At 64.7% G+C, this 111,919-nt stretch carries 110 protein-coding genes (2 of these 110 cut by a window edge); 67 read left to right on the top strand and 43 right to left on the bottom strand.

What is annotated here, in order from left to right:
* Positions 1–388, bottom strand: the 5' end (the start) of a protein-coding gene (gene ruvB / locus LDB26_RS17435) for a Holliday junction branch migration DNA helicase RuvB (protein ID WP_062062156.1). 635 nt of this gene lie to the left of the window's left edge; only the first 388 of its 1,023 coding nucleotides appear in the window; its start codon is at positions 386–388; its stop codon lies beyond the left edge, outside the window.
* Entirely contained in the window at positions 385–993 is a 609-nt protein-coding gene (gene ruvA / locus LDB26_RS17430) for a Holliday junction branch migration protein RuvA (RefSeq protein ID WP_257539376.1), read from the bottom strand. The genes ruvB and ruvA overlap by 4 nt, the downstream gene beginning before the upstream one ends.
* A 112-nt stretch (positions 994–1,105) precedes the next feature.
* Between ruvA and LDB26_RS17425 the strand changes: the two genes are divergently transcribed.
* Positions 1,106–1,729: a DUF1345 domain-containing protein gene (locus tag LDB26_RS17425; protein ID WP_257539375.1), complete on the top strand. Its 624-nt coding sequence runs from the start codon at positions 1,106–1,108 to the stop codon at positions 1,727–1,729.
* Positions 1,730–1,778: 49 nt separating this feature from the next.
* Complete coding sequence (locus LDB26_RS17420; protein ID WP_257539374.1) at positions 1,779–3,080, top strand: isoprenylcysteine carboxylmethyltransferase family protein; 1,302 nt, start codon at positions 1,779–1,781, stop codon at positions 3,078–3,080.
* A 3-nt stretch (positions 3,081–3,083) separates the two neighbouring features.
* On the opposite strand, the gene LDB26_RS17415 is transcribed toward LDB26_RS17420, so the two are convergent.
* The gene (locus tag LDB26_RS17415; RefSeq protein ID WP_062062148.1) at positions 3,084–4,457 is read right to left on the bottom strand and encodes a glutamate--cysteine ligase; all 1,374 of its coding nucleotides are present in this window, start codon (positions 4,455–4,457) and stop codon (positions 3,084–3,086) included.
* 100 nt (positions 4,458–4,557) lie between these two features.
* Entirely contained in the window at positions 4,558–5,304 is a 747-nt protein-coding gene (locus LDB26_RS17410) for a 16S rRNA (uracil(1498)-N(3))-methyltransferase (protein WP_257539373.1), read from the bottom strand.
* A gap of 87 nt (positions 5,305–5,391) precedes the next feature.
* Between LDB26_RS17410 and ubiA the strand changes: the two genes are divergently transcribed.
* Positions 5,392–6,288, top strand: coding sequence for a 4-hydroxybenzoate octaprenyltransferase (gene ubiA / locus LDB26_RS17405; protein WP_257539372.1), 897 nt, complete (start codon positions 5,392–5,394; stop codon positions 6,286–6,288).
* Entirely contained in the window at positions 6,285–7,742 is a 1,458-nt protein-coding gene (locus tag LDB26_RS17400) for a phospholipase D-like domain-containing protein (protein WP_257539370.1), read from the top strand. Before ubiA ends, LDB26_RS17400 begins: the two co-directional genes overlap by 4 nt.
* A gap of 9 nt (positions 7,743–7,751) precedes the next feature.
* Here the strand turns inward: LDB26_RS17400 and LDB26_RS17395 are convergent, their stop codons facing one another.
* From LDB26_RS17395 to LDB26_RS17380, 4 genes are all read right to left on the bottom strand, one after another.
* Positions 7,752–11,195: a chromosome segregation SMC family protein gene (locus LDB26_RS17395; protein ID WP_257539368.1), complete on the bottom strand. Its 3,444-nt coding sequence runs from the start codon at positions 11,193–11,195 to the stop codon at positions 7,752–7,754.
* Positions 11,196–11,260: 65 nt separating this feature from the next.
* Positions 11,261–11,998 carry a thioredoxin domain-containing protein gene (locus LDB26_RS17390; RefSeq protein ID WP_062062134.1) on the bottom strand — a complete coding sequence of 246 codons (738 nt, stop codon included), beginning with the start codon at positions 11,996–11,998 and terminating at the stop codon, positions 11,261–11,263.
* A 51-nt stretch (positions 11,999–12,049) separates the two neighbouring features.
* Positions 12,050–12,718, bottom strand: coding sequence for a DsbA family protein (locus tag LDB26_RS17385; protein WP_257539366.1), 669 nt, complete (start codon positions 12,716–12,718; stop codon positions 12,050–12,052).
* Between the two features lie 188 nt (positions 12,719–12,906).
* Positions 12,907–13,449 carry a DUF721 domain-containing protein gene (locus LDB26_RS17380; RefSeq protein ID WP_257539365.1) on the bottom strand — a complete coding sequence of 181 codons (543 nt, stop codon included), beginning with the start codon at positions 13,447–13,449 and terminating at the stop codon, positions 12,907–12,909.
* A 26-nt stretch (positions 13,450–13,475) separates the two neighbouring features.
* Between LDB26_RS17380 and mutY the strand changes: the two genes are divergently transcribed.
* From mutY to LDB26_RS17360, 4 genes are read left to right on the top strand one after another with little or no spacing between them, the layout of a single operon-like run.
* A complete protein-coding gene (gene mutY, locus LDB26_RS17375) occupies positions 13,476–14,552 on the top strand; it encodes an A/G-specific adenine glycosylase (protein WP_257539364.1) in 1,077 nt (358 codons plus the stop codon).
* Positions 14,539–15,456 carry an NAD(+) diphosphatase gene (gene nudC / locus LDB26_RS17370; protein WP_257539363.1) on the top strand — a complete coding sequence of 306 codons (918 nt, stop codon included), beginning with the start codon at positions 14,539–14,541 and terminating at the stop codon, positions 15,454–15,456. Before mutY ends, nudC begins: the two co-directional genes overlap by 14 nt.
* Before the next feature lie 44 nt (positions 15,457–15,500).
* Positions 15,501–16,847, top strand: a complete 1,347-nt coding sequence (locus tag LDB26_RS17365; protein WP_257539362.1) for a TldD/PmbA family protein — start codon at positions 15,501–15,503, stop codon at positions 16,845–16,847.
* Complete coding sequence (locus tag LDB26_RS17360; RefSeq protein ID WP_257539361.1) at positions 16,834–17,640, top strand: 3'(2'),5'-bisphosphate nucleotidase CysQ; 807 nt, start codon at positions 16,834–16,836, stop codon at positions 17,638–17,640. Before LDB26_RS17365 ends, LDB26_RS17360 begins: the two co-directional genes overlap by 14 nt.
* Positions 17,641–17,644: 4 nt before the next feature.
* Here the strand turns inward: LDB26_RS17360 and LDB26_RS17355 are convergent, their stop codons facing one another.
* Together LDB26_RS17355 and purD are read right to left on the bottom strand one after the other, a co-directional pair.
* Complete coding sequence (locus LDB26_RS17355) at positions 17,645–18,208, bottom strand: hypothetical protein (protein WP_257539360.1); 564 nt, start codon at positions 18,206–18,208, stop codon at positions 17,645–17,647.
* 67 nt (positions 18,209–18,275) lie between these two features.
* Entirely contained in the window at positions 18,276–19,559 is a 1,284-nt protein-coding gene (gene purD / locus LDB26_RS17350; RefSeq protein ID WP_257539358.1) for a phosphoribosylamine--glycine ligase, read from the bottom strand.
* Positions 19,560–19,566: 7 nt separating this feature from the next.
* On the opposite strand from purD, the gene xseA reads away from it, so the two are divergent.
* The 3 genes from xseA to LDB26_RS17335 are packed head-to-tail and all read left to right on the top strand — an operon-like array spanning position 19,567 to position 22,152.
* On the top strand, positions 19,567–21,060 hold the full coding sequence (gene xseA / locus LDB26_RS17345) for an exodeoxyribonuclease VII large subunit (protein ID WP_257542180.1): 1,494 nt from the start codon (positions 19,567–19,569) through the stop codon (positions 21,058–21,060).
* Positions 21,061–21,091: 31 nt separating this feature from the next.
* Positions 21,092–21,304: a DUF2093 domain-containing protein gene (locus LDB26_RS17340; protein WP_062062114.1), complete on the top strand. Its 213-nt coding sequence runs from the start codon at positions 21,092–21,094 to the stop codon at positions 21,302–21,304.
* Positions 21,301–22,152 carry a M23 family metallopeptidase gene (locus tag LDB26_RS17335; RefSeq protein ID WP_257539356.1) on the top strand — a complete coding sequence of 284 codons (852 nt, stop codon included), beginning with the start codon at positions 21,301–21,303 and terminating at the stop codon, positions 22,150–22,152. Before LDB26_RS17340 ends, LDB26_RS17335 begins: the two co-directional genes overlap by 4 nt.
* A 6-nt stretch (positions 22,153–22,158) precedes the next feature.
* Here LDB26_RS17335 and LDB26_RS17330 read toward each other — a convergent pair whose 3' ends face one another.
* Positions 22,159–22,803 (bottom strand): hypothetical protein, encoded by a 645-nt coding sequence (locus LDB26_RS17330; RefSeq protein WP_257539354.1) that lies wholly within the window; start codon positions 22,801–22,803, stop codon positions 22,159–22,161.
* A gap of 282 nt (positions 22,804–23,085) precedes the next feature.
* On the opposite strand from LDB26_RS17330, the gene LDB26_RS17325 reads away from it, so the two are divergent.
* Positions 23,086–26,025: a TonB-dependent receptor domain-containing protein gene (locus LDB26_RS17325; RefSeq protein WP_257539352.1), complete on the top strand. Its 2,940-nt coding sequence runs from the start codon at positions 23,086–23,088 to the stop codon at positions 26,023–26,025.
* A gap of 55 nt (positions 26,026–26,080) precedes the next feature.
* Here LDB26_RS17325 and LDB26_RS17320 read toward each other — a convergent pair whose 3' ends face one another.
* The gene (locus LDB26_RS17320; protein WP_257539351.1) at positions 26,081–26,800 is read right to left on the bottom strand and encodes a 2OG-Fe(II) oxygenase family protein; all 720 of its coding nucleotides are present in this window, start codon (positions 26,798–26,800) and stop codon (positions 26,081–26,083) included.
* A gap of 443 nt (positions 26,801–27,243) precedes the next feature.
* On the opposite strand from LDB26_RS17320, the gene LDB26_RS17315 reads away from it, so the two are divergent.
* A complete protein-coding gene (locus tag LDB26_RS17315; protein WP_257539350.1) occupies positions 27,244–30,168 on the top strand; it encodes a TonB-dependent siderophore receptor in 2,925 nt (974 codons plus the stop codon).
* Between the two features lie 65 nt (positions 30,169–30,233).
* On the opposite strand, the gene clpB is transcribed toward LDB26_RS17315, so the two are convergent.
* Complete coding sequence (gene clpB / locus LDB26_RS17310; protein WP_257539349.1) at positions 30,234–32,813, bottom strand: ATP-dependent chaperone ClpB; 2,580 nt, start codon at positions 32,811–32,813, stop codon at positions 30,234–30,236.
* Positions 32,814–32,928: 115 nt separating this feature from the next.
* Positions 32,929–34,557, bottom strand: coding sequence for a M28 family metallopeptidase (locus LDB26_RS17305; RefSeq protein WP_257539348.1), 1,629 nt, complete (start codon positions 34,555–34,557; stop codon positions 32,929–32,931).
* A gap of 154 nt (positions 34,558–34,711) precedes the next feature.
* Here LDB26_RS17305 and LDB26_RS17300 point away from each other — a divergent pair, with 154 nt between their 5' ends.
* From LDB26_RS17300 to LDB26_RS17270, 7 genes are all read left to right on the top strand, one after another.
* Positions 34,712–37,579 (top strand): pitrilysin family protein, encoded by a 2,868-nt coding sequence (locus LDB26_RS17300; RefSeq protein WP_257539347.1) that lies wholly within the window; start codon positions 34,712–34,714, stop codon positions 37,577–37,579.
* Positions 37,580–37,603: 24 nt separating this feature from the next.
* Positions 37,604–37,906, top strand: a complete 303-nt coding sequence (locus LDB26_RS17295) for a hypothetical protein (RefSeq protein ID WP_062068343.1) — start codon at positions 37,604–37,606, stop codon at positions 37,904–37,906.
* A 112-nt stretch (positions 37,907–38,018) separates the two neighbouring features.
* The gene (locus LDB26_RS17290; protein WP_062062075.1) at positions 38,019–38,468 is read left to right on the top strand and encodes a MarR family winged helix-turn-helix transcriptional regulator; all 450 of its coding nucleotides are present in this window, start codon (positions 38,019–38,021) and stop codon (positions 38,466–38,468) included.
* Complete coding sequence (locus tag LDB26_RS17285) at positions 38,465–40,516, top strand: FUSC family protein (protein WP_257539346.1); 2,052 nt, start codon at positions 38,465–38,467, stop codon at positions 40,514–40,516. The genes LDB26_RS17290 and LDB26_RS17285 overlap by 4 nt, the downstream gene beginning before the upstream one ends.
* Positions 40,513–40,728, top strand: a complete 216-nt coding sequence (locus tag LDB26_RS17280) for a DUF1656 domain-containing protein (protein WP_062062070.1) — start codon at positions 40,513–40,515, stop codon at positions 40,726–40,728. The genes LDB26_RS17285 and LDB26_RS17280 overlap by 4 nt, the downstream gene beginning before the upstream one ends.
* The gene (locus LDB26_RS17275) at positions 40,725–41,627 is read left to right on the top strand and encodes an efflux RND transporter periplasmic adaptor subunit (RefSeq protein ID WP_257539343.1); all 903 of its coding nucleotides are present in this window, start codon (positions 40,725–40,727) and stop codon (positions 41,625–41,627) included. Before LDB26_RS17280 ends, LDB26_RS17275 begins: the two co-directional genes overlap by 4 nt.
* Positions 41,620–43,017: an efflux transporter outer membrane subunit gene (locus LDB26_RS17270; protein ID WP_257539341.1), complete on the top strand. Its 1,398-nt coding sequence runs from the start codon at positions 41,620–41,622 to the stop codon at positions 43,015–43,017. Before LDB26_RS17275 ends, LDB26_RS17270 begins: the two co-directional genes overlap by 8 nt.
* A gap of 21 nt (positions 43,018–43,038) precedes the next feature.
* Here the strand turns inward: LDB26_RS17270 and LDB26_RS17265 are convergent, their stop codons facing one another.
* Positions 43,039–44,010, bottom strand: coding sequence for an NAD(P)-dependent oxidoreductase (locus LDB26_RS17265; RefSeq protein WP_257539339.1), 972 nt, complete (start codon positions 44,008–44,010; stop codon positions 43,039–43,041).
* A gap of 268 nt (positions 44,011–44,278) precedes the next feature.
* On the opposite strand from LDB26_RS17265, the gene LDB26_RS17260 reads away from it, so the two are divergent.
* Both LDB26_RS17260 and LDB26_RS17255 read left to right on the top strand, forming a co-directional pair.
* Positions 44,279–45,484 carry an acetyl-CoA C-acetyltransferase gene (locus LDB26_RS17260; protein WP_257539337.1) on the top strand — a complete coding sequence of 402 codons (1,206 nt, stop codon included), beginning with the start codon at positions 44,279–44,281 and terminating at the stop codon, positions 45,482–45,484.
* Positions 45,485–45,497: 13 nt separating this feature from the next.
* Positions 45,498–46,427 carry an enoyl-CoA hydratase-related protein gene (locus LDB26_RS17255; protein WP_257539335.1) on the top strand — a complete coding sequence of 310 codons (930 nt, stop codon included), beginning with the start codon at positions 45,498–45,500 and terminating at the stop codon, positions 46,425–46,427.
* A 13-nt stretch (positions 46,428–46,440) separates the two neighbouring features.
* Here LDB26_RS17255 and LDB26_RS17250 read toward each other — a convergent pair whose 3' ends face one another.
* Complete coding sequence (locus LDB26_RS17250; RefSeq protein ID WP_257539332.1) at positions 46,441–46,686, bottom strand: multidrug efflux SMR transporter; 246 nt, start codon at positions 46,684–46,686, stop codon at positions 46,441–46,443.
* Between the two features lie 68 nt (positions 46,687–46,754).
* Here LDB26_RS17250 and LDB26_RS17245 point away from each other — a divergent pair, with 68 nt between their 5' ends.
* The 6 genes from LDB26_RS17245 to LDB26_RS17220 all read left to right on the top strand — a co-directional run bounded on the left by LDB26_RS17245 (position 46,755) and on the right by LDB26_RS17220 (position 50,128).
* The gene (locus tag LDB26_RS17245) at positions 46,755–46,973 is read left to right on the top strand and encodes a TonB-dependent receptor (protein WP_257539330.1); all 219 of its coding nucleotides are present in this window, start codon (positions 46,755–46,757) and stop codon (positions 46,971–46,973) included.
* Positions 46,964–47,356, top strand: a complete 393-nt coding sequence (locus tag LDB26_RS17240) for a hypothetical protein (protein WP_257539328.1) — start codon at positions 46,964–46,966, stop codon at positions 47,354–47,356. The genes LDB26_RS17245 and LDB26_RS17240 overlap by 10 nt, the downstream gene beginning before the upstream one ends.
* Positions 47,357–47,360: 4 nt before the next feature.
* Positions 47,361–48,386: an AraC family transcriptional regulator gene (locus tag LDB26_RS17235; RefSeq protein WP_062062050.1), complete on the top strand. Its 1,026-nt coding sequence runs from the start codon at positions 47,361–47,363 to the stop codon at positions 48,384–48,386.
* 125 nt (positions 48,387–48,511) lie between these two features.
* Positions 48,512–49,312 carry a hypothetical protein gene (locus tag LDB26_RS17230; RefSeq protein WP_156415208.1) on the top strand — a complete coding sequence of 267 codons (801 nt, stop codon included), beginning with the start codon at positions 48,512–48,514 and terminating at the stop codon, positions 49,310–49,312.
* Positions 49,305–49,874, top strand: a complete 570-nt coding sequence (locus LDB26_RS17225; RefSeq protein WP_257539327.1) for a cytochrome c oxidase subunit 3 — start codon at positions 49,305–49,307, stop codon at positions 49,872–49,874. The genes LDB26_RS17230 and LDB26_RS17225 overlap by 8 nt, the downstream gene beginning before the upstream one ends.
* Complete coding sequence (locus LDB26_RS17220) at positions 49,871–50,128, top strand: cytochrome C oxidase subunit IV family protein (protein WP_062062044.1); 258 nt, start codon at positions 49,871–49,873, stop codon at positions 50,126–50,128. Before LDB26_RS17225 ends, LDB26_RS17220 begins: the two co-directional genes overlap by 4 nt.
* 27 nt (positions 50,129–50,155) lie before the next feature.
* On the opposite strand, the gene LDB26_RS17215 is transcribed toward LDB26_RS17220, so the two are convergent.
* The 3 genes from LDB26_RS17215 to LDB26_RS17205 form a co-directional block, all read right to left on the bottom strand.
* Entirely contained in the window at positions 50,156–50,923 is a 768-nt protein-coding gene (locus tag LDB26_RS17215) for an SDR family NAD(P)-dependent oxidoreductase (protein ID WP_062062040.1), read from the bottom strand.
* A complete protein-coding gene (locus tag LDB26_RS17210) occupies positions 50,923–51,354 on the bottom strand; it encodes an ester cyclase (protein ID WP_257539326.1) in 432 nt (143 codons plus the stop codon). The genes LDB26_RS17215 and LDB26_RS17210 overlap by 1 nt, the downstream gene beginning before the upstream one ends.
* Positions 51,355–51,416: 62 nt before the next feature.
* Positions 51,417–53,681: a TonB-dependent receptor gene (locus tag LDB26_RS17205; RefSeq protein WP_062062034.1), complete on the bottom strand. Its 2,265-nt coding sequence runs from the start codon at positions 53,679–53,681 to the stop codon at positions 51,417–51,419.
* A gap of 356 nt (positions 53,682–54,037) precedes the next feature.
* On the opposite strand from LDB26_RS17205, the gene LDB26_RS17200 reads away from it, so the two are divergent.
* The 13 genes from LDB26_RS17200 to LDB26_RS17140 all read left to right on the top strand — a co-directional run bounded on the left by LDB26_RS17200 (position 54,038) and on the right by LDB26_RS17140 (position 68,132).
* Positions 54,038–54,472 (top strand): ester cyclase, encoded by a 435-nt coding sequence (locus LDB26_RS17200; protein WP_062062031.1) that lies wholly within the window; start codon positions 54,038–54,040, stop codon positions 54,470–54,472.
* 6 nt (positions 54,473–54,478) lie between these two features.
* Entirely contained in the window at positions 54,479–55,675 is a 1,197-nt protein-coding gene (locus LDB26_RS17195; protein ID WP_062062028.1) for a cytochrome P450, read from the top strand.
* Positions 55,672–57,087, top strand: a complete 1,416-nt coding sequence (locus LDB26_RS17190; protein ID WP_257539325.1) for an FAD-binding oxidoreductase — start codon at positions 55,672–55,674, stop codon at positions 57,085–57,087. Before LDB26_RS17195 ends, LDB26_RS17190 begins: the two co-directional genes overlap by 4 nt.
* Positions 57,088–57,238: 151 nt before the next feature.
* The gene (locus tag LDB26_RS17185) at positions 57,239–57,544 is read left to right on the top strand and encodes a Rieske (2Fe-2S) protein (protein ID WP_062062022.1); all 306 of its coding nucleotides are present in this window, start codon (positions 57,239–57,241) and stop codon (positions 57,542–57,544) included.
* Position 57,545: 1 nt separating this feature from the next.
* Positions 57,546–58,271 carry a glutathione S-transferase family protein gene (locus LDB26_RS17180; RefSeq protein WP_062062019.1) on the top strand — a complete coding sequence of 242 codons (726 nt, stop codon included), beginning with the start codon at positions 57,546–57,548 and terminating at the stop codon, positions 58,269–58,271.
* Complete coding sequence (locus LDB26_RS17175; protein ID WP_257539324.1) at positions 58,264–61,749, top strand: indolepyruvate ferredoxin oxidoreductase family protein; 3,486 nt, start codon at positions 58,264–58,266, stop codon at positions 61,747–61,749. Before LDB26_RS17180 ends, LDB26_RS17175 begins: the two co-directional genes overlap by 8 nt.
* Positions 61,750–61,783: 34 nt before the next feature.
* Complete coding sequence (locus LDB26_RS17170; protein ID WP_062062014.1) at positions 61,784–63,196, top strand: aldehyde dehydrogenase family protein; 1,413 nt, start codon at positions 61,784–61,786, stop codon at positions 63,194–63,196.
* Positions 63,193–63,981 carry an SDR family oxidoreductase gene (locus LDB26_RS17165; RefSeq protein ID WP_062062012.1) on the top strand — a complete coding sequence of 263 codons (789 nt, stop codon included), beginning with the start codon at positions 63,193–63,195 and terminating at the stop codon, positions 63,979–63,981. Before LDB26_RS17170 ends, LDB26_RS17165 begins: the two co-directional genes overlap by 4 nt.
* Positions 63,969–64,511: a nuclear transport factor 2 family protein gene (locus LDB26_RS17160; RefSeq protein ID WP_257539323.1), complete on the top strand. Its 543-nt coding sequence runs from the start codon at positions 63,969–63,971 to the stop codon at positions 64,509–64,511. Before LDB26_RS17165 ends, LDB26_RS17160 begins: the two co-directional genes overlap by 13 nt.
* Positions 64,511–65,284, top strand: a complete 774-nt coding sequence (locus LDB26_RS17155; protein ID WP_257539322.1) for an EthD domain-containing protein — start codon at positions 64,511–64,513, stop codon at positions 65,282–65,284. Before LDB26_RS17160 ends, LDB26_RS17155 begins: the two co-directional genes overlap by 1 nt.
* Before the next feature lie 99 nt (positions 65,285–65,383).
* Positions 65,384–66,196, top strand: coding sequence for an SDR family NAD(P)-dependent oxidoreductase (locus tag LDB26_RS17150; protein WP_062062005.1), 813 nt, complete (start codon positions 65,384–65,386; stop codon positions 66,194–66,196).
* A gap of 248 nt (positions 66,197–66,444) precedes the next feature.
* Entirely contained in the window at positions 66,445–66,645 is a 201-nt protein-coding gene (locus LDB26_RS17145) for a hypothetical protein (RefSeq protein ID WP_257539320.1), read from the top strand.
* The gene (locus LDB26_RS17140; protein ID WP_257539318.1) at positions 66,642–68,132 is read left to right on the top strand and encodes a cation acetate symporter; all 1,491 of its coding nucleotides are present in this window, start codon (positions 66,642–66,644) and stop codon (positions 68,130–68,132) included. Before LDB26_RS17145 ends, LDB26_RS17140 begins: the two co-directional genes overlap by 4 nt.
* Before the next feature lie 28 nt (positions 68,133–68,160).
* Here the strand turns inward: LDB26_RS17140 and LDB26_RS17135 are convergent, their stop codons facing one another.
* On the bottom strand, positions 68,161–68,940 hold the full coding sequence (locus LDB26_RS17135; RefSeq protein ID WP_062061996.1) for an SDR family NAD(P)-dependent oxidoreductase: 780 nt from the start codon (positions 68,938–68,940) through the stop codon (positions 68,161–68,163).
* A gap of 121 nt (positions 68,941–69,061) precedes the next feature.
* Here LDB26_RS17135 and LDB26_RS17130 point away from each other — a divergent pair, with 121 nt between their 5' ends.
* Together LDB26_RS17130 and LDB26_RS17125 are read left to right on the top strand one after the other, a co-directional pair.
* On the top strand, positions 69,062–70,216 hold the full coding sequence (locus LDB26_RS17130) for a sulfotransferase (RefSeq protein WP_062061993.1): 1,155 nt from the start codon (positions 69,062–69,064) through the stop codon (positions 70,214–70,216).
* A complete protein-coding gene (locus tag LDB26_RS17125; protein ID WP_257539315.1) occupies positions 70,216–71,397 on the top strand; it encodes a hypothetical protein in 1,182 nt (393 codons plus the stop codon). The genes LDB26_RS17130 and LDB26_RS17125 overlap by 1 nt, the downstream gene beginning before the upstream one ends.
* An 89-nt stretch (positions 71,398–71,486) precedes the next feature.
* On the opposite strand, the gene LDB26_RS17120 is transcribed toward LDB26_RS17125, so the two are convergent.
* On the bottom strand, positions 71,487–72,389 hold the full coding sequence (locus LDB26_RS17120) for a pirin family protein (protein WP_257539313.1): 903 nt from the start codon (positions 72,387–72,389) through the stop codon (positions 71,487–71,489).
* A 25-nt stretch (positions 72,390–72,414) separates the two neighbouring features.
* The gene (locus LDB26_RS17115) at positions 72,415–72,699 is read right to left on the bottom strand and encodes a BolA family transcriptional regulator (RefSeq protein WP_257539310.1); all 285 of its coding nucleotides are present in this window, start codon (positions 72,697–72,699) and stop codon (positions 72,415–72,417) included.
* A gap of 44 nt (positions 72,700–72,743) precedes the next feature.
* On the opposite strand from LDB26_RS17115, the gene LDB26_RS17110 reads away from it, so the two are divergent.
* The 5 genes from LDB26_RS17110 (at position 72,744) to LDB26_RS17090 (ending at position 77,355) form a co-directional block, all read left to right on the top strand.
* Positions 72,744–73,361 (top strand): J domain-containing protein, encoded by a 618-nt coding sequence (locus LDB26_RS17110; RefSeq protein WP_257539308.1) that lies wholly within the window; start codon positions 72,744–72,746, stop codon positions 73,359–73,361.
* Positions 73,362–73,517: 156 nt separating this feature from the next.
* Positions 73,518–74,525 (top strand): cobaltochelatase subunit CobS, encoded by a 1,008-nt coding sequence (cobS, locus tag LDB26_RS17105; protein WP_062068335.1) that lies wholly within the window; start codon positions 73,518–73,520, stop codon positions 74,523–74,525.
* Positions 74,526–74,551: 26 nt separating this feature from the next.
* Positions 74,552–74,971, top strand: coding sequence for an OsmC family protein (locus LDB26_RS17100; RefSeq protein WP_062061983.1), 420 nt, complete (start codon positions 74,552–74,554; stop codon positions 74,969–74,971).
* Complete coding sequence (gene cobT, locus LDB26_RS17095) at positions 74,968–76,791, top strand: cobaltochelatase subunit CobT (RefSeq protein ID WP_257539307.1); 1,824 nt, start codon at positions 74,968–74,970, stop codon at positions 76,789–76,791. Before LDB26_RS17100 ends, cobT begins: the two co-directional genes overlap by 4 nt.
* Before the next feature lie 93 nt (positions 76,792–76,884).
* Positions 76,885–77,355, top strand: a complete 471-nt coding sequence (locus LDB26_RS17090; RefSeq protein ID WP_062061976.1) for a GreA/GreB family elongation factor — start codon at positions 76,885–76,887, stop codon at positions 77,353–77,355.
* Positions 77,356–77,532: 177 nt separating this feature from the next.
* Here LDB26_RS17090 and LDB26_RS17085 read toward each other — a convergent pair whose 3' ends face one another.
* The 3 genes from LDB26_RS17085 to LDB26_RS17075 form a co-directional block, all read right to left on the bottom strand.
* Positions 77,533–78,024: a Dps family protein gene (locus LDB26_RS17085; protein WP_062061973.1), complete on the bottom strand. Its 492-nt coding sequence runs from the start codon at positions 78,022–78,024 to the stop codon at positions 77,533–77,535.
* Positions 78,025–78,143: 119 nt separating this feature from the next.
* Positions 78,144–78,710 (bottom strand): TMEM165/GDT1 family protein, encoded by a 567-nt coding sequence (locus LDB26_RS17080; RefSeq protein ID WP_257539306.1) that lies wholly within the window; start codon positions 78,708–78,710, stop codon positions 78,144–78,146.
* Positions 78,711–78,732: 22 nt separating this feature from the next.
* Complete coding sequence (locus tag LDB26_RS17075) at positions 78,733–79,050, bottom strand: hypothetical protein (protein ID WP_062061967.1); 318 nt, start codon at positions 79,048–79,050, stop codon at positions 78,733–78,735.
* A 290-nt stretch (positions 79,051–79,340) separates the two neighbouring features.
* Here LDB26_RS17075 and rpmG point away from each other — a divergent pair, with 290 nt between their 5' ends.
* Positions 79,341–79,508, top strand: a complete 168-nt coding sequence (gene rpmG, locus LDB26_RS17070; RefSeq protein ID WP_062061963.1) for a 50S ribosomal protein L33 — start codon at positions 79,341–79,343, stop codon at positions 79,506–79,508.
* A gap of 155 nt (positions 79,509–79,663) precedes the next feature.
* Here rpmG and LDB26_RS17065 read toward each other — a convergent pair whose 3' ends face one another.
* On the bottom strand, positions 79,664–81,532 hold the full coding sequence (locus LDB26_RS17065) for a PhoX family phosphatase (RefSeq protein WP_257539305.1): 1,869 nt from the start codon (positions 81,530–81,532) through the stop codon (positions 79,664–79,666).
* 150 nt (positions 81,533–81,682) lie between these two features.
* Entirely contained in the window at positions 81,683–82,045 is a 363-nt protein-coding gene (locus LDB26_RS17060; RefSeq protein WP_197413658.1) for a response regulator, read from the bottom strand.
* Positions 82,046–82,117: 72 nt separating this feature from the next.
* Between LDB26_RS17060 and LDB26_RS17055 the strand changes: the two genes are divergently transcribed.
* The 5 genes from LDB26_RS17055 to LDB26_RS17035 all read left to right on the top strand — a co-directional run bounded on the left by LDB26_RS17055 (position 82,118) and on the right by LDB26_RS17035 (position 85,357).
* Positions 82,118–82,402, top strand: a complete 285-nt coding sequence (locus LDB26_RS17055) for a DUF3572 domain-containing protein (protein WP_062061958.1) — start codon at positions 82,118–82,120, stop codon at positions 82,400–82,402.
* On the top strand, positions 82,399–83,052 hold the full coding sequence (locus LDB26_RS17050; protein WP_257539304.1) for an HAD family hydrolase: 654 nt from the start codon (positions 82,399–82,401) through the stop codon (positions 83,050–83,052). Before LDB26_RS17055 ends, LDB26_RS17050 begins: the two co-directional genes overlap by 4 nt.
* Positions 83,052–83,516 (top strand): RidA family protein, encoded by a 465-nt coding sequence (locus tag LDB26_RS17045; RefSeq protein WP_062061952.1) that lies wholly within the window; start codon positions 83,052–83,054, stop codon positions 83,514–83,516. Before LDB26_RS17050 ends, LDB26_RS17045 begins: the two co-directional genes overlap by 1 nt.
* Before the next feature lie 73 nt (positions 83,517–83,589).
* Complete coding sequence (locus tag LDB26_RS17040) at positions 83,590–84,228, top strand: glycerophosphodiester phosphodiesterase family protein (RefSeq protein WP_373886213.1); 639 nt, start codon at positions 83,590–83,592, stop codon at positions 84,226–84,228.
* Complete coding sequence (locus tag LDB26_RS17035) at positions 84,221–85,357, top strand: GNAT family N-acetyltransferase (protein WP_257539302.1); 1,137 nt, start codon at positions 84,221–84,223, stop codon at positions 85,355–85,357. Before LDB26_RS17040 ends, LDB26_RS17035 begins: the two co-directional genes overlap by 8 nt.
* 6 nt (positions 85,358–85,363) lie before the next feature.
* Here the strand turns inward: LDB26_RS17035 and LDB26_RS17030 are convergent, their stop codons facing one another.
* Entirely contained in the window at positions 85,364–85,660 is a 297-nt protein-coding gene (locus tag LDB26_RS17030; protein WP_062061943.1) for a sel1 repeat family protein, read from the bottom strand.
* 203 nt (positions 85,661–85,863) lie between these two features.
* Here LDB26_RS17030 and LDB26_RS17025 point away from each other — a divergent pair, with 203 nt between their 5' ends.
* On the top strand, positions 85,864–87,126 hold the full coding sequence (locus LDB26_RS17025; RefSeq protein WP_062068331.1) for a multidrug effflux MFS transporter: 1,263 nt from the start codon (positions 85,864–85,866) through the stop codon (positions 87,124–87,126).
* A 25-nt stretch (positions 87,127–87,151) separates the two neighbouring features.
* Here the strand turns inward: LDB26_RS17025 and LDB26_RS17020 are convergent, their stop codons facing one another.
* On the bottom strand, positions 87,152–88,024 hold the full coding sequence (locus LDB26_RS17020) for an MJ0042-type zinc finger domain-containing protein (protein WP_257539301.1): 873 nt from the start codon (positions 88,022–88,024) through the stop codon (positions 87,152–87,154).
* Between the two features lie 169 nt (positions 88,025–88,193).
* Here LDB26_RS17020 and ftsE point away from each other — a divergent pair, with 169 nt between their 5' ends.
* From ftsE to LDB26_RS17000, 4 genes are read left to right on the top strand one after another with little or no spacing between them, the layout of a single operon-like run.
* Positions 88,194–88,907 carry a cell division ATP-binding protein FtsE gene (ftsE, locus tag LDB26_RS17015; RefSeq protein WP_062061939.1) on the top strand — a complete coding sequence of 238 codons (714 nt, stop codon included), beginning with the start codon at positions 88,194–88,196 and terminating at the stop codon, positions 88,905–88,907.
* Positions 88,904–89,809 (top strand): ABC transporter permease, encoded by a 906-nt coding sequence (locus tag LDB26_RS17010; RefSeq protein WP_257539300.1) that lies wholly within the window; start codon positions 88,904–88,906, stop codon positions 89,807–89,809. Before ftsE ends, LDB26_RS17010 begins: the two co-directional genes overlap by 4 nt.
* Entirely contained in the window at positions 89,806–90,336 is a 531-nt protein-coding gene (locus LDB26_RS17005) for a YdcF family protein (protein ID WP_062061933.1), read from the top strand. The genes LDB26_RS17010 and LDB26_RS17005 overlap by 4 nt, the downstream gene beginning before the upstream one ends.
* A gap of 10 nt (positions 90,337–90,346) precedes the next feature.
* On the top strand, positions 90,347–91,051 hold the full coding sequence (locus LDB26_RS17000; protein WP_257539299.1) for a 1-acyl-sn-glycerol-3-phosphate acyltransferase: 705 nt from the start codon (positions 90,347–90,349) through the stop codon (positions 91,049–91,051).
* On the opposite strand, the gene LDB26_RS16995 is transcribed toward LDB26_RS17000, so the two are convergent.
* The 3 genes from LDB26_RS16995 to LDB26_RS16985 form a co-directional block, all read right to left on the bottom strand.
* Positions 91,048–91,953, bottom strand: a complete 906-nt coding sequence (locus tag LDB26_RS16995) for a prephenate/arogenate dehydrogenase family protein (RefSeq protein ID WP_257539298.1) — start codon at positions 91,951–91,953, stop codon at positions 91,048–91,050. The genes LDB26_RS17000 and LDB26_RS16995 overlap by 4 nt on opposite strands.
* A gap of 1 nt (position 91,954) precedes the next feature.
* Positions 91,955–93,052: a histidinol-phosphate transaminase gene (locus LDB26_RS16990; RefSeq protein ID WP_062061925.1), complete on the bottom strand. Its 1,098-nt coding sequence runs from the start codon at positions 93,050–93,052 to the stop codon at positions 91,955–91,957.
* A gap of 130 nt (positions 93,053–93,182) precedes the next feature.
* A complete protein-coding gene (locus LDB26_RS16985) occupies positions 93,183–94,133 on the bottom strand; it encodes a 2-hydroxyacid dehydrogenase (RefSeq protein ID WP_257539297.1) in 951 nt (316 codons plus the stop codon).
* 88 nt (positions 94,134–94,221) lie between these two features.
* Between LDB26_RS16985 and LDB26_RS16980 the strand changes: the two genes are divergently transcribed.
* Together LDB26_RS16980 and metW are read left to right on the top strand one after the other, a co-directional pair.
* Complete coding sequence (locus tag LDB26_RS16980) at positions 94,222–95,358, top strand: homoserine O-acetyltransferase (RefSeq protein ID WP_257539296.1); 1,137 nt, start codon at positions 94,222–94,224, stop codon at positions 95,356–95,358.
* Entirely contained in the window at positions 95,355–95,948 is a 594-nt protein-coding gene (gene metW, locus LDB26_RS16975) for a methionine biosynthesis protein MetW (protein ID WP_257539295.1), read from the top strand. Before LDB26_RS16980 ends, metW begins: the two co-directional genes overlap by 4 nt.
* A gap of 12 nt (positions 95,949–95,960) precedes the next feature.
* Here the strand turns inward: metW and LDB26_RS16970 are convergent, their stop codons facing one another.
* Together LDB26_RS16970 and LDB26_RS16965 are read right to left on the bottom strand one after the other, a co-directional pair.
* Positions 95,961–97,541, bottom strand: a complete 1,581-nt coding sequence (locus LDB26_RS16970) for a peptide chain release factor 3 (protein ID WP_257539294.1) — start codon at positions 97,539–97,541, stop codon at positions 95,961–95,963.
* A 45-nt stretch (positions 97,542–97,586) separates the two neighbouring features.
* Positions 97,587–98,468, bottom strand: a complete 882-nt coding sequence (locus tag LDB26_RS16965; RefSeq protein WP_257539293.1) for an aldose 1-epimerase family protein — start codon at positions 98,466–98,468, stop codon at positions 97,587–97,589.
* A gap of 126 nt (positions 98,469–98,594) precedes the next feature.
* On the opposite strand from LDB26_RS16965, the gene LDB26_RS16960 reads away from it, so the two are divergent.
* Entirely contained in the window at positions 98,595–99,125 is a 531-nt protein-coding gene (locus LDB26_RS16960) for a hypothetical protein (protein ID WP_082635286.1), read from the top strand.
* A gap of 403 nt (positions 99,126–99,528) precedes the next feature.
* On the opposite strand, the gene pheT is transcribed toward LDB26_RS16960, so the two are convergent.
* The 5 genes from pheT to rpmI form a co-directional block, all read right to left on the bottom strand.
* Positions 99,529–101,919, bottom strand: coding sequence for a phenylalanine--tRNA ligase subunit beta (gene pheT / locus LDB26_RS16955; RefSeq protein ID WP_257539292.1), 2,391 nt, complete (start codon positions 101,917–101,919; stop codon positions 99,529–99,531).
* Positions 101,916–103,007, bottom strand: a complete 1,092-nt coding sequence (gene pheS / locus LDB26_RS16950; RefSeq protein ID WP_062068322.1) for a phenylalanine--tRNA ligase subunit alpha — start codon at positions 103,005–103,007, stop codon at positions 101,916–101,918. Before pheS ends, pheT begins: the two co-directional genes overlap by 4 nt.
* A 68-nt stretch (positions 103,008–103,075) precedes the next feature.
* Positions 103,076–103,696 carry a LysE family translocator gene (locus LDB26_RS16945; protein WP_062061901.1) on the bottom strand — a complete coding sequence of 207 codons (621 nt, stop codon included), beginning with the start codon at positions 103,694–103,696 and terminating at the stop codon, positions 103,076–103,078.
* Positions 103,697–103,916: 220 nt separating this feature from the next.
* On the bottom strand, positions 103,917–104,279 hold the full coding sequence (gene rplT / locus LDB26_RS16940) for a 50S ribosomal protein L20 (RefSeq protein ID WP_062061898.1): 363 nt from the start codon (positions 104,277–104,279) through the stop codon (positions 103,917–103,919).
* 13 nt (positions 104,280–104,292) lie between these two features.
* Positions 104,293–104,496, bottom strand: a complete 204-nt coding sequence (gene rpmI / locus LDB26_RS16935) for a 50S ribosomal protein L35 (RefSeq protein WP_004208916.1) — start codon at positions 104,494–104,496, stop codon at positions 104,293–104,295.
* A gap of 177 nt (positions 104,497–104,673) precedes the next feature.
* On the opposite strand from rpmI, the gene LDB26_RS16930 reads away from it, so the two are divergent.
* Positions 104,674–105,279: an O-acetyl-ADP-ribose deacetylase gene (locus LDB26_RS16930; RefSeq protein WP_257539291.1), complete on the top strand. Its 606-nt coding sequence runs from the start codon at positions 104,674–104,676 to the stop codon at positions 105,277–105,279.
* Here LDB26_RS16930 and hisN read toward each other — a convergent pair.
* Positions 105,242–106,027 carry a histidinol-phosphatase gene (hisN, locus tag LDB26_RS16925; RefSeq protein WP_062061892.1) on the bottom strand — a complete coding sequence of 262 codons (786 nt, stop codon included), beginning with the start codon at positions 106,025–106,027 and terminating at the stop codon, positions 105,242–105,244. The genes LDB26_RS16930 and hisN overlap by 38 nt on opposite strands.
* A 74-nt stretch (positions 106,028–106,101) precedes the next feature.
* Here hisN and LDB26_RS16920 point away from each other — a divergent pair, with 74 nt between their 5' ends.
* Both LDB26_RS16920 and LDB26_RS16915 read left to right on the top strand, forming a co-directional pair.
* Positions 106,102–106,527: a VOC family protein gene (locus LDB26_RS16920; RefSeq protein WP_062061889.1), complete on the top strand. Its 426-nt coding sequence runs from the start codon at positions 106,102–106,104 to the stop codon at positions 106,525–106,527.
* A gap of 58 nt (positions 106,528–106,585) precedes the next feature.
* The gene (locus tag LDB26_RS16915) at positions 106,586–106,822 is read left to right on the top strand and encodes a hypothetical protein (protein WP_062061886.1); all 237 of its coding nucleotides are present in this window, start codon (positions 106,586–106,588) and stop codon (positions 106,820–106,822) included.
* 36 nt (positions 106,823–106,858) lie between these two features.
* Here LDB26_RS16915 and LDB26_RS16910 read toward each other — a convergent pair whose 3' ends face one another.
* Positions 106,859–107,794, bottom strand: coding sequence for a ribose-phosphate pyrophosphokinase (locus tag LDB26_RS16910; protein WP_257539290.1), 936 nt, complete (start codon positions 107,792–107,794; stop codon positions 106,859–106,861).
* 119 nt (positions 107,795–107,913) lie between these two features.
* Between LDB26_RS16910 and LDB26_RS16905 the strand changes: the two genes are divergently transcribed.
* Positions 107,914–109,569 (top strand): NAD+ synthase, encoded by a 1,656-nt coding sequence (locus LDB26_RS16905; RefSeq protein ID WP_257539289.1) that lies wholly within the window; start codon positions 107,914–107,916, stop codon positions 109,567–109,569.
* A 124-nt stretch (positions 109,570–109,693) separates the two neighbouring features.
* Complete coding sequence (gene gltX, locus LDB26_RS16900; RefSeq protein WP_257539288.1) at positions 109,694–111,028, top strand: glutamate--tRNA ligase; 1,335 nt, start codon at positions 109,694–109,696, stop codon at positions 111,026–111,028.
* Here the strand turns inward: gltX and LDB26_RS16895 are convergent.
* Entirely contained in the window at positions 111,012–111,764 is a 753-nt protein-coding gene (locus LDB26_RS16895) for a triacylglycerol lipase (protein WP_257539287.1), read from the bottom strand. The genes gltX and LDB26_RS16895 overlap by 17 nt on opposite strands.
* A 111-nt stretch (positions 111,765–111,875) precedes the next feature.
* On the bottom strand, positions 111,876–111,919 hold the 3' portion of the coding sequence (locus LDB26_RS16890) for a hypothetical protein (protein WP_062068320.1). Its footprint extends 838 nt past the window's final position; only the last 44 of its 882 coding nucleotides appear in the window; its start codon lies beyond the right edge, outside the window; its stop codon occupies positions 111,876–111,878.

The following is a 111,919-nucleotide window of genomic DNA, read 5'->3' as shown; positions in this document are numbered from 1 at the left end:
CCTCCATCGCGGGATAGAGCACTTCCTCGACCGCGGGATTGAGCCGGTGGATCTCATCCACGAACAGCACGTCGCCTTCATCCAGATTGGTGAGCAGCGCGGCAAGATCGCCCGACTTGGCGATCACCGGGCCGGACGTGGCGCGGAAGCCCACGCCCATTTCCTTCGCGACGATCTGCGCCAGCGTCGTCTTGCCAAGGCCGGGCGGACCGAAGAACAGCACATGGTCCAGCGCCTCGCCGCGCCCCTTCGCCGCCTCGATGAAGATACGCAGATTCTCCCGCGCCGCTTTCTGCCCGATAAATTCGTCGAGCGTCCTGGGACGTAGCGCCGCGTCCACATCCTCAGCGCGGCGGGTGGAGGCGATCAGGCGGTCCTCGTCGCTCATTTCGCCGCCTTCCGCAGGGCGAGGCGGACGAGGGCGTCAAGGGTTGCCTCCTCGCCCAGCTCCTCTTCCGCCGCAGCCACTGCCGCGCTGGCTTCGGCGGGGCGGAAGCCCAGATTCTGGAGCGCGGACAAGGCATCGGCACCATATCCGCCTGCCGAAATCGAAACGCCGCCCGACCCCAGAGGCCCGGCGGCCGTGGGCGCCACGCCGATCTTGTCTTTCAGTTCATTGACGATCCGCAGCGCCAGCTTGGGGCCGACGCCATTGGCCCGCGCGACCATCGCCTTGTCGCCCGCCGCGACCGCGCGGTGCAGTTCCAGCGGTTCCAGCGCCGACAGGATGGCCAGCGCCACCCGCGATCCCACGCCCTGCACGCCGATCAGCAGGCGGAACCAGTCGCGCTCCTCCCCCCGCGCAAAGCCGACGAGGCGGATCGAATCCTCCGACACCAGCATTTCGGTGTGCACGGTCACGGCTTCGCCCACCGGCCCCAGCGCGGCCAATGTGCGCGACGATGCACCGACCAGATAGCCCACGCCGCCCACGTCGATGATGGCGTGGTCGATGCCGGTGCTGTCCAGCCGCCCTTTCAGTTTCGCGATCATGCCCCGCGCCTTTTGGTCATGATCTGTTCCTTACAGCCAAATGCGCGCCGCGCCACCCCTCAATATCTTCCCCCTCTTGCATCGCGCGCGCTTTGCGCCTTCCATGCGTGGCATGAAAACATCCCCTGTCTTTCCGTGGCGCTATGTCATGTTCCTGGCCTTGCTGGTCACGATCGCGCCGTTCGCGCTGGTGTTGCCCTGGCATGAAGCGGCGATGGCGGGGTTCGATGTGGCGGCGCTGGCCTTCCTGCTCTCCACCATAGCGCTGCTGAAGGCCGATCCGCAGACGATGCGCCGCAACGCGGCGGCCAATGACGCCAATCGCGAACTGATGCTGATCCTGACCGGCATCGTTTCGCTGGTCATACTGGTCGCAGTCGGCGTGGCGGTCATGCAGCATGGCGGGCCGGATCGGGCCGTCATCGCGCTAGTGCTGGCGACGCTGGCGCTGGCGTGGCTCTTTTCCAACCATATCTATGCCTTGCATTATGCCCATATCTTCTATGTCGCCGATGAAAAGGGGAAGGACAAAGGCGGCATGGATTTCCCTGCCACCCAAGAGCCGCGCTATTGGGATTTCATCTATTTTTCCTACACGCTGGGCATGACCTTCCAGACGTCGGACGTGTCGATCAACGTCATGGAGGTCCGCCGCGTGGTCATCTTCCACTGCATCGCGGCCTTCGTCTTCAACCTTGGCATATTGGCCTTCACGATCAACGTGCTGGGCGGATAGGGGCAGCGCCTTCACGGCTTGATTACCATTTCGCCCTAAAGTCGGGACCATGACGAATCCCGCTGCAGTCCGCCCCAAATCCGCCGTCAGCCATGGAGTCGGCCTTGCTGGCCTCGCCGGGCTTGGCCTGTGGACGCTGATTGCGCGGCATTATGGCATGGATGGTCCCAATGCGGGCCTTGCCGCCGTGGCCGCCTGCGGGGTGCCGATGGTGCTGTGGTCGCTGATCGTGGACAAGGTGCACCGCAATGCCTCCACCGGCATCGACTGGAAGGGCGCGGCGCGGCCGTGGAGCGAGGTGCGCGACATCAGCCTCGTCAAGATCGCCGGCCTGTGGGCGACATGGCTCGCCCTCGCCATCTTCTACTGCGTCGCGCGCTGGTATTGGGACGGCAATTACCGTTTTTCGATGGATCTGTTCATGGTCGCCGCGCCATGGCTGTTGGTGCTGTCCGTTCCCTATGTCATCTGGCTCGACCGGCGTTTGATCGATCCGCGCGACGCCAGCTACGCCTTTGGCCAATGGGTGATCGGCGGATCTGCGGGCGCGCCCGACATGCGCGAAGTGGCCAATCATGCGCGGGCATGGGCCGTGAAGGGCTTCTTCCTCGCCTTCATGGTCTCCATCGTGCCGGGCAATTTCGCCAGCGTCGTCCAGTGGCGGATCGACGAAGCCTTTTCCCATCCTGTAGCCTTGGCGGCGTTCCTGATCGCGGTCATGTTCATGATCGACGTGTGCATGGCGACGGTCGGCTACATGCTGACGATGAAGCCGCTGGATTCCCACATCCGCACGGCCAATCCCTATCTGGCCGGATGGGTCGCGGCGCTGATCTGCTATCCGCCCTTCGTGCTGATGGGGAATGGCGGCCCGCTCGATTATCATGCGGGCGGCGCGGAATGGGATATGTGGACGGAAGGGCACACGGCGCTGCAATGGTTGCTGGGCGGCTGGCTGGTGCTGCTGACCGGCATCTATGCCTGGGCGACAGTCGTGTTCGGCATCCGCTTTTCCAACCTCACCCATCGCGGCATCTTGACGCATGGCCCCTATCGCTGGACGCGCCATCCGGCTTACCTCTCGAAGAATCTGTTCTGGTGGTTCTCCTCGCTGCCCTTCCTCACGGTTTCAGGCAGCCTGACCGATCTGGTCCGCAACTGCGCGCTGCTGGCAGCCACCAATGCCGTCTATTTCTGGCGCGCCAGGACGGAGGAAAAGCATCTGTCCGCCGACCCCGATTATCGCGCCTATAGCGAATGGATGGAACGCAACGCGCCCATCCCCCGCTTCTTTGCATGGATCGCGGGACGGAAAAGGCCGGTCGAAGGCGATCTTCAACCGGCGGAATGATCGTCAGAAGCTTTCTTCGGCATAGATGCGGCTGATGTCGCCGCCCCACTCGCCATGATAGCGTTCCAGCAGCCGTTCGGCATGGGTGCGGCCTGAAGCCACGATCTCGTCCAGCGCGGACAGATAGCCTGTTTCATTGTCGCCCGCCGCGTTGAGCCGCCCGCGCGCCGCCAGCCCGCTCCGCGCAATGTCCAGCACCTGCCCCGCAATGTCGCGCAGCTTGCGCCCGCCTGCGATCGGCGCGTCGAGGCCCAGCTTGGGCACGGAATCGCGCAGCACCTGCCGCTCCTCCATGGTCCAGTCCTTGACCAGATCCCATGCCGCATCGAGCGCCCCTTGATCGTAGAGCAGCCCGACCCACAGAGCAGGCAGCGCGCAAATACGATTCCACGGCCCGCCATCCGCGCCGCGCATCTCCAGAAAGCTTTTCATCCGCACTTCGGGGAAGGCGGTGGATAGGTGATCCTCCCAATCCTTCTCGGTCGGCTTTTCGCCGGGCAGGGCAGGGAGCTTGCCCGCAAGGAAATCGCGGAAACTTTGCCCCGCCGCGTCGATATACCGGCCGTCGCGGTAAACGAAATACATCGGCACATCGAGCGCATAGTCCGCATAACGCTCATAGCCGAAGCCGTCCTCGAACACGAAGGGCAACATGCCCGTGCGGCCGGGGTCGGTGTCCGACCAGATATGGCTGCGATAGGAAAGATATCCGTTGGGTTTCCCTTCGGTGAAGGGCGAATTGGCGAACAGCGCCGTCGCCAGCGGTTGCAGCGCCAGCGACACGCGGAATTTCTGCGCCATGTCCGCTTCGCTGCCATAGTCGAGGTTGGTCTGGATCGTGCAGGTCCGCAGCATCATGTCGAGGCCCATCGACCCCACGCGCGGCATGTGGCGCAGCATGATGCCATAGCGCCCCTTGGGCATGATCGGCAGCGCGTCGCGCGTCTTGTCCGGCCACATGCCAAGGCCCAGGAAGCCCAGGCCCAGCATGTCGCCCACATATTTGACCTGTTCCAGATGGCGGCCCGTTTCGGCGCAGGTCTGGTGCAGATTTTCGAGCGGCGCGCCGGAAAGCTCCAACTGTCCCGCCGGTTCCAGGCTGATCGTGCCGTCGGGGCCGGACAGGGCGATGATATTCTCACCCTCGAACACCGGCTGCCAGTCATAGCGGGTAAGGCCGATCAGCAGCGTGTGGATGCCGCCTTTTTCTTCGTAGGATGGGGCATGATGATCCTTCGCCGAATAGACGAATTTCTCATGTTCGGTGCCGATCCGCCAGCGATCCTTGGGCTTTTCGCCCTTGGCAAAGGCCGCGATCAGCTGATCGCGGCTTTCGATGACGGGATCATTTCCCCCTGAGTCGGTTCTGGTGCTCATCCCCCGCCCTTAATGCTTCCCCCACGCGCGTCAAACAGCGAGCGCGAGCGCGACAGATAGGGCGCGCGCGCAAGGGCTTCAATCCCATTGCGGAATGAAACTATTGCCAATCCCCATTCAGCGCCATCCACGCCGATGTCGCGGCGATGGCGGCCGTCTCCGCGCGCAGGATGCGCGGGCCAAGCGAGACGGCGATGGACCGGGGCGCGGCCCGGATGGCGTCCCGCTCCGAAGGATCGAATCCGCCCTCCGGCCCGATCAGGAAAGCGGCCGGCCCGGGATGCGCCCGCAAAGCCTGCTCCAAAGGCGCGCCGCCCGTCTCGTCCGCGAAGAACAGCCAGCGATCATCCGGCCAGTCGCGCAGCAGCGCGTCCAGCTTCACCATCTCCCCAAGCTCCGGTAGCGCCGTCCGCCCGCATTGCTCCGCCGCCTCCACCAGATGCGCGCGCAGCCGGTCGAGGTTCAGCCTGTCCACCACCGCCCGCCGCGTCAGCACCGGTTGCAGCTTCGCCGCGCCCAGCTCGCACGCTTTTTCGGCGATCAGGTCGATGCGTCCCTTCTTGATCGGCGCGCAGCACAGCCAGAAATCGGGCACCTGCTCCAGCGGCCTGGTCCGCGTCTCGCAGACCAGCACCAGATCGCGCTTGCGAATGTCGCGCGCCCGCGCCGCCCATTCACCCGATCGCCCGTCGAACAGCAGCACCACATCGTCCGGTTTCACCCGCATCACGCCGATCAGATAATGGGCCGCATTGCCCTCCACCGGCACGGCGACCCCTTCGCCCAGCGGCGTTTCGACATAGAGGCGCGGCGCGCTTTGCGGCGGCCATGCGGGGGTTGCGGTCATTTGCGTCTTTCCGTTTCGCGGGCATCGCCCTAATGCCGCTCATGTCGAGCGAAGTCGAGACGCGCCGCGCAAACGGAGAAACGGCAAGTGGAACAGATCGTCCCCGACAGCGAAGCCCGCGGCCTCGTCGCGCGCCTGCCCGCCCTGCCGCGCGCGCTGGCGCTGCTGGCGCGGCTGGACCGGCCGATCGGCTGGTGGCTGCTGTTCTGGCCGGGCGCGTGGAGCGTGGCTCTGGCCGGCGGCGCGCGGCAATGGCCGCTGATCCTCTGGCTGCTGATCGGCAGCATCGCCATGCGCGGTGCGGGCTGCGTCTTCAACGACATTGTCGACCGCGATCTCGACCGGAAGGTCGCCCGCACCGCCGCGCGTCCGTTGGCGAGCGGCGCGGTGTCGCTGAAAGCCGCATGGGTCTGGCTCCTCGCGCTTTGCCTCATCGGCCTCGCCGTCCTGCTGCAACTGCGCCTTTACGCGCAGGTCGTGGCGCTGGCCTCGCTCGCCCTCGTCGCGGCCTATCCCTTCATGAAGCGGATCACCGGATGGCCGCAGCTATGGCTCGGCCTCGTCTTTTCCTGGGCCGCGCTCGTCGGCTGGAGCGAGGTGGCGGGATCGCTCACCCTGCCGGGCCTTCTGCTCTATGCCGGAACCATTTTCTGGGTCGTGGGCTATGACACCATCTATGCGCTGCAGGACCGGGAGGATGACGCGTTGATCGGCATAGGCTCCAGCGCGCTATCCATGGGCCGCCATGTGCGGGGCGGGGTGATGCTCTGCTATCTTCTCGCGCTCGCATTGTGGAGCGCCGCCATCTGGCAGGTCCGGCCGCAATTACTGGCGCTCATCGCGCTCCTCCCCATGGCCGCGCATCTGCTCTGGCAGGTCGGCACCTTGAGGGAGGATGGCGCGGACCCGCTCGTCAAATTCCGTTCCAACCGTTTCGCCGGACTGCTCATGTTCCTGGCCTGCCTCGTGGTCGGCAACGCATGAGCGCCCCGACCCAGGGCCAGGATTGCTGGCGCATCGCCCCAGCCACCCAGGCCAGCGTCATCATCGACGCAGACGCCTATTTCCGCCACGCCCGCGCCGCGATGCTGAAAGCGACGAAGCGGATCATGCTGATCGGCTGGGATTTCGACGCCCGCATCAGCCTCATCCGCGAGGAGGATGCGAAGGACGGCGCGCCTGTCATCATCGGCGATTTCATCCGCTGGCTGGTGGAGCGCACGCCGGACCTCGAAATCTACCTGCTCCGCTGGGACACCGGCGCGTTCAAGTCGATGCTGCGCCCGTCCAACCTGCTGACGACGCTGCGCTGGATGGCGCATCCCCGCATCACCGTGAAGCTGGACAGCCATCATCCGGTCGGCGCGTCCCATCATCAGAAGATCGTGGTGATCGACGATTGCTTCGCTTTCTGCGGCGGCATCGACATGACCGCCGACCGCTGGGACACGCGCCACCATCGCGACGACGATCCGGGCCGCAGGCATCCCGACGGCACGTCCTATGGCCCGTGGCACGATGCGACGACCGCGCTCAAGGGGCCGGTGGCGGCCGCGCTGGGCGATCACAGCCGCGCCCGCTGGAAAGGGGCGGGGGGCGACGACCTGCCGCCGGTCGAGGGCGTGGACGATTGCTGGCCTGACGCGCTTCCCGTCCAGTTCCGTGACGTGGATGTCGCCATCGCCCGCACTGCGCCGGAAATGGACGACCAGCCGCCGGTGAAGGAGATCGAACGGCTCTACGTCAACCAGATCGCGGCCGCCAGACGTTGCATCTACGCCGAAAGCCAGTATTTCGCTTCCCGCCGCATCGCCGAAGCCCTTGCGGCGCGGCTGGGCGATCCGGATGGCCCGGAAATCGTCATCGTCAACCCGCAGCAGGCTGACGGCTGGCTGGAACAACAGGCGATGGACACTGCCCGCGCCCGCCTGTTCGAGGCTTTGAAGGCGCGCGATACCTACAATCGCCTGCGCCTCTATCATCCCTTCACCGCGCGTGGCGAGCCGATCTATGTCCATGCCAAGATTCTGATCGCCGACGACCGCCTGATCCGCGTCGGCTCCTCCAACATGAACAATCGTTCGCTTGGCCTCGACACCGAATGCGACATGTCAATCGACACGGCGCTTCCCGCCAATGACGGTCAGCAGGCGACGATCGCCGCCATCCGCGACGACCTTATCGCGGAGCATCTCGACCTGCCGAAAGAGCGCGTCTCCGTCCTCATTGCCGAGCGCGGCCTGATCGCGGCGATAGAGGAATTGCGGACCAAGGCGGGCCGCACCCTGCGTCCCTATGAAACGCCCAATCTCAACGACGTGCAGCAATGGCTGGCCGACAATGAAGTGCTGGACCCGGAAAATCCCGACGAGATGTTCGAGCCGGTCACGCAGCGCGGCCTGTTCCGCCGCATCGAACATTGGGTGCGCCGCGATTGAGGCGGGCCTCTACTCCGCCGCCAGCAAAGCCTCCGCGCCGCCCAGGCTGACCGACACCAGGCGGCTGACGCCGCGCTCCACCATGGTCACGCCGAACAGCCGGTGCATCCGCGCCATGGTGACGGCATTATGGGTGACGATCAGATAGCGTGTCCGCGTCTGCCGCACCATCGCGTCCAGCATGTCGCAGAAACGCTCCACATTGGCGTCGTCGAGCGGCGCGTCCACCTCGTCCAGCACGCAGATCGGCGCGGGATTGGTGAGGAACAGCCCGAAGATCAGCGCCACGGCGGTGAGCGCCTGCTCGCCGCCCGACAGCAGCGTCAGCGCGGACAGCCTCTTGCCCGGCGGCTGCGCCATGATTTCCAGCCCCGCCTCCAGCGGATCGTCGCTGTCGATCAGTTCCAGATGCGCCTGCCCGCCGTTGAACAGCGTCGTGAAAAGCTGCCGGAAATGCCCGTCCACCGCCTCGAACGCGGCCAGCAGCCTTTGCCGCCCCTCGCGATTGAGGCTGCCGATGGAGCCGCGCAGGCGATGGATCGCCTGGGCCAGTTCCTCGCTCTCGGCCCGGCTCTTCGCCTGCGTGGCGTCCAGCTCTTCCAGTTCCTGCGCCGCGACCAGATTGACCGGCCCGATCCGCTCGCGCTCGGCGGACAGGCGATCATGCTCGGCCTGTTCGGTCTGGGCGATGCGAATGTCGGCGCTGGCAAAGCCCAGCCGCTCGGGCAGCACCGGCGGTGGACATTCGAACCGCTCGCCCGACAGGCGGTTGGTCTCGATGCGCCGCTCGTCCGCCGCCTCGGCCCGCGCCACTGCCGTGGCCCGCGCTTCCCGCGCCGCCGCCAGCGCTTCCCCGGCCTCGCTCGCCCGCCGTTCGGCGGTCCGCAGCGTCGCCTCGGCCTCGGCCTCGGCCTTGCGCGCGGCGTCGGACGCCTCCGTCAGCGCCGCGCCTTGCTCCGTCAATGCGGCAATCGCGTCTGCCAGCCGCTCCGGCTCCTGCGCCATCCGCGCCTGCTCGGCGGCCACATCCTCGCCGCGTTTCGTCATCGCCGCGATGCGCTTCCCGGCCTCGCCCGCACGGGATTGCCAGCTTTTCGCATCGGCCTCCGCCGCCGCCATGCGTTCGCGGTCGCCGCTCAGCGCCCTGTCGGCCAACGCCCGGTCGGCCTGCAACTGGCTGACCGCGGCCCGCGCCTTTTCGCTCGCCTGCGACAGGCTGGCGACCAGAGCGTGGGTTTCCCCGCCATCGGGCATGGCGGCCCGCGCCGCCTGCGCCGTTTGCCGTTCCTGCGCCGCCGCATCGCGATCCCGCCGCGCGACCGTCAGCCGCTCCTCAATGCCTTCACGCCGCCCGGCCAGCCTTTCCAGCGCCGTCCCGGTCTCGTCCGCCGCGCGCAGGGCTGTCCGCAACCGCTGCTCCGCCTCGCTCAGAGCCGCCCGCCCGGACGCCAGCGCCAGCGCCGCCGCCTGCTCGCGCGCCTGCGCGTCGCCCTGCGCCGCCCGCGCCGCCTCGACAGCCCTGTCCGCTGCCGGGCGGACCGCCGCAATCGCGTCCAGCCGGTTGAGCCGGATCAGCCGCTCCGCCGCCGCCGCGCCGCCCTGCGTCGCGACATAGCCGTCCCAGCGCCGCAGCTTTCCGTCCCGCGTCACCAGCCTCTGCCCCACGGCCAGCGCCTGCCCCGCGTCACGCTCCGCCACGGCGACCTGCGCCAGCCGCCGCGCCAGTTCCGGCGGCGCGGTCACATGACCGGCAAGCGGCGTGCATCCCTCCGGCATGGCAGGATCACCTGCGGCCGGGGCGGCCCCGCCCCAGAATCGCGGCCCCTCCGTCCCGATCGGCGCTTCCAGATCGTCGCCCAGCGCCGCCGCCAGCGCATGTTCATAACCCGGCGCGGCCTTCAGCCGATCCAGCGCCCGGCTTTTCCCGCCCGCGCCGCTCTCCACCGCACGCCTCAGCGCCGCCGCCTCGCTATCCAGCGCCGCCAAAGCGGCCCGCGTGGATGACAAGGCGGTATCCGCCTCCGCTCGCGCCTCGCTCGCCGCCTGCCGCTCCGCATCGGCCCCCGCAATCACAGCTTCGGCGGCATCGCGATCCCGCCCGGCCTGTTCCTGCGCGGCCAGCGCCTCGGCGCGCTTCGCTTCCAGCGGCGCGGCGTCGGGCAGGGCATCGACCTCTGCTTCCAGCTTCGTTACCTCGCGTTCTGCCCGGTCCAGCCGCCCCTGCGCCGCCGCCAGGGCTGCCTCGGCCACGCGCAGTTCAGCTTGCTCGCCCGCCTGTTTGGCCATCGCCCTTGCCAATTCCACTTCGGCGTCGCGCGCCGCGTCCTCCGCTTTGCCGATCCGGGCTGCAAAGTCGGGGATGATCGCTTCCGTCCCGGCAATACGCGCCTTGAGCGTCGCGACTTCCTCGGTCAGCCGCGCCATCGCCTCCGCCGCGTCATGGGCCAGCGTCCCCTCGCGCTCGCGATCTTCCTCCAACTGCCGCGCCTGCGTGGCAAGGTCGTGCATCCGCCGCACCACACCGTCCCGCTCGCTCTTGAGCGCGTTGAGCCTGTGCCCCGCCTCATTGGCCGCATCGCGCGCCGCCTGCGCGGCGGAACGCCGTTCCGCCAGAGCCTCCACCGCGGCCTGCGCGTGGGCCGCCGCCGCTATCTGCGCTTCATGCGCCGCCACGACCGCGCCTTCCGCCTGCTTCGCCTCGGTCCGCGCCGCGTCGGCGCTCGCGCTCGCCTCGCGCCAGCGGGCGAAAATCACCCGCGCCTCGGCCACGCGGATCTGTTCCGACAGCCGGATATAGCGTTCCGCCGCCTTGGCCTGCCGCCGCAGGCTGCCCGCGCGGCTCTCCATGTCCGCCAATATCTCGTCCAGCCGGGTCAGGTTGCCCTCGGCGGCGCGCAGCTTCTGTTCGGCATCCTTGCGCCGCACATGCAGGCCCGCGATCCCCGCCGCTTCCTCCAGCATGGCCCGGCGTTCCTGCGGGCGCGCGGCGATGACGGCGGCGATGCGCCCCTGGCTCACCAGCGCGGGACTATGCGCCCCGGTGGCGGCATCGGCGAAGATGAGGGCGATGTCCTTGGCCCGCACGTCGCGCCCATTGGCGCGATAGGCGCTGCCCGCCCCCCGTTCGATCCGGCGGGTGACTTCCAGTTCGCCGTCCGCCCCCACATCGACGGCGGAAAAAAGCTCGCCCTGTTCCTGCACGGTCAGCAGCGACACTTCGGCGAAATCGCGCTGCGGGCGGCTGGCGGTGCCCGCGAAGATCACATCCTCCATGCCGCCGCCGCGCATCGACTTGGCACTGGATTCGCCCATGACCCAGCGGATCGCTTCCAGCAGGTTGGACTTGCCGCAGCCATTGGGGCCGACGATGCCGGTCAGGCCCGGCTCGATCCGCAGCTCCGTTGCGTCGACGAAGCTCTTGAAGCCGGACAGCTTGAGGCGCTTTATCTGCACGACCAGCCTCCGGGGCGGCGCGCCGCCCGGTCAGGCCGTGAAGAAGGAAGCCCCCCCGCCGTCAATCAGATCCCCGCTTCTTTCAGCTTGGGCTGCAACGATGCCCAATTCGCCACATTGTCCACCAGAACGCCGTTGATGAGGAAGCTGGGGGTTCCCTCGATCTTATATTGCTCATTGGCGGCCTGCACGCCCTTGGCCAGCTTTTCGGCCGCAGCGGTGTTGGCAAGGCACTGTTTCGCCTGATCTTCCGAAATGCCGCGCTGCTTGGCGAAGTCCACCAGCCCAAGGGCGCCCGCCAACTGGCCGAAACGCTGTTGCGGCGGCGCGCTCATCAACTGCTGATATTTGTCGTCGCCCAGCGCCTGCGCCTTTTCGAACATCGCATTCTGATTGGCGAAGAACTGCTCCGACAGCGGGTAGAATACGTCCTTGCCGCCACACGCCGCCAACAGGGCCGTCGAAATGTCGATGGGATCGCGCACGAAGGTGCGGAACTCGTAGCTCATCTTGCCGGTGTTCACGATGTTGCGGATTTCCTCCGACGCCTCGGCGGAAAAGTCGCGGCAGTGCGAACAGGTGAACGATCCATATTCCACCAGCTTCAGCTTGGCGTCCGGGTTGCCCATGACGAAATAGCCGTCAGGCGTTTCGTTGACGGTGTCGGCCCAGCTTGTTCCGGCGGGCGCGGCGACGGCGGCGATCGGTTCGCCGGTGGGCTTGGCGCTTTCATCCGTCTTTCCGCCACAGGCGGCCAGCGTCAGGGAAAGGGCGATAAGGGCAATGCCATGCAGGGCTTTCACGGGACGATCGGCTCCGTTGTGAGTGAATGTTGTTACCTATGCAGGTCTAGATCACTGCGGCGCGTCGGGCAATGCAGCCTGTAAGCGCATCCAGTCCGACCCTTGCACCAGCGCGCCGTTGATGGTGAAGGACGGCGTGCCGCTGATCTTCACCTTGTTCCATGCCTCGTCGGTCATCGCCAGCACCTGCTTCATCGAAGCGGGATCGTTGATGCACCCGTCAAGCTGGGCATTGGTGAAGCCGCGCTTGTTCATCAGGTCATAGAGGCCGGTCTTCTGCCCGATCTCGCGCAGCGCGGCCTTCTGGTCGGCGGGCCTGGCCGCGCCATTCTTGTCATAGACGGTCAGCTTGTCCATCCATGCGTCCTGATTGGCGAACAGCGCCTCATGATTGCCGAAAAAGCGTTTCGCCCCGCCGCATCGCGCCAGCAAAGCGGCCGCCAGATCATATTTGTCGCGCACGGCGTTGCGGACTTCGACGCTGAACTTGCCGCCCTTCACATAGCGTTCGCGCAGCGGCTGGCTGGCTTCCGCCACGAAATGCGCGCAGTGGCTGCATGTGTAGCTCACATATTCGACCAGCTTCGTGGGCGCGGCGGGATTGCCCAGCACATGCCCGCCAATGGGCGACAGCGCGACATGGCCGACCCAATTGGGCGCAGCGAGGGCCGCGGCGGGAATAGCGAGCAGGCCAAGGGCAAGCAGACGAATCTTGTTCATGATTATGTCCATAACGCCATGCCTCCTGAACGGAGGCGGAATGATTGGAATATCTGGATATTCCGTTTAGGGCGTGGCGAAAATAGGGGATTTTGGGAACCGGCGCGCGGCGTGCTTGCAGCATGTGAGCACCGGGAGCGCAAAAAGCGCCGATTTGCAGCCCGTTCCAAGCTGAATAGGGGCATATTCTAGCTGATCTTGGGCAAACCGCTCGTATTGGCAATCCCCTGCGCCAGCGATTCGAGCACCGCGCGCAATTCCGGGTCGCCAATGTCCCGCAGCGAATCGCCCAGTTCCATCGGCAGGGGCTTCAGGTTGCGCGGCGGCGGGCGGCGTTCCGGCTTGGCGGGCCGCACCTGCCCCTGCTTCATCGCGACCTTCGCGACGGCATTATAGCCGAAGAAGCGGTTCACCCGTTCGATGATGTCGGGCATCACATGCTGCATCATCGGCGCATGGCCGCTCATGACCGTCAGTTGCAGCGTCCCGCCCGCTTTCTGCCCCACCGGGAAGCGAATCGATTCGGGGACGGAAATATCCGCATAATGCGGCCCCACGATCTCCGCCCAGCGGGTGACGACGCTCGACTGCACGAAACCGAACTTGCGGAAAGCCGCCCGCCCGATGTCAGGCATCAGGTCCGCGATCTGCCGCGGGCCGCCCACGCGTGGACGTTCCGCCGCCGCTTCGGCGCGATTCTTCGCTTTGGGTGCTGCGGGACGTTCCGTCATGGCTCGCTTAATGGCATAGCGCCGCCATGCGCGTCGAGAGCAGCAACAGGAAAATCGCGAAAGACCTCCTCGCGCATTATGACGTCCACGCTCGCCGCCTGCCATGGCGCGCGCCGCCCGGATCGAACGAAGCCGCCGATCCCTATCGCGTCTGGCTGTCGGAAGTCATGCTGCAACAGACGACCGTGGCCGCCGTCGCTCCCTATTTCGCTCGCTTTACCGATCGATGGCCGACCGTTGCCGATCTGGCGGCAGCGGACGATGCGGAGGTGATGGCCGCATGGGCGGGCCTTGGCTATTATGCCCGCGCTCGCAACCTGCTCGCCTGCGCTCGCGCCGTCGCCCGCGATCATGGCGGAACCTTCCCCGATACGGAGGAAGGGCTGCGCGCCTTGCCGGGGGTGGGGGCCTATACCGCCGCCGCCGTCGCCGCCATCGCCTTCCGCCGCCGTGCCGTGGTGGTGGACGCCAATGTCGAGCGCGTCGTCGCCCGCCTCTTCGCCATCGCCACGCCGCTCCCTGCTGCCCGGTCCGAAATCCGCGCCGCCGCCGACAGAATCACGCCGGACGCTCGCGCAGGCGATTTCGCACAGGCGATGATGGACCTGGGCGCAACCATCTGCACGCCCCGCAACCCCGCCTGCGGCGTTTGCCCCTTGCGGGAGGATTGCGCGGCCTTCCTCACCGCCGATCCCGCCGCCTTCCCGGTCAAGGCCGCGAAAAAGGCCAGACCCCATCGCCATGGCCATGTTTGGTGGATTGAGCGGGCGGACGGCCATGTCTGGCTGGTCCGCCGCCCGGACAAAGGCCTGCTCGGCGGGATGCGCGCCTTGCCGTCCTCGGACTGGAGCGCGGCCGCGCCCGCTGCCACACCGCCGTTTCCCGCCCGCTGGAGCGCCCTTGCCGATCCCGTCACCCATGTCTTTACCCATTTCTCGCTTGACCTCATGGTGCATGTCGCTCGTGTGAACGGGGATTGCGTTCCGCCGGGGCAGGGTGAATGGTGGCCGCTGGGCACGCTGGAGCAGGCTGGCCTCCCCACGCTTTTCCGCCGCGCGGCCGATGCGGCGATCAAGGAGACGACCCAGGATGCATGGCTCTGAAGCCTCGGAAAAGCCGCTGCCCGGCTATGTCGGCAGCAGGCTGGACCGCGTCGACGAAATTCGCTCCAATCCCGCGCTGCTGGCCAAAACCTTCGCCGACCCCGCGGCTCTTTGCGTGCTGCTGGACGGCCTCGATCCTGTGGTCGTGGACGGCGCGCTCGCCATGGAACCGCTGCCTCCCGGCGCCGTGATGGAGGATTATGTCCTGCTCGGCGTCGATCCCGCCCGCATACCGATTTTCGCGCGCCTGATCGACCGGGCGGCTGGCAGCTTCACGCCTTCGGCCCGCAGCCGCGCCGTCGTGAACGAAGTCTCCCCCGATCAGGCCGCGCTTTATGCCGGCGCGCGCAGCCTGGTCGACTGGCATGCCCGCCACCGTTTTTGCGCGGCCTGCGGTTCGCCTACCGTGCCGCACAAGGGCGGCTGGGCGCGTCAGTGCAAGGGTTGCGATACCGAACATTTCCCCCGCGTCGATCCGGTCGTCATCATGCTGGCCGAACATCGCGGCCGCGTCCTTGTCGGTCGCCAGCATCGCTGGCCCCCGCGCCATTATTCCGCGCTCGCCGGGTTCCTTGAACCGGGCGAAACGATCGAGGAAGCGGTCGCCCGCGAACTCAAGGAAGAAGCGGGCGTCACCGTCCATTCGATCCGCTATGTCATGAGCCAGCCCTGGCCCTTCCCCTCGACCCTGATGATCGCCTGCATGGCGCAGGCCGATGACGATGCACTGACGCTCGACCAGACGGAGATAGAGGACGCCATCTGGTGCGACGCCGATCAGGTCCGCGCCGCTCTGGAAGGGCGGCCCGACGCGCCGTTTCTGACCCCGCCGCCGATGGCGGTCGCCTGGCATCTGCTCGATCACTGGCTCGCGCACGTTGCGCCCACGCGGGCAAGCGCGTAAGGGCCGAAACCTGTTTTCCATCTTTTCAGGATCGTCTCTCCTCCATGCTCAGCCTCGAAGAAGCCCAGTCGCGCGCGCAGGATCTGGTGACGGCCGCGCGCCGGGCGGGCGCGGATGCGGCGGACGCCATCTATGCCTGCAACGCATCGACCACCGTGTCGGTGCGTCTGGGCGAACTGGAGGATGTGGAACGCTCGGAAGGCGAGGAAATCGGCCTGCGTGTCTTCGTGGGCCAGCGTTCCGCCAGCATTTCCGGGTCGGACATGAACCCCGCGACGCTCGAAACCCTGGTCGAACGCTGCATCGCCATGGCCCGCGAAGCGCCCGACGACCCCTATGCCGGTCTCGCCCCCGAAGACCGCCTGCTCCGCAAGCGCCTGCCCCATCTCGATCTCGTCGATGAGGAGGAGCCGGAACCTGCCGCCCTGCGCGAACGCGCGCTGGTCGTGGAAGAAGCGGCCCGCACCATCCCCGGCATCACCAACAGCGAAGGCGGCGGCGCTGCCAATGGGCGCAGCCAGATGGCGCTTGCCACCAGCCATGGCTTTGCGGGGGCCTATGCGGGCACCAGCCATTCCACCTGGGCCAGCGTGCTCGCGGGCACCGGCGCGGACATGCAGCGCGACCATGCCAGCCACAGCGCCCGCCATCTCGAAGATCTCGACCATGCGGAGGAAGTCGGCCAGCGCGCGGGTCATCGCGCCGTCGCCCGCCTCAACCCCGTCCGTATCGAAAGCGGCATGCTGCCCATCATCTTCGATCCCCGCGTGGGGTCCAGCCTTGTCGGGCACCTGATCGGCGGCATCGTCGGTCCGGCCATCGCCCGCCGGTCCAGCTTCCTGCTCGACAGCCTGGGCGAGGCATTGTTCGATTCGGCCGTCACCATCATCGACGATCCGCTGCGCCAGCGCGGCCTGCGGTCGCGGCCCTTCGATGGGGAGGGGCTTCCCGTCGCGCGCCGCGCGCTGATCGACGCGGGCGTCCTGACCGGCTGGCTGCTCGACAGCGCTTCGGCCCGGCAGCTCGGCCTCGAACCGACCGGCCATGCCAGCCGGGGCGGCAGCGGCGCGCCGGGCGCGGGCGTCTCCAACGTCCATATGGAACCGGGCGCCATTTCCCCCGGCGACCTGATGGCGGACGTGAAGCGCGGCCTTTACGTCACCGAACTGATCGGCATGGGCGTCAACGGCGTGACCGGCGACTATAGCCGGGGCGCTGCGGGCTTCCTCATCGAAAATGGCGCGGTGACGCAGGCGGTGTCGGAGATCACCATCGCGGGCAATTTGAAGGATATGTTCCGCGCCCTGACGCCGGCAAGCGACCTCAGCTACCGCTACGCCATTAACGTGCCCACCCTGCGCGTCGACGGGATGACCGTTGCCGGGGGGTGAACCAGACATAGGCGCGCTGGTGTCGGTCGTGTCCCAAGCGGCCGACCGGGCGTTGGCGCTATGGGCCGGCGGTAACACGCAGGTGCGCCAGTGGGAAAAGACGCCCGGCCAGCCCGTCTGCGAAGCCGATATCGAACTCGACGCCATGCTGCGCGCGAATCTCTCCGCGCTCGATCCTTCGGCGGGCTGGCTGTCGGAGGAGACCGCCGACACCGTCCATCGGCTTGGCCAATCGCGCGTCTGGGTCGTCGATCCGATCGACGGCACCCGCGACTATCTGCGCGGGCGGCGCGGCTGGGCGGTTTCCGTCGCCCTGGTGGAGGATGGCGCGGTGCGCGCCGGGGTGCTCGCCGCACCCGCGCGCAATGAATTGTGGGTCGCGCAGGCAGGGCAGGGGGCGACTCGCAACGGCGTCCGCCTGCACGCTGGATCGCGCACGATGCTGGCGGGCGCGCGCGTGCCCGCCGATCAGCTTCCCCGCATCGACCGCGATCTTGCGACGGTGGAAAAGCCCAACAGCATCGCGCTGCGTATGGCGATGGTCGCGGCGGATGAAGCGGACCTTGTCGCCACCGTGCGATGGGGCAATGAATGGGATATAGCGGCCGCTGGCCTTATCGCGCAGGAAGCCGGCGCGATCGTCACCGATGCGCTGGGCGCGCCTTTATTCTATAACCAGCCCCGGCCCGCCGCTTTCGGCCTGCTCTGCACCGCGCCTGGCATCCACGCGGCGGCGACAGAGCGTCTGGCCCCGCGTGCGCGGGAGATATTGGCAGCAAACCCTAGAGCGTGATGCGTTAGATCTTGCCGTATTTGGCCTCGAACCCGGCAACGTCCCCGGCGGCGAGATATTTCGCCTGGTCTATCCACTGGTCGCGCACGGGACGGCCCTTGAAATTACCCAGCTTGGCGTCGATCGCGGCGAGATCGGCATCGGTCCACGCCGCGATCTGGGCAAAGCGCGTGACCCCCAGTTCGATCAGCAGCATGTTGAGCTTCGGCCCCACGCCCTTGAGCTTGAGCAGATCGTCCGGTCCTTCGGACGGCGCGGTGACGGCGGGCGATACCGGGACGACGGGCGGCGCTTCTACCGGCGCGGCGACGGGCTCGGTTTCCGGCACGGCTGGGATGATGGCTTCGACATCCACCGGCACCATCGGCACCGGCACGGCCACGGCCTTCGGCGCGGGAGGCGGTGGCGTTGAAGCCAGCGGCGCCGGTTTCTGCTCGACCGGCGCGGTGGATGCGGCATCGTCCGCCTGATCCGCCTTCTGCCTGCCCGACAGCAGGAAAACGATCCCGATAATGATCAGCAGCGCGATCAGCAGCCACAGGCCATAGTCAATGAAGAATTCCTGCATCCCTTCCGTCTCCCATTCCTACCCTTTACCCTATTTAAGAGCAGCTTGGCCTGTGGGACAAGGGCAATCAGGCCACGGTTTCTTCCCGCGCGACTTCCCGCCAGCCAATATCGCGGCGGCAAAAGCCGGTCGGAAAGTCGATCGCGTCGACCGCCGCATAGGCTGCTTTCTGCGCCTCGCGCACGCTTTGCCCCGTCGCCGTGACGTTCAGCACGCGGCCGCCCGCCGCGATGATCGCGCCGTCCTTTTTCGCCGTGCCTGCATGGAAAACCCGCGCGCCGCCTGCCTGCGCCGCGTCGATCCCGGTGATGACGCCGCCCTTTTCCGGTGTCCCCGGATAGCCATTCGCCGCCATGACGATGGTGAGCGCGGTGCGATCCGCCAGTTCCACCGGCCCCTGCTCCGCCAGCGTTCCGTCCGCGACCGCCAGCAGCAATTCCACCAGATCGCCGTCGAAGCGCATCATCAGCACCTGACATTCCGGATCGCCGAACCGGGCATTATATTCGATCAGCTTCGGACCTTCGTCCGTCAGCATCAGCCCGGCATAGAGCACGCCCGAATAAGGCGTCCCCTCGGCGGCCAGCGTCTCCACGGTCGGCCGGATGATCCGTTCCATCACCTGCTGCTCCAGCTCCGCCGTCAGCACCCGCGCCGGGCTGTAGGCGCCCATGCCGCCCGTGTTCGGTCCGGTGTCGCCATCGCCCACCCGCTTGTGATCCTGTGCGGAGCCGAAGGGCAGGATCGCGCTCCCGTCCGTCAACGCAAAGAAGCTCGCTTCCTCCCCGCGCATAAATTCCTCCAGCACCACTTCCTCGCCCGCCGCGCCGAACGCGCCGGAAAACATGGTGTCCAGCGCCTCCAGCGCCTCCTCCCGCGTCTCCGCGATGATGACGCCCTTGCCCGCCGCCAGCCCATCGGCCTTGATGACCACCGGCAGCGCGAAATCGTCCAGCGCCGCGATCGCGCCGTCCTTGCTGGTCACGCGTTCATAGGCGGCGGTGAGGATATTCGCGCGCTTGCACAGATCCTTGGTGAAGCCCTTGGAGCCTTCCAGCTGCGCCGCCTTCTTGCCCGGCCCGAACACCGGCGTCCCCGTCGCGCGCAGATTGTCGGCAAGGCCATCGACCAGCGGCGCTTCCGGCCCGATCACCACCAGCCCGATGGAATGGCGGATGCAGAAATCGACGACCGCGCGATGATCCTTCGCGTCGAGGTCGACCAATTGCGCGTGCTGCGCTATGCCCGGATTGCCCGGCGCGGCATACAATGTTTTGAGGCGCGGCGATTGCGCCAGCTTCCATGCCAGCGCATGTTCGCGGCCGCCGCCGCCAAGCAGAAGGATGTTCATGTCGCCCATGTCCCCGGATTTCGATGCCTATGACAGTTCGGGTCGCCTGTTAGCGGAGGAACGGGCGGGGGACAACGCGCCGCCGCTGTCCGTGAGCGAATTGTCCTCGCTGCTCAAGCGCACGGTGGAGGACCGTTTCGGCCATGTTCGCCTGCGCGGCGAGATTTCCGGTTTCAAGCGTGCGGCGTCCGGCCACCTCTATCTCGCGCTCAAGGACGATAATGCCGTCATCGACGGCGTCATGTGGAAAGGCAGCGCCGCCCGCCTGGCCTTCGCCGCGCAGGACGGGGTGGAGGTGATCGCCACCGGCAGGCTCACCACCTATCCCGGCCGCTCCAAATATCAGATCGTCATCGACCGGATGGAACTGGCCGGGGAGGGCGCGCTGATGGCGCTCCTCGAAAAGCTCAAGGCGAAACTGGCGGGAGAGGGCCTGTTCGACCGCGACCGTAAACGTCCCTTGCCCTTCATGCCGCGCACCATCGGCGTCGTGACCTCGCCCACCGGCGCCGTCATCCGCGACATCCTCCACCGCCTGTCGGACCGCTGCCCGACCGATGTGCTGCTCTGGCCGGTGCTGGTGCAGGGCGAAGGCGCGGCGGCGCAGGTGGCCCGTGCCGTGCGCGGCTTTTCCGCCATGCCCGCCGGTGGCGCGCTGCCGCGACCCGATCTCGTCATCGTCGCGCGCGGCGGCGGCTCCATCGAGGATCTGTGGAGCTTCAACGAGGAAATCGTCGTCCGCGCCGTGGCGGAATGTTCGATCCCGATCATCTCGGCCGTCGGCCACGAAACCGACACCACCCTTTGCGATTATGCCGCCGACATGCGCGCGCCCACGCCCACCGCCGCTGCAGAAATGGCCGTGCCGGTCCGCGCCGAGCTGTTGGCGATGCTGCGCGAACAGGGTCTCCGCATGGACCGGGCCGTCCGGCGCGGTGCGGCGCAGGCGCGCGAGCGGCTGGAGATGCAGGCGCGGCTCATGCCCACGCCCGACACGCTGCTCGCGCCCCAGCGGCAGCGGCTCGACCAGCTTTCCGACGCGCTCGCCAGCGGCCTGCGCCACCGCCTTGCCGATGCCCGGACGCATCTCAGCCAGGCAGGCGGGGCGCTTCGCCCCGCGCTGCTCCAGCAATATGTGAGCCGCGCGAAGGAGCGGGTGGACCGCCTGAAGCTGCGTCCCGACTATCTCGCTCGCGCGCTGGCGGAGCGTTCCACCGCTTTCGACCGCCTCTCGCGCCTGTTCGTCTCGCTCGATCCCGACCGGCCGCTCCAGCGCGGGTTCGCGCGCGTCATGGCGGGCGGCCACCTGATCCGCGACACGACCGCCGCCCGCGCTGCCGGGCAGGTCACGCTCCATTTCCGCGATGGAGAGGTGGACGCCGCCGTCGATGGCGCGCCGCCTCTTGAGAAGCCCGCCCCTGCGGCTATATCGATTCCGTCCCGCCCGTCCCGCAAATCGCGTAGCGAAGAGGAAATCCGGCAACAGGATCTGTTTTCCTGACGCCCCCGACCCGTGTAAAAGGCCGCCTGAAATGCTGATGTCCAACCGCGACCGCGCCGCCCGGCTGCATTATATGCCCTACAGCTTCCGCGTGTTGCAGGCGGGCGATCATGTAATCTGCGCGGTGACCGGGCAGAAGATCGCGCTCGAAAATCTGCGTTACTGGAGCATATCGCGGCAGGAACCCTATGCCAGCGCCGAAGTCTCCGCCCGCGCCGAACTGAAAGCCCGCGGCGAAGGATGAAGTTCTTCCTGGCGGCCGCGGCGTTGGCGTTGACCGCGGTCGCAGCGCCGTCCGCGCCTGCTCCGTCCGTTGCCGTCGCCGCTTACGATTTCCGCTTGTCGGGCGAAATGACGCAGGGCGGGGTGATGCTCGGCACTGCCCCATCGGCAACGGTCGATCTGCGCTTGAACGGCCAGCCCGTCCCCGTCGAGCGCGATGGCCGCTTCCTCATCGCCTTCGATCGCGACGCAGGCCCGCAGGCACGCCTCACCGCGCGCCTCGCCGATGGCCGCGTCATGGAGCGCCCGCTCACCATCGCGCCGCGCGCATGGCGTCTGGAGCGCATCAACGCCCCCATGCGTCCCACGAAAAGCACGGAAGCCTTCATGGCGATCCGCAAGCCTGAACTTGACCGCATCGCCGCCGCCCGCGCCACGATCACGGAAGCGCAGGGCTGGCGGCAGACGTTCATCTGGCCGCGCCGGGGCCGTATCTCCGGCCTGTTCGGCGCGCAACGCATCTATCAGGGCACGCCCGGCGCCTATCACAGCGGCGTGGACGTGGCGGGCGCGACGGGGGAGCCTGTCGTCGCCCCGGCCGACGGCGTGGTGATCCTCGCGGCGGACAGGCCCTTCACGCTGGAGGGCAATCTGCTGATGATCGACCACGGCCACGGCCTCAACAGCGCCTTCCTGCACCTGTCGCGGATCGACGTGAGTCCCGGACAGCATGTGTCCCAAGGGCAACGCATCGGCGCGATCGGCGCGACGGGCCGCGCCACCGGCCCGCATCTCCACTGGAGCATGAAGTGGAACGACGCCCGGATCGACCCGCTGTTGCTGGCGGGGGCGATGCCGTCGGCAGAATGAAACGACTCAGCCGACGCGCTTCATCCGCACGGCGCGATCATCTTCGATCTTGCCCATGAAGCTGCCCATGCTGGCGCGGCGGATTTCTATCGTCATGCCCGCTTTCGGAGTGCGGCGGATGATGGGTTCCGTCGTCATCCATTGTGCGCCGTCCTCCAACTGGATCTGCCATTTCCCATAACCAAGATTTTTGACCGAGGCGATGGTGGTCTGGATACGGGAAAACCCTTCTTCTTCCTTTTTCGCATCGTCGTCGCCGTCAAGGAAAGGCAGTTTGGGAAAGGAAAAGCCAAAAAGCGTCCGCCGCGTTTTGTGCAATTCAGCCTTGTCCAAAATCACGACTTCATCGCGATCCGATGCCGCCTGCATATCGGCGACCTGCCGATCAAAACAAGCGAGTCGTTGTGAATCCATTGCAATGTCGCGGCATTTCAGCAGGTCGGTGAAGATTTCGGGACGAGGCTGTTGAGGGGGCGCAGCGCGTGCATTTTGCAACGCCAGGCCGAAGGCGATGGCAAGAACAAGGACGTGTGATGTTTTGGTCAACGGCTTTCTCCATCGCTTCCCGGCAAATGCCAGAGCTAGCAAGCACCCGAAGCTCCCTGCGTCAAGAGAGGTGTCAAAGAGCCCGAAAAACCATGGAAATGGCATAATCGGTCAAGCAAAACTCCGTCGTCTGCAGCAATGAATATGGTCACCTGGGAACGTTGTAATAATATTGCTTTCCCCGATTTTTACCCCGGCGCCAGTTTGTTGCATTTATGATACAGCCCGCTGTAAAAGCAGTGCGCGCGCTGTGAGCGCGCTTTACAGATGACCCCAGTCCCGCGCAATTTCCGCCAATCCACAAGGGGAACGCTGTCGGGCATATCTCTCCTTAGGACCATAATGGGGGCAGGAAACTGCCTTCACTCCAGAGCAAGGGACTGGACCGTGAAGAAACTTTCGAAAACCGCGCTTCTGCGCGCCGGTGTCGCGCCATTCATTGTGGGCGCGATGCTTCCTGCTGCTGCATTTGCACAGGGCGGGGCCGCCGACGAAGGCGAAGCCACTATCATCGTTACCGGTTCGCGTATCGCGCGGCCGGACCTCGACCAGGCTAGCCCCATTGCGGTGGTGTCGGCCGAGCAGTTTGCGCTTAAGGGCCAGACCAACGTCGAGAGCGTCCTCAACGATCTGCCACAGGTCATGGGTTCGTCGACGGGCACGTCGAACAATCCCGGCGGCGGCATCGCGACCGTCGACCTTCGCGGCCTTGGCACTTCGCGTACGCTGGTGCTGGTCAATGGCCGCCGCTACATGTCCTATGACGTCAATCAGGTCGTCGACCTCAACACCATTCCGCAGGCGCTGATTGAGCGCGTGGACGTGGTGACGGGTGGCCGCTCGGCTGTTTACGGGTCGGACGCGATCGCCGGTGTCGTCAACTTCGTCCTGAAGCGCGACTTTGAAGGCATCGAACTCAATTCGACATACGAGCTCAGCAGCCGTGGCGATGGCGCGCGTTGGGACATCAATGGCACCATCGGCGCCAATTTCGATGACAACCGCGGTAACGTCACGCTTTCGCTCGATTATTACAAGCGCAAGGCGATCTTCGCCAGCAAACGTAGCTGGTCGCGTGACAGTTTCAACGATAACCAGGACGGCACTTTCAGCCCCGGCGGTTCCGGTTCGATCCCTGAGGGTCGTATCCAGGTTCCCGGCCTGAATGCCGCGCTGGGACTTCCGAACAGTGCAATCTTCTTCAACCCGGATGGCAGCCCGAGTGCATATGACTCATCGGCCAACGCCTATAACACCAATCCCGCGAACTATCTGCAGGTTCCGCAGGAACGCTTCCTCATCTCCGCGCGCGCGCAATATGAGGTGAGCAGCATCTTCAAGCCCTATATGGAAGCGCAATATGTCAACAATCGCGTTGACAACCTGCTTGCCGCGACGCCGCTGGGCAACTCCACCCCCTTTGGCACCGGCGTGAACGCAGGGTCGCTGGGCGCTTTCGACATCCAGGCGAATTCGCCCTACTTCTCGCCTGAACTTCAGGCTGCATTGAACGGTCTTGATACGGATGGCGATGGCTATGTCAGCGTCCCGGCCTATGGTTTCCGCACCTTGGGCCTGGGCGGCCGCCTCAATCAGGATGATCGCAGCGCTTTCCGGATCGTCGTCGGTGCGGAAGGCGACCTGGGAGCGGGCTGGTCCTATGACGGCTACTACATGTATGCCCGGACCAAGAATTCCCAGCGTCAGACGGGCAATGTTGCTCTGACCAATTTCCTGGCTGCGACTCGTACCGCTTTCCAGGATTCGGCCGGTAACATCTCGCCCTTCCCGTTCGCGGGTGAGCCCAATGGGGGCACGCTTGTCTGCTCTTCGGCCGATGCGCGTCAGGCGGGCTGCGTCCCGGCGAATCTCTTCGGCACGGGTAATCTTTCCTCCGACGCGGCCGCTTATCTCGGCATTGGCGCGACCAATCTGGAGGAATACACGACCCAGGTTGCCAGCGTCGCCTTCACCAACTCCAGCCTGTTCGATCTCGGCGCAGGCGGCGTCGGCGTCGCGCTCGGCGCGGAATGGCGTTCGGAACGGGGCAGCACCACGCCCGACACCTTCCTGGCATCGGGCAATGTCGGCGGCTTCAATCCTGGCGCGCCCACATCGGGTGGCTACAGTGTTCGCGAATTCTTCGGCGAAGTGAATGTTCCGCTTCTGGCCGACACCTTCGTGAAGCGGTTTGAAGTCAACGGCGCGGCGCGTTTCACGCATTATTCCAACGCGCCGGGCAATGTGTTCACCTGGGCGGCAGGCGCGCAGCTTGAAGTTGTCAAGGGCATCGGCTTCCGTGGCCAGTTCCAGCGGGCAATCCGTGGTCCCAGCGTCAACGAGCTGTATCTGGGGCAGACCGTCAGCTTTGACGGCCAGAGCGATCCGTGCGGCAATGCCGGTGTGACGCCGACCAGCGCATTGGGTCAGGCCTGTATCGCCAATGGCGTGCCCGCCCAATATGTGGGCGATCCGAACACCAACGACTCGAACCTGGTGAATCCGCCATCGTTCCAGTCGGGTAATGCGGATCTGCGCGAAGAAAAGTCGAAGACCTTTACCATCGGTGCGGTCTTGACGCCCGGCCTGTTGCCCGGTTTCAGCGCGACGGTTGACTATTACAAGATCAAGATCACGGGTTTCATCAGCCCTTATGGCCAAGGCAATATCTTTGCGGGCTGTTTTGACCAGGGCATTCAGTCCTTCTGTGACCTAATTTCGCGTAACTCGCTCGGTCAGGTGGAACGGATCGTCGACCAGAACCAGAATTCGGGTGGCCTCAAGACCGACGGTCTGGATATCTCGTTGGGCTACACCACGCCGCTGCCGTTCACGATTGCCGGCGATGAACCGAAACTGTCGCTGAACTTCAACGGCACGCGCGTTTTCAAATATGACTTCACGCCCGTCGTTGGCGTGCCGATCGTCAATGAATGCGTCGGCAAGTTCGGCGTGGCGTGCAGCACTTCGGTGCCGTCGGGCCAGCCGATTCCGAAGTGGCGCCATTCTCTCCGCACTACTCTCGACTTCGGTAAGATAACGACTTCGGTGCAATGGCGTTACACGGGCGGCGTGCGCGATGATGATCCGAACACCATCTATGCGGTGGAAAAGATCAAGGCTTTCAATTATTTCGATTTGGCCCTCGCGGCCGACATCACGGATAATTTCAGCCTCACCGGCACTGTGTCGAACCTGTTCGACAAGCGTCCGCCCTTCGTTATCAGCCAGCAGACCGGCGGTAACGGCGAGCAGTCCAACACACTGCCTAGCACTTATGATGTCCTGGGACGCTATCTCTCGATCTCGGCGAAGCTTCGCTTCTGATCCGCGTCCAGTCTATATTGGGAATAAGGGGCGGAGTGGGAACTCTGCCCCTTATTTATTTCTCGTGGAACGACCTTAGCCAGCCGGTGACTGAATAGCGGCGTTGATCGGCAAAGGACGTCACCAGACTTACACTGTGGTCTTGAGGAACGGAAAACAGACTCAGGCCGTTGAAGGTCGGCAGCCAGGCGGAGGCGGTTTCTCCTTCATGAAACATGAGCAGGCCGCCCCATTCAAATCGCCATGATCGAGTGAGGCCAAGAACATAGGCCGCGCGTCTATGCTTGCCGTCGATGGCGTCGTTATGACGCGACAGGAAATCGCCTGATCCATAAGCCGTGGCTTGTGCATCCACAAAGTCAACCTCTTCATCGCCCGTGATTTCGCGCATGAATTCGATAACAGGCCGGGAATTCATGAAATTGACGAAAAAATGCAGGATATCCTCCGGGTTTCTTTGACCTATATCATCAGGAACACGGATGGTTTCATAGCGATATTGGAACCCGTACCGGGCGCTATTCTTGATTGCTTCCTCGAGATTTTTGTTTCTATCGTCGTCAAAGGATCGCCTCAATTCTCGGGACAGCTCAAATATCCTGTCACCGGAATTGATGACTTGCATCCAGTCGGCACGTTGCACGAGAGCAGATAATAATGCTTCAGCAAAGGAAGAATCGAGAAAATCTGAAATTCTAACTCGTCCAGATGCCTTATAGGTATCTTTTATTATATCTAAATTAAGATTTGAATTTATCTTATAGGATATATTCATGATAATCTTACCTATATAGTATTATATTAATATAAATAACATAATAGATAGGAATATAATCTATATTATTTACACTAGGTGTAATTTAAATAAATCATTTTTATATAATTATAACTACGACAAATCGGACATTATATCATTTCTATTTTTATAAGATAGTTATAATATAATTTCTAATTAGCGCTATATGGAAACCCTGTGATAGATTTGCTACAGTTGGCAGCATAATCAACTGGAGTCATTTTCTCTGTCTTTACAGTTCCTCTCGCCATCCGCAGTTTCAAAGCCACTCATGCGCGGGATGCTGTCGGGCATAAATCCCTATCGCGTGATTGTTGAGAGAGCAGAACATTCTCTCGAACTCCAGAGCAAGGGACTGGACAGTGAAAATCATATCGAAAACAGCAAGTTTGCGGAACAGTGCTGGGTCGATCGCTATCGGCATGGCTTTGATTTCATCCTATGCCATGGCGCAGGAATCGACCCAAGGGGAAGATGAACCGATAATTGTCGTTACGGGTTCGCGTATTGCGCGACCGGAACTGGATGTCGCCAATCCCATCGTTGCGGTTTCTGCCGAACAGATCGAGCAGACAGGCCGTACCAACCTGACCGATATTCTTTTGCGCAATCCTGCACTTTCGGCTTCCACCGGCAGTTCGCTGTCCGGAGGCGCGGACGCGGGCTTTGGTGAGACGGGCGTCAACCTGCTCAATCTCCGCAATCTGGGGGAGGAGCGGACACTCGTTCTCGTGAACGGTAAGCGCCACGTCGCCGGCATCGCCAATTCGGCGGCTGTGGATATCAACACTATTCCCGAAGATCTGATCGAACGGGTTGACGTTCTAACGGGCGGCGCATCGGCGATTTACGGCGCGGATGGCGTGTCGGGCGTGGTCAATTTCGTGCTCAAGCGCAATTTCGAAGGACTGACCGCGCGCGCCCAATCCGGCATTTCGTCCAAGGGTGACGCAGCCAATCGCTATTTCAGCGTGACGGCGGGCAAGAATTTCGCGGAAGGGCGCGGCAACATTGCGGTTGCATATGAATATAATAAGTCCGATCGTCTTAGCCCCTTTGCGCGCGGATTTTCGGGAAATCCTGCGAAATATAGGGAAATCCTTCAGAATCAGGATGACTTGGATGATGATCCCAACGTTCCTGATCGGATTCCCTATAGCAATCTGACCTGGGCCGACAGTTCGCCCGATGGTGCCGTGGATCTCGATCTCGACGGCATCCCCGATTTCACCGGCAGCGGTCTTCCTTATGATCGAGGGCAAATCCTGATCGGCGGTAATGCGCGTGCGGTCGGCGGATCGAACACGCCGGTTGCCGGCTATTTCGGCGATCTTCAACCATCGCAGAACCGGCACATGTTCAATATGCTGGCCAGCTATGAATTCTCCCCCGCTATCCGCTTCTATGCAGAGGGCAAATATGTCGAGACCAAAGCCTATTCCGTGGCTCAGCCCAGCTTCGATTTCTTCACTTATCTTCAGCCGGACAATGCTTATCTGGCCGACCGGTTTGGTGCGGGCGCCGCGCCGGACGGTGCCTTGGTATCGCGTGACAATTACGACTTCGGCATTCGCGGCGAAACCGTAAAGCGCAAGACTAAGCGTATCGTGCTCGGCTTTGACGGCGCAATTACCGACAATCTCAACTATGATGTTTCCTATATCTATGGCGAAACCAAGGTCCGTAACCGTCAGACCGCCAATCTGATCGGCGACCGCTACTATGCGGCGCTGGATGCGGTGCGTGATCCTGTGACGGGGGATATCGTGTGCCGGTCGACGCTTGCCTATGGCGGTGTCATCGATCCGGATAATTTTGGCGGTCCTGCCACAACCTTCACGCCGGGCGCGGGTAGCGCCTGTCGTCCGCTCAATGTTTTGGGCAATGGCGTGGCCGATCCTGAAGCGCTCGCCTTCGTGCTGGCCGACAATGTCAGCCGCTCCAAGATTTCGCAGGAAGTGGTGACGGGGTCCGTTTCGGGCAACCTGGATTCGGTTTTCACATTCCCCGGCGGCGGTTCCTTCGGCTTCGCGCTGGGCGGAGAATATCGTCGCGAAAAGAGCCGCGAGACGCCCGATGCGCTGATTCAGAACGGCGAATTCCGTGACTTCGCTGCGCTACCTATCAGCGGCGGGCGTTTCAACGTGAAGGAATTTTTCGGCGAAGTGAATGCGCCGATCCTGTCCAATATGCGTTTCGCCCATCTGCTCTCGGTCGGAGGTGCGATACGTTTTTCCGACTATAGCACCGTAGGCAAGACGACCACATGGAAGGTGGACGGCATTTATGCGCCGATCCCCGATCTGCGGTTCCGTGGATCCTATTCGCAGGCGGTGCGCGCGCCCAATATCGGCGAACTGTTTCAGCCCGCGACGGGCACGTTCCTTCAGGTTCAGGACCCTTGCGATTTCAGGCGGCTGGATGAGGGCACGCAATATCGCCGCGCGAATTGCGCCACCATTTTGTCCGGCCTTGGCCTGACCCCGGACGAGATTGCCAATTTCACGCCTTCCACCATTCCTTCAGTCAATACGACCCGGCGCGGAACGACCGGCGGCAATCCGTTGCTGACGGAGGAGACGGCTAAGTCGTGGACGGCGGGCCTCGTGTTGCAACCCCGGTTCATTCCCGGTCTGACACTCACTTTCGACTGGTACGACATTAAGATCAAAAATGCCGTCAACACGCCTACGCCGACCGAATTGGCGCGGCTTTGCGTGGATCAGCCCACCGCCGAAAATGTGTTCTGCGAGAATATATTCCGTGATCCGGCAACGGGCTTCGTCCTGGGTGACGGCAACGATATCCAGCGTCGCATCGGTTTCAATGTGCGACCGCAGAATGTGGCCGCGCTGCGGACGGCAGGCGCGGATTTCTCCATCCGCTACGTGTTTTCGCCCAGCGAGAATCTCGGCACCTTCAATATCAACCTGATCGGTGGCTATCTGGACAGGAAGACGGAAGTTCCTTCCATCGGCGCTGAGATCGATAATGATATTTTGGAGGCTTACAATCCCCGGTGGCGCGGTACATTGGACCTGGTGTGGAAACTGAACAAGTTCACCGCCAACTATACTTTCACCTATTCCAGCAAGACCCGCCGCTATCTGACGGAGGAATTGACCGGCAATCCCGATCTCGTCGATCCTAAATATGTCTGGTACAAAGAGCTTCAGCAACATGACATCCGCTTCGCCTATGAAGTCGATGAAAGGTTCCAGGTTTATGCGGGGATCAACAATTTCACGGATCAGACGCCGGACCTGGGAGAACTCAGCTATCCGATTTCCGGTGTAGGCCGCTTCCTTTATGCAGGTGTGAAGCTGCAAACCGGCAAGCTGTTTTGAGCACAGTTTTCAGTATCAAAAGAAAAGGGGGGCATATGCCCCCCTTTTTTCGCTAAAGGGTGGGATCAAGCCACCCTCAACACCAACCCGCCATCGCCTTCCTCGACCTTCACCGTCGATCCGTCCGGCACTTCGCCGCGCAGGATCAGGTCGGCGAGCGGGTCTTGCAGGTAACGCTGCACCGCCCGCTTCAATGGCCGCGCGCCATAGACCGGATCGTAACCGACCCGCCCCAGCCAAGCCCGCGCGCCGTCCGTCAGGTCCAGCACCACCTTGCGGTCCTTGAGCAGCTTCTGCACCCGCCCGACCTGAATATCCACGATCGGCGCCATATGGTCCGCGCCCAGGCGGTGGAACAGGATGATGTCGTCCAGGCGATTGAGGAACTCCGGCCTGAAGTGGCTTCGCACGACCTCCATCACCTGCGGCTCGACATCTTCGACGTTCTGGCCGTCCGCCAGATTGGTCAGATACTGGCTGCCCAGATTGGACGTCAGCACGATGATCGTGTTGGTGAAGTCCACCGTGCGCCCCTGCCCATCGGTCAGGCGCCCGTCGTCCAGCACCTGCAACAGCACGTTGAACACGTCGCCATGCGCCTTCTCCACCTCATCGAACAGCACCACCTGATAGGGCCGCCGCCGCACCGCTTCGGTCAGCACGCCGCCTTCCTCATAGCCGACATAGCCCGGAGGCGCGCCGATCAGCCGCGCGACGCTGTGCTTCTCCATGAACTCGCTCATGTCGATGCGCACCATCGCGTTGTCGTCGTCGAACAGGAAGCCCGCGAGCGCCTTGGTCAGCTCCGTCTTGCCGACGCCCGTGGGGCCCAGGAACAGGAACGATCCCAGTGGCCGGTTCGGGTCCTGCAATCCCGCGCGCGAACGGCGCACGGCGGTCGCCACGGCCTTCACCGCCTCCTGCTGCCCGATGACGCGCTTGCCCAGTTCCGCTTCCATGGCGAGCAGCTTCTCGCGCTCGCCCTCCATCATCCGGTCGACGGGGATGCCGGTCCAGCGCGACACGACCGAGGCGATATCCTCGCTCGTCACCTCCTCGCGCAGCATCGCGCCCTGCGTGACATTCTGCGCCTCTTCCAGCTTGCGCTCCAGTTCGGGGATGCGCCCATAGGCCAGTTCCCCCGCTTTCGCGAGGTCGCCGCCGCGCTGCGCCTGCTCCAGTTCCAGCCGCGCGGCATCGAGCTGTTCCTTGAGCTTGCTTTCGCCCGCGATCTTGTCCTTCTCCGCCTGCCAGCGCTGCGTCAGTTCCGCCGACTGCTGCTCCAGATTGGCAAGGTCTTCCTCCAGCGCCGCCAGCCGGTCCGCCGACGCCTTGTCCGTCTCCTTCTTCAGCGCCTCCCGCTCGATCTTGAGCTGGATGATCCGCCGGTCGAGATTTTCGATCTCCTCGGGCTTGCTCTCCACCTCCATCCGCAGGCGCGATGCCGCCTCGTCCATCAGGTCGATGGCCTTGTCGGGCAGGAAACGGTCGGTGATGTAGCGGTTGGAGAGCGTTGCCGCCGACACCAGCGCGCCGTCGGTGATCCGCACGCCATGGTGCAGCTCATATTTCTCTTTCAGGCCGCGCAGGATGGAAATGGTGTCCTCCACCGTCGGTTCGCCTACGAATACCGGCTGGAACCGGCGCTGGAGCGCCGGGTCTTTCTCGACATATTTGCGATATTCGTCGAGCGTCGTCGCGCCGATGCAGTGCAGTTCGCCGCGCGCCAGAGCGGGCTTGAGCAGGTTGCCCGCATCCATCGCGCCTTCGGACTTGCCCGCGCCGATCAGCGTGTGCATCTCGTCGATGAACAGCACGATCTGCCCTTCGGCGCCCTTCACCTCATCGAGCACGCCCTTCAAGCGCTCCTCGAACTCGCCGCGATATTTGGCGCCCGCGATCAGGCTCCCCATGTCGAGCGCCATCAGCGTGCGGTCTTTCAGCGTATCGGGCACATCGCCATTGGCGATACGCAACGCCAGCCCTTCGGCGATGGCGGTCTTGCCGACGCCGGGGTCGCCGATGAGGACGGGGTTGTTCTTGGTCCGCCGCGCCAGGATCTGGATGGTGCGGCGAATCTCCTCGTCGCGCCCGATCACCGGGTCCAGCTTACCGTCCTTCGCGGCTTGCGTCAGGTCGCGCGCGAATTTCTTGAGCGCGTCATAGCGGTCCTCGGCGCTCGCCGTATCGGCGCTGCGGCCTCCGCGCAGGTCGTTGATCGCGGCGTTGAGCGCCTCGGCCTTCACGCCCGCCGCGGCGAGCGCCTTGCCCGCCGCCGTGGTGGAGGCGAGCGTCAGCGCCAGCAGCAGCCGCTCGACGGTGACGAAGCTGTCGCCCGCCTTCTGGGCGACCTGCTCCGCGCTGTCGAGCACGCGCACGGCGTCATTGTCGAGGCCCGGCGTCTGCTGCGCCCCGCTGCCCGACACGGCAGGTATCTTCGCCAGCGCCGCATCGGTATCGCGCACCGCGATCTCGGGCGATCCACCGGCGGCCTTGATCAGGCCCGCGGCCATGCCCTGCTGATCCTCCAGCAGCGCCTTGAGCAGGTGTTCCGGGGTGATCCGCTGATGGTTCATGCGGATCGCGACGGTCTGCGCCGACTGGAGAAAGCCCTTGGCGCGATCAGTGAATTTCTCGAGGTTCATGACATCCCCTTCGTAAAAGCTGTTCGCGATGTAGTGTTGCTAAAAGGCAACACAAGAGGCGTTACGCAAATATCCTATCCGGCCACGCCAAAAAGCCATCGCTTCGCCCTTTCATTCATGGTTTCGCCGCCTTGGCCTCGCCGGGCGCGAAGGCGTCGCCGAAGAAGTCCCCTTCATACCAGCGCGGAGCCTCCGCCGCATCGGCGATCTCCCGCGCAATGGCATAATTCACCCGCGCGAACTTCGCCGCCGCCTCCCAATGGAAAGGAAGGTCGATCTGGTCGGACGGCTTGTGGTAATCGGTCTTGAGGAAATGCTCGAACGCCGCCTTCCCCGGCCCGGCAAAGCCCGTCATCAGGAACACCGAAGGCACGCCTTCCTCGACGAAGCGATAATGGTCCGACCGCGTGAACAATCCCTCCGCAGGTATCGGATCGGGCGACAGGGCGATCCCTTCCGACTTCGCCGCCCGTTCCACGATCGGTCCCAGCGTCGAATGCTCCGCCCCAAAGGCCACCACGTCCTGAAAGTCGTAGGTCAGGATCGGCATGTCCAGATTGACGACGCCCACCAGCTTCCCGCCCGCTGGCAGCACCATGTTCTTGGCCAGATATTGCGATCCCAGCAACCCGTCCTCTTCCGCTGTCACCGCCGCGAACAGGATGGAGCGTTTCGGCCGCGCTCCACTCTCCGCAAAGGCTTTCGCTACCGCCAGCATCGTCGCGATGCCCGACGCATTGTCCATCGCGCCATTGTAGATCTTGTCCTTGCCGGGCGTGTCGGGCTTCACGCCCACATGGTCGAGATGCGCCATCAGCAGTACATATTCTTTGGCCAGCGCCGGATCGGAACCGGGCAGCACCGCCAGCACATTGCTGCTGGGTGCGTGCGTCACGCTGCTAGTCCGGTCGATGCGGACCAGCGGCTTCAGCGCAAATCCCTTGGGCCGCCCGCCCTTCTTCCCAGCCTCGGCCCGGACTGCCGCCAGCGTCCGTCCCGATCCGGCCAGCAAAGCCTCCGCCGCCGCGCCATTGGCATAGGCCGATCCTCTTATCCCCGGTGTGCGGACATAAAGCTGCCCATCGGGTTGCACCCATCCCACGCTGGGGTCGCTCGCCCGCTCCTGCAATCTTTCCCATGGCGTCCGCGCCAACATGGTAGGGCTGGGGATGGTGATGAGGCCGATGGCGCCCGCCTGTTGCGCTGCCCGCGTTTTCTCCGCCGCCAGATGGGCCCCGATCTCGCTTGGCATCCCCACCGGCGATCCCGACAGCGCGACTGCCCATTTACCCTTGAGATTAAGGCCCGCATAATCGTCGATCTTCTCCCGGTCCGACCGGAGCCCATAGCCGACGAAGACCGCGCCAGCCTCAAAACTTTGCTTCGGTTCCCGGCCAAACGCGCCAATCGCCACATCACCGCCATTGTCGAAACGCTTGCCATCGATGGTGAGCCCGGTGGAGTTGTTTTTGTCCAGTTTCGCCACCGCCAGCGACACCGGCTGATACCAGCTATCTGGCACGACCTGTTCCAGCCCCAGCGCGGTGAAGCGCGCCGCGACATAGCGCGCGGCAATATCGTAGCCCCGCGTTCCGCCATCGCGCCCTTCCAGCAGATCATCCGCCAGAAAGCTTATATCCGCGCGGATCGCGTCGGACGAAAAGACGGGCCTGTCCTGCGCTATGGCCATTGAAGGAATGGCAAGGGCAAGAGCCATAGCGGAAAGGGCAATACGAAGGGCCATGAGGAAACTCTCTGATGGTTGGGCCATCGAAACTATCCGCGCCGTCTGTGCTGTCCAGCGGAATGCGTATTGCGTCCATAAAACGCCCCGCTATGCTGCGGCGTAACTGGCCTTCTCCTTGGCCGCATGATCCACGGATTTTCATGAGGCGCTCATGACCTTTGTTCCCCAGTCGCGTCGTGCAGCATGGATGCTCGGCTTGTCTTCGCTCGCGCCCGCTTTGCCTGCCACCGCCATGGCCGCCCCTTCCGCCACCATCGCCGCGCCCGCGCCGCTTTCCAGCCTCGTGACGAAAGTCGACATTCCCTATGAGCAATTCACGCTCAAAAATGGCTTGCGCGTCATCGTCCATACGGACCGCAAGGCACCCGTCGTCGCCGTGTCCGTCTGGTACCATGTCGGATCGCGCTTCGAACCGGCGGGCAAGACCGGCTTTGCCCATCTGTTCGAGCACCTCATGTTCTACGGTTCGGAGAATGCGGACGGTCCCTTCTTCGGGCGGCTGGAAGATATCGGCGCGACCGACTGGAACGGGACGACCTGGTTCGACCGCACCAACTATTTCGAAACGGTGCCGACCGGCGCGCTCGACCGGGCGCTGTTTCTGGAAGCCGACCGCATGGGACACTTGCTGGGCGCGGTGACGCAGACCAAGCTCGATACCCAACGCGGCGTGGTTCAGAACGAAAAGCGCATGGGCGAGAATGAGCCATATGGCCTCGTCGAATATGCCCAGCTTGCCGCCATGCTGCCGGAAGGGCATCCCTATCGTCACTCCACCATTGGCTCGATGGCGGACCTGAACGCCGCTAGCCTGACTGACGTGCAGAACTGGTTCAGGACTCACTACGGCCCGAACAATGCCGTGCTAGTGCTGGCCGGTGATATTGATGTGCCGACCGCGAAGGTGAAGGCGGAAAAGTGGTTCGGCAATATCGCTGCCGGTCCCGCTCCACAGGATGTGGATGCCACCGTCCCCACGCTCGACAAGGATGTCGAGAAAGTGATGCACGACAATGTCGCCGCGACGCGCCTCTATCGCAACTGGATCGTGCCCGGTGTTAATTCGCCGGACCTGCAGCAGCTTGATCTCGCCATGTCCGTCTTCGGAGGGCTGGGCTCCTCGCGGCTCGATAATATCCTGGTGAAGGACGAGAAGGTTGCCGTCGCGGTCAAGGCCAGCATCCAGCCCTTCGAGAAACTTAGCATCGCCGAGATCACCGTGGACGTGAAGCCCGGCGCTGACCCGGTCGCGGTGGGCAAAAGGTTGGACCAGCTTCTCGCCGATTATCTGGCCAAGGGACCGAGCGCTGACGAAGTGCTCCGCGCCGCGACGCAGCAGGTGTCGGGCACGATTTCGGGGCTGGAGAAGGTCGGTGGTTTCAGCGGCAAGGCGGTGACACTGGCCGAAGGCGCTGTCTATTCGAACGATCCCGGCAAATATAAGAAGGACCTTGCCGCCTATGCCGCCGCCACCCCGCAAACGGTGAGGGAGACCGCTCGCAAGTGGCTCAGTCGCCCGGTCTTTTGCCTGACGGTCGCGCCAGGCGAGCGTTCGGCTGCGGATAATGCGCTGGCTGGCAATGCTACGCACAAGCCGGCTTATTTCCGCGATCCCAAGGCGCCCGCGCCCGCCGCCGCACAGCCGCCCGCGCCGACCAAGATCGCCGAGCCGCCGATCGAGCCGGTCGCCGACCTCGTCTTCCCGAAGGTCGAACATGCCAAGCTGAAGAACGGCATCCCCATCGTCTTTGCCCGTCGCGCGACAGTGCCGGTGGTGCGCGTGTCGGTGTCCTTCGACGCAGGTAACGCGGCGGATGACAAGGCGAAGCTGGGCACGGCGGCGCTGACGACCGCGCTGCTGGACGAAGGCACCAAGACGCGCAGTTCCGTCCAGATCGCTGAGGAGCAGGAACGGCTGGGCGCCTCCATCGGCGCGAAGAATGGCATGGATACCACCACGGTCGGACTCTATGCGCTGAAGCCCAATCTCGACGCCTCGCTGGGGCTGTTGTCGGACATCATCCGCAACCCGGCCTTCGATCCCAAGGAAGTGGAGCGGCTGCGCGGCCAGCTTCTGACCCGGATCGCGGCGGAAAAGACCGAACCCATGCCCATCGCGCAGCGCCTGCTGCCACCGCTGCTTTATGGGCAGGCGCATCCCTATGGCATCCCCTTCACCGGCTCCGGCACGGAAAGCGGGGTGAAGGCGGTGGTGCGGCAGGATTTGACCGCCTTTCATGACACATGGCTGCGACCCGACAATGCAACGATTTTCGTCACTGGCGACACGACGTTGAGCGAGATCATGCCGCTGCTGGAAAAGCGGTTCGGCGACTGGAAGGCGCCCGCCGCGCAGAAGGGTACGAAGCTGTTCCGCATGGACCGCATGATGCGCCCGGCCCGGATCATCCTGGTCGACAAGCCGCAAAGCCCGCAATCGATGATACTGGCTGGTGTGCTCACCAACAAGCAAGGCACGGATAATCCCGTCGATCTCCTCACCGCTAATGAGGTGCTGGGCGGCAGCACGACCTCCCGCCTCATCATGGACCTGCGCGAAACGAAGGGCTGGGCCTATTATGCCGGGACCGCGCTGCCCGGCGTCAAGGAGACGATCCCGCTGCTGGTCTATGCCCCGGTGCAGACCGACAAGACCGGCGAGTCGATTATCGCGGCGCGCAAGGATATCAGCGAATATCTGACCGCGAAGGGCACGACCGAGGCGGAACGCAACCAGACGATCAACAGCCAGATTCTCTCGCTTCCCGGCAGTTTCGAGACATCGACCGACCTGCTGGGGGCGATGATGCGGAACAACCTGCTCGGGCGGGCGGACAATTATTATGAGACGCTGCCCGGCACCTATCGCGCAATGACGGCTGCGGACATGGACAAGGCCGCGCGGGAGGCGATCGACGCCGATCGGCTGATTTGGGTCGTGGTGGGCGACGCGAAACTGGTGCGGCCGCAGCTTGACGCGGTCGGCCTGCCGGTGGAGATGGGCACGTTGGCCGATTGACGGCTGCACAAGGGAGACATGGATATGGCAGCAGTGGACGGCGCCTATGATTGCGTCGCGAAGACGCCGATGGGCGACCAGAACGGCGTCTTCACCGTCATCAGCGCGGGGGATCGCTTCAATGGCACCTTTGCGGGCATGATGGGATCGCTCGACGTCAAGGACGGCAAGGTCGATGGCAACAAGCTGACGTGGAAGATGGAGATGACGCTGCCGATGCCGATGACGCTGGAATGCGAGGCGGACGTGAATGGCGATGCCATCACCGGCACGATGCAGCTTGGCGCGTTTGGCGCGGCGGGATTTTCGGGTACGCGGCGGGGCTGAGCCAGGGACAAGGGATGGTCCGGCGAGTGCCGGGCCATCGCAAAGTCAAGAGGGAGATGGCGAAGGGAAAGCACTTCTTGACAATGAAGATTAGTTAGCTATCTAACTGTTTATGCCGATACTGGAACGCCAGCGCGCGCTTTCGCGGACATTTTCGCCTGTGGCGCGCGGGTGGCGCAGTCTGGCGGACCGGACGCTGGCGGAAATCGGTATTTCCAATTCGGCGGGCTGGTGCTTGCTTCACCTCGACCGGCTGGGCCCGGAAGCGCGCCAGATCGATCTGGCGGAGGCGCTGGAAATCACCCAGCCATCGCTCGTCCGCACATTGCATCAGCTGGAGGCGGCGCGGCTGGTGGAGCGATCGCCCCATCCCGACGACCGGCGATCCAACCGGCTGGCGCTAACCCCGGCGGGACAGGAACTGGTCGGCGCCATCATGGAGAGGCTGGATATACTCCGCAACGCGCTGCTGGAGGGTGTGCCGGACAGCGATATAGATGTCGCCGTCCGCCTGATGGAACTGTTGGGACGGCGCATAGCGGAACGGCGCGCGGAGCCATGAAAGAGCGTTTCGGATGGCCAGCAGCCCTGTTCGGGCTGAAATGCTTTCTGGCGGGCACGCTGGCGCTCTATATATCGCTCAGCATCGGGCTGGAACGGCCCTATTGGGCATTCCTGACCAGCTATATCGTCGCCCAGCCGATGGCGGGCGCCGTCATTTCCAAGGCCGTGTTCCGCATCGTCGGCACGCTGGTCGGCGCGATGTTCGCTGTCGCGATCGTGCCGCCGCTGGCCAACGCGCCGGAACTGCTGTCGCTCGCCATGGCGTCATGGCTGGCGCTTTGCGTCTTCGTATCCGTGCTGGACCGCACGCCGCGATCCTACATGTTCGTGCTGGCGGGCTACACCACATGCCTGATCGTCTTCCCGGACGTCGACGCGCCCCAAGCCATTTTCACCGTCGCCGCGTTGCGTGTGCAGGAAATCGTGGTCGGCATCCTGTGCGGCAGTCTGGTCCATGGCGTCGTGCTGCCCGGTTCGATCACCGGTGTCCTGCTCAATCGGGTCCAGACGATCCTGCGCGATGCGGAACGCTGGTCGCACGACGCCATCGCCATCGAACCGGTCGCCGGGCTGGACACCGAGCGCCGGCGGCTGGCGCAGGATGTCACCGAATTGCACCAATTGTCGATCCACCTGCCTTTCGACATCAGCCGGCTGGCGCCGCGCGTCCGCACCGTGCGAGCGATGCAGGACCAACTGTCGCTGCTGCTGCCGCTGGGCGCTTCGGTGCAGGACCGGCTGGCGATGCTGAAGGCCGCACATGAAGGCGCCATTCCCGCGCAGGTCGACGCGCTGATCGGCGACACGCGCGAATGGCTCCAGTCGCCGGGAAACGACAGCACCACCCGCGCCACGCGGGCGCAGAGGCTGATCGACCGCTGCGCCATGCTGGAACCGGAAGCGAGGGCGGATATGCGCTGGGCCGACATGATGCGCCTCAGCCTCTATGCCCGGCTCGCCACGTTGATCGCCGTGCATCGCGACTGCCGCGACCTGTATGACCAGATGGCGACGCACAGGCGCGCGCCGGTGACGGCGCGGGTGGCCGAACTGCTGGAAGGACGCCGCAGCCGCGAACTGCATCTGGATTATACCGGCGCGCTGCGCGCCGCGTTCAGCGCATTCGTCACCGTGGTGCTGGGCTGTGCGCTGTGGATCGGCAGCGGATGGAAGGACGGGGGCACGGCGGTCATGCTGGCCGGGGTCTTTCTTGCGATCTTCGCGGCGATGGACAATCCGCTGGCCCCACTCAAGGGATTCCTGATCGGCACGATCGTGGCGTCGGCCCTTGGCGCGCTCTATGGCTATGCGATCATGCCCCGGCTCGACGGCTTTCCCATGCTGGTCATGGCCTATGCGCCGCCGCTGCTGTTGCTCGGTTCGCTGATGGCTTCGCCGCGATGGGCGGGCATTGCGTTGCCGACGCTGCTGGGCCTTGGCAATCCCGCGCTGTTGGCGGACCGCTATGTCAATGCCTTTGCCGCCTATGTGAACGGCGCCGTGGCGCAGATCGTCGGCATCTGGTTCGCGATCGTCATGGTGGGATTGTTGCAGTCGGCGGGTGTGGAGCGCGCGATCCGGCGGACCGTTCGCGCCGGCTGGATCGACATAGCCAATCGCGCCACGTTGATGAGTCCGCCCGACGTGCGCGGCTGGATCAACCGGATGCTGGATCGCATCGGGTTGCTTGCCACGCGTCTCGCGGCTGTCCGCAACCATAGCGGCAGGCCGCTCGACGACGCGCTGCGCGACCTGCGTACCGGCGTTTCCATCGGCGAGTTGCGGCAGTTGCGGCTGGACCTGCCGCCGGATCAGGGCGCGTCGCTGGGCAATGTGCTGGGCGGGGTCAGCCATTATTACCGGCGGCTCGATCCCGATGCGCCCGCGCCCCCCGCGCCCGATCTGCTGCATGACATCGACATGGCGCTGGGCGACCTTTCCGCCCATGGCCGGGCGTCGGTGCGGCGGGACGGCGTGCTGGCGCTGGTGAGCCTGCGCCGCACGCTGTTCCCGGACGCGGGCGGCTATCGGAGAGACATCGCATGACCGGAGAAATCGCCCTGGGCGGCGTCTACATGCCCACTTTGCTGCTGCTGGCGCTGATCGCGCTGATCCTGAGCTGGGCCGTGACCCGGCTGATCGGCGCCTTTGGCCTCTATCGTTTCCTTGCCTATCGGGCAGCGGTCGACCTCAGCATCTTCATCCTGATGCTGGGCGCGCTTGCGCTTATCGTCCCCACTCTTGGAATCCGTTTATGAACCGCTTGACCACGACGCTGATCCGCAGCGCCGCCACCATCATCCTTGTCATCGCCGCCGCGCTGATCGCCATCTGGATGTGGAATCATTATGAGCGCAGCCCGTGGACCCGCGATGGCCGCGTGCGCGCCGATGTGGTGCGGGTGACGCCGGATATTGGCGGGCTGGTGACGTCCGTGGCGGTGCGCGACAACCAGCGGGTGCAGGAAGGCGACCTGCTGTTCGTGATCGACCGGCCCCGATACGAACTGGCGCTCAGGCAGGCGGTGGCGCGGGTGGAAAGCGCGCAGGCGACGCTGGGGCAGGCACGGCGGGAAGCGCGGCGCGACATGGCGCTGGGCGATCTGGTCGCGGCGGAAGCGCATGAGCAGAATGTCGCCCGCGTGGCGACGGCGCAGGCGGCGCTGGCGGAGGCGATCACGGCGCGGGACGGCGCGGCGCTGGACCTGAAGCGCACGCAGGTGCGGGCGTCGGTCAATGGCGTCGTCACCAATCTGGACCTGCATCAGGGCGATTATGTGGCGGCGGGCAAGCAGGCGATGGCGCTGGTGGACAGGGACAGCCTGCGCGTCGAGGGCTATTTCGAGGAGACGAAATTGCCGCTCATCTGTCTGGGGGCGCCGGTGACGGTGCGGATGATGGGCGAGGAGCAGGACCTGCATGGGCGGGTCGAAAGCATCGCTTATGGCATCAACGATTCGACCCGATCGGATTCGGGCAATCTGTTGCCCAATGTGGAGCCGACTTTCTCCTGGGTGCGGCTGGCGCAGCGCATTCCGGTGCGGGTCAAGCTGACCCAGGTGCCCGCCGACATCAGCCTTATCACCGGGCGGACCGCGACGGTGACGGTGGAGCCCAAGGCGAAGGATGCCAAACCGGGGACGTGCCGCCATGCGTAAGCTGCTCGCGCCTCTGGCTGCGCTCGGATTGGCGGGCTGCGCCACGGCGGGGCCGGATTATCATGCGCCGGAACGGTCGGCGGCGACGGCGCCTGCCGCGCAGGGGGCTTTCCATGCGGGGGAGGGCGGGATGACCAGTCATGCGCCGCTGCCCGACCGTTGGTGGCGGCTTTATGACGATCCGAAGCTGGATGCGCTGGTGGAACAGGCGCTGGCGGCCAATGCCGACCTGCGCGTGGCCGACGCTAACCTGACGCGGGCGCAGGCGGTGCTGCGCGAGGCGCAGGCCGGGCGGACGATCGGCACAAGCGTGGAGGGCGGGGCGAGCCTGTCGCGGCCTTCGGGCACGGGGGAGAGCCTGCCGGGCGTGGTCGGCTATGATCTGGGGCTGAGCGCGTCCTATACGCTCGACCTCAACGGGCAGGTGCGGCGCGCGATCGAGGCGAGCAGCGCCGATGTGGAGGCGAGCGTGGCGGCGCGCGACACCGTGCGGACGAGCATCGCGGCGGCGGTGGCGCAGGCCTATGCACAGGTGTGCGCGGCCAATTATTCGCTGGGCGTCAACCGGCAGGTGGTGGCCTTGCAGCGCGATACGGCGGACGCGACGCGGCGGCTGTTCCGCGGCGGGCGGGGCACGGCCTTCGACGTCAGCCGGGCGGAGGCAGCGGTGGAAAGCAGCGCGGCGGCGCTCCCCGCGTTCGAGGCGCAGCGGCAGAACGGGTTGTATCTGCTCGCCACATTGCTGGGGCGGCCGCCTGCCGACTATCCCGCCGAGTTGGAAGGATGCGCGGCGTTGCCGGTGCTGGGGCAGCCCCTGCCGACGGGGGACGGGGCGGCGCTGATCCGGCGGCGGCCCGACATCAGGCAGGCGGAGCGCGCCATTGCGGGCGACACGGCGCGGCTGGGCGTGGCGATGGCGGACCTTTATCCCCATATCAGCATCGGCGGGTCGCTGGGGCTGTCGGGGCCGCTCAAGGATCTGGGCGGGGGCACGTCCTTCGGCATGGGCCTGGGGCCGCTCCTGTCGTGGAGCTTTCCCAACCGCCCGGTCGTGCGGGCGCGGATCGACCAGGCCGACGCGCAGGTGAAGGCGGACCTTGCCCGCTTCGACGGGACGGTGCTGGAGGCGCTGCGGCAGGCGGAGAGCGCGCTGGAAACCTATCGCCGGGACGCCGAGCGCGCCGCGGCGCTGGATGCGGCGCGGGACAGCGCGGCGGTGTCGGCCGGACAGGCGCAGCGGCTGTTCCGCTTCGGACGCGGGGATTTCCTGTCGCTGCTGGACGCGCAGCGGAGCCTGGCGGGCGCGGAAGCCGCGGCGGCGGCGGCGCGATCGCAACTGCTGCTGGATCAGGTCGCGATCTTCCTGGCGCTGGGCGGCGGCTGGGAGTGAGGGCCGACCTGCGCGAACCGGCTATCCCGAAACTTGCCCCGACACTGGATTGAGAAGAGTGGGCATGGCGTCGCCGGCCACCGCTGACAGGATGTTGTTCAGCGCCATATCGAACAAGGCGGTCAGGTTTTCCTGCGTATGCGCGATTTCGTGGCCGGTCAGTATCGCTTTGGGATGATGGCGCAGCGGGCTGTCCTTGGGCAGCGGCTCGACTTCGAACACATCCAGCGCGATGCCGCCCAGATGCCCGATGACCTCCAGATCGCAAAGAGCCGCTTCGTCGACGACGGCGCCGCGTGACAGGTTTATGAAGATGGCGCCCCTCTTCATGCTCAGCAGCCGTTTTTTGGTGAACAGTCCCTGCGTCTCCCCGGTCAAAGGGACAAGCGGCAGGACGATGTCGCTATTGGCAAGCAGGGTGTCGAGGTCGCACCGGATGACGCCGCCGCCCGGATGGGCGATGGGGCTGCGGCTAGAGACAAGGGTCCGGGCGCCCCATCCTTCGAGCCGCCCGACCAATGCGCGTGCTATGTTGCCGAACCCGATGATGCCTATCGTCTTGCCCTTGAGCATCCGGGCGGCGGGCGGGCCGGTGCGTATTGCCCCAAGGCGCAGGCGCGCCTGCGCTTCATGAATGTCGTAGAGGGACATCAGCATGAACAGGAACGCAGCTTCCGCCACGGTTTCAAAATTCTCGATCACATGGCCGTTTGCGACGGCGATGCCGCGCGCAGTCGCGGCGTCGATGTCGACCCCGTCAAAACCCAGCGAGGGCAGAATGATGGCGCGCAGCCGGGGAGCGAGATCCATGTCCCTGCGGTCGCAGGGCCTGGCAAACGCCACCAATATATCGGTATCCGCCCATTTGTCGTAATCGGATGGCCTGTCCAGATCGTATCGGCACGCGACATCCGCGCCGCCCTTCGGGATCGCCGCAGCCAGCTTTTCCAGAAATGGCCGGGCATTGTCCGGACCCGCGATCAGGATGTGCATCGGCTTTAACCCCTTCATTATCGACGGTGCAGACAATCAGCGCATGATCCGGCGGTCGATGGCAGCGCGTGTCAGCAATTGGCCCTGAGCGCCAAAATGCGCGATCCGTGCAAAATTGTCCTGAAAGGTCATCTCCTGTCATCCGCCGCCGTTCGCCGTTCTTCATTTTAGTGTCAGAACCGCCTCAACGGATCATTGTATCGGGAAGGATGAGGATGAGGATCAATGGCGAGGCATCGGCGCGGGCACTGGCAAGCAGATGACCGCCATGCCCGATGTCTATATTTATGACGCCGTTCGCACCCCGCGCGGCAAGGGGCGGCCCGATGGCGCGCTCCATGAGATTACTGCGCTTTCGCTTGCGGCGCAGGTCTTGCGGGCGATCCGCGACCGCAATGGGCTGGACACCGCGCTGGTGGACGATGTGATCATGGGCTGCGTCATGCCGGTCGGCGAACAGGGCAGCGACATTGCGCGGATCGCTGCCCTTGTCGCGGGCTATGACGAGCGCGTGCCGGGGGTGCAGGTCAATCGATTCTGTGCATCGGGACTGGAGGCGTGCAACATGGCGGCGGCCAAGGTCGCCATGGGCGAGGCGCGCCTTGCCGTTGGCGGTGGCGTCGAATCCATGTCGCGCGTCGCGCTGGCGGCTGACGGAGGCGCGATGATGGTTGACCCTGCCTTTGCCTTCGACCATTATTATGCGCCACAGGGCATCGGCGCGGACATGGTCGCGACGATTCATGGCTTTGGCCGCGAAGATGTCGATGCCTATGCGGTCGAGAGCCAGCGCCGCGCCGCATCGGCATGGCGCGATGGGCGGTTCGCGCGATCGGTCATGCCCGTGCTGGACCAGGCGGGCCTCATCCTCCTCGATCATGACGAACATATGCGCCCGCAGACCGATATGCAGTCCCTCGCCGGGTTGAAACCGGCCTTCGCGAAGATGGGAGAGCAGGGCTATGACGCCGTCGCGCAAGCCCGATATCCCGATATGGGGCCGATCAATCATGTCCATCATGGCGGCAATTCTTCGGGGATCGTCGATGGCGCCTCGGCGGTGCTGATCGGATCGAAGGCCGCGGGCGATGCCGCCGGTCTCAAACCGCGGGCACGGATATTGGGGACCGCATCTATCGGATCCGATCCGACGATCATGCTGACCGGGCCCGAATTCGTGACGCGCAAGCTGCTTGACCGGCTGGGCATGGCGCGTGACGACATCGATCTGTTCGAACTCAATGAAGCCTTTGCGGCGGTGGTGCTGCGCTACATCCAGGCGCTCGACATCGATCCGGCGAAGATCAACGTCAATGGTGGCGCGATCGCCATGGGGCATCCGCTGGGCGCCACCGGCGGCATGATACTGGGGACGATGGTGGATGAGCTGGAACGCTCCGGCAAGGAAACGGCGCTCATCAATCTGTGCGTCGGTGCGGGCATGGGCACTGCGATGGTCATCAGGCGCGTCTGACGGGAGGCGGAACATGGATAATTTCACATTGGACGTCGGTGCGGACGGCATTGCGATCGTCACCTTCGACATGCCGGGCCGGTCGATGAACATGATCAGCCATGCCGTGCAGCGAGATCTGGGCGCGCTGGCCGATACGATCCGCCGGGACAGGCGGATCATCGGCGCCATATTATGCTCCGGCAAGCCCAGCGGCTTTTGCGCGGGGGCGGATCTCAAGGAATTGCAGGCCGACATCGGGCGCTGGGGCGCGGCGGCAACGCAGGATGAATTGCGCGAGGCGTTGTTCGAGGCCAGCGATTTCAGCGGGCGCATCCGCGATCTCGAAACCGCCGGCAAGCCCCTGGTGGCAGTGATCGGCGGCGTGGCGTTGGGCGGCGGCCTGGAACTGGCGCTGGGGTGTCATTACCGGATCGCGATCGATGAGGACGGCTTGCGGCTGGGCCTGCCGGAAGCGACCCTTGGCCTGATGCCGGGCGCGGGCGGCACCCAGCGCCTGTTGCGGCTGGCGGGCATGAGCGCGGCGCTTCCCTATCTGCTGGATGGCAAGGCGATGCGCGTGGACGAGGCGCTGGCGCTTGGCGTGATCGATGAGAGCATGGAGCGCGGAAGGGCATTCGATCGGGCGCGGCAATGGATTGCCGAAGGCGGTCGCAATGCTGCGCCATGGGATGAGAAGGGCTATCGCCTGCCCGGGGGCGGACCGCACACAGGGGCGGGCTATGCGCTTTTTGGTCCGGCGATCGCTGCGCGGCGGGGGAACGAACGGCAGAACGATGCCGACGCCAATATCCTCAAGGCGGTCTATGAAGGATCGCAGGTGCCGATGGATGCGGGGCTGCGGATCGAGAGCCGGTATTTCTTCAATACGCTACGTGCCCCCGCCGCAGCCCGGAGGGTCGCGGCATTCCTGTCCCGCAACGCGAAGGCGCCTGCCGCCTGAATATCGATTGGCCCTAGCGCGGGATCGGCAATCGCATCAGCATGATCCCTGCCAGAATGAGGATCAGTCCGGCGATCTGCGGCGCCGTCAGTGACTGGCGAAAGGCAAGCCAGCCGATGAGCGCGAGCAGGGCAATCCCCACCCCGGACCACAGGGCGTAGGCCAGGCCCAGCGGGATCGTCCGCAAGGCCATGGACAGGCAATAAAAGGCCAGGACGTAGCCCGGGACCCCTATGGCGGCCGGGATGATGCGGATCACGGCGCTCGACCGCACGTTGCAACCTCGCCGCCCTCCATTATAGCTATCGCGACAAGCAGGTGCGCGGGTTGATCGTCGATCCGGTGTTCAGCCAGCTCGAACAGCTGGTGAATATCCCCAAGGCCAGGATCAACGGCTTCGAGCTGGAAATCACCGCCCGGCCGACCGAGGGGCTTACTGTCCGCAACGCCGTCACCTATGTCGATTCCAAGGTGTTCGATTTCACCGGCATCAACAATGAACGGGTGCTGGCGGACTATGCGGGCTCCGCGCGAACGTGCTGCTGAACAGCAAGACCAATGCGACGCTGGGCCATGCGCCGGCCTCCGTGATCCAGAGCTTCGCCACGCTTGACCTGCGCGCCGGAGTCAAGGCGCTGGACGATCGCTGGAGCTTCAGTATCTGGGGGCGCAATGTCACCAACAGCTATTACTGGACCAACGTTCGTCACGCAGGATGTGGTCGTGCGCTATGCGGCCAAGCCCGTGACCTATGGCGCGACGCTGAAGTTCACGTTCGACTGATCCCACGCATTTTGCCGGATATGGAGCCGCAGCCGGGCGCAACCGGCTGCGGCATTTTTATTTGCCCGGCGGCTGCATATATTTGCCTTTCGTCACGGCCCTCTTCATCATCGCCGGACACGGCAAAATCCGGGCGAGGAGAGTGATAGAGTGCAAACCGGTCTGTCGGCCTGGATTCTGGCGATCGTGAAGGCGCTTGAGGATGCGGGCGTCGATCCAGCCGCGTTGATGCACGAGATCAATATGGACGCGAGCCGTGTCGGCGACCTCAGCCACCGCTATTCGCAGGATCAGGTGACCAGCCTGTGGATCGCCGCCGTCGATGCGACCGGCGATCCCAATTTCGGTTTGAAAGTCGCGCGTCATATCCGTCCCTCGACCTTTCATGTCGTGGGCTATGCCATGTCGTGCAGCGCGACCTTGCGCCGTGCGGCCGAACGCTTCTCCCATTCCGCCAGACTGATTTCGGATTCGGCCGCGGTGTCGTTCCAGCGGGAGGATGAAGGCTATCGGCTGACGGTCGACCTCAATACGGGCGGTCGGCAGCCCATCTATCAGACGATCGACACGATGCTCGCCGGTTTCTTCCTGCTCTGCGAATGGATATTGTCCGCTCCGATCACCCCGGTCGAGGTGAGTTTTCGTCATCGCAAGCCCACGGATGACCAGGCCTATCGCGATGTTTTCCGTGGTCCCATCCGCTACGGCCAGCCGATCAACAGCATCCTCTTCCCGGTAGAGGTGCTGGAACGGCCCGTCCCGTCCGCCAACGAAGAACTGGCAACGATGCTGGACGAGATGACGGCCAAATATCTCGCCTTCCGCTTCTCCAGCCGTTTCTCCCGCAAGGTGCGCGATGCGCTGATCGGGCAGTTGCCCAATGGCGAACCCAGCAAGCAGGAAACCGCTCGCCTGCTCGCCATGACGGAGCGCACCCTGCTGCGCCGCCTGCGCGAGGAGAATACGACCTTTCAGGAGGTGCTGGATCGGCTGCGCGAGGAATTGGCCTATGATTATCTGCGCCGGCCGGACCTGACAGTCGAGAATATCGCCTATCTGCTGGGCTTTTCGAGCAGCAGCACCTTCTCCCGCGCCTTCATGCGCTGGACCGCGCAGCGGCCGAGCGTGTGGCGGGAAGGGCGGTCGATCGCGGAGCGCGGTCAGGTCGAGGACTGATCGGACGACGGACTTTTGGCACGATATGCCGGACCGCGTCACTCAAGGTCATCGCGCCCATGGTTGCTCGCCCTATTCTGTCGGAAACCGGCGACAAGGACCGGAAAACGGGAATGGGGATTATCATGGCATCCAGGGCACGCAGCGCGCCGGTCGATCGCCCGTCCCCCAACATTCCATCAACGGATGCCGCTCGGGTCGCAATGGCTCCCGACTCGTTGCGCTATGTGCGGTTTTGCCTCTGGATGGGGCCGGTTCTGCTTGTGCTTCTGGTCGTCTTTTTCGCCGTGCTTGGGCACAATATCCCCCCCTATTCGGCGGCGCTCCCGGCGGAGGAGATCGCCGCGCATTTCCGGCAGCACACCACGTCCGCGCGGATCGGCATGACTGGCATGATGGTGTCGGGCGTCCTCTATCTGGTGTGGGGCATGGGTATTGCGAAAGTGATGGAAGCGGCCGAGCGCGACAATGACCTGTTGTCCCGCCTGCAATTATGGGGCGCGGGCTTCACGACATTGGTGCTGGTATTTCCGCCCGCCTTCTGGCTGACCGCCGCCTTCCGGCCCGAAGCCGATGCCGCGATCCTCATGATGCTCTACGATGCGGGTTGGATCATGTTCGACATGGCCTTTTCGCTGACGATGCTGCAGGTCACGGCCTTCGCCATCTGTTTCCTCAACGACTGGCGCGCCGTGCCCCTTATTCCCAAGCCCGTTTCCTGGTTCGCGATCTGGGTAGCGGTCGTCTTCATGGGCTTTTGCTTCCTGCCCTTCTTCCCCGACGGTCCCTTTTCGCGCAGCGGCTTCTTCAATTATTGGGTGGAATTCTCCATCTTCTTCTGGGCGATGCTGATCCTGTCGATCTTCACGCTGCGCGCGCTGGCCCGCCTGCAACGGGAAGCCATGGAGCAACCTGTCCATGCGTGAAATGGCGCAGCATCGCTCCGGATCGGTTCCTGGCATATTGACCTTCATCGCTGCGGACACCGCGAATTTCATCCTGTTCTTCGGATATTTCATGGTCGAGCGCATGGCGCAGCCGGCGTTATTCGCGCGATCGGCGGCGATGCTCGATATCCGGCTGGGCCTGCTCAACACCGTCATCCTGATTACCAGCGGCTGGCTGGTGGCGTTGTCGGTCGAGGCGGCGCGAGCCGGGGAGATGGACAAGGTGCGGCGCCGCCTGCGGCTCGCGATCGGCGTCGGCCTGTGTTTCGGCGTCGTCAAGACCATCGAATATGCCGACAAGATGGCGCATGGTCTGACGCCGCAGACCGACGCCTTCTTCACTTTCTATTATGTGTTCACCGGCATTCATCTGCTGCATTATGGCATCGGCATCGCGCTGCTGGCGGCAACGCTCGTCCGGGCGCGGCGGATCGAAGCGGGCTTTGCCGGCTGGATCGAATCCTGCGCGCTCTTCTGGCACATGGTCGACCTGCTGTGGGTGTTTCTGTTCGCGATGCTCTATCTGCAGGGAGCCCTATGATGATGATGGCGTTACAGCGCGGGCCGACCGTCATCTGGTTGTTGTTGATGGCGGCGACGCTGGTGGGGGCGGGCAGCGCGGGCGCCGAAGGCTGGGGCTTTGCCCTCGTGATGCTGGCCGCGACGTTCAAGGCGCAGTTGATCGTGCGCTATTATATGGAAATGCACGCGGCTCCGCTGGCATGGAGGCTCGTCTTCGATGGGTTGGTCGGCCTGAGCGGCGCGATCATATTGGGATTGCACCTTCTGGCATAAGCCGGGCGTGCAGGGATCGCGCCCTCCTCAGTCAGCCGTCGACAGCGCCAGTTCAATGCCCTTGACCGATGTCCCGGTGCTCCAGCCGCCGTCGACCAGCAGGGTCTGGCCGGTGACATAGCTTGCATCGTCGCTCGCCATGAAATGGACGGCGGCGGCGAGTTCCTCGGGGCGGCCGATCCGGCCCAGCAGGGTAAAGACATTGGCGTTGCGCGCGACCATGTCGGGCGCTTCGTCCATTGCGAGCGGCGTGTCGATGATGCCGGGCGCGATGCAGTTCACACGGATGCCGCGCGGTCCATATTCGACCGCAGCGGTCTGGGTCAGCGAGATGATCCCTGCCTTGGTCGCGGCATATTCGCCCCATTGCAGGAAACCGCGCACCGCCGTGATCGACGATATGTTGACGATGGCTCCCCCGGCGGTCATGTGCGCCGCCGCATGCCTGATCCCGGCCTGCACGCCCAATATGTGCACGCGCCAGAAACGCTGCGACCTTGCCTCGTCCGCATCGGCCAAGGGCGCGGCGGCGGCGATGCCGGCATTGTTGACCATGATGTCCAATCCGCCAAAGCGTGTCACGGCCTCTTCGCAGAGGGCCGCCATCTCAGCGGGATTGCCGACGTCGGTTCGACGGAAGGCGCATCCCCATTGCTCCGCCAGAGCTTCGGCCCGCGGGCTGATATCGGCCACCAGCACCTGCGCGCCCGCCGCGCGAAAGCGTTGCACAATCGCTGCGCCGATGCCCGAACCGCCGCCGGTCACGATCGCGGCCTTGCCTGTCAGATCGAACATCAATGAAACTCCACTTCCACGGGCGCCTGCAGGCCCAGTTGCCGCATCAGCGCGGCCGTGTCCCAAAGGCTGCGTTCCAGCACGATCTTGCCATCCTTGAAGGCATGGATCGTCATGCCCTGCACCAGGGTGGTCTTGCCCTTCGCGGGCAGTCCCAGGAAATCGGAGGTATGATGGATTTCCCACGTCCATTCCAGGCAGCCGCCATGTTCGTCGCCATGATAGCGGGTGGCGTTGAAATAATGCCTGGACTTGTCAGGGTCGGCATTTTCGAACATCGTGAACCAGCGTCGCAGCTTTTCCCGGTCATTGTCGATGCGAACGCCGAAGTTCAGGTCCTCATATTCAAACTCTTGCGGGTAGTTGGCCATCAGCTCTTCCAGCCGATTGTCAAACTGTTCCAGCCAGTCCTGTTCCCATTCCAGGTTCATGTCCGCCTCCACGGCAAATGAAAAAACAGGCCCGGCGCATGGCCGGGCCCTGAGGGGGAGGATCAGAAATCGACGCGGGCTTCGAGACCATAGCTACGGGTCGGGCCGCGATAGTTGACGGTGAAGGTCGACAACAGCGGCACGACCTCCTGGAAATATTTCTTGTTGGTGATGTTGTCGCCATAGGCCGAAATTTCCCAGCCATTGGCGCTCTTGAGCGACAGGCGTGCCTTCAGCAGGGTCAGCGGATTGCGCTTGGTGCCGGCGAAATTGTCGACGTCCCACCAGATGGAGCCATAGCGGTTCATTTCGATCCGGGGCACCAGCGTCAACTGGTCGGTCAGGTCGATGACCTGGCTGGCGCCCAGGTTCAGCGTATATTTGAATGCGCCCGGCGCGACATTGCCGACCGCGGCCGGATTGCCTGCGAAGGCCGCGACCCGGCCGTGCGTATAGCCGTAGCCGCCGAACAGGTGCAGACCCATGGGCAATTGCGCGTCGAAGTCGATGTCGAAGCCCTTGAGTTTCACCTTGTCGATGCTGATCGTCGTCTGCAAACCGGCGGACGGCTGGAACTGGAATTGCTGCGCGCCGGAAATGTCGGTCTTGAAGACGGCGGCGTTGATCGACAGCCTGCGATCGAAGAAGCGCGCCTTCGCACCGATTTCATAGGAGGTCGAGACTTCCTTGTTGTAACCGTCCTGCACATAGATGTTGGCTGCATTGCCGCCCGCCGCATCGATCAGCGCCTGACGCGACCCGATGGGGTTGAAGCCGCCCGACTTGAAGCCCTTGCCATAGCTGGCATAGACGCTGGCCGTGGGCGCGATGTCATAGGACAGGCTGGCCTTGGGTTCGAACTGCTTGAACGTCCGCGACAATTTGCAGTCGTCGAACGCCGTGCCCTGCGCCACGCAATTATTGTAGCTGATGCCGGTCAGCGGATTGATCGCGGGAGAGGCCGCTTCGCGGATCGACCGCTTTTCCGTGTCGTAGCGGCCCGCAAGGTTGATGTGGAACTGATCGGTCACGTCGAACTGCAGGCTGGCGAAGGGCGCGTAGCTGGTCGTGCGATAGAGCGGATTGCTGTAGGAAACCGTGGTCGCCGGGTCGATCGTATCGCGATCGGCCGGCAGCGAGCCATTGGTGTCCAGTCCGATCTTGCTGGTCTGATCGCGCTCGAACCGCAGGATGTAGAAACCGACCTGCCAGCGGAAGCGATTGGCGCTGTCCGACGTCAGGCGCACTTCCTGAGAATAGTTGGTGTCTACATAGGTATATTGCTGCACCGTGCCGCCGCCCGCGAGTCCGGTGTCCTGCGGAATATAGGGCGGGGAATCGCTGCCGAAATATTGGTTCAGATGGTTATAGCTGGAAATGGACGTGATCTTCGCCCAGCCCATGTCATATTCCGCCTTGAAGGTCGCATCGATGAACTTCTCGCTGAATCCCCCGACGACGTTGGAGACGAACGGCATGTCGGTATTGTTCGCGTCCAGCGCGGTGCCGGGGAAGCCGCCGATCGGCAGGCCGACGAACTGCGCGTTATAGGCGCTGCCGCCGCCCTTGGAACGAAGCGCCGTCACCTTCAGGTCGGCGGTGAACGGCCCGTCATTGTCGTAGACGAGACGCGCGCGGCCACTGCTGTTCTGGAACCGCTGGACCTTCTCGCCAGTGGTCACGTTGGTGAATGGGCCGTCCGTATCGCGGAACGCGCCGGCGACGGAGAAACCCAGACCGGGCGCAAGCGGGCCGCTGACCGATGCGCTGGCGCGGGCCGTGTTGAAATTGCCATAGGCCGCGACGACATTCCCCTCGAACGTGTCGCCCGGCTTTTTCGTCGTGATGACGATGGCGCCGGCGGCGGCGTTGCGGCCGTAAAGGGCGCTCTGCGGCCCCTTCAGAACCTCGATCTGCTGGATGCCGAACAGGTCCTGGTTGAACGGCTTGACGCTCGACAGGGTGACGCCGTCGATGACGATCGCCACGTTCGGATCGGAATTGCGCACCGACGTCTGGCCGCGAATGTTGATATATGCCTCGCCCGCATTATCCTCGACGAAAGTGACGTTCGGCGTCGAAGCCAGGAAATCGGCGGGACGGGTGATGCCGCGTTCCGCGATCGCCGCTTCCGTGACGACGCTGACGGAAATGGGCACCTTGACCAGATTTTCGTTACGTTTGGTCGCGGTGACGACGATGTCGTCGAGTGTATTGCTGCTCCGCTGCGACTGCTGCGCGGGGGCAGCTTCCTGCGCGACCGCGGGCAGGGCAAAACCCGCCGATATCATGAGGCTTATAAGCGGCAGATTCCTGATACGTTTCATGGCGTCTCTCCTTCCCTGATAATTCGTCGCCGATTGACACGGCGTTTCTGTCGAACGTGATTTCAGAGTTGCCCTTTGAAGACAGCCATATCGCTTCGAAGAAAATGCCCCAGCGTGACAGGGGATGACCTAACGAGACAATAGATGAAAGCAGGCAATGGCGGATTTCTGCCATTTTGCGGTGCAGCATAACGGCGAATGGCGCAAAATGTCCGCGATTTTGGCACGAAAAGCAAATCGCGCGCCCGCTTGGCCATGGCCGCTTTTCGGTGCAGCCTTATCAATAGGCCAACGGCGCGCCGGATGAATTGCGCCGCAGGCGCGCACGGCAGGGGCGCCAGAAGAGGAGAGAGCAAATGAACAAGGATTGGGCGCAATATTGGATCGGCCTGTTCGCCGACGGCACCGATGAGCTGATGACGCTCTACAATCCGCAGTTTCAGTTCGAGGATGTCAATTTCGACCTTCGAATCAACAATGACCTCCCGGCGCTGCGCAAATTCTTCGAGGGCTTCGTCATCGAAGACCCGACCCAAAGCTATAACCGGTTCGACGTGTTCGATTATGTCGGCGACAATCGGCTGGGGTCCTTCCAGTGGACCTGGGAAACCAAACATGCCGGCGATTTCCTGGGCGTTCCCGCCAGGGGCAAGATCACAAAGACCCGCGGCGTCACCGTCATGGGGTGGGACGAAAATGGCAAGATCGTGTTGGAGCGCAGCATCTGGGATGCGGTTCCGGTCTTCCAGCAACTCGGCGTCGTCCCGGCGTTCAACACTGTTTCGGCGTGAGGCGGCATGACCTATAATCCGCTCGATCCGGCTGTCACCGCCAATCCCTATCCGCATTATGCCAGGCTGCGGGCCGAAGAACCGGTCAAATGGCTCGACATGATGCAGGGCTTCGCCGTTTCCCGCTGGGACGACGTCGAGGAAGTGTTGAGCGACGGCAAGACCTTTTCCTCCGCGCAATTCTGGCCGGCGTTGCTGGGCGAATATGATCCGGTGCCCGAAGTGCAGCCGATGATCTCGCTCGACCCGCCGGGCCATGTCCGCATCCGCAAGCTCGCCAACAAGGCGTTCGTGCCGAGCCGCGTCGGTGTGATGCAGGATCGCATCCGCAGCGTCACGCACGAACTGATCGACGCCATCTTCGCCAAACATGGCGCCGAAGGGACGTTCGATTTCGTCTGGGAATTTTCCGGCCTGTTTCCGGTCAGCGTCATCGCCGAAGTGCTGGGCGTCGACATCGCCCGGCGGGTGGACTTCAAGACCTGGGTGGACGATCTGCTCGCGGCCGGTAACCGCGCGGCCTATGGCCCCGAACGGCTTGCCGAGATCGAGCGCAGCTCGCAGGCCATCCGTGCCTATTTCGAGGAAGTCTATGACGAACGGGCCGCCAATCCCGGCCCCGACCTTATCAGCGGATTCATCCAGGCGGAGGTCAATGGCGAACGCCTGACCCGCAGCGAAGTGCTGAATATGGCGATCCTGCTGCTGATCGGCGGCGTGGAGACGACCACGAACCTGTTGGGCATCACCTTCGCTCACCTGAAGACCCATCCCGACATCGCGCAGGCGATCTGGGCCGATCCGGGCAAGATCCCGGCGTTGCTGGAGGAGATGCTGCGCTTCGACGGGCCGGTGCAGATGCTGTTCCGTCACACGACCTGCGATACGCGGCTGGCGGGCGTGGCCATTCCCAAAGGATCGCTGGTACTTCCGCTGCTCGGATCAGCCAATCATGACGAGCGCAAATTTGACCGATCCGAGGAACTGGTGCTGGACCGCAACCCCAAGGAGATCATGTCGTTCGGGCAGGGGCCGCATTTCTGCCTCGGCTCCTATCTGTCCCGCATGGAAGCGAAATCGGCGCTGGAAATCCTGACAGCCCGTTTCGAAAGAATCGAGGTGATCGGAGACACCGTGAAATGGTCCGATTCCTATTTCGCGCGTGGTCCCAAGACGCTGCCGGTCAGGTTCAAGGCACGATGAGCGGCGAGCCGTCGGCTGCTGGGGCGCCATCATCCATCCTGATCGACAAGCTTCGCGCCATATTGGGTGAGAGCGGCGTCCTGGCCGGCGCGGATGTTTCGAACCGCTATCCGGGTTATTTCATGGACAGGGTCGAAGCGGACATACTCCTGCGCCCGGAAACCACCGAGCAGGTGTCGCAGGTGATGGCGCTGTGCCACGCCGCCGACCAGCCGGTGGTCATCCAGGGCGGCATGTCCGGCTGGGTCCGCGCGACCCAGACGCGGCGGGGCGAGATCATCCTGTCGCTTGAACGCATGAACCGGATCGAGAGCGTCGATCCCGCCAACCGCACCGCCATCGTCCAGGCGGGCGTGATCCTGGAAAGCTTCCAGGACCATCTGGAACCCTATGGTCTCAGCTTCCCGCTCGATCTGGGTGGACGCGGTTCCTGCCAGCTGGGCGGCAATGCGGCCACCAATGCGGGCGGCATGAGGGTCATCCGCTATGGCATGATGCGTGAGCAGGTTCTGGGCATGGAGGTTGTGCTGGCCGATGGCCGGGTGCTGTCGTCGATGAACCGGATGATCAAGAATAACACCGGCTATGACCTGAAACAGCTGTTCATCGGCAGCGAGGGCACGCTGGGGGTCATCACCCGTCTGGTGCTGCGCCTGCGCGAGCGGCCGGTCAGCAGCAACACCGCGCTGGTCTGCGCCGACAGCTTCGACCGGATCGCCAAGTTGCTGCGCTATGTCGATGGCGCGCTCGGCGGACTGCTCAGCGCCTTCGAACTGGTCGACAACAGTTTCTACCGCGTCAACACCGGGGCCGGGCGCCATGCCGCGCCACTGGGGTCGGACAAGCCCTATTATGCGATGATCGAGGCGCTCGGTTCCGACCATGAGCGCGACCGCGACCTGTTCGAGGCGGTGCTGGCCGATGCAGCGGAAAAGGGCCTGTTCGACGACGCCATCGTCGCCCGCTCCGAAAAGGATCGCGATGCGATCTGGGGCATCCGCGAGGATCTGGAACATATCGTCCATGATTTCCAGCCCTTCTACGCTTTCGACGTAAGCCTGCCGGTCGGCGACATGGAAGCTTATATGGCGGAGGTCACCCGGCGGCTGAAAGCCATCTGGCCCGATGGCGGCATCGCCTTCCTGGGCCATGTCGGCGACGGCAATCTGCACATCGCCATTGGCGCTGGCGGAGCGGGCGATCGCGAACAGGTCGAAGCCTGCGTCTATGAACCGCTGCGGCCGATTGGCGGATCGGTGTCCGCGGAACATGGCATCGGTCTGGAAAAAAAGCCCTGGCTGTCGATCACGCGCAACCCGCTGGAGCGAGGGCTGATGCGCGACATCAAGCATATGCTCGATCCCAAGGGCATCCTCAATCCGGGCAAGATCTTCGCGGAGGAAGCGCCGTGAGCGGCAACCTTCGTTCCGGGCGGAAAGAGCCGAATATCCCCGGCTGTCACCTTTTGCACAGATATGGCGTCGCCCGCCCTGCCGTGGCGGAGCCCGATGCGTTAGGACAGGGGCAATGCCCCCGCGGACAAGGGGGCGCAAGGGAGTGGATATGATGAAAGTCGGTGAAATGTCGGAGCTGAGCGCGGAAAAGCCCCTCCGCGTGTCGCTGGGATCGGAAAAGATCCTGATATTCCTGGTGAACGGTGCACCCGTCGCCACGGCGGCGCGTTGCCCCCATGCCCATGGCCCGCTGCATCAGGGCGAACTGTGCGGCACGGTGCTGACCTGCCCCTGGCACGGCTGGAGCTTCGATCTGGTGACCGGCGAATGCGAGGAAGATCCCGACCTGCTGCTCCAGCGTTACGACGTGAAGGTGGACGGCAACGACATCCTCGTTTCCCAGGTCCCGGCATGACATGACTGGTCCCTCATTCGATTCCGCGCCCGGAACCCTGGCCCTGCACGGCTATCCGGTGAGCAATTATTTCAACACGGCGCGCGCTGCGTTGATCGAGAAAGGCGCGGACTTCACGATCGTTCCCACCCGCGCCAGCCAGGACGATGCTTTCCTGGCGGCGAGCGCGATGGGCAAGATCCCCTATCTGCGAACCCCCGCCGGTTGCATCGCGGAAACCATCGCCATCGTCGAATATATCGAAGATGTGGTGCCAGGTGTTCCCCTATATCCCGCCGATCCGTTCGAGCGGGCGCGTGCGCGGCAGATCATCAACATCGTGCAGCTTTATGTCGAGGCGCCATTGCGCTCGCTCTTTCCCGGCGTCTTCATGGGCGGCGTAAACGCGCCGGAGGCGATCGCGGCGGTCCGGCCTGTCGTGGAGCGCGCGATGGGCGCGCTTTCGCGTCTGATCGCGCCCGCGCCCTTCCTGATGGGCGCGCAGCTGACCCATGCCGACCTGTTCGCCTTTTATACGGTCGATTTGGGGGAGCGCGTCATGCGGTTCAGCTATGACGCCTCGCTGATCGATTCCGTTGCGGGCCTGCGTGACTGGCGCGATCGCCTGGCGATGCGCCCGTCCAGCCGCACTGTCCTTGCCGATTTTTACCCCGCCTTTGCTGCCTACCTCCACGACAAGGCGGCTGCCTGGCACGAGCCGGAGCCGAAAGAGACAACCCATGCGTGACGTGAAACTGGACGATAAATATACGATTGATGACGGCCGGGTGATCATGAGCGGCACCCATGCCTTGATCCGCGTGCCGCTGCTGCAGAAGGAAATCGACCAGCGCAACGGCCTCAACACCGGCGGTTTCATATCGGGCTATCGCGGCTCGCCGCTCGGGTCCTACGATATGGAATTGTGGCGGGCGAAGAAGCTGTTGGAAAGCCACGACATCCTGTTCCAGCCCGGCGTGAACGAGGATCTGGCCGCAACCGCGGTGTGGGGCACGCAGATGCTGGCCACCACGCCCGGCGCCAACAAGGATGGCGTCTTTGCCATCTGGTACGGCAAGGGGCCGGGCGTCGACCGGTCCGGCGATTCGTTCAAGCACGGCAATATTGCGGGCACGCACCCCCATGGCGGTGTGCTGATCGTCGCGGGCGACGATCATTCGGGCAAGTCTTCCACCGTCGCGCATCAAAGCGAGTTGGCGCTGATGCACGCGGGCATGCCGATCCTGGCACCGTCCAATGTGCAGGACGTTATCGACTTCGGCCTGCTGGGCATCGCGATGTCGCGCTATACCGGCCTTTATACGGGCTTCAAGCTGACCAACGAGACGCTGGAGCAGACCATGACGGTCGATATCCGCTCCGGCGATAATGGCCCGATCACGCCCGATCGCGGCGCGGCGCCTACCAACGGCTTTCACAATTATCCGACCCATCTCGATCGCATCGCATCGGAAACGGTGGTCAAGCGCTATCGCTGGCCGCTGATCGAGAAGTTCGTGCGCGCCAATCACATCGACCGCGTGCTGATCGACGCACCGGTCCGCAGGCTGGGTATCGTTTCGACCGGCAAGGCGGTGCAGGATGTGCGTCAGGCGTTGAAGCTGCTTGGCCTTGATGACGAAGCCGCCGCCGCGCTGGGCATCAGCGTCTACAAGCTTGGTTGCATGTATCCGGTGGAGCGGCAGGGCCTTGCCCAATTCGCCGCCGGCCAATCCGAACTCCTCTTCATCGAGGAAAAAGACCCGCTGACCGAGAATCAGGCCAAGGCGATCCTCTATGGCCGCCCCGATACGCCGCCCATCGTCGGCAAGCTGGACGAGGACGGCGTTTTCATGATCCCGTCCGACGAACAGCTCGAACCCGTGCAGCTCGCGCTCGTCATCGCCGAACGCCTGCGCCGGCTGGGTGCCGGGAACGCAGCACTGACAGAGCGCGCCGAACGCCTGTCGCGCCAGATGGAGACGATCGCTGCGCTCAAGCCCGTCGATGCGGCGCGCTCCCCCTATTTCTGTTCGGGCTGCCCGCACAATACCGGCACGCGTTTTCCCGAAGGCTCGATCGCGGCGGGCGGCATCGGTTGCCATGCCATGGCGATGTATTCCGGGCCGGAAATGCTGCCCAACACGCAGATGGGCGGGGAAGGGGCCCATTGGTACAGCCTCGCCTACTTCAGCGACATGAACCATATCTTCCAGAATATGGGCGACGGCACCTATTATCATAGCGGTCTGCTTGCGGTGCGCGGGGCGGTCGCGGCGAAGGTCAACATGACCTTCAAGATCCTGTTCAACGATGCCGTCGCCATGACCGGCGGCCAGCCGGTCGACGGGCCGCTGACGCCCGGCGACATCACGCGTCAGGTGCTGGCCGAAGGCGTGGTGCGCTGCGTCGTCGTCACCGACCGTCCCGACCTCTATGGCGCGCATAGCGGGCTGGGGGAGGGCGTGACCGTCCACCACCGCGACACCTATGACGCCGTGCAGAAGGAACTGCGCGATGTGCCCGGCGTCACCGTCATCGTCTATGAACAGACCTGTGCGGCGGAAAAGCGCCGCCGCCGCAAGCGCGGCAAGTTTCCCGATCCCGCCAAGCGGATGTTCATCAACGCGGCGGTGTGCGAAGGCTGCGGCGACTGTTCGGTCCAGTCCAATTGCGTGAGTGTCTGGCCCAAGGAAACCGAGCTTGGCCGCAAGCGGCAGATCGACCAGTCGAACTGCAACAAGGATTATAGCTGCGTAAAGGGTTTCTGCCCCAGCTTCGTCACCGTCCTCGACGCCGAGCCGCGCAAGCCCCAAAAGGCGCAGCTGGACGGCGAGGCGGACATGGCGCTGCCCGATCCGGCGATCGTTCCGCTGCATGACGGCGCCTATAACATCATGATTTCTGGCATAGGCGGCACCGGCGTCGTCACCATCGGCGCGCTGCTCGCCATGGCGGCGCATCTGGAGGGCAAGTCGACATCGGTGTTCGACATGACCGGCCTTAGCCAGAAGAATGGCGCTGTGTTCAGCCATTTGCGCATCGCTGAACGGAATGACGACCTTGGCGCGCAGAAACTGGGCATCGGCGAGGCGGACCTGGCGCTGGCCTTCGACGCGGTCGCGGGGCTGGCCAAGGAACCGGCGATCACATTGTCGGCCGATCGCACGAGGGTGGTCGTCAACGCGCGTGTCACGCCGACGCCAGCCTTCCAGCGCAATCCCGACCTGACGCTGGACCAGGGGCTGCTCGTCCGTCGCCTTAAGAAGATGTCGGCCGACCTGCATGGCGTGGACGCCACCGGCCTTGGCCTGGCGCTGTTGGGCGACACCATCGCTGCGAACCTCTTCATGCTCGGCTATGCGAGCCAGCTCGGTCTGCTGCCCGTCTCTCCGCAAGCCATTGAACGCGCGGTGGAGATCAACGGCGTCGCCGTCCCCTTCAACAAGGCCGCCTTCGCCCTTGGCCGCTTGCAGGCGATCGATCCGGCCCGCATCGAAAAAGCGGTGGTCAGCCATGTGCAGGAACTGGACTTCATCCCGCTCACGAAGCTGGAAGACATTGTCGCCCATCGCACGCAGCTTTTGACCGATTATCAGAACGCCGCATGGGCGCAGCGTTACCGCGATCTGGTCGATATCGTGGCGAAGGCGGAATCGCTGGCGACGCCGGGCAAGGATGAACTGTCCGTCATGGTGGCGCGCAACTTCGCCAAGCTCATGGCCTATAAGGACGAATATGAGGTCGCCCGCCTGCATGCCGACCCGGCGTTCAGGCAGCAGCTCAAGGATGCGTTCGAGGACGGCGCGAAGCTGCGCTACAATCTGGCTCCGCCGCTTTTTTCCAGGCGCGACGCGGACGGGCACCTGATCAAGCGGGAATTCGGCTCGTGGATGGGTAAGGCCTTCACCTTTCTCGCGCGCTTCAAGGGGTTGCGCGGCACCGCCTTCGACATTTTCGGCTATACGCAGGAGCGCAAGATGGAGCGCGGCCTGATCGACCATTATGAAGCGCAGATGCTCATGGTGGCGCGCCGCCTGACGCCGGCTAATTATGCCGCCGCTGTCGAGCTTGCCTCGCTGCCGGGGCAGATTCGCGGCTACGGCCATGTGAAGGAAGCCAATGTCGAGAAGGTGCGCGCGCTGGAACCCATGATCCTCAAGAAATTCGAGGATGCGGCCATCCTCGCTGCCGGTGCTCCCGCGCCGCTGCTCCAGAACGCCTGACAGAATGAACAAGACACCGGAGAGGTAGGACAAGATGGTCAAGATGCTGATCGACGGGGCGCTGGTCGATACCGCGCGCCATATGGATGTCATCGATCCCAGCGACGAGAGCGTCGTGGCGCAGGTGCCGGACGCCGGTGCAGCGGAAGTCGATCAGGCGGTGGCGGCGGCCAAGCGGGCCTTCCCGGCGTGGCGCGACAGCACGGCGCAGGCGCGCGGCGATGCCCTTGCGGCCATGGCCAGGGTCATCGCCGACAATGGCGACGAGCTGGCGGCGCTGCTCATCCAGGAAACCGGACGCCCCATGGCGCTCGCCCAGTTCGAGATCGCGCACCTCGCCCAAGGCTATCTGAACTATTATGCCAATCTGCGGATCGAACCGGAAATCCTGATCGAGGACGACACGCGCCGGGTCGAACTGCACAGGAAGCCACTGGGCGTCGTGGCCGCGGTGGTGCCGTGGAACGCGCCGGTCTTCATCGCCTGCAACAAGATCGCGCCGGCGCTGGCCGCAGGCAACTGCATCGTCGTCAAGACTGCACCGTCCACGCCGCTCACCACCCTGCGTCTGGGCGAACTCATCAAGGATGTCGTGCCTGCCGGTGTCGTCAACATCCTGTCGGGCGGCAATGAAGCAGGCGCGCATCTCGTCGCCCATCCGGACGTCGCCAAGGTCACTTTCACGGGATCGACCGGCACCGGCCGCAAGATCATGGAGGCGGCGTCGCCCACCCTCAAGCGGGTCACGCTTGAACTGGGGGGCAATGATGCCGCGATCGTGCTGCCCGACGCGGACGTGAAGGCCATCGCGCCCGCCATCTTCGCCTTCGCCTTCTTCAACAGTGGTCAGGTCTGCGCGATCATCAAGCGTCTATATGTCCATGAGAGCCTGTACGACGCCATGTGCGCGGAAATCGCGGCTTATGCTTCGGGCTCGAAGCTCGCTGGCGGCCGCGATCCCGAAGCGCAATTCGGCCCGGTCCAGAACAAGGCGCAATATGACAAGGTGCTGGACTATCTGGCGGGCGCGAAGGCCAGCGGCACGATCATCGCGGGCGGCGAACTGCCCGAAGGCCCCGGCTATTTCGTGCCGCTGACCGTCGTGCGCGACGTGGCCGAGGGGGATGTGATCGTCGATGAGGAGCCGTTCGGCCCTATCCTGCCGATCATCCGTTACAGCGACGTCGACGATGTGATCGCCCGCGCCAACGCGTCGCCCTATGCGCTGGGCGGTTCCATCTGGTCGAGCGACCCCGAAGCCGCCGCGAAAGTCGCGTTGCGCCTGGAAAGCGGCAGCGTCTGGGTGAACCAGCATTGCGCGCTCGATCCGGCCGTCCCCTTTCCGGCGAACAAGCAGTCCGGCTTCGGCGTCGAAGGCGGTATCGAGGGGCTTTATCCCTATACCGCGCTTCAGACCCTCAACATCGCCAAGGCGGCTGCGGCATGAGCATCCTCGACACGCTGTTTTCCGTCCAGGGGAAGACCGCCGTGGTGACGGGCGGTGCGAAGGGAGTCGGCGCGATGATCAGCCGCACGCTGGTGGAGGCCGGCGCGGACGTGCTGATCGTCGGGCGCGGCGTGCAGGCAGGCAAGGCTTTTGCCGCCAGTCTCGATGGCCCGGGCAAGGCGACCTTTCTCGCCCATGACCTTGGCACGACCGCCGGGGTGGAGGCCGCCGCGGCCGACATCGCCGGGCGGGTGCCCGCGCTTCACATATTGGTCAACAATGCCGGTCTGTTCAGCGCGGGGGCGATAGAGGATGCGCGCGCCGACCAGTGGGATCGCGAACTCGGCCTCAACCTGCGCGCGCCTTTCTTCCTGGCGCAGGCGTTGCTGCCGCAGTTCAAGGCTGCTTCCCGCCCGGGCGATCCCGCGCGCATCATTTCCATCGGTTCCATCGGGGCGCTCTGGGGCCGCAGCAGCAACGGCGCCTATGCTTATGGCGCCAGCAAGGCGGCAATCCATCAACTCACGCGCATGATGGCGTCGGACCTGACCGCGCAGGGGATTACCGTCAACGCCATCGCACCCGGTTTCTTCCCCAGCGACATGACCGACGGCTTCTTCGCGGCGGTGCCGGGCCTCAAGGACCAGATGATCGCGGGCATCCCTGCCGGGCGCCTGGGATCGCCGGAGGATATCGGTGGAGCCGTCCTTTTCCTCGCGTCGCGCGCGGGCGCTTATGTATCAGGCACGGTGTTGCCGGTGGAGGGCGCATTATGGCAGGCGTAACGCTTGAACAGGCGGCATGGCGGTTCGAGATCATGGACGTCATACATCGCTATTGCCACGCGGTGGACCGTCGCCGCTGGACCCTGATGGACAGCGTCTTCCACGAAGACGCCACCTATAAATTCTTCTCGATCGAAGGGACGTGGCGCGATTTCGTGGCGCAGGCGAAGGGACTGATCGATCCGATCGGCCCGACCCATCATCAGGTCAGCAACATCACCATTTGCTTTGACGGCGATACCGCCTGGAGCGAGACGTATCTGCGCGCCTTTCACCAGGTGCCGGCCGACTATCCGCCCTGGACCCTGTTCTCATTGGCCGGGGGCGGCGTCATCCTGATCGGGGGACGCTATATCGACCGGTTCGAGCGGCGCGACGGCGAATGGCGCATCGCGCATCGCCATGGTCTGCTCGACTGGCGGCAGGATCATGCCGAGGCCGACGGGGGCCTGGGGGCGACCCCGACTGAATGGCGCGGCCGCCATGGCGATGGCGACCCCTCCTTGCCGGTCATGGCTGGCTGGCTGTAATGGGAATGCCGACCACCATCGCGCTGCTGGAGCGCAAGCCGGGCATCACGCGCGATCTTTTCTCGCGCTATTGGCGCGACATCCATGGCGTGATGGCCGCCCGCATCCCCGGTTTTGAAAGCTATACCCAGCATCATGCGACGCCGCTGGAGGATATTGGCTCATCCATCGTCGAACCGTTCGAGGGCATTGCCGTCGTCACTTTCGCCGCCCCCGGCGACCGCGACGGCCTGATCCACAGCGACGTCACGAAACATATCCACCGCGACGAACAGAATGTCTTTCGCCGTGCCTTGCTCTACAATCTCGAAGCCGATGCCACGTCGATTTCCGGCGAGGCCGATCGTTCGGCGCTCGGCAGCCACTTTCTCGTCCTGCCGCAGGAACTGGATGGGAACGCCGTGGCGGGAGGGTTGACCGAAGCGGGTGCGGCCATGGTTGCGCTTCATGACCTGTGCGGCGCCGATCCTTCCGGGTGGAACGATACGGATGTCGAAGAGGGAGGCGCGAGCCGGCTGTTCGGAGCCGTCATCCAATGCTGGTGGTCCGATCCGGCGCAGGCCCATGCCGCGCTTCGTGATGCCGTGCGGGGCAGTAACGGGCAGATCGCATGCTATCGCACGGACGCACGCTATCCGATGGTTGAGCATGGCCGGCCGACGCTGATCGGCTTGCGCGGCCTGGACGCCGTTCGCACCATCAATGAAGCCCATGCCGCAAATCAGCGTGAACCCGAAGTCTTGCGCGCCATCTATGGCGATTTCGCCGGGTAAATAGCCGAAGCCGTCGCGCGCGGGCCCGGCTGTGTGTAGAGAATGCTCTGGCGTGGGCGGACTCGCGCTACAGACAATAGGGCCGGGAGGGGAAGCGCAATGGATCTGGGACTGCATGGGAAACTCGTGATCGTGACGGGCGCGACCGCGAATATCGGTCGCGCGATCGCGCTGGACTTCGCGGCGGAAGGGGCGAGCCTGCTCATCGTGGGCCGGGATGTGGCGGCAGGCGGACGTGTCGCCGCCGAAGCGCGGGAGCGGGGCGCGAGCGATGTCGTTTTCCTCGCGGCGGACCTGCTGGATGACGAGGCGCCCGCCCGGATCGCGGAGGCGGGGAAGGCCATCGGCCCGGCGGCCGTTCTGGTCAACAATGTCGGCGGAAATGCCGCATCGGGGGTGTTCGTCGAATCCGATCCGGCGACCTGGCAGGCGGATATCGACATCACCTTGATGACGACGCTTCGGGTCACCCGCGCGATCCTGCCGGACATGGTGGTGCGCGGCGCGGGGCGGATCGTCAACATCGGTTCGACCGCCGGCACGGTCGGCGATTATATGTTGCCGGTCTATTCCGCTGCAAAGAGCGCCGTGCACGGCTTTACCCGCGTTCTGGCGAAGGAAGTGGGCCAGCACGGGATCACCGTCAACTGCGTCGCGCCCTATGCCACCATGTCGGACGATCCGGCTGCCTACAGCCAGGGCAGCCGGTTCCATCCCGAACATGGATTCTTCACCAAGGCATTCGGCGAGGTGGACCCGGCCGAACTCGCCAAGCTGCAACGGACCGGCCCGCTGGGACGAACGACCGCGCGGCCGGAGGAAGTCGCCGCCGCCGTCCTCTATCTTGCCTCCGCCCGTGCGAGTTTCGTCACCGGGCAGGTGCTGCATGTCGACGGCGGCACGCTCCTCTGACACAAGATGCCGATTGGATCGGCCCGGTCGAGCCGGCGCCGGGTCGCCCTATCCAACAGGAGGTTGAGGGCGGCGGTTGTCCGGCCAATAGTGGCCGAATCACGAAGGGGGGAATGCATGGCCAGGGGCGAAGTCGTCGGCGTTAGCCGCAAGGAAGGGGGGCGATTGTCGTTGGCAATCGACGCCAGCGCCACATGCGCGCCGCCGATGACGCAAACATCCTTTTCGCAGCGGAAAGGCGCCTGACCATGCGGATCGGACGGAGGATCGCTTTCGCCGTGGCGGCGCTGGCGCCGATGGTGCTGTTGCAGGGTGCGCCGCAGCTTACCCCCCATTGGTTTGATCATGACCTGGCGGGTGTGCCCGTGGTCGTGTGGCTCGCGATCTGCTGGTTCGCATTGATGGTCGCGGCGTCCTGGGTGCCGCTGGGCGAGGATGACGGGGTATGAGCCAGATCCATTATTTTCTGGCCACCGTGGCCATCACCATCGCCATCACTTTCTGGGCCGCGCGGCGCAACAGCGGCCGGGCCTCCTTCTATGCCGCCGAAGGCAAGATATCGGCGCCGCAAAACGGCCTGGCCATCGCTGGCGATTTCCTGTCGGCGGGCACGGTGCTTGGCATTGTCGGGCTGTTCTTCGCGGTCGGCATGGATGCCGCGCCTTATCTGATCACGCCGCTGGCCGGGTTGTTCCTGATGCTGACGCTGATCGTCGGCCCGCTGCGCCGTCTGGGACGCTTCACGCTGGGCGACGTCGTCACCCACCGGATGGAATCGCCGCACATCCGTATCGTCATCGGTCTGTGCACGATCGTCATTTCGCTCATCAACCTCGTCGCGCAGCTGGTCGGCGCGGGCGCGCTGATTTCGATCGTGTTCGGCATTCCGTTCAATTTCGCGGTCGGGATCATCGCGGCGCTCATGACCATCTATGTCGCGTTCGGCGGAATGCTGGCGGCGACCTGGGTGCAGATCATCAAGGCGGTGATCCTGATCGCGATGGTCGCGGTGCTGGCGGCGCTCTGCATCGGGCGCGCCGGGGGCTATGCGCCGTTGTTCGACCTTGCCGAGATCAGCGCGCGCAGCCGCGACATGTTCGCGTTCGGCGGGCTTCAGCTGGGGATGTTCGGCGCGATCAGCCTTGCGCTGACGCAGGTGACCGGCATGATGGGGATGCCGCATCTGCTGATCCGCTTCTTCACGGTGCCCGACGAGCGCGCCGCCCGCCGGTCGCTGGTGATCGGCACGACGATCATCGGCATCGCGATGGCCACCGTCCTGCTGGTCCTCGGCCCGGCGGCGATCGCCTTCGTGGGCGGGGACGCATCGCTGCGCGACCCATCGGGCGGGATCATCGGCGGGACGAACATGATCACCATGCACCTGGCGCGGCTGCTGGGCGGCGACATGCTGTTCGGCCTGATGAGCGCGGTAGCCTTTTCGACCATATTGGCGGTTGTCGCCGGGCTGACCATCTCGATCTCTTCGGCCACGTCGCATGACCTGGTGCTGGGCTTTCGCAAGGGCCGGTCGCTGACCGAAGGATCGGAGGTCGCGATATTCCGCCTCGCCGCGCTGGTGACATCGGCGATCGGCGTGGGGCTGGCGATCCTGTTCCAGAAGGAAAACATCACCTTTTTGATCGTGATGGGACAGACGGTTGCCGCCAGCACCACCTTCCCCCTGCTGATCCTGGCGATTTACTGGCGGGGGTTGACCACCGCGGGCACGGTCGCGGCAGGGCTGTTCGGCCTGGTAACGAGCGTGCTGGGGATCGTCGCCAGCCCGGCCTTCTGGATGAAGGCGCTGGGCCATCCCGAGCCGCTGATCCCGACCGACTATCCCGCGCTGGTCACCGTTCCGGCGACCTTCCTCGTCGCATGGCTGGTTTCGACCTTCGTTCCCGCCCGTCCGGCACGCGCGGCGCAGGTCTGAACGCGCTGCCGGGCGGCGCTGGCCCGGATCAGCAGGTGATCTGCCCGCCGTCGATCACCAGCGTTTGGCCGGTGATGAAGCCGGCCGCGTCGGAAGCGAGGTAGAGGACCGCGCCGGCGATATCGTCCGGCGTCCCCGCCCGGCCGATCGGCGGCATGAAGGCGGCGATCTGTTCGGGCGGAAAGGCGGGGCCGGTGGACGTCATCTGGCCGGGCGTGGCGGTGTTGCCGGGGCAGACCGCGTTGACGGTGATGCCGTCCTTGACGACTTCCATGGCGGTCGCGCGGGTCAGCCCGGCGACGCCGGCCTTGGATGTGGAATAGGCAAGCAGGCTGGGCGCGGTGGCGTGGAATGCGCTGTTCGACGCGATATTGATGATCCGGCCTTTCGTGCCGTCGGCGCGCATGATCTTCACCGCTTCGCGGCTGGCGACGAACGGCCCGCGCAGATTGACGTCGATCATGCGGTCCCAGAAAGCGGTGCTGGTGTCCTCGATGAAATTGCGGTCCTGCAATCCGGCGCAGTTCACCACGATGTCGATCCGGCCGAAATCGGCGCGCACCTTGTGGACAAGGTCGGTCACGGCTTCGTCATCGGCCATGTCGACGATATAGCTGCGCGCGCTCGCGCCGCTCTCGCGCAGAGTGTCGGCCACGCTATCGACGCTGCTCTGAACGTCCGCAAGGGCGACCGCCGCGCCCACGCCGGAAAGATAATGCGCGACCCTTTCCCCCATGCCCTGCGCCGCGCCCGTGACCAGCGCCACGCGCCCGCCCAGTCCGAAAAGCGTCTGAAGATCGAGAGCCATGCACATCCTCCTGTTCTTTCTTTCGCGCAGCAGGCCTTCTGCGCGAAAGCGGCTCACCTGCCCGAAGAGGGGTAAAGGCGGGCGAAAGGCGATCCACAATCGGGAAAAAGGGAGAGTGGGCATGTCTGGACTGTCTGTTGCTGAAATTTCCGCCGATTCGATGATCGATCAATATGATCTGTCCGAAGAGATTCGCGCTGGCGTGCGGCCGGGGGTCGAGGCGATGCTGGCGGCTTTATCTGCGGAGCAGGGGTTGAGCGCGGAAGGACGGCAGCAGGCGCTGGCGTTGTTCCAGGATAATCTGCGCCGACTCGCGGCGGTTGATGCCGACCGCCGCCGCTATCCCGAAATCGCGGAGGTGCAGATCGAACGGCCCGTCTTCATCCTGGGCCTGCCGCGTTGCGGCACCAGCCTGCTGCACGCGCTGATCGGTTCCGATCCCGACGTGCGGACGCCGATGTCGTGGGAAGTCGCGCAGCCATCGCCGCCGCCCGAGGCCGCGACCTATGAAAGCGATCCCCGCGCGCAGGCCTTCGACGACTATGTGGCGGCGACATTCACCGGCAAATGGGCCGACATGCTCAAGGCGCATCCGATCGGCGCCTGGATTCCGCAGGAATGCGGCATGATATTGGAAACCTCCTTCCAGAGCATCAATCCGCTGACGATGTTCCGGATTCCCGCCTATTATCCCTGGTATCTGAAGGCCGATACAAGCTTTGCCTACAAGGTGCACAAGATGTTCCTTCAGCAGCTGGCCTGGCGCAATCCGCGCAAACGGTGGGTGCTGAAGGTGCAGGAGCATGCCTATCATCTGCCGGAGCTTTTCTCGGTCTATCCCGATGCGATGCTGGTCCAGCCGCACCGCGACCCTGTGACCGTCCAGGCCTCCATCTGCCGCCTGATCGAAGTGCTGCGGAGCACGGCGATGGTCGAGCAGGACCGGATCGCGCTCGGTCAGGAACTGCTGCATCTGTGGCATGATGGTCAGGTGCGGATGATGGCCTATCGCAAGGCGAACCCCGGCGTGGCCATTCACGACATGCGTTACAAGGATCTGGCCGCCGATCCGGTGGAAGCGGTGAGGGGCGTCTATGCTTTTGCGGGCATCGACTTCACGCCCGCGACCGAGAAGGGCATTCGCGGCTGGCTCGCCGACAATCCCGCGGGCAAGCATGGCAAGCATGTCTATGCCCTTGACGATTATGGCTTGACCCAGGCGCAGGTTAGCGATGTCTATGCCGATTATATCGAAGCTTATCGGGATTATATCTGATGGCGGTAGACGTGACCCTGCCGGGCTGGGCGGATTATCTTGCGGGGATGGAGGACGCGAGCGACCTGCTCGCATTGCTGCGCGACCCGGCCGATCCGGCGTTGACGCAGGAGGCTCTGCGGCTGTTCTTCCTGGCGCTTTCGGGCGGGTTCTTCACGGCGTTCGCCGACCCGGACCTGCCCGACTTCGTGCCGGCGGTGAACACAGTCCTCAACGCCAGCATGACTAATCCGGACTTCATCTATAGCGCGGCCTCGATCGACGGCGAGGGCGTCTATCGGCTGAGCGGCGAGCGGGGCGAGGGCCTGTTCGTGCTGTTGGACACCGCCGCGGGCGGTTTGGGCGTGATGGACCAACTGGGGCCGTCATGCGGGACGATCGACATCGATTCGCTCGACATCGGCACGGATGGCCGGTTCGAACTGGTGATGAGCGCGCAGCGTCCCGACGGCTGGACCGGCAACTGGCGCCCGCTCGACCCGCGCGCCCGTACGCTCACGCTGCGGCAGGCGAGCTATCATTGGGGGGAGGGCCGCGATGGCCGCTTCGCGATCGAACGGCTCGACAGGCCGATCAGGCCACGCCGCCGGACAGCCGCCGAAATTGCCCAGAGGCTGACGGCGCTCGCGGGCTATCCCAAACGCTATGCCGGGCTGTGGATCAACGTCATCAAGGATCAGGCCGCCAAGAATCTGTGGAATCGCTTCGAACATGACGATTGGGCGGGGCGGGGCGGCGTAACGGGGCAGCATTATTATCAGGGGTTGTTCCGGATCGAGCCGGACCATGCGCTGATCCTGGAAACGGAGCTGCCCGAACGGGTACGCTACTGGAATGTGCAGCTTGGCGACCTGCTGTGGAACACGACCGACTGGATGAACCGGCAGTCGAGCCTGAACGGCGGCCAGGCCGAGATCGACAGCGACGGCAGGTTCCGTGCGGTGATCGCGCTGGAAGATCCGGGTGTTCCCAACTGGCTCGATCCGGGCGGATGGAGCGAGGGCGCGATCATGCTGCGCTGGACCGAGGCATCGAGCGGTCCCGAACCGAGCCTGAGACAAGTGCCGCTGGACGGGTTGAGGGCGCAGCTGCCCGCCGATACCCCCGCTATCTCAGCCGAAGAGAGAGACAGGCGATTGCGCCAGCGGCGCACGGGCGTCCAGCTGCGGCGGCGCTGGTAGGCCGCCGGGTCGAGGGGCGATGAACGAACCAAGGAGGGATCGGGATCGCCCGTCCCTTTTCGTCGCCTTATGTGGCCGGCCCCCGATCTTTACGGATAGCTGACTGTCTTGGGACGGCCCTGCGGGATCGGGATAAATTCCTGATCGTCGCCGGGGATCAGGGGAAAGCGCATGGCTTCCCAATCCTCGCGCGCCTGCATCAGGCGGTCGGTGGTGGAGGAAACGAAGTTCCACCAGACATGGCGTGGCGAGGTGAAAGCCTCGCCGCCGCACAGCACGACGCGGCCGCCATCGACGCTCATCAACGTGGCGCTGACGCCGGGGCGCAGCACATAGAGCGTCTGCGGCTGAAGCAACAGGCCATCGAGCGCCGCGTCGCCGCCGGAGACATAGATCGCCCGTTCGTCCGCCGACGGGTCGATGGGCACGCTGCCGCCGGGGGATAGCTGGATGTCGGCGTAGATGGTGTCGGCATAGGTGGTGACCGGCGCGCTCTGCCCCCAGAGCGTTCCCATGATGACGCGGGCGCGGGCGGAGCCGCTGTCGATGAGGGGCAAGCGGTCTTCCGCCACATGCTCGAAGGCGGGGGCCATTTCCTCGTTTCGGTCGGGAAGCGCAAGCCATGTCTGGATTGCCGACAGCTTGGAGGCGCGGGCGCGGTCCGTGTCCGGCGAGCGCTCCGAATGGACGATGCCCCTGCCCGCCGTCATCAGGTTGACCGCGCCCGGCTCGATCAGCTGCTCGGTGCCGAGGGAATCGCGGTGCAGGAACGCGCCTTCATACATGTAGGTGACGGTGGCGAGATTGATGTGCGGATGGGGCCGCACGTCCACGCCCTGTCCCGGCCCGATCTGCGCCGGGCCTGCCTGATCGAAGAAGATGAACGGGCCGACCATGGTGCGCTCCTTCGCGGGAAGGGCGCGGTGGACGCGGAAATCGCCCAGATTATGGCTGGTCGGCGTGATCGTTTGGATGATGAGGTCTTCCCGCATGGTCCATTCTTCCCCTTAACTGTCCCTATTCGCCCGGCGCCCTGGCCCGAATCGCCAGGGCGTGAACCTTGTCGCGCAGCAGGTCGGCCAGCGCGGCGTTGACGAGCCGCTGGCGCGCCACCCTGTTCTGACCGATGAAGCGGTCCGACACCACTTCCACCGTGAAATGGCTTTCGCCCGATCCGTCATGCCCGGCATGGCCCCGATGCGTTTCGCTGTCGTCGATGACGGCGAGATGTTCGGGCGACAGGGCAGCGCGCAGGCGGGATTCGATTTCCGTGGCCACTGGGCCTTTGGCTTGGTCAGTCATTTTTCCTATATAGGCCCTTTGCGTGAACTTGCATCAGGACAGTCTTGGCTAGCGATCCCTTTTCGACCCGCCGTTTCAACCGCTTCCATGGCCGTGTGGAAGGCAACCGCCCCTGCGCGGTCGACGGATGCGAGGAGCCGGGGGAATTCCGCGCGCCGCCGCTGGAAGGAAGCGCGTCCGGCCATGAAGGGCCGCGCTGGCGCTGGTTGTGCCTGGAGCATGTGCGGCAGTTCAATCAGGGCTATAATTTCTTCACCGGCATGAGCGCGGATGAGATCGCCGCCGCCCAGCGCCCCTATGCGGGGTGGGAACGGGAGACGCGGGCCTTTTCCTCCAACGCGGCCAGCCCGCCGCCGCGCTGGGCCGATTTCGCCGACCCGCTGGACGCCATCGGCGCGAAGTTCCGCGAGCGCAGAGCACAGGCGGAGCGGGCCAATGCGGCGCGGGCCGACGGCAGGTTCCTGTCGAAGGAGGACCGGCGGGCGCTGGAGGTCATGGGCCTGCCCGTCGATGCGGATCGCAAGGCGTTGCGGGCGCGCTATACCGAGCTGGTGCGGCGCTATCATCCCGACCATAATGGCGGTGATCGCAGTCATGAGAGCGCCTTGCAGTCCGTGATCGAAGCCTATGGCCTGCTCCGGAAAGCACCGGCCTTTGCATGAGGCGCCAGAGCCGCCCGGCAAAGCCAATTGCATCGGTCCGGCCCTGTTCCATCGCAAGCCGCCCTCTGTAGACAGCTTATTCCCTAGCCTCCCTCGACATGCGCTTGGCCTATGGTCTAGGGCTTGGCAGACTCGTTTGACCGAAGAGACATGAAGATGACCGACATTTCCAACGTCCAGCCCGACACCCGCGACGAGACGCTGATGGAAGCGCCCGATCGGGAAGTGGATGCGCGCGACGTCTTCGGCGTCGATGTCGACATGAAGATCCCGGCCTTTTCGCAGGCTGACGAGCGCGTGCCGGACCTTGACCCCGCTTATGTGTTCGATCCGGACACGACGCTGGCGATCCTGGCGGGCTTCGCGTTCAACCGCCGCGTGATGGTGCAGGGCTATCACGGCACCGGCAAGTCGAGCCATATCGAGCAGGTTGCAGCGCGGCTCAACTGGCCATGCATCCGCATCAACCTGGACGCGCATATCAGCCGCATCGACCTGGTGGGCCGCGACGCCATCGTGCTCAAGGACGGGCAGCAGGTGACGGAGTTTCGCGAAGGATTGCTCCCCTGGGCGCTGCAGCGGCCGGTCGCGCTGGTGTTCGACGAATATGATGCGGGCCGCCCGGACGTGATGTTCGTGATCCAGCGCGTGCTGGAAACCGACGGCAAGATGACGCTGCTGGACCAGAACCGGGTCATCCGCCCGAACCCCTGGTTCCGCCTGTTCGCGACCGCCAATACGGTGGGCCTGGGCGATACGACCGGCCTTTATCACGGCACGCAGCAGATCAATCAGGGACAGATGGACCGCTGGAACGTCGTGGTCGCGCTCAATTACCTGCCCGCCGCGACCGAAGCGCAGGTGGTGCTCGCCAAGTCGGGCGAATATGACCATGAAGGCGGCCGCAAGGAAGTCGAGAGCATGATCAAGGTGGCGGAACTCACCCGTCAGGGCTTCATCAACGGAGACATTTCGACCGTCATGTCCCCGCGCACCGTCATCAGCTGGGCGCAGAATGCGCTGATCTTCAAGGATGTGGGCTTCGCCTTCCGCCTCTCCTTCCTCAACAAATGCGATGAGGCGGAACGGCCGCTGGTGGCGGAATATTATCAGCGCGTGTTTGGCAAGGACTTGCCTGAAAGCGTGGCGCACCGGGCCGCCTGAACGTCCCGCCGGCAGGAGCATAGGTCATGATCGTCGTTGAACGGATTGCGCCCGATGGCACCGCGCATCGCATCAGCATTCGCGGCCATGAACTGATCGCGGACATGAGCGCGCCGGATGGCCATGATGAAGGCCCCGATCCGCATGACCTCTACGATTCCGCGCTGGGCGCGTGCAAGGCGATGACGATGCTCTGGTATGCCCAGCGCAACGGCATCCCGGTGGAAGGCATCCATGTGGGCGTCGTGCGCGACAATAGCCGGGAGCGGCAGGGCGTCTATCACCTCACTACCCGCATCGCCGTCAGCGGGCCGCTGACCGACGAGCAGCATGGCAGGCTGATCGCGGTGGCGGCGAAATGCCCTGTCCACAAGCTGATGAGCGAGGTGCGGACGGAAATCGAGACGATCGCCGTGCCGCGCGTGAGCGACCCGGAAGGCCGATGACCGAGCGTTCCGCCCTCGACGCTTTCAAGGATGTGCTGTCCGGCGCGGCGCGCTCCCTTGCGCGCGATGCGGAGGTGGAGGTGGGCTTTACCGCCGACGCGCCGCATATGGCGGGCAAGGCGATCAAGGTGCCGACGCCCGGACGCGCGCTGCCCGCCGATCAGGTAGCGCTGGCGCGCGGTTTCGCGGACGCCAATGCGCTGAAGCTGCGGCATCATAATGCGCGGATGCACAATGCGTCGGCCCCGGCGGACGCAGTGGCGCGCGCGGTCTATGACGCTGTCGAGCAGGCGCGAGTGGAAGCCATCGGTTCGCGGGCGATGGAGGGGGTGCGCGACAACCTCAACCACGCGCTCGACATGCGGCTGAAGTCCGATCCGATCCGGCGGGCGCGCTCGGCGGACGAAGTGCCGCTGTCCACCGCGCTGGCGCTCAAGGTGCGCGAGCGGCTGACGGGGCAGGCTGTGCCCAGGGATGTCACCGACGGCCTTGCCAAGGTGGATCAGTGGATCGAGGACAAGGCAGGGGCCGACCTGGATGCGCTGTCGCTCGCCATCGACGATCAGCGCGCTTTCCAGAAACTGACCGCCGCGATGCTGGAGCATCTCCAGCTTGTCGATGCCGATACGCCGCCCGAAACGGACGAGGACGAGTCCGAGCAGGAGGGCGAGGAGGAAGAGCAGCAGGAAGAAGGCGATTCCGGCGAGGATCAGCCCGGCGACAGCGACATGGACGCGCAGACGCGGGCCGAGGAGCAGGGCGGCGAGAGCGAGGACGGCGACGCCGACTATAGCGAGGAGTTCGACGCCGACAGCGAGGATGGCGGGGACGAGATGGGCGATGAGGGCATGATGCCCGTGCGTCCGAACCGGCCGATGGGCGACTTGCCGCCGGGCTTCGATTACAAGGCCTATACGCTGCTGCATGACGAAGTGGTGACGGCCGAAGACTTGTGCGATGAGGATGAACTGCTGCGGTTGCGCGGCTTCCTCGACCAGCAGTTGGTGAGCTTGCAGGGCGCGGTGACGAAGCTCGCCAATCGCCTCCAACGACGGCTGATGGCGCAGCAGTCGCGGTCGTGGGATTTCGATCAGGAGGAAGGGCTGCTCGACGCGGCGCGGCTGGCGCGGATCGTGATCGATCCCACGCGCTCGCTCAGCTACAAGATCGAGCGGGACACCGAATTCCGTGATACGGTGGTGACGCTGCTGATCGACAATAGCGGCTCCATGCGCGGGCGGCCGATCAGCATCGCGGCGATCAGCGCCGACATCATGGCGCGCACGCTGGAACGCTGCGGCGTCAAGACGGAGATATTGGGCTTCACCACGCGCGCGTGGAAGGGCGGGCAGAGCCGGGAGGACTGGCTGGCGGCAGGGCGTCCGCCAATGCCGGGACGTCTCAACGACCTGCGGCATATCGTCTATAAGAAAGCCGACGAGCCATGGCGGCGGGCGCGCAAGAATCTGGGCCTGATGATGCGCGAGGGCCTTTTGAAGGAAAATATCGACGGGGAGGCGCTGCTCTGGGCGCATAACCGGCTGATCGCGCGGAACGAGGAACGTCGCATCCTGATGGTGATCTCCGACGGCGCGCCGGTCGATGACAGCACCCTGTCGGTCAATAGCGGCATCTATTTGGAGCGGCATTTGCGGCAGGTGATCGAATGGATCGAAAACCGATCGCCGGTGCAGTTGGTCGCCATCGGCATCGGCCATGACGTGACGCGCTATTATCGCCGCGCCGTCACCATCATGGACGCCGAACAGCTTGGCGGGACGATGGTGGAACAGCTCGCGGGTCTGTTCGACGAAGATTAACCGGCTGCTGTGCCGGGCAAGGTCCGGCTCTCTCCCCTGGAAAGGCCCGGACCCGGATTTCCCGGTGCGGACGGCCCTGAAAAGGAGAGTGTCATGAGCGTCGCCTTTCGCCGCGAAAGCGATGAGGAGCATCTGGAACCGACTTTCGAGATTCCCATTCCGGCCGGCCCCAATTGGGTGACGGCGCGGGGCCTGCGGCTGACGCGGGAGAAGGTGGAGGCGCTGGAAGCGGTTTCCACCGAGGGCATGGCCGAGGAGGATGCGAAGAAGCTCAAGCGCGAACTGCGCTATTGGCGCACCCGGCTGGCGAGCGCGCAGGTGCAGCCGGCGGCGGAGGGTGATGCGGTCGCCTTCGGCACGCGCGTCACCTATCGGCAGGGCAAGCAGGACAAGACCGTCCTGATCGTCGGCGACGACGAGGCCGAGCCGGCGGAAGGACGCATCGCCTTTTCCGCGCCGCTCGCCCGCGCGATGATGGAAGCGGAAAAGGGCGAAAGCGTCGATTTCGGCGGCAAGGCTGGTTCGCTCAGGATTTTGAAGGTCGAGGTGATTGGGGAGGAATAAGGGGGCTAATAGCCGCCACCCCAACTTCGTTCAGGGCGAACGGAGATGGGAATAGCAGACAGTCCGCTCCCCACCCAAACCCGCCATTCCGCATACAGGTTGGCAAACGCTATCACCGCCAAAAGAAAACGCCCCCCGACCGAGCCGGAGGGCGTTTCCATTTCCATTGGTCGCGGTTCAGGCGTTGCGGCTGGCCTCGAACAGGAACCAGGCGCGTTCCTCGGCCTGGTCGGTCCAGTCGTCGACAATGCCTTCGGTGGCGTTGTCGCCCGCTTGCGTGGCGGCTTCCTTGGCGGCGCGGAGCGCTTCGACCAGCTTCAGATTATCCTCGCGCAGTTCCTTCAGCATGTCGGTGGGATTGACGAAATCGGCGTCATTGTCCTTGAGCGTCTGGTGGCGCGAAATATCGCCGATCGACCGCAGCGTGGTGTTGCCCGTCTTGCGAACGCGCTCCGCGATGAGGTCCGTGGTGGCGAGGATCTGCGCCGCCTGATCGTCGAACATCAGGTGATAGTCGCGGAAATGCGGACCGGACACATGCCAGTGGAAATTCTTGGTCTTGAAATAGAGCGCATAGCTGTCCGCGAGCACGCCGTTCAAAGCCTCCGCCACCGACTTGGTCGCGTTGCTCTTGAGGTCGGTCGGGGTTTTGAGGTTGGAAGCAGTCATGCCTGTTTCTCCTGTTGGCGAATGATTTCGCCCTTATAATGATCCAGCGTGCCGAAGGTGCCATAAAAGTGCCCCGGAAGGGCTTTGAAATTATCATTCACGCTGATGGAAACATTCGATCAGAGCAGCGCCAGCGCGGAGAGGGCGGTGATCGCGCCGGCCAGCAAAAGCACCCCTCCGCCGCACAGGCGGATGGCGCGTATCGGCAGGGCGGCCAGAAGCGGATCGCGCAGCAGGACGACCGGGACGCAGGCCGCGATGATTCCGATGGCGCCCCCGATGGCGGCGAGCGCCGGGTCGGCGGTGCGGGTGGCAAGGCCCAGGATCAGGAATTGCGGTCCGTCGCCAAAGCCCAGGATGAAAAGGCCGAGCGCGGTGGTGAGGAATGCGCCGATCTTCCACCCGTCGAGCGGATCGGGCGCCTTCACCGGCCAGAACAGCCCCAGTCCGAGGAACAGCAACGACAGTGCAAGGAACAGCAGCCGCGCATCGGAACCCAGCATCGGGCCGATATAGGCGCCCGCGGTCGCGGAAATGGCGGCATTGGCGATGGCCGCGACGACTATCCCTGCGATCACGGCGCCATTGCGGTTGAAGCGCGTGGCGAGCGCCAGCGCCAGAAGCTGGCTCTTGTCGCCGATCTCGCCGATCAGGCAGCCGAGCAGCGCGATCAGCAGGGCGTCCATCGGCGGCGTCGAACCCCTTCGTTCAGGCGCGCAGCGGCGACGCGGACGCGGGCGCGACCGTCAGATGCGGCGGAAGCGACGGCATTTCCGCCGCAATCGCGTCACGCAGGAAATCGAGATAGGACAGCACCACAGGCCCCAGTCCATGCAGCGAAAGCGCCGATTCCAGTGTCGCGGCCAACCCTTCCACCGTATCGATATGGAAGGCGCGGGCGATGTGGCGGATATGATCCACCTCATCGTGAATGCGCGGCACGGATAGGTGGCCACGTTGCCCCGCCAGACCGTCGACCCGCCCCAGCAGATCGGAAAGTATGGTTTGCATCGGATCATGTCGCATGGAGAAGACTCCCCTGTCCTGTCGCTCCGAAGATCATCCTGCGCCTGTTCTGGTTAACGGCGCGTAAAGCGGCATGGTCGCGGATCGACATGCTTCCCACATGGGGAGCGCGGGCTGGATTTTCGAGCGGCGGCGCGCGGAAAAATGGGTCGGGCGCAACGGTTTCGTGAAGGCGGCCATCGGTCTTTCCCTTGACAGGCCGCCGAATCTGCCGCATGGGCCGCCACTGAAACGGGGCGGTCCCATGGGGCCGCTTTTCTTTTTCACGAGATTCACAGGACTTTAGGGCCATGGCCAAGCCAGCAACTGTCAAGATCCGCCTCGTCAGCTCGGCTGACACCGGATTCTTCTACGTCACCAAGAAGAACCCGCGCACCCAGACCGAGAAGCTGAGCTTCCGCAAATATGATCCGGTCGTGCGGAAGCATGTCGAATTCAAGGAAGCCAAGATCAAGTGATCCGGTGGACGGCGTAATGCCGTCCCGGTCGCAGGATTGAGGTTCCGGGCCCTGCGCCCCGAACGAAAAGGCCCGTCCCATCAGGGAACGGGCCTTTCCTTGTTGGCTGCGCGATAAGAAGGAAGGGGGGACGGGCAAGGCCATCCCCCGAGCGGTCAGGCGCCGACGGGCTTGTCGTCGCTGCGACGCACGACGATGGTGGATGATCGCGGTTCCTGACCCGATACCGGCCAGTCGCCGGTCGGATGCTGGATGTTGACGAAGAAGGTCTTGAGGTCCGGCGTATAGGCAAGGCCGGTGATCTCGCAGCCGGTCGGGCCAACCAGGAAGCGCTTCGATTCCTTGCTGTCCTGGTCGATGTAGAACATCGCATTGTGGCCGAACACATCCTCGATGCTCTTGCCGGTGACGCCAGAATTGCCGGGGATGCTATGGTCGGTCTGCACCCACAGGCGGCCCTGCGGGTCGATGCGGATGCCGTCAGGGCTGGAGAAGGTGTCGCCTTCGATGTCGCCCACCAGATTGTCGCCGCCCGACGCCAGCGCCGGATCACCCGCCAGCAGGAAGATTTCCCAGCTGAAATCGGTGGCCAGCGGCGAATCGCCGGCTTCCTTGAACTTGACGATATGGCCGTGGAGGTTGCGGACGCGCGGATCGGCGGGAACGGTCGATTGACGGCCGCTATTGTTGGTGAGCGTCACGAAGATGGCGCTGTTGTCGGGCGCGACCGTGATCCATTCCGGGCGATCCATGACGGTGCCGCCAGCCACGCGCGCGGCGCTCTGGCAGTTGACCAGCACTTCGGCCTGGTTGCGGAAATCGACCGGCGCGGGCGCGGGCGGCGTGGTGCTCTGGCTGACATTGCCCGGATCGGAAGCGCCGACCGTCAGGCCGTTGCGCCCCTGGGTCAGTTCGCGCCATTCGCCGCTGCCGTCCGCGTTGAAGCGCGCGACATAGAGCGTGCCATAGTCCAGCATCCCGGTGTTCGCCCCGCGATTGTCGGCGCTGTAGGCGCGGTCGCACACGAACTTGTAGATGCAGCCCGGCGTCGAATCGTCGCCCATGTAGAAAGCGACGCGGCGGTCGTCATTCGTCATGTGGGCGACATTTTCGTGGTTGAAGCGGCCGAGCGCGGTGCGCTTGGTCGGCGGCGCGAGTTCCTGGAACGGGTCGATTTCGACCACCCAGCCGTAATTTTCCTCCGGCTGCGTCGGATCGAGATAATTGTCCGTCGTTTCCTCGCAGGTGAGATAGGTGTTCCAGGGCGTGCGGCCGGAGGAACAGTTGTTGAGCATCCCCTTGATCGTGCCCGACAACAGGCCTGCGGCCGGACCGCCCGCGCGATAGCTGCTGTTGCCGGTATAACGCTTGTTATGGCGGGAATCGGCCTTGACCGCCCATTTGCCGTCCGATCCCTTGGCGATTTCGACCACGCCGATGCCGACGGCGGACAGCGCCAGCTTTTTCTGGTCGGCGCTCGCGGTCGCCGCGTCGTAGGCACCGGACATCAGGATATTATAGTCGGGAAGCTCGAAATTGAGCGCCAGCAGGCCGCCCGTGTTGGGATCGATGCCCGACAGTTCGAAATATTCCATGCCGTCATGATTGCCGCCGCACCATTTTTCAGCGTCGGCTGGCGCCGGATAGCTGCCCGAATAGGCCGTGCCCGCTTCGATCGAATCGCCTGCCTTCAGCAGCACGTCGACAGTGTAGCCATTGGGGACGGTGACCGTGTCGTCCATGTTCGCCGCGACGGGCGCGAAGGCCACGTCATAGCTGGGCGTGGGGGTCGGGGTCGGCGTGGGCGTGGGGGTCGGCGTGGGGCCGGCATCGTCGTCGTCGTCATCGCAGGCGGCCAGCGTGCCCAGCATCGGCAGGATCGACAGGCCCAGAAGGCCGTTCTTCAGGATGGTGCGGCGGCCCGGATTGGCGGCGACGATGGTTTCCAGGCTGTTTTCGCCGCCGGTGATGCGCGGCTGCGCGTCGCGATAAGGCGCGCGCGCCTCGTCAGTCAGATGAGACATGGATATACCCCTGTGTTGTTCCAGGCCGTCGGCCCAGCGCCGCGTCCCTTGATGCGGCGGGGTGGCAGACAGGGATGACAGGGACGCTTCGGGACAGGGTCAGGGGCGTGACCGTCCCATGACAATTATGCGACGGACGGGATGGGCCGGTTACAGCAGCGCGTTCACCTGCTCCACGAAGCGCAGCACGGAAATGGGCTTGGAGACATAGGCTTCCGCTCCAGCGGCGCGGATGCGGTCCTCATCGCCCTTTCCGGCATAGGCGGTGACGGCCATGATCGGCACGGCTGACAATCCTTCATCCGCCTTTAGCGAGATGATGAGGTCGACGCCGCTGACATGGGGCAGATGGATGTCCATGATGCACAGGTCCGGCCGGAAATCCCGCGCCTGCCGCAGCACGTCGCGCCCGTCGCGCAGGGGCAGCACTTCATGCCCGTGCGCGCGCAACAGGTCGCAAAAAAGTTTGAGATTGAGTTCGTTGTCCTCGACAACGAGCACGCGCTTTGCCACCAGTCACCCGCGTTTTCAAAAAAGGCCTTATGAAAAACGTCATAGCCCTGAAAGGCGCGTAGAGAAACCGTCATGCGAGCCGATACCCACAATAGCAGGAAGGATGGCGCGGATGCGGCCACGCTGGCGCTGATGGCGCTCGCCTGGACCGTGGGGGATGAGCGGAGGGCCGACCGGCTGCTGGCGCTGACAGGGCTGGACGCCGATGCCCTGCGCGCCGGGATCGGCGATCCGGGCGTTCTGGGCGCGGTGCTGGGTTTTCTGGCCGATCATGAGCCGGACCTGATCGCCTGCGCGCAGGCCGTTGAAACGACACCCGAGGCGCTGATCGCCGCGAAGGAGGAACTCAGCCGATGACCCGTCCCCTCATCATCACCGATTGCGATGAGGTGCTGCTGCACATGCTTGTCCCTTTCCGGGAGTGGGCGGACGAGGCGCATGACCTGCATTTCGATTTCGACCGATTGAAATTCGCCGACGCGCTGCGCCACAAGGAAAGCGACGAGCCGGTGACGCGGGAGGTTGTCTGGACGATGCTGACCGCCTTTTTCGACGATGAAATGGGCCGGCAAAAGCCGATCGACGGCGCGATGGAGGCCCTGGCCCGCCTGTCCGCCGTCGCCGACGTCGTCGTCCTCACCAATATCGACGAACGGCACCGGCAGGGGCGAGTGGATCAGCTTGCGGGGCACGGGCTTCACGCTCCGGTCTTTTGCAACCATGGTCCCAAGGGGCCGCCGCTGGCGCGCATCATCGCGGATCGCAATCCTTCCGTGGCGCTGTTCATCGACGATATCGCCGAACATCATGCCTCGGTCGCCGAACATGCGCCGGGCGTGTGGCGGCTGCATATGGTGGGCGAGCCGGAACTGAAGGGCAAGATTCCGCCCGCCGACATGGCCCACGCCCGGATCGACGATTGGGCGCAGGCCGAAACATGGATCGCCGCGCGCCTTGCCGAAGGCCCGGCCCCGCATGATATTCCCCTTAGCGATGGAGCCAAGTGATGAGCATTGAAGCCCGCCTCAGCGAACTCGGCATCGTCCTGCCTCCGGCCGCCGCGCCGGTCGCCGCCTATGTGCCTGCTGTCGAGGTCAATGGCCTGCTACATATTTCCGGGCAGATCGCGCTGGCCGACGGGCAGCTCATGACCGGGCGGCTCGGCGATACCGTCAACCTCGACTATGGCGTCCGCGCGGCGCGGGCCTGCGGGCTCAATCTGCTGGCGCAGATGAAGGCGGCGCTGGGGAGCCTCGACCGGGTGGAACGGATCGTGAAGTTGGGGGTCTTTATCAGCAGCGCGCCGGACTTCAGCGACCAGCCCAAGGTCGCCAATGGCGCGTCGGAACTGATGGTCGATGTCTTTGGCGATGCGGGCCGCCATGCGCGCAGCGCCGTGGGCGTGCCGGTGCTGCCGCTCAATTCAGCGGTCGAGATCGATGCGATCGTCCTTGTCCGGCCCGCGGCCTGAGCGCCTGGCTTTCCTGACCGAGCGCCCCTTCGCCCATCGCGGGCTGCACGGCGCGGGAATCAGCGAAAACGGCATGGCCGCATTCGATGCCGCCATCACCGCCGGTTTCGGCATCGAATGCGATGTGCGGTTGAGCCGGGATGGCGTGCCGGTCGTCTTTCATGACGCGATGCTGGAGCGGATGACGGCGGCGGCGGGTCGGGTCGCCGAACAGGATGCGGCGGCGCTGGAAGGCATGAAGCTGCCCGACGGAGGCGGGGTGCCGCGCCTCTCCGCGCTGCTGGCGCGCTGCGCGGGCGGCACGCCGCTGCTTATCGAGATCAAGGTCGACCGATGGCGCGAAGTCGCGCCGCTTTGCGCGGCGGTGGCTGCGGCGCTTGCCCGGCAGGCGGTGTCGATGGCGGCGGTCATGTCCTTCAACCCGCTGGCGGTGCGCTGGTTCGCACGGCACGCGCCGGACATCGTGCGCGGCATGGTGGTGACGCAGCAGGACAAGCCGAAGCTGCGCGGCCGGATCGAACGGGCCCTTGCGCTGGCGCTTGGCCATCCCGATTTTATCGCCTGTGATATTCGTGACCTGCCATCGCCCTTTGCCGCATATTGCCGCCGAAAGGGATTGCCTGTGCTGACGTGGACCGTTCGCGGCGCGGCGGATCGCGCCCGCGCCGCTGCCCATGCCGACCAGATCATTTTCGAGCGCGCCGATGACTGAGGTGGTCGCCCGCGTGGCCGAAGGCGTGGCAGCCCTGTCCCGCGCGGAATGGGACGCCTGCGCGGGGACCGCCAATCCCTTCATAAGCTGGGATTTCCTGACCGCGCTGGAGGAATCGGGCAGCGTCGGGCCGGGCACGGGCTGGCAGGCGCTGCCGCTCGTGATAGACGGGGCGGATGGGCGCATTGCCGCCGCCGCGCCAGTCTATGCCAAGGCGCACAGCCAGGGCGAATATGTGTTCGACCATGGCTGGGCCGAGGCATGGCAAAGAGCGGGCGGGGATTATTATCCCAAGCTCCAGATCGCATCGCCCTTTTCCCCCGTGCCGGGGCCGCGCCTGTTGCTGCGCGAGGAGGCGCAGGCGCCCGCGCTGATCGCCGGGATCGAAACGCTGGTGGAGCGCAACGGGCTTTCGTCGGCCCATGCGACCTTTATCGCGCCGGAGCAGGTGCCGCTGTTCGAGGCTGCGGGTTGGCTGATCCGGGAGGACAGCCAGTTCCACTGGACCAACCAGGACTATCGCGATTTCGCCGATTTCCTCGCCAGCCTGTCCAGCGCCAAGCGCAAGAATATCCGCAAGGAACGCGAACGCGCGGTGCAGGGGCTGGACATCGTCCACCTGACCGGCGACCGGATCAGCGAGGCGCATTGGGACATATTCTGGGACTTCTATCAGGATACCGGCGCGCGCAAATGGGGACGCCCTTACCTGACCCGCGCCTTCTTCTCCCTGCTGGGGGAGCGGATGGCGGACCGGGTGCTGCTGATCCTGGCGCTGCGCGACGGGCGACCGATTGCCGGGGCGCTCAACCTGATCGGCGCGGATGCGCTCTACGGGCGTTATTGGGGTTGCACGCAGGACGTGCCGCACCTGCATTTCGAGCTATGCTATTATCAGGCGATAGACGCGGCCATCGCGCGCGGCCTTGCCCGTGTGGAGGCGGGCGCGCAAGGCGGGCACAAGCTGGCGCGGGGCTATGCGCCGCAGCCGACATGGTCCGCGCATTTCATCCCGAACCCCGGCTTTCGCCATGCCGTGGCGGACTTTCTGGCCGCCGAACGCCGCGACGTGCAGCGCGACCGGGAATGGCTGAACGAACGGACGCCGTTCAGGAAAGCGGATTGCTGAATCCGATCAGGCGGCGCGCAGCTGGGTCGAAGCGATCCAGGCGCGCGCCTGACGCTGGGCCTGGGCGATTTCGCGCGCGGTCATTTCTTCGGCGATTTCCGCGCGCATCGTCTGCCCTTCGTCACTGCCCTTAAGCGCGGCGAGATTAAACCATTTATGCGCTTCGACCAGATCGATGGGCATCCCGCCCGTGCCGCAGCTATAGGCCACGCCCAGTTCGAAACAGTCTTCCGCCGTTCCGCGCGCCGCATCCGCCAGACGGCTTTCCATAAGGAACTGCGCGCTCCTGCTACTATTCGCCATAACCGACCTCCCCCTTCAAGGATTTGACTTCACGGTTTGCAACGAGGAACAGGTTGGACCGCCAGGCGATAAAAAATGGTTAACGCCTTTTGGAGCTTTCACTTTTATCGCCCAGTCCTGCCGGACGGTTTCACGGTTAACGCGACATCCGCAGGGGGCAGATAATGGTGGCGCGGTGCATCGATTGTCCGCATAGCCACCCCATGACCAAGACCCCTTCCGAAACCGCGGCCGTGCCCCCCAGGGACATGCATTTCCGCGAGTTCGTGCTGCTGTGTGCCGGCCTGATGGCCATGAATGCCTTGTCGATCGACCCGATGCTCCCGGCCTTGCCCGATATTGGGCGGGATCTTGGCATTCCGCGCCCCAATGACCGTCAGCTTATTATCAGCATGTATTTCATGGGGCTCGGCATAGGGTCGCTGCTGTTCGGCATCCTGTCGGACCGCTATGGGCGCAAACGGGTGCTGGGCAGCGCCATGGTGCTGTTCATCCTGTCTTCGATCGCCTGCGCGGGCGCGCACAGCTTTGCCATGATGTTGGTCGCGCGGACCTGCGCGGGCTTCTTTGCCGGGGCGAGCCGGGTCATCACCATCGGCATCATCCGCGATCGATTTCGCGGCGATGCCATGGCGCGGGTCATGTCCCTGATCTTCGCCGTCTTCATTCTGGTCCCGGTCATGGCGCCCAGCATGGGACAGGTGATCCTGTGGTTTGCGCCATGGCGGTGGATATTCTGGACGCTGGCGCTGCTGGCGACGATGATGCTGCTGTGGATGCTGTTGCGGTTGCCCGAAACGCTCAGGCCCGAAAACCGGATCAGCATCAGCGTCAGCGGCATTGTTCGCCGTGTCGGCGGGGTCATCACCCATCGCAGTTCGATCGGCTATATGCTGGCGAGCGGCGTGGCCATGAGCGGCCTTATCGGGTTCATCCTGTCGGTGCAGCAGATCATGTTCGACATATTCGATGCACGCGCCATCTTTCCGATCGCCTTTGCCGTGATGGCGGGCAGCATGGGGGTCGGCAGCCTGATCAACAGTCAGCTGGTGTCGCGTTTCGGGGCGCGGCGGCTCAGCCAGGGCGCGCTGATCGCGTTCATTCTGATCGGCGGCACGCATGTGGGCGTCATCCAGGCGGGCTGGGAAAGCCTGGGCTCCTTTCTGGTGCTGCAATCGCTGACGATGCTCACCGTCGCCTTCACCGCTTCCAATTTCAGTTCGATTTCGATGGAGCCATTTTCGCGGGGGGCGGGCATCGCGTCCTCCTTCCAGTCCTTTCTGACGACGGCGGTGTCGGCTTCGCTGGGCAGTCTGGTCGGTCATGCCTTTGACGGCACGGTGCTGCCGCTGGCGCTGGGGATGGTCTGCTTCGGGTGCGTGGCGCTGGTGATCATCGTCTGGGCGGAGCGGGGGAGGATGTTTACCCGCCCCAACAATGCTGCCCTGCGCGAGGTGGAATTCTGATCCCGCCTTTACTGAACGCCAAGCGTTACTGAACGAACGTCAGTGACAGGTTTTCCGCATTTTTGGGAATGTCGATCCGGCTTTCGTTGATCGACGCTTCCTCGCCGGGCCTGAGGCGGGTCTTGTCCGCCTTGGTCGTCCAGCTGAAGACGAGGCGGTTCTGACGGTCGCGCAGTTGCACCAGCACTGGCGGCACCGGCAGCGCCTGCTTGCCGCTGTTCACGATGCGCGCGCCAAAGGCGAAATATTCCTCGCCCGTGGGCAGCTTGCGCCGCTCGGCGGGCTTGGAGAGGTAGAAGAGCAGGTCGGGATCGCCTTCATCGGGGGCCAGGCCCAGGCTGACAGCCCAGCTTGGCGCGCCAAGATAATAGAGCGCGCCACCTGCCGCGGCGACGATCAGGCAGAAGGCGATGGCGGCATAGGTCGCCAGCTTGAGCGGATTGCGGCGCGGCTTGAAAGGCGGGACGGATTCGAACTGGCTCTGGTCGGCGGCTTCGGCTGCCGGCGCGCCTTCATAGATATTGTCGAAACGGCTTCCCGGCGCGGCAAAGGCGGGCGCGGAAGGGGGCGCATCGGTTTGCGGGTCTGTGTCTTCGGACTCGGCCTGCGCGACTGCGGCGGGAGCGGGCGGCGCCGGTTCCTCGACGATGTCCGGCTCTGGCGGTGACGGAGCCGCGGCGGGCGGGGGAGGAGGTGGTGGAGGCGGCGGTGCCGCGACCGGCTCCTCGCGCGGCGCGGGCGCGGGGATGATAGGCGCTTCCTCACGCGGCGGGAGGGCGGGGCCTTCCTGGAACCAGCTATGCTTGCAGGCCGCGCAGCGAACCTGGCGGCCGTTCGGGCCGACGGCGCTGTCCGGCACGATATAACGCGTCGCGCATTGGGGGCACACCAGGATCATTACGCTTCATAGCCATGGCTTGGACTCGCGCGCAAGCGGTCAAAATCGGCGGGCGCGCACGAACGCGACTCGCGGACTTGCGCGGCGCGGGCTTTACGGCAGCCCGCCCGCTGTGCCATGGCTGCGTATCAGGGGCAGAAGGGAGCGCGTCAGCGCCGGTTTTACGATCATGTCGGCCATCGTCCAGTTCGAAAATGTCGGCCTGCGTTACGGGCTGGATAGCGAGACGTTGTCCGACGTCAGCTTCTCGCTGCATGGCGGCGGTTTCTATTTCCTGACCGGCGCATCGGGCGCGGGCAAGACGTCGCTGCTCAAGCTTCTTTATCTGGCCCAGCGGCCCAGCCGCGGCGTCATCCGCCTGTTCGGGGAGGATGTGGTGACGCTCCCCCGCAAGCGGTTGCCCGGCTTCCGCCGCCGCATCGGCGTGGTCTTTCAGGATTTCCGGCTGGTCCCGCATCTGTCGGCCTATGACAATATCGCCCTGCCCCTGCGCGTCGCAGGCATGGAGGAGGCGGAGGTCGACGCGCCGGTCTCCGAAATGCTGAACTGGGTGGGGCTGGGCGACCGGGGACAGGCGCGCCCCGCGACCCTTTCGGGCGGGGAGCAGCAGCGCGTCGCCATCGCCCGCGCCGTCATCGCCCGGCCGGAAATATTGGTGGCGGACGAGCCGACCGGAAACGTCGACGCCGACATGGCGAGCCGCCTCATGACCCTGTTCGAGGCGCTCAATCGCCTGGGCACCACCATCGTCGTCGCAACCCATGACCTGCCGTTGATAGGGCAGGTGGCGGGCGCCCAGATGATGCGGCTGGACAAGGGGCGGCTGGCCGATCCCACCGGCGCGCTGCGCTATCCACCCCTGTCGCAGGGCAATGGCGGATGAGCGGAACGAGGGACCGCCGCGCCGCTGCCGCCGCGCGCCATCGGCTGCTGCCCGAAGGCCGGGTGGCCGGACCGATGCCGTGGATCATCGCGATCATGATGTTCCTGACCGTGCTCGCCGCCGCCGCCGGGCTGGGGCTGGGCGCGGCTGTCCGGTCGATGAGCGCCGACCTTGCCGGGCGGGCGACGGTGCAGATCGTGGAAGCCGGTGCGGAGGCGCGGGACCGGCTGAGCGCGCGCGTGGCGCAAGCATTGCGCGGCGCCGACGGTGTGGCGCGCGTGGAAGCCGTCGAACCGGCCACGCTGTCGGATCAATTGCGCCCCTGGCTGGGCGAGGATGCCACAAGCGGCGACCTGCCCATTCCCGCATTGATCGACGTCACGCTGACGGCGGGGCAGGCGGATGCGAAGGTGAACCGCCTGCGCCGCCTGTTGTCGGGCCTCTCGCCCAAGATACGAGTGGAGCCGCATGCCGCATTCCTGTTGCCGCTTGCGGGGCTGTTGTCCGCGCTGGGGTGGCTCGCGGCCGGGATCGTGCTGCTGATGGCGCTGGCGACCGGCGCGGTGGTCGTGCTCGCGGCGCGGGGCGCGCATGACAGCCATCGCGGCACTATCGAAGTGCTGCACCTGATGGGCGCGACCGACGTGCAGATCGCCCGCCTGTTCCAGCGCCGCATCGCGCTCGACGCCATGCTGGGCAGCTCGCTGGGATTCGCCGTCGCGGCCTGTGTCATCCTGCTGCTGGGCGCGCGGCTGATCGCGACGGGATCGGAATTGCTGGGGGCCGTGCATCTGCCGTGGAGCAGTTGGGTCATGCTGCTGACCCTGCCGGTGGGCGGCATATTGCTGGCCATGCTGGCGGCGCGCTGGACGGTGCTGCGGGCGCTGGGGCGGGCGCTATGATCGTGCGGCTCATCGCTGTGTCAATCCTGGCCTGGATGCTGGGTTTCGCCTGGTTCGCGATTTTCCTGCCGCAACCGCTGGATGGCAGGCCGACCGACGCCATCGTCGTGCTGACTGGTGGAGCGGGGCGGATTGACCGGGGCCTTGTGCTGTTGCAGGAGGGCGCGGCCAAGCGGATGCTGATTTCCGGCGTGGACCGTTCCGTCCGCCCGGTGGAACTGGCGGCGGAATATAAGGTGCCTGAAAAGCTCTTCACCTGCTGCATCACCTTGGGCCGCGAAGCCATTGATACCCGCTCCAACGCCATCGAAACGGCGCGCTGGCTGGAACGGCGCGACTATCGCACCGTGCGGCTCATCACGACGGACTGGCACATGCGCCGTTCTGCGCTTGAACTGCGGCAAGCGTTGCCGGGGCGCGTGACCATTGTCTATGACGCGGTGCCGAGCCGCCCCAGCCTCACCATGCTGGCGCGGGAGTATAATAAATATCTGCTGCGGCGCGCGGCGGCGCTGATCGGCATCTGACGGTCCCGCTATGATAACCGCCCTGCGTTCCCTTGCTTTCCTCATCGTCTTTTATGGCGGATCGCTGCTGTTCGTGCTGTCGGCGATGGCCGCGCACTGGGTGGCGCCGGGCGCGGTTCAACCTATCGCGACAGGATGGGGCCGGTTCCATCGCCGCTGCGCGCGCTGGCTGCTGGGGCAGAAGGTGCGGGTGGAGGGGGAATTGCCACACGGGCAATATCTCTACATCATCAAGCATGAATCCATGTTCGAGACCATCGATCTGCTGTGCCTATTTCACCGACCCGCCATCGCGGCGAAACGCGAACTGCTCGACATACCGCTATGGGGTGGGCTGGCGCGGGATTATGGCCTGCTGCCGGTGGAGCGCAGCGCGGGAGCGAGCGCCCTGCGCGCCCTGCTCGCCGCTGCGAGGAAGGCGAACACGCAGGGGCGCCCGATCTGTCTCTTCCCCGAAGGCACGCGCGTCCCTCATGGCGAAGCGCCGCCCCTGCGCGCCGGTTTTGCCGGGCTTTACGCGTTGCTGCGCCTGCCGGTGGTGCCGATCGCGGTGGACAGCGGGCGCGTGTCGCCGCGCGGGCATTTTCTAAAGCACGCGGGAACGATCACTTACAAGGTGGGGGAAATCGTGCCCCCCGGCCTCGACCGCAAGGACGCCGAAGCGCGGGTCCACGCCGCGATCAATGCGCTCAACCGATTGCCTGATCGATCCTAGTGCTCGCGCCCGAAATCGGGCTTGGGATCGTCCTGCCCCTGTTCGATGATCGACCGGCGGATCGCGCGAGTGCGGGTGAAGAGGTTGAACAGCGCATCCCCATCGTCCCAGCGGATCGCCCGCTGCAACGCCGACAAATCCTCCGAAAAGCGTTGCAGCATTTCCAGCACCGCATCCTTGTTGGCGAGGAACACGTCGCGCCACATGGTTGGATCGGACGCCGCGATGCGGGTGAAATCGCGAAAGCCGCCCGCTGAATATTTGATGACTTCGGACTGGGTCACATTCTCCAGATCGCTGGCCGTGCCCACGATGGTGTAAGCGATCAGGTGCGGCAGATGGCTCGTCACCGCCAGCACCAGATCGTGATGCGCCGGTTCCATCGTTTCCACATCCGCGCCGATCCGCCGCCATAGCTCAGAAACACGCTCGACCGCCGCCGGGTCGGCGTCGGCGGGCGGCGTGACGATGCACCAGCGGCCCTGGAACAGCGTGGCGAAGCCCGCTTCCGGCCCGCTATTCTCCGTCCCCGCGACCGGATGCGCGGGAATGATCGTGCGCCCCGGCAGCGCGGCGCTGAGCTGCGCCAGCACATCGGCCTTGCACGATCCCACGTCGCTGACGATAGCGTCGGCGGGCAGGTCGTCGGCAAAGTCCGCCGCCGCCGCGCCCATCGCCCGGACTGGCACGCACAGCACCACCAGATCCGCGTCCGTCACCGCCGCGCCCGCTGTGTCGGTGATGTCGTCGCACAGGTCGATGGCGCGCGCGATTTCCCGCACCTGCGGATCGGCGTCATGCCCCGTCACGCGAACGGTCGGCATATATTGCCGGATCGCCCGCGCGAGCGATGAACCGATCAGGCCAAGGCCGATGACGGTGACGCGCGAAAAAGGCAGCATATCAGGCCGCTTCCGCCATGGCGCGCAGCTTCGCGGCGACCGCCCGGACCTGTTCTTCGGTGCCGATGGTGATGCGAAGACCGTTGGCCAGATCCTGCCCGGCGAGCCAGCGGGTCGCGAACCCTTCGTCCATCAGCCCCTGCATCGCGGCCTGCGCGCTCAGCCTGCCGTCGAACAGGATGAGCAGGAAGTTCGCCTTGCTCGGCACGGCGCGCAGGCCGTGGTTGGACAGGGCGGCGACTTCGCCCGCCAGCCATGCGCGCCAGCGGCTGTTGTGCGCCCGGCTGGCTTCGACCCAGGCCATATCCTGCACGGCTGCCGCCGCCGCCGCCTGTCCGGCGGTGGTGACGTTGAACGGCCCCCGGATGCGGTGGAGGATGTCCACTACGTCCGCGCTGGCATAGCCCCAGCCGATACGCTCGGCGGCAAGGCCATGGATCTTGGAAAAAGTCCGGGTGACGAGCACATTGGGAGCGGTTTTCGCCAGCTCCAGCCCGCCATCATCCTCATCCGCATCCAGATATTCGGCATAGGCCTGATCCAGCACCAGCAATATGTCGGGGCGCAGCCCGGCGTGCAGGCGCGCGATTTCCGCGCGCGGGGTCATGGTGCCGGTCGGATTATTGGGGTTGGCGAGGAAAACGACCTTCGTCCGCTCCGTCACATGGGCGAGCAGCGCATCCACATCGGTTGCATAGTCGGCGTCCGGCGCCACCACCGGCGTCGCGCCCACGCGCCGCGCCGCAATGTCGTAGACCGCAAAGCCGTATCGGACATAGAGCACCTCATCGCCCGGCCCGGCATAGCCGCTGGCGGCGAGATGCAGCAGCTCGTCCGATCCGGTGCCGTAGACGACCCGCGCCGGGTCCAGCCCATGCACCCGCGCGATCGCCTCGCGCAGCTTCGTCGCGGCGGGATCGGGATAGGTGGCGAGATCCGCCGAAGCGGCAACCAGCGCCGAATGCGCGGCTGCGCTTGTCCCCAGCGGATTTTCATTGGCGGACAGCTTGATGAGCGGGCGGCCGTCATCGGACATGGCCTTGCCCGGCACATAAGCGGAAATGCCGAGAATCCATTCCTTGGGAGCAGGGTGTGTCATGGCCGGGGCTTTAGAGCGATTTCGAGCCGGATGGAAGCATCTGCCAGTGCGGAAATTCGCCTCCTTTTCCCTTGGGGGAGGGCAGACAGGCCGCTTCCCACCCAAACCCGCACCCCTTGCAAGCTAAGCGTCAGGCGACAGGCGTTACCAAGGGCCGCCCCGAAGCCCAGGCGTCGAGATTGGCGAGCACCAGATCGGCCATGGCCTGCCGCGTTTCGACCGTGGCACTGCCCTGATGAGGTTGCAGCACGACCTGATCCATGTCGAATAGCGCCGTTGGCACATGCGGTTCGTTGGCGAACACGTCCAGTCCCGCGCCCGCGATGCGCCGGTCCGTCAGCGCCGCGACCAGCGCGTCCTCGTCGATCACGCTGCCTCGGCTGATATTGACGATGACGCCTTTGGGGCCAAGCGCCTCCAGTATTTCCGCGTCGACCAGCCTGCTCGTCTCCGCCCCGCCGGAGGTCGCGACCATGATGACGTCGCTCTGCCGTGCGAAGTCGATCCGGTCGGCGACATAGCGATAATGGGTGTCCGCCTGCGGGCGGCGGTTGTGGTAGAGGATTTCGCCCGCCACCGGCTCCAGCCGCGCGGCGATGGCGCGGCCGATGCGGCCCAGCCCCAATATGCCGATCCGCCGTCCGGTCACGCGGGCGGAGAGCGGCACGCCTTTGCCCCGCGCCCATGCCCCCGATCGCACCATGCGGTCATAGGCCGCGATGTTCCGCGCCGTGGCGAACAGCAGGCCGACGGCCAGGTCCGCCACATCGTCGGTCAGCACGTCTGGCGTGTTGCTGACGCGGATGCCCTTGGCGCGGGCATGGTCCACGTCCACCTTGTCATAGCCCACCGAAAACAGCCCGATCATTTCCAGCCGGGGCAGCGCGTCCATGATCGCCGCGCCCGCGCCCACCGCGCCGAAGCTCACCAGCGCGCGGGCGTCCTTTACCGCAGGGCCGAGCGCCGCCGGATCGGCATCGGCGGCCACTTCCAGCACATGAAAGCGGCTTTTCAGGCCCGCCATCAGATAGTCGGAAAGCGAACCATAGGCGATGACGGGAATGGCGCGATGATCGGTCATGGCCCTTCCCTAGCGGCACTTGCAGGCGGTATCCAGCCATGCCGCTTTGCATTTGACAGCGCCGGACCCGCGGCTTAGCGCCAGGATCATGGCGACCATTCCCTCGCATGAAGACAGCCGTTTCGGCCTTCGCCGGCAGGTGCGCCTGACCGGTCCCTTGCGGCTGGACAGCGGGGCGATGCTGGGTCCGGTGGACATCGCCTATGAAACCTATGGCGCGATGAACGCGGACCGCTCCAACGTGATCCTGATCTGCCATGCGCTGACGGGCGATCAATATGTCGCTTCCGACCATCCCCTGACCGGTAAACCGGGCTGGTGGTGGCGCATGGTGGGGGAAGGAAAGCCCGTTGATCCGGCGCGGCATTTCATCGTCTGCGCGAACGTCATCGGCTCCTGCCTCGGCTCCAGCGGCCCGGCCAGCATCGACCCGGCGGCGGGCGAACCTTATGCCATGCGATTCCCGGTCATCACCATCGCCGACATGGTGCGGGCGCAGGCGATGTTGCTCGACCATCTGGGCGTGGAGCGGCTGGCGGCCGTGATCGGCGGGTCGATGGGCGGGATGCAGGCGATCACCTGGCCGACGCTGTTCCCCGACCGGGTGGAAAGCTGCATCGTGATCGCATCCACCGCGCGTCACAGCGCCCAGAACATCGCCTTCCACGAAGTCGGGCGGCAGGCGATCATGGCCGATCCCCACTGGCGCGGCGGCGATTATTACGCGGACGGCGTGGTGCCCAGCGCGGGCCTGGCCGTCGCCCGCATGGCCGCGCACATCACCTATCTGTCCGAAGCGGGCCTCACCGAGAAATTCGGCCGCCGTCTGCAAGGGCGGAATGCCAAGACCTTCGGTTTCGACGCCGATTTCCAGGTGGAAAGCTATCTGCGCCATCAGGGATTGAGCTTTGTCGAGCGGTTCGACGCGAACAGCTATCTCTACATCACCCGCGCCATGGATTATTATGACATTGCGGAGGATCATGGCGGATCGCTGGCCCGCGCCTTCACCGCCAGTAAGGCGCGCTTCTGCCTCGTCAGCTTCGATACGGACTGGCTTTATCCCACGGCGGAATCGCGCGTGATCGTCCATGCGCTCCATGCCTCGGGCGCGCAGGCGAGTTTCGTGGAGCTGTCCAGTCCCTTCGGCCATGACGCCTTCCTGCTCGAATGTCCCGAACTCAACCGGGTGGTGGACGGTTTCCTGAAAGGCGGCCGGGCGTGAGCGCGCCTCTGCGGCCCGATCTGGCCCTGATCGCCCGCACGGTGACGGTGGGCGCGCGCGTGCTGGACGTGGGCTGCGGCGAGGGCGCGCTGATGGCGGCGCTGCGCGACGCCAAGCAGGTGGACGCGCGGGGACTGGAGATCGACGGCGGCAATGTCGCCTCGGCCGTGGGGCGCGGCCTGTCGGTGGTGCAGGGCGACGCGGACATCGACCTGGCCTATTATCCCGACCAGAGCTTCGACTATGCGATCCTGAGCCAGACCCTGCAAACGACCCGCCGGCCCGACCGCGTGGTCGAGGAATTGCTGCGGATCGGCAAGCAGGCGTTCGTCTCCTTCCCCAATTTCGCGCATTGGCGCGGGCGGCTGTCGCTGATGTGGGGCGGGCGGATGCCGGTGACGCGGCTATTGCCCGACACATGGTATGACACGCTCAACATCCACCATGTGACGGTCGACGATTTCCGCGCGCTGGTGAAGGAACGGGGCTGGACCATCGATGGCCAGTGGTTCCTGAAAGGCGACAAGGAAACCACTCATGCGAACGCGAACCTGTTCGCCGAACATGCGGTGTTTCTGCTGCGGAAATAGCCTCGTGGAGGGTCAGCGCTCCCGGGTCGCGCTGAACTTCACGTCGGGGTGGCGTTCCTGCTGATAGCTGACGTCCCACGCGCTCTTCGCCATGAAGACGAGGTTGCCGTCGCGGTCCCGGGCCATGTTCGCGCCGTTGAACGACACCAGTTCCCTGATCGCGGCGTCGCTCCCCGAAATCCAGCGCGCCGTGTCGAAGGGCGAAGGTTCCAGCATGGCGGCGACCTTATATTCCGCCTCCAGCCGCGAGATCAGCACGTCGAGCTGGAGCTGCCCCACCACGCCCACGCTCCACGCGCTGCCGATTTCAGGATAGAAAACCTGGATCACGCCTTCTTCGGAAAGGTCGTCCAGCGCCTTGCGAAGCTGCTTGGTCTTGGTCGGGTCCTTGAGCGCCACGCGCCGCAATATTTCCGGCGCGAAATTGGGCAGGCCGGTGAAGCGCACGCCTGCCTTCTCCGACAGCGTATCCCCCACCCGCAGCGTCCCGTGATTGGGAATGCCGATGATGTCGCCCGGAAAAGCCTCGTCCGCGATTTCCCGGTCCTGCGCGAAGAAGAGGATCGGCGAATGGACCGCGATCGGCTTGCCGCTGCCCGAAGGCGTCAGCTTCATGCCCCGCCGGAACTTGCCGGAGCACAACCGCATGAAGGCGATGCGGTCGCGATGCTGCGGGTCCATATTGGCCTGCACCTTGAAGATGAATCCGGTCACTTCGCTGTCCTCCGGCTCCACCGGCGCGGGCTCGGCGGGCTGGGCGCGGGGCGGCGGCGCGTGCTGGCTGAGCGCGTCGATCAGTTCGTTGACGCCGAACAGCTTGAGCGCCGATCCGAAATAAACGGGGGTCAAATCGCCATGGCGATAGGCCGCCAGATCGAAATCGGCATAGCCGCCCACGGCCAATTCGGCCTCCTCACGCAGCTTTTCCAGTCCCTCCGCAGACAGATGCTCCGTAAGGGCATCGTCGCGCAGGCCCTCGACAAAGACCTCCTTGCCCTCGAACTCCTTGCTCGGCCCGCTGGGCTGGCGCAGGCGGTTCTTCGCAAAGTCGTATATGCCCTCGAACGTGCCGCCCATGCCGACTGGCCAGCTCATCGGGCACACGTCCAGCGCCAGCGCGTCCGCGACCTCGTCCAGCAGGGCGAAGGGGTCGCGTCCTTCCCGGTCGACCTTGTTGATGAAGGTGATGATGGGCACGTTACGCAGGCGGCACACCTCGAACAGCTTGCGGGTCTGCGGCTCGATCCCCTTGGCGGCGTCGATCACCATCACCGCCGAATCCACCGCCGTCAGCGTGCGATAGGTATCCTCGGAGAAATCCTCGTGCCCCGGCGTGTCGAGCAGGTTGAAGGTGACGATGTTCCCGTCCCTGTCCGGCCGTTCGAACGTCATGACCGAAGACGTCACGGAAATGCCGCGCTGCTGTTCGATCTTCATCCAGTCGGACCGGGCGCGCCGGTTCGCGCCGCGCGCCTTGACCTCGCCGGCCAGATGGATCGCCCCGCCTTCCAGCAGCAGCTTTTCCGTCAGCGTGGTCTTGCCGGCGTCGGGGTGGGAAATGATCGCGAAGGTGCGGCGGGAAGGTGTCGTCATGGGCTGCCCCTATAGCGAAAATTGCCGCCCGCGCCAGACGCGCTCTCAATCCACCAGCGCCACGTTCATCCGGAACTGCCGCGATGCGCCGGGGGCAAGGCGCATGATCCCCGGCTTGTCCCACACATCGCCGGTAAAACCGACCGGATCGGCCATCCCCGCCCACGGTTCGACGCACAGATAATGCGCGCCCGGCTTTTGCCACAGGCCCAGCCATGGCGTGTCGGGAAAGTCGATCTTCAACCGCCTGCGTCCCGGCACGCCCCAGATCAGGCTGCGGCTTTCCAGCCGGTCCCAGATCAGCGCGTCCCCTTCGAACATCGCATGGGTCGGCGCGAGCGTGTCGCCCTTCACCGGCGAGGCGACGCCGTCCCGCCCGATCAGGCCGGGTTCATGCCCCACCTTGCGGATTGGCGCGGGTTCGGCTTTCTCGAAGACGATGCGATGGTCCTCGACGCCGCCGCCATAGGGCAGGGGCCAGGCGAAGGCCGGATGATAGCCGAAGGAAAAGGGCATGTCCGCCCCGCCCCGGTTCCTGACCGTCGCCGTCATGCGGAGCGATGCGCCCTCCACCGCAAATCCCATGTCGAGCCGGAAATCGAACGGATAGGCCGCCCGCGTCTGCGCGTCCGATTCCAGCCGGAAGGTTGCGCCATCCTCCGTCCGTTCCACCAGCGCAAAATCCCTGTGCCGCGCAAAGCCGTGCTGCGGCATGGGATATTCGTGCCCGTCCAGCCGGCAGGCATCGCCCCGCGATCGCCCGACAAAGGGAAAGAGCAGCGGCGCGTGGCCCGTCCACCAGCGTGGATCGGCGTCCGTCATCAGCGCGCGCCCCTCCGCGTCCGTCAGCGACCATAGTTCCGCGCCCAGGGGGTGGATGGCGGCGCACAGCCTGTCCGAACCGATGCCAACCAACTGTTCCGTCATGGGCTTCTCCTGCTATGCCCGGTTGCATAGCCGGTGGACGTCCCCGTGTCTGCCGGTGCGATGCAGCATTTCGAAACGGAACCTATTCGACGGTCCTTTTGTTCTTTTGGCAGGGAGATATGCATGATGAAGATGATTGGAACGGCTACGCTTTTTCTTGCGCTGGCCGTCCCTGCCTTCGCGCAGGAAAAGCCGGAAAAGAAGGACGACACGCTGAACAAGGCCGGTCAGATCGCTACCCAACCAGTGCGCGACATTGGTCTGGACAAGGACAAGATTCCCGAAGTGCTGCAAAGGGCGGTCGAATATCCCTATGCGCCCCCGGCTTCGCGCACCTGCAAGGCGCTCAATGCGGACATGACCGAACTGAATGGCGCGCTGGGGGCGGATTTCGTCGCCGACCGGCAGGAAAATGAAAACCGCACCGGGAAGATCGCCGAAGCGGTGGGTAGGACCATCGTCAACACGCTGATCCCCTTCCGCGGGCTGGTCCGCGAAGTCAGTGGCGCGGCCCCCGCTGAACGGCGGCTGGAAGCAGCGGTGGCGGCGGGCATAGCGCGGCGCGGCTATCTGCGCGGCATGGCGGTGGAGAAGGGATGCAAGATCACGGCAACCGTGCCCCCACCCCCGCCCAAGGAGGAGAAGGACCGCAAATAGGCGGCGTTCCTCCTTGCATCTTGGCGGCTGTGTGGCTTGCGGCCTTGCGATGGCTGTTATCGGCTATTTGCCAACCACCCATATCCGTTCGGGCTGAGCCTGTCGAAGCCTGTCCTGAGCGACGCCGCAGGGCGTCGAAGGGCCTTCCGCTGGGCCTCCCTTACGCCCTTCGACTTCGCTCAGGGCGAACGGAGATGGGAATGGCGGACAGTCCGCAATCCACCATCACCGCCACTCAGAGCGCCCTTTCAGCAAAGGGGATGGGCGGAGGCCGTCTTGTTGGGATGGGAGCGAACGCTCGATCCGAAGGAAGTCGACGTCCCCAACCCACCCAAACCGCCATCCAGCGCAGCGATGCAGGCACCATAACCGCCTATGCTCCGGGTCACAGGCGCATGCATCCCTATCCCCGCAACGTCCCGCCCAGCTTCTCCGCCGCTTTCACCACTGCGCTGCTGATCGCGTCCAGCTCTTCCTGAGAGAAGCTCTTTTCGCCCGGCTGCAACGTCACTTCGACGGCGAGCGACTTGTGTCCTTCCTCCACGCCCGGCCCGACGAACATATCGAACAGCCGCGCCTCGACAATGGCCTTCTTGTCCGCGCCCCGCACGGCGCGGACCAGCGCGTCGGCTTCCAGCGCCTGCGGGACGAGGAAGGCGAAGTCGCGCTTCACCGCCTGCAGCGCGGGCGGCGCATAGGGGGCGCGCATGAAGCCCGTCCTGCGCTTCGCCGGGATCGCGTCGAGAAAGATCTCGCCCGCGACGACTGTGCCGGTCAGCCCGAACAGCCTGGCGAGGCTGGGGTGCAGCACGCCATATTCTGCCAGCACTGTCTTGGGGCCAAGCCGCAACGTGCCCGACTGGCCGGGATGATAGGCGCCCGACGCTTCGCCGAAGCTTTGCAGGTTCGCGACCGGCGCGCCGGCGGCGGCGAGCAGGGCGGTCACTTCGGCCTTTGCGTCATGCGCGCCGAACGGCTGCGCCTTGCCCGTCTGCCAGCCGCGGGGCGTCTTTTCGCCCGCCAGCACGAAGCCGACGGTGGCGCGTTCCCAGCTTCCATCCTTCTGGCCGGTGAAATAGCGCCGCCCCAGCTCGAACAGCCGCACGGAGGCCGCGCCGCGATCCATGTTGCGCCGCGTGGCCGACAGCAGGCCGGGCAGCAGAGAGGGCCGCATGACCTTCAGCTCTTCGGAAATGGGGTTGGCCAGCGTCCAGTCGCCGCCGCCCACGGATGCGGCTTCCTTTTCGGAGAGGAACGACCAGTTGATCGCTTCGGCCAGCCCCCGTGCGGCGGCGGTGCGGCGCACGCGGCGCTCGACCATCTGTTCGGCGGTCGCAGTCGGCCGCGCCACGCCCGGCGCGCGGGGCAGGGGCGTGGAGGGCACCTTGTCCAGCCCTACGATCCGCACGACTTCCTCGACGATGTCGGGCCAGCCGTCCACGTCGCGCCGCCATGTCGGCACGGTGATCGTCCACGCGCCCGCCTCTCCGGCCACGCCGAAGCCAAGACTTTCCAATATGCGCTGCTGCTCGTCCGCGGCGACATCGACGCCCGCCAGCGCAAGGCATTGCGCCGGGTCGTAAGAGATCGTGCGGGGCGTCAGCGGCGGCGTCCCAGCGCGAGTCGGTTCGCTGGGCGTCCCGCCGCACAGCTTCACCACCAGATCGGTCGCGATCGACAGGCCGTCGTCCAGGAAAGCCGGGTCCACCCCGCGCTCGAACCGCCCGCGCGCGTCTGAGGTCAGCGCCAGTTTCTGCCCGGTGACGGCGATCCGCTCCGGCGTGAACCAAGCGCATTCGATCAGCACATCGGTCGTGGCGTCGGTGGCGCCCGAATGTTCGCCCCCCATGATGCCGCCAATGTCATGCACCGCCGCATCGTCGGCGATGACCGTCATCGTCTCGTCCACGGCGTAGGTCTTGCCATTCAGCGCCAGCACTTCCTCGCCCGCCTTGCCCTTGCGCGCGACAAGTCCGCCTTTCAGCGTCGCCATGTCGTAGACGTGCAGCGGTCGTCCCAGATCAATCATCACATAGTTGGTGATGTCGACCAGCGTGCTGATGGGCTTTTGCCCCACCGCTTTCAGCCGCCGCGCCATCCATTCGGGCGACCGGCCGTTGGCTACGCCCCGAACGGTCCGCGCGAAGAAGGCGGGACAGCCCTCGACATCGTCCGTCCGCACGTCCGGCGCCGGCCCTGAACCCTCGATCACCGGAATGGCGAGCGGCTTCATCGTCCCCAGCCCCGCGGCCGCCAGATCGCGCGCAATCCCGCGCACGCCCATGCAGTCCTGCCGGTTGGGCGTGATGCTCACGTCGATCACGGGGTCATCAAGCCCCGCCCATGTGGCATAGACCTGCCCCACCGGCGCGTCCTCGGCCAGTTCGATGATGCCGTCATGATCCTCGCCCAGTTCCAGCTCGCGGAAGGAGCACATCATGCCGTTCGATTCGATCCCGCGAATGGCGGTCTTTTTCAGCACCATGCCATTGACCGGCACCACCGCGCCTTCGACGCCGAACACGCCGACCAGCCCGGCCCGCGCATTGGGCGCGCCGCAGACCACCTGCAAGGGGTGCCCGTCGCCCTGATCGACGGTCAGCACCTGCAACTTGTCGGCCTGCGGATGGCGCTCTGCGGTCAGCACCTTCGCGATGCGGAACGCGCCAAGCTTTTCCGCCGGGTTTTCCACATCTTCGACCTCAAGGCCGATGTCGTTCAGCGTCTTGAGTATGGCGGACAGGTCCGCATCGGTATCCAGATGCGTCTTGAGCCAGGAAAGGGTGAACTTCATGCGCCGACTCCTCCGCTGAGCGTGGGAACATCCAGCGCGGAAAATCCATAATGCCGCAGCCAGCGCAGATCGCCGTCGAAGAAAGCGCGCAAGTCGTTCATCCCATATTTGAGCATCGCCAGCCGGTCGACGCCGGTGCCGAAGGCGAAGCCCTGCCATTCATCGGGGTCAAGTCCGCAGGCTTCGATGACGCGGCGGTTGACCATGCCGCTGCCCAGCACTTCCAGCCAGCCGCCGTCCGGCGCATCGCCGTCGCCGCCGATCACCCGTTGGCCGTTGGCCAGCGTATAGCCGACATCGACCTCCACCGACGGTTCGGTGAAGGGGAAATAGCTGGGGCGCAGGCGCAGCACGATATCCTCGCGCTCGAAGAATGCCTTGAGGAACGTCTCCAGCGTCCATTTGAGGTGGCCCAGCGTGATGCCCTTGTCGATCACCAGCCCTTCGATCTGGTGGAACATCGGCGTGTGCGTCGCGTCGCTGTCGGATCGATAGACGCGGCCCGGCGCGATGATGCGGATCGGCGGCGGCGTGGCCGTCATCGTGCGGATCTGCACCGGGGATGTGTGGGTGCGAAGCAGCATCTTCGTCCCGTCGGGCGCATCAGGGAAATAGAAAGTGTCGTGCATCGCCCGCGCCGGATGCGTCTCGGGAATGTTGAGCGCGGTGAAATTATGCCAGTCGTCCTCGATCTCCGGCCCGGTCGCGACGGAAAAGCCGAGGTCCGCGAAAATCTCCGCCAGTTCGTCCATCACCTGCGATACGGGATGCACCGACCCCTGCGGCCCGATGTCGGCGGGCAGGGTCATGTCGATCCGCTCCGACGCCAGCCGCGCGTCGAGCGCCGCCTGCTCCAGCGCCGCTTTCTTCTCGGCCAAGGCGGCGGTCACGGATTCGCGCAGATCCTGGATCGGGGGGCCTTTTTCCAGCCGTTCCTCCGGCGACATGGAACCCAGCGTCTTGAGCAGGCCTGTCACCACGCCATTCTTGCCCATGGCGCCGACACGCAGCGCCTCGACGGCTTCCAGCGTGTCGGCATTGTCGATATCGGCCAGCAGGCCCGCTTTGAGTGCGCTGATTTCGGTCATGATCTTCCCATAGCCCATGTGGCTGAACGTGCCCGCGCCTTAGCGGGGCGCGCGCGCCAAGAAAAGGGTCAGGCGCGCGTGCCCAGCAATGCGCCCCCAAAGCCGATGAACAATGCACCCGTCGCCCGGTTGAACAGCCGCTGCCGGTTCGCGGGCGCAAGCCAGCGCGCAAGGCGCATCCCGCCCAGCGCATAGGCCGCATACCAGAAGCTTTCGATGGCGACGAAACTGGCGATCAGGATCGCAAGCTGTGTCCAGAACGGCCGGTCCATGTCGATGAACTGGGGAAAGAGCGCGGCGGCGAAGATGATGAGCTTGGGATTGGAAAGGCCGGTCAGCAGTCCGCTCGCGAACAGCGCTCGCCCGGACCGGCCCGCCCTGGGCGCATGACCGTCCGCCGTTCCCACCGGCGCACGCCACGCCTTGACCCCCAACCACAGCAGATAGGCGACCCCGGCATAACGCAACATGTCGAACAGGCGTGGCGACGCCTTGAGCAAGGCCCCCAGTCCCAATGCCGATGCGGTCAGGCACAGCAGCACCGCGCTCATCAGGCCCATCATGGTGGCAACCGCGCGCTGCGGTCCGTGATGAATGCTCTGCGTCATCACATGCAGCATGTTCGGGCCCGGCGTGGCCGAGATCAGGAAAACCGCCGTAACATACAGCCACCAGAGATGAAGCGACATGGACTGGTCCTCTCAAAGGCAGAAAGCAGGTGGCGGATCGCGGTTTCGGGCGGGGAGCGGAACGGCAGCTTTCCTCCGCCCTGCTCAGGGCGAACGGATGTTCATGTTTCGGCAAATGTCCGAAACTGGCCGCAATCCGCCCTTCCGGCCCTTCCCAAAACAAAAGGGCGCCGGAAGCTTCTGCCCCGGCGCCCTTTTTGCGATCGGATGATCGACTGGTTCAGGCCGCGGGCAGCGCAGCCTTCGCCTGGGCGATGATGGCGCTAAACGCCTCGCCTTCGTGCATCGCGATGTCGGCCAGAACCTTGCGGTCCAGCTCCACGCCGGCCAGCTTCAGGCCGTGCATGAACTGCGAATAGGTCAGACCTTCCGCGCGGACACCGGCGTTGATGCGCTGGATCCACAGGCCGCGGAAGGTCCGCTTCTTCACCTTGCGGTCGCGATAGGCGTACTGCCCGGCCTTTTCGACGGCCTGACGGGCGATGCGGATCGTGTTCTTGCGACGGCCATAATAGCCCTTCGCCTGTTGCAGAATCCTCTTATGCTTCGCCTTGGTGGTCGTGCCACGTTTTACGCGTGCCATGTGCCTCTACTCCTTACTTCAGGCCGTAGGGCGCCCAGAGGCGCACATGAGCCACGTCGGCATCGGACAGGACCGACGTGCCACGATTCTGGCGGATATATTTCGCATTGTGGCTGATCAGGCGGTGACGCTTGCCAGCGACGCCGTGCTTGACCTTGCCGGAAGCGGTGAACTTGAAGCGCTTCTTCACACCGCTCTTGGTCTTGAGCTTGGGCATTTTCGTCTCCTTTTTCAGCGCGACGATCTCGGACGGCCACGGCAGCCCTTTTTAGCCGGGCAGTCCTTCCTTAAATATCGCGAAGGGCGCGCCATAGTCACAAGGTGGCGGGAAAGCAAGTGATTCGGAATGTCTTGCCTGACCCGCTGCCCGCGCCGCTGGATAAGGAGCAGGCGGATGTCGGCGCAGACTATCCACGATCATGCGGTCGGCCGGGCGCGCTGGAGCGTGCTGACCGGCGACATCACCCGCTGCGAAGTGGACGCCATCGTCAACGCGGCGAACGGCACCTTGCAGGGCGGAGGCGGCGTGGATGGCGCGATCCATCGCGCCGCGGGGCCGGACCTGCTGGCCGAATGCCGCACGCTGGGCGAATGCCCGACCGGCGAGGCGCGGATCACCGGCGGCTATCGCCTGCCCGCGCGCCATGTGATCCATACCGTCGGCCCGGTGTGGCAGGGCGGGGATCGGGATGAAGCACGCCTGCTCGCATCCTGCTATCGCGCGGTCTTTCACCTGGCGCGGGAAAATGGGCTGCATTCGCTCGCCTTTCCGGCGATTTCCACTGGCGCCCATGGGTTTCCCGGCAGCGTGGCCGCGCAGATCGCCGCTCGGACGGTGCATGAAGAACTCCGCGCGACGCCCGATTCCTTCCGGCATTCCTGTTCGTCTGTTTTGACGATCCGATGGCGGCGCTGTTCGACGCAGCCATGCAGGACGCGACGGAAGGCTGCGATGGATGGGCCTAATGGCCTTCATGCCCCTGGGCGAGGGCTTCGATGATGTCGTCGACGCGAGCGGGGTCGCCCACCGCGATCACGCGCCCGTCGCTCTGTGCGTCGATGGGTTCCCCGGCCCAGTCGCACATGCGGCCGCCCGCTCCCTCCACCACCGGGACGAGCGCGGCGATGTCATGCAGCTTGAGGCCCGCCTCGACCACGATGTCGACATGGCCTGACGCGACAAGGCCGTAATTATAGCAGTCGCCGCCCCACACCGTGTCGCGGCATTGCCCGGCGAGGCGCGAGAAATGTTCGCCTGTGCAGCCGGGAAAATATTGCGGTCCGGTGCTGGCGACGATGGCTTCCTCCAGCGACCGGCAGGCGCGTGTCCTGACGGCCTTGCCGTTGAAGGTCGTCGGCTGTCCCGCCATCCCGGCCCAGCGTTCCTTCGCGATGGGCTGGTCTATGATGCCGACGGTCGGCCACCCCGCTTGCGTCAGCGCGATCAGCGTGCCGAAGATCGGCCGCCCCGCGACGAAGCTGCGTGTCCCGTCAATGGGATCGAGCACCCACACCCGCTCCGCATCCTCCCGCGTCGCGCCATATTCCTCGCCGATGATGCCGTCACTGGGACGTTCCTTTTCCAATATCGCGCGGATGGCGGCTTCGGCGGCCTTGTCGGCTTCCGTCACCGGCGACCTGTCCGACTTGAACTCCAGATCGAAGCGCGCGCGGAAGAAGGGGCGGATGGCTTCGCCGGCGGCATCGGCAAGGCGGTGGGCAAGGGTCAGGTCATCGCGGGTCGTCATGCGTTCCCGCCTAGCGGCAAAGCGGGCTTCGCGCTAGGCTGATGCAATCCCGAGTCCTGCCAGAGGAGGGCAAGATGCCCGGTTCACCCGTCATCCCGTGCCTGCGCTATGCCGCTGCGCCCGCGGCCATCGACTTTCTGTGCGACGCCTTCGGTTTCGAGCGTCACGCCGTTTATGAAGATGCCGACGATCCGGCCATTATCCATCACGCGCAACTGGTTCTGAACAGGGGCATGGTGATGCTGGGCAGCGTCAAGGACATGGAAAACGAATCACTCTACACATGGTCGACGGCGCGCGATCTGGGCGGCGTGACGGGCTGTGTCTATGTCGTGGTGCCCGATCCTGACGCCCATTGCCTCCACGCCCGCAATGCCGGTGCGGTCGTGGTGCAGGAACCGCAGGATAATGAGGGCTATCCGGGGCGCGGCTATACCGCGCTCGACCCGGAGGGCTATGTCTGGAGCTTCGGCAGCTATGATCCCTGGGTGGAGGCTTAAGGCTTCGGCAACCTCGCGCCGCTAGGCTCACCCCGCAAAGGCAAGGGGGGAAGCGCAGGTGGCGCTGATCGGCTGGATATTGAGTTTTATCTTCCTGTTCGCGGGGCTGGCGCTGCGGCAGGACATGCCGGACGGCGGATCGGGCATCTTGTCCACGCTGTTGCTGGCGATGGCGCTGCTGGCCTGCCCGATGCTCTGGCGCGACAGTCCGCTGGGCATTTCGCGCGGTCAGCGGATCGCCGCCGCGCTCATCCTGATCTTCAGCATGCCTTTGATCCTGTTGCCCACCGCCTGAAAAAGTCGCGCGGCGCGACTTTTCCCGCGCGACCGTTCAGTCGAACAGGCTGGAAACTGAGCTTTCGTCCGCAATCCGCTTCATCGCTTCGCCCAGCAGCGGGGCAATGGGCAGGTGGCGGATGCGACTGGCGTTGCACACGGCCTCGCTGCCCTGGATCGAATCGGTGATGACCAGTTCCCTGAGCGCGGAAGCTTCCACGCGCGCCACCGCGCCGCCCGACAGCACGCCATGGGTCACATAGGCGGCGACCTCCTCGGCCCCCGCTTCCTTGAGCGCGGCGGCGGCGTTGCACAGCGTGCCCGCCGAATCGACGATATCGTCGATCAGCACGCAAAAGCGGCCTTTCACGTCGCCGATGATGTTCATGACTTCCGATTCGCCTGCCCGCTCGCGCCGTTTGTCGACGATGGCGAGGGGGGCGTTGTCCAGCCGCTTGGCGAGCGCGCGTGCGCGCACCACGCCGCCCACGTCGGGCGACACGACCATCAGGTTGCGGTCGCCGAAGCGGGCCTGGATGTCCGCCGACATGACCGGCGCGCCGAAGAGGTTGTCGGTCGGGATGTCGAAGAAGCCCTGTATCTGCCCCGCGTGCAGATCGACGGAAAGGACGCGGTTGGCGCCCGCCGTGGTGATGAGGTTCGCGACCAGCTTGGCCGAGATCGGGGTGCGCGGGCCGGGTTTGCGGTCCTGCCGGGCATAGCCGAAATAGGGGATGACTGCCGTGATTCGCTTGGCCGACGCGCGTTTCAGCGCGTCGATCATGATGAGCAGTTCCATCAGATTATCATTGGTCGGATAGCTGGTGGATTGCAGCACGAACACATCTTCGCCCCGGACATTCTCATGGATTTCCACGAAAACCTCTTCGTCGGCGAAGCGGCGGACGCTGGCGTCGGTCAGGGGAATCTCGATATAGTCGGCGATGGCGGCTGCCAGCGGCTTGTTGGAATTGCCGGACATCAGCTTCATGGCGAAAACCCCGTGACGAAATGATGACGATAGCGGAAAATCGAGGCCCCTTTAGCGGCGCAAGTCCCCTGTGGAAAGGCGCTTTTGCGCCTTGCGATAAAATGCTCTAGGGCCGGCGCATGACGGACAAACTCGTGATCGCCCTGGCCCAGATGACGCAGAGCGTGGGCGACCTTGCGGCCAATGCCGATGCGATGCTGCAATGGCGGGAAAGGGCGGTGGGCGCGGACCTCATCGTCTATCCCGAATTGCAGCTGATCGGCTATCCGCCTGAAGATCTGGTGCTCAAACCAGCCCTGGTCGATCGCGCCAATCATGAACTGGACCGGCTGGCGCAGGCGACGGCGGATGGCGGCCCGGCCATGCTGGTGGGCACGGTGGTCGCTTCGCAAGGGGTGCTGTTCAATGTCGTGGCGCTGCTGGAAAATGGCGCGGTCACGGCGATCCGGCAAAAGCGCGAGCTGCCCAATTATGGGACGTTCGATGAAAAGCGCCTGTTCGCGCCCGGCCCGTTGCCCGCGCCGATCGACTTTCGCGGCGTCAGGCTGGGCGTGCCGATCTGCGAGGATATCTGGTTCCCCTTCGTCACCGCGCATCTGAGGGCCGAAGGGGCGGAAATCCTCATCAGCCCCAATGGCAGTCCCTATGAAATCGACAAGGACGATCGCCGGATCAATGTGGTCGCTGGAACGCGGGTGCGTGAAACCGGCCTGCCGCTGGTCTATGTGAACCGGGTCGGCGGGCAGGACGAACTGGTGTTCGACGGCGCCTCCTTCGTCATGAACGGCGATCTTTCCATCGCGCAGCAGCTTCCCGACTGGGAAGAGGCGCTGGTCCTGACGCAGTGGGAAAAATGGGACGGCCAATGGGTCTGCCTGCCCGGCGCGCTGCATGAACTCGATCCGCGCCCCGCCGACATATACAATGCGATGGTGCTGGGGCTGCGCGATTATGTGAACCGCAACCGCTTTCCCGGCGTGGTGCTGGGCCTGTCGGGCGGCATCGATTCCGCGCTTTCCGCTGCCGTGGCGGTCGATGCGCTGGGCGCGGACCGGGTGTGGTGCGTGATGATGCCCTCGCGCTTCACCAGCCAGGACAGTCTCGAAGACGGCGAGGCATGCGCCAGGCTGCTCGGCGTCCGCTATGACAGGATTCCCATCGAACCGGCGGTCGGCGCGTTCGACGCGATGCTGGCGGACGTGTTTCACGATAGTCAGCGCGACCTGACCGAAGAGAATATCCAGTCGCGCATCCGCGGCGTCACGCTGATGGCGCTCTCCAACAAATTCGGTCACATGCTGCTCACTACCGGCAACAAGAGCGAGATGTCGGTCGGTTACGCTACCATCTATGGCGACATGGCGGGCGGCTATTCGGTGTTGAAGGACGCCTACAAGACCACGGTGTTCGACCTGTCGCGCTGGCGGAACGGGAATGTGCCTTCGCTTGGCCTTGGCCCCTCCGGTCCGATCATGCCCGAACGCGTGATCACCAAGCCGCCCACGGCCGAACTGCGCGACAATCAGAAGGATGAGGACAGCCTGCCGCCCTATGAGGTGCTGGACCCCATCCTCTACGGCCTTGTCGAGGAAGAGCTGTCGGTCGAGCAACTGGTCGCGCGCGGTTTCGACCGCGACACCGTGGCCCGGATCGAGCGGCTGCTCTATATCGCCGAATATAAGCGGCGTCAGGCTCCACCCGGGGTAAAGCTGGGCACCCGCAATTTCGGGCGCGATCGCCGCTATCCGATCACCAACGCCTTCCGCACCTTGTAAGTCACTGGAAAAGGCCATTCGTCCTGAGTAGCCATCGGGCTTGTCGACATGGCGTATCGAAGGGTGCTTCGATATGGGACTTCGACTTCGCTCCGCATCTCCTCGGCACGAACGGGAAATAGATATGACCGTCATCACCCGTTTCGCGCCGTCGCCGACCGGCCATCTCCATGTCGGCAATATCCGCGCGGCGCTCCACAACTGGCTGTGGGCGCGCAGGAGCGGGGGGCAATTCCTGCTGCGGCTGGACGATACCGATCTGGAACGCTCGCGCCCGGAATATGTCGAGGCCATCCGCGCGGACCTCCAATGGCTGGGCCTCGCATGGGATGGCGAAGCGCGCCAGTCCGACCGCTTCGCCCTTTATGAGGAAAAGTTCGAGGCGTTGAAGGTGTCGGGCCATGTCTATCCGGCCTATGAAACGCAGCAGGAACTGGAGCTTCGCCGCAAGATCCTGCTGGGGCGTGGCCTGCCCCCGGTCTATGATCGCGCGGCGCTGACCCTGACGGCGGAACAGATTGCTGCCCATGAAGCGGAAGGGCGCAGGCCCCATTGGCGCTTCAAGCTCGACCATGCCCGGCCCATCGTCTGGACCGACCTGATCCGGGGCGATCAGCAGTTCGATCCGAAGCTGCTGTCCGATCCCGTGATCCGCCGCGCCGACGGTTCATGGCTCTATATGTTGCCTTCGGTCATTGATGACATGGCCATGGGCGTGACCCATGTGCTGCGCGGCGAGGATCATGTCTCCAACACCGCCGCGCAGATTCAGATGTTCGCTGCCCTCGGCGCGCCGCTCCCCGCCTTCGCGCATGAGGCGCTGCTGACCGGCAGCGAGGGGAAGCTGTCCAAGCGCCTCGGTTCGCTCGGCGTGGCGCATTTCCGTGAAGCGGGGCTGGAGCCGATGGCCGTCCTGTCCCTGCTCGCACGTCTGGGCAGCAGCATGGCCATCGAACCCTTCACCGATGTGCAGCCGTTGATCGACAGCTTCGATTTCGCCCATTTCGGCCGCGCGCCAGCGCGATTCGATGAAGCGGAACTGGCGAGCCTCAATCAGAAGATCGTGCATATGCTGCCCTATGCGGCTGTGGTCGACCGTCTGCCCGATGGCATGGGGGAAGCGGCATGGGAAGCGATCCGCCCCAATCTGGAAACCATAGGGCAGGCCGCCGACTGGTGGCGCATCGTCACCGGGCCGTTCGAAGCGCCCGCGCCGGATATGGAGGATCGCGATTTTCTGTCCACAGCGCATCGCCTTCTGGCGGATATGGATTTCGACGGCGGTGCGTGGCGCGCCCTGACCGAAGCGCTCAAGGGCCAAACGGGCCGCAAGGGCAAGGCGCTGTTCCTGCCTCTGCGGCGGGCGTTGACGGGCATGGACCACGGCCCGGACATGGGCCAGATGCTCTCGCTGATCGGGAAAGAAGCGGCATTGGCGCGGCTCAGTTCGGGCGCATAGCCTCCAGCGCGTGGCCCACCGCCAAAATGCCTTCAGGCGCGGCGGCGAAACCCATATGGGTGCAATCGACCTCGATCGCCCGGTCGCGCTCGCCTTTTCGTCCCCGCGCGCATTCGGGCAGGATCACGCCGTCGCGGGCCGACCACAGCGCCACGGTCGGCACGGGCGGCTTTTCCTCGCGGCGGCAGGCGAAGGGCGGATCATCTACGGAAAATCCCGAAACCAGTTGATAAAGCCGCCATGCGTGATTGGCGCGGGGATCGCCGGAAAAGGGCGTACCCATCGTCACCACCCCGCCGACCTTGTGGGCCGCGAACTTCGCATATTCGCGCGCGAACAGCCCGCCAAGGCTCCATCCCACCAGCGTCACCGGTGCGCCGCTAGACCGGCGGATGGCGTCGACGCGCCGGTCGATCTGTTCCAGACTATCGGGGCGCGGCCCCAGATTGCGGCCCAATCCCCAGCCATGCGCGTCGAAACCGGCAGCGTTCAGCACATCGCGGAGCGGCTCCATCCGCCGTTCCGCCGCCATCAGGCCGGGGATCAGCAGCACATGCCGGCCATCGCCCCGAAGCGCCCCGGCCAATGCAGGCAGGCTTTTTCTGGTGCGCGCCATGTCGAAGGGAAGCGCCGCATTGCCCAGCAGATGCGGGAGCGGCGGACGCATGGCCGGTTTGGGATTGCCCGGGAAACGGCCCTTCCAGAAATTCGCGATGGCGTCCGCATAGGGAGGCACGATAATGTGATCCTTCTCAGCCCAAGGGCAAAGGTGACATTCTCGTGACAAACGCGGCAGCCGTCCATCGGTTTCACCGCAGGCTGAACTCGATTCGGCGTTTGTGACAGATCAGGGTGCGGGGGGTGCGGCCTGTCCCATGGCGCTTTCGCCCG

Source organism: Sphingobium sp. CFD-1 (genome assembly GCF_024611115.1).
In the GTDB taxonomy this organism is placed as follows: domain Bacteria; phylum Pseudomonadota; class Alphaproteobacteria; order Sphingomonadales; family Sphingomonadaceae; genus Sphingobium; species Sphingobium baderi_A.
The sequence above is the reverse complement of the archived record's forward strand: the minus strand, read 5'-3'. Positions and strand labels throughout refer to the sequence as shown.

Coding starts and splice junctions, on each gene's coding strand:
- LDB26_RS17225 (WP_257539327.1), top strand. CDS start 49,305: ATGCGTGAAATGGCGCAGCATCGCTCCGGATCGGTTCCTGGCATATTG.
- mutY (WP_257539364.1), top strand. CDS start 13,476: ATGCGCGTCGAGAGCAGCAACAGGAAAATCGCGAAAGACCTCCTCGCG.
- LDB26_RS17035 (WP_257539302.1), top strand. CDS start 84,221: ATGACTGAGGTGGTCGCCCGCGTGGCCGAAGGCGTGGCAGCCCTGTCC.
- LDB26_RS17145 (WP_257539320.1), top strand. CDS start 66,445: ATGCGGATCGGACGGAGGATCGCTTTCGCCGTGGCGGCGCTGGCGCCG.
- LDB26_RS17200 (WP_062062031.1), top strand. CDS start 54,038: ATGAACAAGGATTGGGCGCAATATTGGATCGGCCTGTTCGCCGACGGC.
- LDB26_RS16930 (WP_257539291.1), top strand. CDS start 104,674: ATGTCGGCGCAGACTATCCACGATCATGCGGTCGGCCGGGCGCGCTGG.
- LDB26_RS17085 (WP_062061973.1), bottom strand. CDS start 78,024: ATGACTGCTTCCAACCTCAAAACCCCGACCGACCTCAAGAGCAACGCG.
- LDB26_RS16965 (WP_257539293.1), bottom strand. CDS start 98,468: ATGACGGAACAGTTGGTTGGCATCGGTTCGGACAGGCTGTGCGCCGCC.
- LDB26_RS17425 (WP_257539375.1), top strand. CDS start 1,106: ATGAAAACATCCCCTGTCTTTCCGTGGCGCTATGTCATGTTCCTGGCC.
- LDB26_RS16920 (WP_062061889.1), top strand. CDS start 106,102: ATGCCCGGTTCACCCGTCATCCCGTGCCTGCGCTATGCCGCTGCGCCC.
- LDB26_RS17185 (WP_062062022.1), top strand. CDS start 57,239: ATGATGAAAGTCGGTGAAATGTCGGAGCTGAGCGCGGAAAAGCCCCTC.
- LDB26_RS17020 (WP_257539301.1), bottom strand. CDS start 88,024: ATGATCCTGGTGTGCCCCCAATGCGCGACGCGTTATATCGTGCCGGAC.
- LDB26_RS17075 (WP_062061967.1), bottom strand. CDS start 79,050: ATGCGACATGATCCGATGCAAACCATACTTTCCGATCTGCTGGGGCGG.
- LDB26_RS17140 (WP_257539318.1), top strand. CDS start 66,642: ATGAGCCAGATCCATTATTTTCTGGCCACCGTGGCCATCACCATCGCC.
- ftsE (WP_062061939.1), top strand. CDS start 88,194: ATGTCGGCCATCGTCCAGTTCGAAAATGTCGGCCTGCGTTACGGGCTG.
- LDB26_RS17005 (WP_062061933.1), top strand. CDS start 89,806: ATGATCGTGCGGCTCATCGCTGTGTCAATCCTGGCCTGGATGCTGGGT.
- LDB26_RS16910 (WP_257539290.1), bottom strand. CDS start 107,794: ATGAAGCTGATGTCCGGCAATTCCAACAAGCCGCTGGCAGCCGCCATC.
- LDB26_RS17050 (WP_257539304.1), top strand. CDS start 82,399: ATGACCCGTCCCCTCATCATCACCGATTGCGATGAGGTGCTGCTGCAC.
- LDB26_RS17090 (WP_062061976.1), top strand. CDS start 76,885: ATGAGCGTCGCCTTTCGCCGCGAAAGCGATGAGGAGCATCTGGAACCG.
- LDB26_RS17030 (WP_062061943.1), bottom strand. CDS start 85,660: ATGGCGAATAGTAGCAGGAGCGCGCAGTTCCTTATGGAAAGCCGTCTG.
- LDB26_RS17045 (WP_062061952.1), top strand. CDS start 83,052: ATGAGCATTGAAGCCCGCCTCAGCGAACTCGGCATCGTCCTGCCTCCG.
- LDB26_RS17255 (WP_257539335.1), top strand. CDS start 45,498: ATGGATAATTTCACATTGGACGTCGGTGCGGACGGCATTGCGATCGTC.
- nudC (WP_257539363.1), top strand. CDS start 14,539: ATGCATGGCTCTGAAGCCTCGGAAAAGCCGCTGCCCGGCTATGTCGGC.
- LDB26_RS17420 (WP_257539374.1), top strand. CDS start 1,779: ATGACGAATCCCGCTGCAGTCCGCCCCAAATCCGCCGTCAGCCATGGA.
- gltX (WP_257539288.1), top strand. CDS start 109,694: ATGACCGTCATCACCCGTTTCGCGCCGTCGCCGACCGGCCATCTCCAT.
- LDB26_RS17165 (WP_062062012.1), top strand. CDS start 63,193: ATGAGCATCCTCGACACGCTGTTTTCCGTCCAGGGGAAGACCGCCGTG.
- ruvA (WP_257539376.1), bottom strand. CDS start 993: ATGATCGCGAAACTGAAAGGGCGGCTGGACAGCACCGGCATCGACCAC.
- LDB26_RS17290 (WP_062062075.1), top strand. CDS start 38,019: ATGCCGATACTGGAACGCCAGCGCGCGCTTTCGCGGACATTTTCGCCT.
- xseA (WP_257542180.1), top strand. CDS start 19,567: ATGTCCCCGGATTTCGATGCCTATGACAGTTCGGGTCGCCTGTTAGCG.
- LDB26_RS16905 (WP_257539289.1), top strand. CDS start 107,914: ATGACGGACAAACTCGTGATCGCCCTGGCCCAGATGACGCAGAGCGTG.
- LDB26_RS17210 (WP_257539326.1), bottom strand. CDS start 51,354: ATGAACCTGGAATGGGAACAGGACTGGCTGGAACAGTTTGACAATCGG.
- LDB26_RS17365 (WP_257539362.1), top strand. CDS start 15,501: ATGCTCAGCCTCGAAGAAGCCCAGTCGCGCGCGCAGGATCTGGTGACG.
- LDB26_RS17065 (WP_257539305.1), bottom strand. CDS start 81,532: ATGTCTCATCTGACTGACGAGGCGCGCGCGCCTTATCGCGACGCGCAG.
- LDB26_RS17305 (WP_257539348.1), bottom strand. CDS start 34,557: ATGGCCCTTCGTATTGCCCTTTCCGCTATGGCTCTTGCCCTTGCCATT.
- LDB26_RS17385 (WP_257539366.1), bottom strand. CDS start 12,718: ATGAACAAGATTCGTCTGCTTGCCCTTGGCCTGCTCGCTATTCCCGCC.
- rpmI (WP_004208916.1), bottom strand. CDS start 104,496: ATGCCCAAGCTCAAGACCAAGAGCGGTGTGAAGAAGCGCTTCAAGTTC.
- LDB26_RS16990 (WP_062061925.1), bottom strand. CDS start 93,052: ATGACACACCCTGCTCCCAAGGAATGGATTCTCGGCATTTCCGCTTAT.
- LDB26_RS17055 (WP_062061958.1), top strand. CDS start 82,118: ATGCGAGCCGATACCCACAATAGCAGGAAGGATGGCGCGGATGCGGCC.
- LDB26_RS17275 (WP_257539343.1), top strand. CDS start 40,725: ATGAACCGCTTGACCACGACGCTGATCCGCAGCGCCGCCACCATCATC.
- LDB26_RS17415 (WP_062062148.1), bottom strand. CDS start 4,457: ATGAGCACCAGAACCGACTCAGGGGGAAATGATCCCGTCATCGAAAGC.
- LDB26_RS16960 (WP_082635286.1), top strand. CDS start 98,595: ATGAAGATGATTGGAACGGCTACGCTTTTTCTTGCGCTGGCCGTCCCT.
- LDB26_RS16980 (WP_257539296.1), top strand. CDS start 94,222: ATGGCGACCATTCCCTCGCATGAAGACAGCCGTTTCGGCCTTCGCCGG.
- LDB26_RS17215 (WP_062062040.1), bottom strand. CDS start 50,923: ATGTTCGATCTGACAGGCAAGGCCGCGATCGTGACCGGCGGCGGTTCG.
- LDB26_RS17230 (WP_156415208.1), top strand. CDS start 48,512: ATGGCATCCAGGGCACGCAGCGCGCCGGTCGATCGCCCGTCCCCCAAC.
- LDB26_RS17135 (WP_062061996.1), bottom strand. CDS start 68,940: ATGGCTCTCGATCTTCAGACGCTTTTCGGACTGGGCGGGCGCGTGGCG.
- LDB26_RS16945 (WP_062061901.1), bottom strand. CDS start 103,696: ATGTCGCTTCATCTCTGGTGGCTGTATGTTACGGCGGTTTTCCTGATC.
- pheS (WP_062068322.1), bottom strand. CDS start 103,007: ATGACCGAAATCAGCGCACTCAAAGCGGGCCTGCTGGCCGATATCGAC.
- LDB26_RS17160 (WP_257539323.1), top strand. CDS start 63,969: ATGGCAGGCGTAACGCTTGAACAGGCGGCATGGCGGTTCGAGATCATG.
- LDB26_RS17115 (WP_257539310.1), bottom strand. CDS start 72,699: ATGACTGACCAAGCCAAAGGCCCAGTGGCCACGGAAATCGAATCCCGC.
- LDB26_RS17170 (WP_062062014.1), top strand. CDS start 61,784: ATGGTCAAGATGCTGATCGACGGGGCGCTGGTCGATACCGCGCGCCAT.
- LDB26_RS17300 (WP_257539347.1), top strand. CDS start 34,712: ATGACCTTTGTTCCCCAGTCGCGTCGTGCAGCATGGATGCTCGGCTTG.
- LDB26_RS17280 (WP_062062070.1), top strand. CDS start 40,513: ATGACCGGAGAAATCGCCCTGGGCGGCGTCTACATGCCCACTTTGCTG.
- LDB26_RS16970 (WP_257539294.1), bottom strand. CDS start 97,541: ATGACGACACCTTCCCGCCGCACCTTCGCGATCATTTCCCACCCCGAC.
- LDB26_RS17400 (WP_257539370.1), top strand. CDS start 6,285: ATGAGCGCCCCGACCCAGGGCCAGGATTGCTGGCGCATCGCCCCAGCC.
- LDB26_RS17330 (WP_257539354.1), bottom strand. CDS start 22,803: ATGCCATTTCCATGGTTTTTCGGGCTCTTTGACACCTCTCTTGACGCA.
- LDB26_RS17380 (WP_257539365.1), bottom strand. CDS start 13,449: ATGACGGAACGTCCCGCAGCACCCAAAGCGAAGAATCGCGCCGAAGCG.
- LDB26_RS16985 (WP_257539297.1), bottom strand. CDS start 94,133: ATGACCGATCATCGCGCCATTCCCGTCATCGCCTATGGTTCGCTTTCC.
- cobS (WP_062068335.1), top strand. CDS start 73,518: ATGACCGACATTTCCAACGTCCAGCCCGACACCCGCGACGAGACGCTG.
- LDB26_RS17340 (WP_062062114.1), top strand. CDS start 21,092: ATGCTGATGTCCAACCGCGACCGCGCCGCCCGGCTGCATTATATGCCC.
- LDB26_RS17120 (WP_257539313.1), bottom strand. CDS start 72,389: ATGCGGGAAGACCTCATCATCCAAACGATCACGCCGACCAGCCATAAT.
- LDB26_RS17040 (WP_373886213.1), top strand. CDS start 83,590: ATGGCCGCATTCGATGCCGCCATCACCGCCGGTTTCGGCATCGAATGC.
- LDB26_RS17000 (WP_257539299.1), top strand. CDS start 90,347: ATGATAACCGCCCTGCGTTCCCTTGCTTTCCTCATCGTCTTTTATGGC.
- LDB26_RS17195 (WP_062062028.1), top strand. CDS start 54,479: ATGACCTATAATCCGCTCGATCCGGCTGTCACCGCCAATCCCTATCCG.
- purD (WP_257539358.1), bottom strand. CDS start 19,559: ATGAACATCCTTCTGCTTGGCGGCGGCGGCCGCGAACATGCGCTGGCA.
- LDB26_RS17130 (WP_062061993.1), top strand. CDS start 69,062: ATGTCTGGACTGTCTGTTGCTGAAATTTCCGCCGATTCGATGATCGAT.
- LDB26_RS17355 (WP_257539360.1), bottom strand. CDS start 18,208: ATGCAGGAATTCTTCATTGACTATGGCCTGTGGCTGCTGATCGCGCTG.
- LDB26_RS17100 (WP_062061983.1), top strand. CDS start 74,552: ATGATCGTCGTTGAACGGATTGCGCCCGATGGCACCGCGCATCGCATC.
- rpmG (WP_062061963.1), top strand. CDS start 79,341: ATGGCCAAGCCAGCAACTGTCAAGATCCGCCTCGTCAGCTCGGCTGAC.
- LDB26_RS17220 (WP_062062044.1), top strand. CDS start 49,871: ATGATGATGATGGCGTTACAGCGCGGGCCGACCGTCATCTGGTTGTTG.
- LDB26_RS17010 (WP_257539300.1), top strand. CDS start 88,904: ATGAGCGGAACGAGGGACCGCCGCGCCGCTGCCGCCGCGCGCCATCGG.
- LDB26_RS17270 (WP_257539341.1), top strand. CDS start 41,620: ATGCGTAAGCTGCTCGCGCCTCTGGCTGCGCTCGGATTGGCGGGCTGC.
- LDB26_RS17335 (WP_257539356.1), top strand. CDS start 21,301: ATGAAGTTCTTCCTGGCGGCCGCGGCGTTGGCGTTGACCGCGGTCGCA.
- LDB26_RS17265 (WP_257539339.1), bottom strand. CDS start 44,010: ATGCACATCCTGATCGCGGGTCCGGACAATGCCCGGCCATTTCTGGAA.
- cobT (WP_257539307.1), top strand. CDS start 74,968: ATGACCGAGCGTTCCGCCCTCGACGCTTTCAAGGATGTGCTGTCCGGC.
- hisN (WP_062061892.1), bottom strand. CDS start 106,027: ATGACGACCCGCGATGACCTGACCCTTGCCCACCGCCTTGCCGATGCC.
- LDB26_RS17260 (WP_257539337.1), top strand. CDS start 44,279: ATGCCCGATGTCTATATTTATGACGCCGTTCGCACCCCGCGCGGCAAG.
- LDB26_RS17295 (WP_062068343.1), top strand. CDS start 37,604: ATGGCAGCAGTGGACGGCGCCTATGATTGCGTCGCGAAGACGCCGATG.
- LDB26_RS17285 (WP_257539346.1), top strand. CDS start 38,465: ATGAAAGAGCGTTTCGGATGGCCAGCAGCCCTGTTCGGGCTGAAATGC.
- pheT (WP_257539292.1), bottom strand. CDS start 101,919: ATGAAGTTCACCCTTTCCTGGCTCAAGACGCATCTGGATACCGATGCG.
- LDB26_RS17320 (WP_257539351.1), bottom strand. CDS start 26,800: ATGAATATATCCTATAAGATAAATTCAAATCTTAATTTAGATATAATA.
- LDB26_RS17205 (WP_062062034.1), bottom strand. CDS start 53,681: ATGAAACGTATCAGGAATCTGCCGCTTATAAGCCTCATGATATCGGCG.
- LDB26_RS17180 (WP_062062019.1), top strand. CDS start 57,546: ATGACTGGTCCCTCATTCGATTCCGCGCCCGGAACCCTGGCCCTGCAC.
- LDB26_RS17175 (WP_257539324.1), top strand. CDS start 58,264: ATGCGTGACGTGAAACTGGACGATAAATATACGATTGATGACGGCCGG.
- LDB26_RS16995 (WP_257539298.1), bottom strand. CDS start 91,953: ATGCTGCCTTTTTCGCGCGTCACCGTCATCGGCCTTGGCCTGATCGGT.
- LDB26_RS17080 (WP_257539306.1), bottom strand. CDS start 78,710: ATGGACGCCCTGCTGATCGCGCTGCTCGGCTGCCTGATCGGCGAGATC.
- rplT (WP_062061898.1), bottom strand. CDS start 104,279: ATGGCACGCGTAAAACGTGGCACGACCACCAAGGCGAAGCATAAGAGG.
- LDB26_RS17410 (WP_257539373.1), bottom strand. CDS start 5,304: ATGACCGCAACCCCCGCATGGCCGCCGCAAAGCGCGCCGCGCCTCTAT.
- LDB26_RS17315 (WP_257539350.1), top strand. CDS start 27,244: ATGGCTTTGATTTCATCCTATGCCATGGCGCAGGAATCGACCCAAGGG.
- LDB26_RS17025 (WP_062068331.1), top strand. CDS start 85,864: ATGACCAAGACCCCTTCCGAAACCGCGGCCGTGCCCCCCAGGGACATG.
- LDB26_RS17155 (WP_257539322.1), top strand. CDS start 64,511: ATGGGAATGCCGACCACCATCGCGCTGCTGGAGCGCAAGCCGGGCATC.
- LDB26_RS17125 (WP_257539315.1), top strand. CDS start 70,216: ATGGCGGTAGACGTGACCCTGCCGGGCTGGGCGGATTATCTTGCGGGG.
- clpB (WP_257539349.1), bottom strand. CDS start 32,813: ATGAACCTCGAGAAATTCACTGATCGCGCCAAGGGCTTTCTCCAGTCG.
- LDB26_RS17150 (WP_062062005.1), top strand. CDS start 65,384: ATGGATCTGGGACTGCATGGGAAACTCGTGATCGTGACGGGCGCGACC.
- LDB26_RS17190 (WP_257539325.1), top strand. CDS start 55,672: ATGAGCGGCGAGCCGTCGGCTGCTGGGGCGCCATCATCCATCCTGATC.